Source organism: Streptomyces albicerus (assembly GCF_008905045.1).
GTDB lineage: Bacteria > Actinomycetota > Actinomycetes > Streptomycetales > Streptomycetaceae > Streptomyces > Streptomyces albicerus.
The window spans coordinates 1-95,527 of the sequence record NZ_VWMY01000048.1 but is presented as its reverse complement, the minus strand read 5'-3'; the positions used below and the strand labels follow the sequence as shown (position 1 = coordinate 95,527).

Sequence of the window (95,527 nt, the reverse complement as noted above, 5' to 3'; positions counted from 1 at the left end):
AACGCGCCTACATCTACCTCGGCACCCTCACCCTCGCAACCCTCCTCATCTGGCTCCGCACATGATCCGAGAAACAGTGCCTAGGCCCAGCAGGCCGAAGTCACCGCCCACTGGGATCGGCAGGAGGTCACGGTCAAGGCACGGCCTTGGTGGTGTGCTGAGCCCGTTGGCCATGGCGAACGCCGACCTGGCGGCGAGCTCAGGGCGCCCTGCCTGGTCGGCTACCATGGTCAGTACGGCAGACGAGCCGAGTGGACGGCCGCGTCAGGACTCCTGGTCCTGCCGAGGAACGTCCGGACTCCACAGGGCAGGGTGGTGGCTAACGGCCACCCGGGGTGACCCGCGGGACAGTGCCACAGAAAACAGACCGCCCAGCGTTCAGGCGCTGGGTAAGGGTGAAACGGTGGTGTAAGTAGCTGTTGTTGTACCGATCATGGAACGTGTAGATCGAACAGGGTTCCTGGTCGGGTGATCTTCCGGCTGTACGCGCATGAGGGCAGGGCCTCTCGGTAGCTCGGGGATGCGAACCCAAACCGAGCAACACCGGGAGGCCCTGTTGTCGTATGTGTACGCGCCCGCGCCCGTGGACTTCAACTCGTCCGCCGTGTCGTGCGATTGCCTCGCGCATGTGTACGGCAACGCGGCCGATCATCCGGAGCGGGAACGCTGCTATCCCTCCGCCATGAGCGACGCGGAATGGGCGGCGGTGCGCCCGTTGCTGCCCACCCCGGCCTGGCTGGAGGGCCGCGGCGGGCAGCCCGAAGGGTACTGCCACCGCCAGATGTTGGACGCGATCCGCTATCTGGTGGCCGGCGGGATCTCCTGGCGGTCGATGCCCGTGGACTTCCCCGACTGGGACCGCGTTTACGCCTTCTTCCGCCGCTGGCGGCAGCTCGGGTTGATCACCGAGTTCCATGACCGGCTGCGCGGGCGGGTCCGCGAGTGCGAGGGCCGTGAGGTGGAGCCGACGGCCGCCATCATCGACGCGCAGTCGGTGAAGGGGGCCGCCTCGGTGCCCGCCGCTTCACGCGGCTACGACGGCGGCAAGCAGATCAACGGCCGTAAGCGGCACATCATTACCGACTGCCTCGGTCTGCTGCTGGTGGTCGCGGTCACCGCCGCGAACGTGGGCGACCGCGAGGCGGCCGCGGGCCTGCTGGCGCGGCTGCGGAATCTGCACCGGGACGTCTGCCTCGTCTGGGCCGACGGCGGCTACACCGGCCAACTCGTCGACCGGTGCCGCCAGAAGCTGGCCTTCAACCTCGAAGTCGTCAAGCGCACCGACGACATGGAGGGGTTCGTGGTGCTGCCGAGACGCTGGGTGGTGGAGCGCACCCTGAGCTGGTTGATGCATTCGAGACGTCTGGCAAGGGATTACGAGACGCTGCCCGCCACCAGCGAGGCGATGATCCTGTTCTCGATGATCACGCGGATGAGCCGCCGGCTGGTGAGGCCACGAGGCGCCGGCCTGCACTGAACGCGCCCGATGCCTCCTGCAGCAGCCGTCCGCGCTCGCCCAGGCGCCTGGCCTTCGACCGCACCCCTTCGACCTTCGCCGCGACCGCGTTGTCGATGCCCAGGGCCGCCGCGATGTCCTTGGCCCGCATCGGCTCACGGTCCGGCCGGTCCTGAAGCACGTTCAAAATCCGCTGATTATCCAGCGAGAGTACCGACACCGACAGCCCCTCCCGCCAGGGCGGCACGATCGCTCCCGGCACCGACGCGGCCATCTGCGCGGGAACGGGGATGGGCGCCGCTTCCCCCTCGCCCTCGGCTTCCGTCGCGGCCGTGGTCTCGGCGGCGGACGCGGCCAGGGCGTCGACCAGTTCCTCCCGCGCGATCACCCGCCGGTCCAGCTCGATCTCGCCGGCCTCCAGGGCCGCAGCCACACGGGCCGCTTCCTCCCGCAGCACCTCCACCCGCTCTCGGGCAGAAGCCTCGCGCGCCTCCAGCAACCCCAGCATCGACGCCATCGCGCACCCCTTAACGAACAAGCGGAAGCAGAACGCCCGATGACTCCCTCAGCCCGACCGAGACCATGCCTGACCAGCAGGAATCACGCGATCATGTTCGGTTGAGATACGGCTTCTAACGCCTGAGGGCCCCTCCGTACGATGCCCTTCGTCGACCTGGGAAGACGCGTCTGGAGCAGACCGCATCATCGACGCCACCACCAGACAGCGGGCCTGACGGTCGTCCGCGCCTTTGCGGATCCTGGCGTCCGGCTCCGTCCCCGCGCCGGACGCTGCCGCCGCGCCGCCCACTGACAACGCCGGACCGGCTGATCACCGCTCGGCTTGTCGCTTCCCCGCCCACAGAGTGTCCTCCGCCAAAGATCTGGCTCTGACCAGCGGCGACGGAGACGTCCTGGCCACGCTGGTCGCCCGCCTACCCGACCCCACCGCGATCGAGCGGCACTACGCCGACGGCAAGCCATCGTCCCCGAAGGTGCTGCTGAGCAGCGACGAGCGGATCAGTACCCTGGCCGCGCTGGCCGGCAACTCCCACCCGGACCGTGCCCTGGTCACGAACCTGCTTGAAGGGCTGCACCCCGTGGAGGTGCAGTGGCTGCAGGCGTACGAGCAGCACGTCCCGGCGTGGCTGCGGCAGGCCGCAACCGACCATGCCGCGGCGCACCCCTACGCGGGGCCGCCGCGCGTGCTGACGGACGAGGAACTTGATGACGTCGATGACCCGCAAGCAGTCATGCAGGGCTGGCTGGACACCATCAAGGACCACCGGGGCGCCTTCCTGAACCAGGTCGAGTACGCGATCCTCGACTCCCGTCAAGCTCTCGAAGGCAACCCGCCACCGTCGCTGTGCTCGTCTCGGCCGGCACCCGACCGCGATCCATAACCCAGAAGGCGGTTGGGCGAGGTACAGGGCGTTGGCTCGACCGGACAAGTTGGTCGGTCGGTGGACGCCTTCTCAATCACCTGTACCGGATCAGTATCGGCCGCTCCGTGATGCGCTCCGTGTCCCGGTCGTCGACCTTGCGCGCGGTGCCGTCCAGGTACTCGACGCTCCGGGCGCCCGCACCGACGCGCGTGGCGGCTGTGCCTGAGTGGGTCCAGCGGACACGGGCGGTGCGGAGCGTGCCTCGTTCATCGGGGATGAGGAATTCGCACTGCCAGACGTTCTCGGGCAAGCCGATCTCAAGGCCGCGGCCACAGGAGCGGAGGTTGGCGTAGGCCAACCACTGCTGGAGGCCGCCCACGAACCGGCCAGCCTTGGTGGGTGGTTGGCCTTCGGCCTGGAGCACAAGGGGTATCTTGCCGTTGCCCCACGCGTAGAAGTACATGCGCTCCAGGTCCCGGTTGCGGGCGTACAGACCCGTCAAGTAGAAGCGGACCGCGTGGTTGGCTGCGGTTTCCTCGTCCAACGGATCGTTCAGCGGCAGGGTCTGCACGGTGCCGGTGCTCCACAGAGGCAGGTGGTAACCCGCCCGGTGGAACGTCCGGTCGACCTTGCGTACTGCCTCGAGCATGGTCTCCGGGGGGTCGGTAATCCGACGTTGGTACAGCTTGATTCCTGCCGCGTCGCAATACTGGTAGCCGCCCAACTCGGCGAACCGCAGCAGGTATTCGTGTGCGTCGGCCGTCCACAGCTCGGTGAGCGAGGGGCACACCACGGTCGCGTTCTTGTCGCTCTCCCGGATGATGCGGCTTGCTCGCCGGGTCATCTCGACGAGTGTCGTGACGCTGCCGTTGTAATGGTGCTCGTGGTTCGCCGCGACCCACAGTTCGTACGCATCGATACGGGCACCCGCATGCCGTACGAGAGCACGTACGAAGGCGTCCCAGTCGTCGAGGTCGTCCGGTGGCGCCGCTCGGGAGCCGTCCGGATACGCGGCTTTCCGCGCGTCGGGGGCCGCCCAGGAGGGCGTGCCGCCGAAGACGAACAACGTGGGCAGCCGCTCCCGTTCGGCGCCATTGAGGAGCCGGTCAAGCGTGGACCAGTCGTACTCCCCGCGTGCGGGCTCCACTTGGGCCCAGCGGGTCTCGCTGTCCCACAGCCTCAGCGCGCCGGTCCGGAAGGACGGCATGGTCCCGCTGGAGCTGTTCATCGTCACACCGAACAGTTCCGGACCGACGGGCCTGGGTGTCTGCGCCCAACTCGTCGACCCGACCGGCGCCGGAACCGCCGCCGTTGCGGCCTCATACGGGGCGCTTGCGACGGCGGTGCACAGAACGACGAGTGCCATGACGGCGGCGAGGACGAACCGCATGCCCAGGGGACGCCGCCTCGTTGTCGGATCATCGGTAGCCGCGCCGACGGGCGCTCGGGCGAAGGCGGTGCCTGCGACGGGAGACAGGCCGAGATCCACCGCGGTGGACACCGAACCGGGATCTTGCCCTTGCCCAGTCGCGGCCATCCAGCATCGCAGGAGCTTGTTGAGTTCGTCCGGGTCGGCTCCGCACTCCTTGGCGATACAGACGATGAGGTCGTAGTCCGCCGGCGTCCCCTTGCCGTTGCAGTACCGGTGAAGGGTGGAACTGCTCGTGAAAACCCGCCGCCCCAACTCCTGGTAGCTGAGGCCACTGCGCTCCTTCAGTTCCGCCAGAACGCTGGCCAGCTCCTGAGCTCCCTCTTGCCTGTCCAAGCCCTTCACCCCCGTGACCGCTGCCTCGACTCCTGTCCCAGCTTTCCATGCGCGTCCCAATCCGTCTGGAACACACCAGGTCAGCGGGGCGGCACGCGTCCCACGCCGACTTGAAACGCGAGATCACTGGCCATCGGCCGGGGCGGAACAGCACAGTTGATCTCGCCGACATGACACGTCGGCATCACCGGTCCGCACCCTGCTGAACTCACCCGCTGTCATTGCCGCATCGGGCGTATCGCGGGGTGCGCCCACGACACACATCGGGGGAACGCATCATGAGAACTACACGGCTTCTGGGCGCGGCCGGGGCGGCCTTCGCGCTCGCCATCGCCACGGCACCCGCGTCACACGCGTCGACACCGGCGCCCACGTCGGCACTGTCGGCGTCTTCGGCTAGCTGTGACGCGACCGCCGTTGGGGTATGGGGCACCTCGGGCTCGTTCGAGTACAAGGGGCGCGACGTGAAGCTTCTGACCGAGAAGGTCACTGACAAGGTCGCGTTCGCCCAGGCCAGGGACGTGGCGGAGGGCGACAAGCTCTGGATCGACCGCAGCACCAACACGTTCAAGATGGGCAGTTCGCCCGGCCATCCGTCGACGTCCGAAGTGAGGGACAACGGAGGCTGGAAGCAGTGCGGCCCGTTCACCGTCAGCTGGTTCGACGCGAACGTCATGGACGCCAAGGTCACCGACGGGGTGAGCCTGAAGACCAGCTCCACCAAAAGCCGGGCCGTGCGGCCTTGCATCGATCCCGCAGGCACGGCGAAGTCCAAGTGCGGTAAGTGGTACGTGGACCACAAGTAAGAGGCCGTATCTCAACCGATCTTGGAACGTGCGGGTCGAACGGGCGTCCCGCCCGGATGATCTTCCGGCTGCGCGCGCATGAAGGCAGGGCCTCGTGGTAGCTCGGGGGTGCGACCCCTTCCGAGCGGTTCCCGATGGCGCAGCTTCCTACAAGGTTCATGCAAGGTTTGTCGTGCATGGTCACTACCACATACAGCAGACGGCAGCCCAGACCAAGGTCACTTGCTCTAGAACAACGAGGGCTTGCCCAGGGCCAGGCGGCCGCTCCGCTACGTGGGACCCGTATCTACATCTCAAGGGGGAAGAGGCTCTGTGAGGCTCAAGACGATAGGCGGGCGGCTCTCCGCAACTGCAATCAGCTTCCTGACGCTCGGCGCTTTGGCGGTCGGCACCACGCCGGCCTCCGCCGCATGGAGCGATGGTTACGTGCGCGGCTACGACACCTTCGTCGGCGACTGGGGCGACGAGGGAACCCTGGCGGGCTTTGGCCACAGTTCCAACGCTGCGTGCCTGTGGCAGAAGATCCTGTGGGCAGAGGGAGCCACGGAGGAGAACGGCTCACCCTTTGACCTAGCAGACGTTGACGGGCACTTCGGCCGGAACACGGATCATGCGACCAAGTCCCTGCAAGCCAGGTGGGGGCTGGACGATGATGGCCTGGTCGGCAACGGGACCTTTGGCCGCGCCGACAACAACCTGGTCAAAGAGAGCGGCAGCACCGCCCGAGGCGAAACGCTGAACCTCAACTACAACGGCCGCCTCTACAAGCTCGACATCACCCGCAACACGCAAGGGATATACCTCTTCAAGGACGGGTCGGGCGACTGGCGGCAGGCCGGCTACGACTACAACACCTGCGACTGAGGGATCGGCTCCTGGCATCGTCCCCGACCTCATGAAGATCGCGAATAGCTGTATCTCAACCGATCATGGAACGTGTGGGTCGAACAGGGTTCCTGATGGGGTGATCTTCCGGCTGTATGCGCATGAGGGCAGGGCCTCTCGGTAGCTCGGGGATGCGAATCCAGTCCGAGCAGTACCGGGAGGCCCTGTTGTCACATGTGTACGCGGTTGCGCCCGTCGACTTCAACTCGCCCGTCGTGTCGTGCGATTGCCTCGCGCACATGTTCGGCAACGCTGCCGATCATCCCGAGAGGCAGCGCCGGTATCCGTCGGACATGACGGACGCGGAGTGGTTGGCGGTGCGGCCCTTGCTGCCCACGCCGTCCTGGCTGGAGGGCCGCGGCGGGCAGCCCGAGGGATACTGCCACCGCCAGATGCTGGACGCGATCCGCTACCTGGTCGCGGGCGGGATCTCCTGGCGGTCGATGCCGGCGGACTTCCCCCACTGGGCCCGGGTCTATGCCTTCTTCCGCCGCTGGCGCGAGAGCGGGCTGGTCGCGGAGTTCCACGACCGGCTGCGCGGGAAGGTGCGCGAGCGCGAGGGGCGCGAGGCGGAGCCGACGGTGGGGATCATTGACGCGCAGTCGGTGAAGGCCGCTGCGAGTGTTCCCGCCGCCTCACGCGGCTTCGACGGCGGCAAGCTGATCAACGGGCGGAAGCGGCACATCGTGACCGACTGCCTGGGTTTGCTGCTCGTCGTGGCCGTGACCGCCGCGAACATCGGGGACCGTGAGGCGGCCGTCGGCCTGCTGAGACGGCTGCGCGAGCTGCACCGGGACATCTGCCTGGTCTGGGCGGACGGCGGCTACATCGGGGCCCTCATCGACTGGTGCCGGCACAAGCTCGCCTTCGCCCTCGAAGTCGTCAAGCGCACCGATGACATGGAGGGGTTCGTGGTGCTGCCGAGGCGGTGGGTGGTCGAGCGCACCCTGGGCTGGCTGATGCACTCGCGCCGTTTGTGCCGGGATTACGAGACGCTCACCGCGACCAGCGAGGCGATGATCCAATGGTCGATGATCACGCGGATGAGCCGCCGCCTGGCGAGGCCACGACCCTGCGGCCGGCACTGAACGCGCCGGACGCCTCCTGGAGCAACCAGCCCCGCTCGGCCAGGCGTTTCGCCTTCGAGCGCACCCCCTCGACCTTCGCCGCCACTGCCGTGTCGATGCCCATCACGGCCGCGATGTCCTTGGCCCGCAAGGGTTCCAGGTCCGGCCGGTCCTGCAGCACATTCAAGATCCGCTGATTGTCCGGCGAGAGCACCGCCACCTCAAGCCCCTCTCGCCAGGGCGGCACGATCGCTCCCGGAACCGACGCGGCCGCAGGCGCGGGAACGGGAATGGGCGCCGTTTCTCCCTCACCCTGGGCTTCCGTCACGGCAGTGGTCTCGGCGGCGGATGCGGCCAGGGCGTCCACGAGCTCCTCGCGAGCGATCACCCGCCGGTCCAGCTCGATCTCGCCGGCCTCCAAGGCCGCAGCCGTACGAGCCGCCTCCTCCCGCAGCACCTCCACCCGCTCGCGGGCAGACATTTCCCGCGCCTCCAGCAACCCCAGCATCGACGCCATCGCGCACCCCTCGACAAACCAGCGCAAGCAGAACACCAGATGCCTCCCTCACCCCGACCGATACCATGCCTGACCAGTAGGAATCAAGCGATCATGTTCGGTTGAGATACGGCTTCTAAGAGACCACCAGTGCCCAGGGTGACCTGGGCAGCTCGGTAAACCCCACCCGGAGCAAGGTCAAAAGGAGCCGCTGTGAATGGCGGCTCTGCGCGGACGTTTGAGGGCTGCCCGCCCGAGTCCGCGGGTAGACCGCACGAGGCCGGCGGCAACGCCGGCCCTAGATGGATGGCCGTCTCCCGGTCGACCGCGAGGTCGACCGGTGACAGAATCCGGCGTACAGCTCGACTCGTCTGCCATTTCTCTGCCTTCGACGTTCCGGCGGGCGGGGTCGCGCGTCCATCGCAACCGCATTCCGATGACGCGTCATGTGGAGTGCGTTGCCATCCTTGAACCTGCTGCGAAGGGCTCCTGACGCTCGTTCTGATGGGTGTCAGGCGCGTCGGAGCTGCTGGGAGTGCTGCAGCAAGTGGAACCTGGTCGTGTCTCGGATCGGTCCAACCGGTGGTTCCAGCGCGTGTGGCGTTGGCGGGGGCGGCCGCTTGGTCAGGTTTGGGAGTGTCAACTCGCTGGTTGCTCCGTTGTCGTGGGGTGTCCGGCGGGGGCACGCGGGGAAGTTCTATCGGCCCACGATGCCTGGTGACTCGGGCTCACGCTGGTTGCCAGACCTGGGCCAGCGTCGCTGTGGTGAGAACCTGCTCGGGCCGACCCTGTGCCACCAGGTGTCCGTCGCGGAGCAGGAGGCAGGAGTTCGCCGAGCGGGCGGCCTCCAGGTCGTGCGTGGCCTGGACCACGGTCACCCCGTCAGCGACCAACTCCGTCAGTAGCACCGTGATCCTCTGCCTGGCCTCCGGGTCGAGTCCCGTGGTGGGCTCGTCCAGCAGCAGAAGGTCCGACTCCTGGACGAGACCTTGGGCGATCAGGGCGCGCTGACGCTGTCCCCCCGACAACTCGCCGAGTTGGCGGGTCGCGAGGTCGGTGATGTGGGATGTGGGGTCGATCACCCCGGCCGTGACTCCGAGCAGCGTTGACTTCCTGCTTCCGTTCGGGCCGACGAGCGCTGTCATGGTCATCGCCCCTATTTCTGCGGTCAGTTGGTGCAGGACGGGACGGCCCGCATATCCGGCGGACAGCTCGACGAAGCGGACGCGGGATGCTCTGTCCCGAGCGGGGGCCATTTCCGGGTCTAATGAACATGATTTTCATTGCAGTGTGTCCTTATGGAGTGGTTGACGGGCCCTTTCGAGGTGACCTTCGTGCAAAGGGCCCTTTGGGGCGGGATTCTGGTGTCGGCGATCTGCGCGCTGGCCGGTACCTGGGTGGTGCTCAGGGGGATGGCCTTCCTCGGCGACGCCATGTCCCACGGGTTGCTGCCAGGGGTCGCGCTCGCCGCGCTGCTCGGCGGAAACCTGCTGGTGGGGGCGGTGGCGAGATTGCCTGATCCCGCACAGCGATGCGGCAGGCGTCGTCGATGCCGTCAGTGAGGGCGTCGACACCACCCGGATGGGGCAGCGGGTGTGGGTGTACGGTGCCCAGTCCTACCGGGCTTTCGGCACCGCCGCCCAGTACACGGTCGTACCCGACCACCTGGTCGTGGCCCTGCCCGATCACCTCAGCGACGAACTCGGAGCCGCCCTGGGCATCCCCGGCATCACCGCACACCGGGCCGTGTTCGGCGACGGCTCGGTCGACGGCAGGACCGTGTTGGTGCAGGGCGTTCTCGGCGGTGTCGGCTCGCTGGCGGCCCAGCTGGCCCGTTGGGGTGGAGCGACCGTCCTCGGCACCGTGACGCGCGGCAAGGACCTCGACCGCGTCGACCCCTTCGTGGTGTCCCACGCCGTGGCCCTGGACCAGGATGACCCGGCCAAGGCGATCCGCGCCTACGCGCCCCAGGGTGTGCACCGCGTCGTGGAGGTGGCCCTCTCCGACAACGCCGATCTGGACGCCGAGGTGGTTGCGGGCGACGCGGTCATCGCCGCCTACGCCACCCGGGCCGACCGGCCGCAGGTGCCGTTCTGGCCTCTGCTGTTCGCCAACGTGACCCTGCGCCTGATCGGCAGCGACGACTTCCCCGTCGAGGCGAAACGGCAGGCCGCCCGCGACCTCACCGCCGCAGCCGCCGTCGGTGCCCTCAGTATCGACATCGGCGCCCGCTACCCACTGGACGAGATCGCCCAGGCCCACGACCGCGTCGACGTCGGTGGCCGCGGCCGCGTTCTGGTCTCCATCCCCCAGTGAAGGCGCCCCAGGCATCTGCATGTGGGTCTCAGGCGCACGGCAGCGCCGCTGCTCACCACTCTTGCTTGACCAGCTTCATGGTCTGGTGGGAAATGGTCCGGCTGACACCAGGAAGGCGGAGGAACTTGGTGGTCTGGAACCGCTCGTACTCTCCGACGTCGGCGACCAGGACCCGCAGGATGTAGTCCGGGCTCCCGAACACCCGGCGGACCTCGACCACCTCCTCCAGCGCGGCGACCGCGGACTCGAACTCCTCTAGCGAGCGTTGATCGTTCACCGTGACCTCGACCGCGACCGTGACCTCGAACGAGCGCCCCGCGGCGGCGGGGTCCACCCTCGCGTGGTAGCCGGTGATGACGCCCTCTTGCTCGAGGCGCTTGACCCGTCGCAGGCAGGGAGCGGGGGTCAGGCGTACGCGGTGGGCCAGCTCGGTATTGCTCAGCCTTGCGTCCTGACGTAGCTCTTCGATAATTGCGCGATCAATGGCATCAAGGTCGCGAATATTGCGCATGGCGGCATTATAGAGCACTAATTAGCAATCCTAACCCGCCTTGATCTCTCTATCATTGCCCTTATGTCCCTCAAGTCCTCGGTGCTGGCTACGACGGAACAGTCGCCCAGCGCTCATCAGCCGGGCCAGATCCGCCTGGCTGTCACACATTCGCTGCCCGCCGTCCTCGGTGTGATCCCGATGGGGGTGGCGTTCGGTGTGCTGGTCACTCACTCCGGCCTGGAATGGTGGTGGGCGACCGTGTTCGCCGCGGTCGTGTTCGCCGGCTCCTTGGAGTTCCTGCTCATCGGCCTGGCCACCGCCATGGCTCCGCTGAGCCAGGTCGCCGTGACCGCGCTCCTCGTGAACTTCCGGCATGTCTTCTACGCGCTGTCGTTTCCCATGCACCAGGTCCACGGGCCTCTCGCGAAGACCTACAGCACGTTCACCCTCACCGACGAGGCGTGGGCGTTGACCACCGCGCCGGAGGCGCAGTCATGGTCGCGTCGCCGCATCCTGGCCATCCAGGCCACGTTCCAGGTGAACTGGGTCGGCAGCGTCACCCTCGGAGCGCTCGGCGGCGCCCTCGTTCCCGACAGCGTCGTGGGACTCCAGTTCGCCGTCATCGCGTTCTTCCTGGTCCTGGCCATTGACGCGGTCCGGGCGACCCGCAGCGTGCCGATCCCGCTCGCTGCCGTGGTGTCCGCACTCATCGGACACGGCCTCTTCGGCACTCAGATGCTGGTGCCCGCGCTGGCCATGTTCACCGGGTTCCTGCTGATCCGATACGCGCTTCGACGCGGGAAGGCCGGCCAGGATGTCTGAGCCCAGCGCCAGCTACCTGGTGGGAGTCGTGCTGGTCAGCGCCGCGGTCACCTGGACGTTGCGGGCCGCCCCGTTCGCGCTCCTGGCGCCGCTGCGCCGCAGCCGTCTGTTGCCCTATCTCAACGCCAGCATGCCCGTCGGAGTGATGAGCATCCTCGTCATCTACTCGCTGCTGTCGTCCGCTTCGGCGTCCCCCGGAGCGCGTCCGTGGGCGGCGTTGGCCATCGCCACGGCCGTCACCGCGGCCGTCCACCTGTGGCGCCGCAACTTCGTGCTGAGCATCCTGATCGGCACCGGCCTGCACGTCGCCCTCGCCTCCACCGTCCTCGCCGCCTGACGGGACGCCAGTTCGAAGCTGCCCTCGCCGGGGTCATCGCTCGGCATGCCTGGAGGTTTCCTCGGCGAGAGCCATGTTTACGGCAGCCTCGGCATGCGCGATGGTCGTATCGACGAGGGGCACCGGACTGCCGTCGGCTTCGACCAGCATGCCGAACTCGGTACAACCGAGGATGACCGCCTCTGTACCGCGCTCGACCAGGTCCGCGATGGCAGCCCTGAACTTTTCCCGGGTGGCGGGCAGGAAACGCCCTTGGCCAGTTCCGCGTACAGGGCGTTGTGCACATTCTCCTGGTGCTCGCCTTCTGTGACCAGTACCTTCAGGCCGTAACGCTGCCGCAGGCGGTCCACGAAATAGCTGCCCGTCATCGTGTAGCGGCTGCCGAGCAGTCCCACGGTCGTCAAACCACGGCGCAGAATCTGACGCGCCGTCGGATCAACGATGTGGATGAACGGCAGATCGACAGCGCTTTCGACACGTTGATCGGCGGTGTGGACGGTGCTGCAGGCCAGTAGGAAGAAATCCGCGTCGGCGGCTTTGAGCTTGTTGCCCTCCCGGGCCAGCAGGTCACCCACCAAGTCCCACCGACCCTCGCGCTGGTTGCGCTCGATCTCCTCGAAGTCAGTGATTCCTGATATGTAGCAGGTTCTTGTCAAGGGGCATGGGTATGCGGCCCCTCCCCGCTGAGAGGGGTGTGGGGCTGACGGGGGCGGACCGGGGTGTGCGTGTCGTGGCGTCGACGCGCGGTCAGCCTGATATGCGCGGGTTGAGTACCGCATGACCGGTTGTGCGTCGGGAACGGACCGCTTATCTAATGCCGGGCGTGGCCCGCAAGGAACGGGCTGCTCATAGGAATTCCGCGGATCGTTCCTCGCGCTGCACGGTCCCCAGGCTGATGCCCCCGCCAGCGGTTTTCGCGGAGGAGTTGATGGGTGTCAGTCCTCCATGATTGCCAGACTCCAGCACCAGCCGGACAGTTCCCGGGCGACGGCCACGACGCTGATGGTGGAGCGTTTGCGGCGGGCGTCCAGGTTCAACCAGCGCTGGTGCAGGCGCCGGTTGCCCCGTTCGGCGCGTTGCCGGACAGGGGCGGCGGCGTGGTCGAGGCGGGCCTGGAGACCGGCGCCGGGGTGTCGGTAGGGACGGCGGTGGTGCCAGGCGGCCTCCACCAGGAGCCGCCGGGCATGGGTGTTGCCCGTCTTGGTGATACCTCCCTGGCGGCGCTGGCTGCCGGAAGAGTCCTCGCTGGGAACAAGCCCCAGGTAGGAGCCGATCGTCGAGCCGGTGAAGCGGTGCCAGTCACCAATCTCGACGGCGAGGCCGAATGCGGTGAAGGTGCTCACCCCGCGCATGCAGGCCAGCCGGCGGACGGCTGGGGCCCAGGCAGGTTGGGCGGCGAGTTCGGTGATGGCCGCATCCAGGCGGGTCCGGCGTGCTTCGAGGGCCAATACCGTCTCCAGGGCCTCGTCGTAGGCGACCCGCAGTCCGAATTCGTCGAAGCGGTGGCCGGTCAGCCACTGGTGATGGGCGGCGGTCCAGGCCCTGCCATCGGTGTAGACGATGCCGCGGCGCAGCAGCAGTTTGGCCACCCGGTGGCGGGCGCGCATCAGGTCGGCGCGGACATCGTCGCGGGCCCGGGTGAGGTCCCGGGCAGCCTCCTGTTCCAGATCTGGCACCCGCACCGCGGGCAGCTCGTCCAGTCGCAGCAGTTTCGCGAGCCGCTGGGCATCGCGCTTGTCGGTCTTGACCCGGTCTCCGGCCGGCCGCTCCATTTTCGACGGCGCCGCCACCACGCAGCGGATACCGGCCTGCTGCAGGGCGCGTGCCAGGACGAAGCCGGTCGGTCCGGCCTCGTAGGCAACCGCGGCTGGCTGCGGCAGACGGCGCACCCAGGCAACCACGTCCGCCGCGTTGACGACGAGCCGGTCGGTGAAGATTTCACCGGTCGTACCGTCCAGTGCCCAGGCCGTGGTGGAGCGGGCATGGACATCCAGGCCGACCGAAGTACGCTCGGAAAACATCCGGTGCCTCCCGGTAAATGCGGCACTACCCGCCACCGTGCCCACCGGCAGACAACCCGCGTCAACTTACGCGAGGGGCATCGGTCTTGGTCTTCTCTGCGGTCGAACCCACCGACGCTTCATACGATCTAATTGGCAGCCGAGTCGTCGTGGGGCACCGGGCGGCCAATCACTGAAAGCCACCAGCGGCAGAGCTTTTTGAACCACACCCGGCACCCCTGGGTGGGTGAACCATACGAGGGGCTCACCGCGTCCCGCAGAACAACGTAGGGAGGCTTTTTTCGTGCGCCCAGCAGAACAGGAGGTGACACCGTGACATAGCGGTGTTCTTGCTGTTCGGAAGCTCGTCGTCGCCTGCCGGTGGAAGTCCGGTCCGGGTAGCTGCCAGGAGGCCCGGTAGCAGGCTGGCGGCGTCGGAGGGAAACGTCCGGCGTCGAAGCCCAGCGTCAATGGCCCTGTGGCAGGGGGAGCGACGATACGGTCCGTAGCATCACGCGAAGCCTGCGGCGTCGTTACTCAGCCACCCTTTCGGGTGGAACGAGGGAGTGCCGAGCCCTTCGAAATCGGGGCGAAGGCCATGGAAGCGGTGAAGATCCTGGACGGGCAGCCGCGAAGATCCTGGACGGGCAGCCGCGAAGGACTCCCCGGCGTATGGGGCGCGGAACGTATCGAGGGTGGCGACGGGAACTGGGGAGGCCCTCCCCGGCCCGGTGACCTGCGGATAGTCGTCACCGGAAGCAGCGCGTCCTATAACTTGGGCAAGTCCCGGTGACGCGGGTAGTGCCGCACCGACTCCTCGCTGATGTTTTGGCTGGGCGATGAGGTGGCTCGGGGCGTCGACCTTGCCGACGGCGGAGCCGTCCTGGCCATCGCCATCCGTGTTCTGGGGGCTGGAGTGACGCGGCGGTGGCCACGGCGCTCCAGTCCGCCAACGGTCAAGCTTGCTCGGCGAAGATCTGGGCGAACCGGCCCTGGGCGCACATGAGTTCGTCGTAGGTGCCGCATTCGGCGACGGTGCCCTGGTCGATGACGTAGATGCGGTCTATTGCGCGCAGGGTCCAGGCGCGGTGGGACACGACGATGGTGATGCGCTCGGCCTTGGTGCGGCCGAGCTCCTGGAACACCTCCTGTTCGGCTTCGGCGTCGATGGCCGACGTCGGTTCGTCGAGGATCCAGATGGGTGCGTTGCGCAGGTAGATCCGCGCCAACGCGAGGCGCTGCCACTGGCCGCCGGAGATTCCGACGCCGCCCCACTGCTCTCCGAGCTGAGTGTCGAGCCCGTGGGGCATGGCGCGTACGAACTCGCCAGCCCGGGCGGCGTCGATGGCGGCCCAGATCTGCTCGTCGGACACTTCGTCGTCCGGGGTGCCGAGCGCTACCGTCTGCCGGACGGTGAACTCGTACCGGCCGAACTCCTGGGTGAGGAGCCCGAACTTGCCGAGCCACGCGGCTTCGCCCAGCTCGGCTCGCCTGCGGCCGTCGACGGTGACGACACCGCCGGACGCCTCGACCAGCCCGAGGACCGCGTTGACGGTGGTGGTCTTCCCGGCGCCGTTGACGCCGACCAGCGCGATCATCTCACCACGCTTTGCGGTGAGACTGATGTCGGTGATGGCGTCGTGGTCACGTCCGTCGTAGCGGTGGGTCAGCCGAGACACGACCAGGTCGCTCGCCTCCGGGGCGATGACCTGCTTGAACGCGGGCGGCGCCGCTCGGAAGAAGCGCCGCACCGCGGTGGTCTGCGGCAGGAACTGCAGCACCTCGGAGAGCGAGAGGCTGCCCTGAGAGGTGGCGGCCATGGCCGTGATGACACCGTAGACGCCGGCGACCGCGGTCGGCCCGTAGTTCATGCCCACGATGACCGCGATGACGGCCCCGCCGAGCAGAACAGTGCCGGATACGCCGACTGCCCGCTGTGCGCGGATCGTTGCCGCGATGGGGAGGTCTCGGACCTCGGCGACCTTGTGCTGCTGCGCCTTCACCATCTCGGCGAGCCGGTGGGTGGTGCCCAGGCTCGCGAGCTCGGTGACGGACCTCTGGCGGCTCATTGTGTCGCGCAGGTAGGTGTCGCGCTGGTAGACGGCACCGAGGACGCGCCACATGCGCTCGATCGCCCGGCCAACGTGCCGGCCCGCGATGATGGCCGGCGCGGCCCCCAGCACCACCAGGACGGCTGCGACAGGGCTCATGAGGGCGAGCGTCACGACGACACCGATCGCGGAGACGACCGAGCCAACACCGGCCATCGTGTTCCCGTACACGTACGAGACTGCTTGCACGATGGCCCGGCTGTGGCCCTCGACCTCCGCTGCGACCTTCGCGTTGGACAGGCGCGAAGGCGACATGCTCGCCACGATCACGGCGAGCTCGGACTGCAGGTCGATCTCTGTGCTCAGCATCGACCGCTCGTCGATGGCGGCGCGGAGCGAGAGCAGCGGGCCGGACAGGCCGACGACGATCACGACGATCGCCAGCGGCCACACCATCCCGCCGAGGTGGTCGCCCGCGCGCAGCCGGTCGATGAGCGCGGCTGTGGCGACCACCTGGGCGGACGGCAGAAATGCAAGGACGAGGGTCAGGACGGCGACCAGGCCGGCCGACGATGGGTCAGACGTGAATGCCCGCTTGGTCACGAACGCGACGTCGTCAACAACGTTGCGGAGCCGGGCACAGCGGGAGAGAGCTTCGAAGGCAGAAGACATGAGTGAACTCGGTTCCTGAGCAAGACGAACGCAAGATGCCCTTCCCGCGATGGGAAGGCCCAGCAGCGGCACGACCGCGACCTATGTCGGATCGCCCGCTACCACGTGGAGCACGGTGTGGTCGGGACGCTGGGGGCGTCGCCCACCTACAGGCTCAGGCACGAATCACGCCGGAGAGCCTGTCGCCAGCACGTGTCGGTGTCAACTGGATATTCGGGCAGCCGGGGCCCGCTGCCGCCACGAAGCAGCGCCTCCGCCTTCATGCTCGCGCCGACACTGCGCTGGAGTTGGCGTGCAGTCCATGTGCGGGGACCGAGGCGGGTAGTGCGCCGAGCAGTCCCACCGTCAGTGCCGCGTCCGCCACCGCGGCGGACCAGCGTCTGAGCAGTCCTGGGGCCGCCGCCCGGCGTGTTCGCTCGGTGAGCATGGCTGACTGCTCCTTCGGAGGAGGGGAGGGGCGGATGTCCTTCCGGACCGCTCGCGCGCAACGATGCGGTGGGGATCCGGAGACCGGTGTGTCAACACGTGGCCGGTGCGGGCACCTTGGGCGCCCTCACCGGAACCGCGCTCAGAAACCGTCGCACCCCAGACGGTGGCCCGGGCCGCGCGAGCGGAAGTCGATCGCCGTGTTCGCGCAGTGCGTCGCGGAGACCGCCCTGGCCTGGACGCTCGACTACCGTGCCGAACGCCGAGCCTTCGGCACGCCCGTCGGGGACTTCCAGCACACCCGTTTCCTGCTCGCCGAACTGGCCACCGAGATCGAGGTGACCCGTGTCTACGTCGACAACGCCATCACGGCGCTGAACGACGGCACGCTCACACCGGTGGACGCGGCGAAGGTCAAGTGGTGGGCCGGCGAGCTCCAGACCCGAGTCCTGGACCGCTGCGTCCAACTGCACGGCGGCTACGGCTACATGCTGGAATACCCGATCGCCCGCGCGTTCGTCGACGCCCGAATCCAGACCATCTACGGCGGCACGACCGAGGCCATGAAGGAGATCATCGGCCGTGACCTGGCCAAGCGAAGGGGCAGCCGATGAACCGTATGTGCGGGAGGGCCTCGCCACCGGTCCGACCTCACCGCTTCGACGCGAGAGCCGACGCGTCAGCGCACCCCGCGGATCGGCTTCATGCACAGGGCTGCGGCCACGCCCATGACGGCGGCGATCACGAACATCGGCGCGTAGCTGTGGGTGATGCCGACGGTGAGTGAGCCGACGGCCGGGGCGATGATCTGGCCGCCGGTGTTGGAGACGTTGAGGATGCCCAGGTCCTTGCCGCGGGACGTCTGGTCGGGGAGGAGTTCGGTCATCAGGGCCGAGTCCACGGAGAGATAGATGCCGTAGCCGGCGCCGGCCAGGGCGGCGAAGGCGATCATCGTGCCCGGGTGCGGGCTGATCAGTGGCAGCAGCGCGCCAAGTGCGGTCATGAGGGAGGCGATGATCACCGGCAGTTTGCGTCGGCCGATCGCGTCGGAGATCGGTCCGGCCACGGCGCCGGCCAGTACGGCACCGCCCGCGAGCGCCAGCCCTGCGGCCCCGATGGTGGTGGCGGCGACGGCGGGGGAGGCGTGCATGTAGTCGGTCAGGATGTAGAGCTGGTAGGTGACGACGGCGAAGAAGGAGAGCACCGTCAGCAGCCGGGCGGCGATGCCCCAGAGGAAGTCGGGACAGTTGCGGGGGATCGCGAAGCTGGCCAGCAGTGTGCCCGCGGTGAGGGCCGGGCGGGGTTCGTGCCGGTTGGAGTCGTCCCTCGCGACGAAGGGGAAGAGCAGGCCGACGGCCAGCATGCCCAGCGGGAGCACGACGAAGCCGGTCGAGGTGTCGGTGAGGAACCGGGAGCCGAGTATGGCGCCGAGTGCCATTCCGAGGGCGGTGCCGGAGCCGTATGCCGCCGAGATGGTGCCGCGGCGCAGGTGGGGGACGCGGTCGGCGACGATCGCGACGAGCGGTGCCAGCAGGGCGTTGAGGAAGAGCTGGAAGACGCACCACCAGATGCCCAGAGTCAGCACCGAGCCGGCGGTGGCCATCATGGCCATGCTGGCGGCGGCGGCCACGCTGGAGAGGGCGACCCAGGGGTTGCGGCTGCCCCATCGGCTGCGGGTCCGGTCCGACAGGGCACCGAAGAGGATGTTGGCCAGCAGGGCGATGACCGAGCCGGCGATGGTGAGAGTGCCGAGCGCGGCGGTCTTGCCCGTGCTGTCGAGTTCGGCGAGCCGGGCGGGCAACAGCACATTGCTCGCCGCGCCGAAGGCGATCGGCCAGCCGATACCGGCCAGCCCCAGCATGATGCCGATCCGGAGGAGCGGGGCCTTCGCGGTCGACGGGGCCGATTCGGGGGCGGGTGACGGGGCGGCGGATGCCACGGGGGGTTCGGATTCGGTGGCCTGGGTCGGAGTGCCGGCGACGTTGCCGGTCGGGTCGACGGCGTTGGTCACATCTGACATGTCTGTGTCCTTGGCGTGAGTGGCGGGAGTGGTGTGAGTGGAGAGGGGCGGGGGAGGTGTACGGGGGGCGTACGCCGCGGTGGAGCGGTTGGCTCAGGCGGCCCGCGAACGCGACTGGTCGGCCGGGGCGGCGGATGAACGCGGATACGCCGATACGGGGAATGGGATACGGGGCCAGTGGTCAGCCGAGGCGGACGCGCACGCACGCGGCGTGCGGGTCGCCGTAGTGCGCGGCGGCTTCGATGCGGTACGCGCCGGTGGGCGCGATCCAGGTGTGGGTGGCGGGGTCCCGCCTGCTGAGGGGGCGGAGGGAGGCGGTCACGCAGGCCCGCTGGGTTTCGCCCGCGTCCAGGTCCAGCCTGGTGAAGCCCAGCAGGGCGGGTACGGCGTCGTCGTTCGTGCCGTCCTCCCGTGCTCCGTAGATCTGCACGACCTGGCTGCCGGGGCGGGCGCCGGTGTTGGTGACCAGGACGGAGACGGTGAGTACGTCGTCCTCGCTGGCTTCGGCGGCCGCGTCGGTGAGGTCGAAGGTGGTGTAGGACAGGCCGAAGCCGAGCGGGAAGGCGGGCTCCAGTCCGCGCCGGTCCAGCAGTCGCTGGCCGTGCCACCGGTCGTAGTGCGCCACCGTGGCGTCGCGGTCGAAGTCGGGCAGATGGGCTTCGTCGGTGGGGACGGAGAAGGGCAGCCGTCCGGTGGCGTCGTGCCGCCCGAGCAGTACGTCGGCGAAGGCGTGGCCGCCCTCCATGCCCGCGTACCAGAGCATGGCGATCGCCGGTACGGAGTGCCGCCAGCGTTCCATGAGGACGGCGCCGGCGGCCACGATGCCCACCACCGTGCGGGGGTTGGCGCGGGTGACGGCCAGGATCAGGTTCTCCTCCTCGGGGCGCAGGGTGAGCCGTTCCCGGTCGCCGCCCATGCCGGTGCTGCCCACCAGGTTGGCCCCGGCCGGCTCGGCGGGCCGGCCGCCGCCCGCGAGGACGGACGCGAGTTCCGCCGCGGCTTGCGATCCCTCGGACGGCGGGGAGAGGCGGGCCAGTTCCGGCCGGGAGAACATGTCGCCGCTGATGTACTCGCCCTCGTCCGCCGCCGTGTACCCGGCGATCACGATCGCCGCGTCCGCTCCGGCGGCCACCCGGACGGCCGCCTGCGGGTCGTCGCCCGGCTCGTGTACGACCTGCACGCCCGGCAGCGCCGCTCGCAGACCGGCGAGAACGGTGACGACCTCGGGCGGGCGTACGTCGGAGGAGCCGTGTTCGCCGGTGTTGGGCAGGTCCGCCAGGTGCCCGATGACGGCGAGCCGGCGCAGCCGGGTCGCGTCGAGCGGGAGCAGCGGCCGGACCTCGACCGTCTCATTGCGCAGCACGACGATGGACCGGGCAGCCACCGTACGGGCGAGTTCGCGGTGCTCGGCGCAGGCGACCACGGACGGGTCGGGGGCCGGGAGCGTGTCGTGCCGGGCGGCGAAGCGCAGTTGGGTCGTGAGGATGCGCAGGGCGGCCCGGTCGACATGCTCCCAGCAGGCGCGGCCGGATGCGAGGTCGGCGGGCAGATGCTGGGCGCGCTGCTGGGCGAAGGGCTCCTCGACGTCGAGTCCGGCCGAGAGCGAGGCGGCGGCGTCGCGCAGCCCGTAGAAGAAGTCGGAGACGGTGACCCCTTCGAAACCCCACTCGTCGCGGAGGATGCCGGTGAGCAGTGCCCTGTTCTGGCCGGCCCACTCGCCGTTGACCGAGTTGTAGGCGCTCATGACGCCCGCCACGCCCGCCTCGACGACGGCCCGGAAGTGCGGCAGATAGACCTCGTGCAAAGTCGCCTCATCTATGCGTACGTCGACGGTGAAGCGGGCGTTCTCCATGCTGTTGAGGGCGAAGTGCTTGACGCAGGCCATCACGTGTCGCTGGACTCCGCGGGTGAGGGCGACGCCCAGGGCGCCGAGCAGCACCGGGTCCTCGCCGTACGTCTCCTGGGCGCGGCCCCATGCCGGGTGGCGCGGCAGATTGACGCATACCCCGCCGAAGAAGTTGCCGCCCTGGGCACGGACCTCCTTGCCGATGGCGTCGCCCACCCGCTCCTCCAACTCGGTGTCCCAGGTGGCACCCCGGGCCATCGAGACGGGAAAGGCGGTGGAGGAACCCATCACCACACCGCGCGGTCCGTCACTGAACCGCAGCCCCGGGATGCCGAGGCGGTCGATCGCACCGTGCACGTACGGGGTGCGGTTGTAGCCGGAGGCCAGCATGTCCCGCAGCCCGGTCCAGAAGTCCTCGTCGCCGTCGAGAAGGCGAAGTCTTTCGTCGCGGGTGAGCTCTTGGAGCAGTCGGAGCGCGGCCTCCTCGGCGGACACGACGCCCTGGCGGATGTCCGCGGCGGCGGCGAAGGCCTTGCTGTGGGCGCCTTCGACTGCTCCGTCGGTTTCGGTGTCATCGGCCTCGACCACCGCGACGGCTTCGCCGGCTGCGCTGTCGGAACTGGGCATGGGGGTCTCCTCGGACTCGACCAGGGCGTGGTTCGGCGAGCGATCACCGCAGGTGGGGCCGCCCGAAACCCTTACCTACAAAGTTGTAGGTAAGGTGGGGAAAGGTAGGCCGGGGTCCGGCCGCTGGCAAGACTCCGTGCACGGAACATTTCGCGGAGGTTGCCGGGGACGGCCGCCCGCGAGCCAGTGGCCAGTCCCTGAAGGCGGGCGGGGAGTAGAGTCCGATTCGCCGTACGAGCAGGGCCGACACCCCAGGGGAGAGGGCGATGGCGACATCCGGGAACGCCGGAAAAGCGAGAGCGAGCGGGTCGGGCACCCGGCAGCCTGCCGCCGCTCAGCGCCCGCTGCCCGCTCCCACGCGCACCCGTACGCGCAAGCCGGTGGCCGAAAGGCGCCTGGAGATCCTCGCCGCCGCCGCCACCCTGATCGGCTCACGCGGTTTCAACGGTCTCGCCATCCAGGACGTGGCCGAGGCCTGCGATCTCACCGTCGCCGGGCTTCTCCACCACTTCCCCAGCAAGGCCGCCCTGCTCGTCGGCGTACTGGAGGACCGGGACCGCCGGGACCTGGAGTACGCCACCGGCCTCAGCCCCGCCGACCGGCAGGACCCGGTCCGGGTGATCGACGCGCTGGTCGAGCACAACGCCCGGCAGCCGGAGGTCGTCCGCCTCTACGCCGTACTGGGCGCGGAGGCCACCGACCCCGGCCACCCCGCGCACGCTTACTTCCGCGACCGCTACGACCGCGGCGTGGAGTTCGTCCGGGACCTGCTCGCCGGGCACGTCGAGGACGTCGACCGGACGGCACGGCAGGTCATCGCCATGATGGACGGCCTCCAACTCCAGTGGCTCTACGCCCCCGGCGACTTCGACCTCGTACAGGTGTGGCGGACCTGCTCGGCGGCGTTCCTGCCGAGCCGGGCCGGGGCGAACCACGGGCAGGCCCCGTCCGATTCCGCCACCGGCGAAGTACGGACCTAGCCGACGCCGCCGACAACGGTGTACAGACCGCTGCCAAGTCCCGTCCGATCCCGGGCGAGGAGCGTGATCAACGAGCCGTAGGGGGCGCGCCACGGGCTGTGCAGTACATAGTGCGCGTGGGGCGGCAGGGTGACGGTCGCGGAGAAGCCGCCGTTCTCCAGTGCCGTCGTCACGGGCTCGCCGTTCACGGACAGGGTCAGCGTCACCTCGCTCGTCGCGAGGCCGACACGTCCGCGGATCGACAGGGCGGTGCTTCCGTCGGCCTGCATGGGAGAGAGGGTCGCGTCGAGGGTGATCTCCGGTGCGGGGTCGTTCCCCTGACGGGGCAGGGGGGCACGGACGTGCCAGGTGTCGCTGTCGCATGCCGGTGTCCGGGGCGGCGGTACGCGTCGGGGGTGGGCCTGTTCGAAGGCGTACGCGGCACTGAGCAGCGCGTTGTCGTCGTAGGCCCGTCCGGCGAAGGTGAGGCCGACGGGCATCCGGGTGTCCGCCATCACGCCCATCGGCACCGTGACGGTGGGGATGCCGAGGTGCCTGATGACCAGGTTTCCGTTGGAGTAGGTGACGCCGTTCTTCCAGGCGAGGTCGTTGGAGACGGGGTTGTAGTCGGCGTCGTATGGGCCGACGTCGGCGGCGGCTGGGAAGACGAGCATGTCGAGGCCCGAGGCGTCGAGCCAGTCCTCGAAGTCGATCCGCCGGGTCGCTTCGAGGCCGCTCAGGCCCTCCTCCAAGTGGGGCAGGTCCGCGGGCCGTGGTACGTCGATCTCCCGCGCCAGGGCGGCGAGTTCGGCCATGTCGGGATCGTCCTCGTACCGGTCGGGCAGGGCGCCCGGCGGGATGGGGAAGATCTTCTCGCCGTCCACGTCGTCGAGCGAGGCGATGGCGGGGTCGCCATTCTGCGCCAGGAAGTCGTTCCAGGTGTGGACGACCAGGGGCCACATCTCGGTGTGCAGGAACTCCTGTGGTACCAGGCCGCGTTCGTACATGGTCCGGGTGCCGGGGCGGTCCTTCTCGTAGTTCGACACGGCGGGGAAGTCCACCTCGATCACCTCGGCGCCCTGGGATTCCAGAGCGGTACGGCTCTCCTCCCACAGGGCGATCACCGAGGCGCGGGTCTCGATGGGTCGGTCGGACCCGGGGTCCTTGTTGATGTACATGCGGGGCACCCCGATGCGTTTGCCGGTGAGCGCGTCCGGCGTACGCAGCGAACGGTAGTCCTCGGGGCGGACCTCGGAACTCCTGGGCAGGGACACGTAGGGCTGGGCGCGCCAGAAGTCACCGCGGGGCTGCGGATCGTCGGCGACGATCACGTTCAGGACGTCCAGGAGGTCGTCGACCGTGCGGGTGTGCGGCACGACGACGTCCATGGTGGCGAAGAGCGGCCAGTTTCCCCGCATGGAGATGACGCCGCGCGACGGCGTGTAGGCCACGAGCGCGTTGTTCGAGGCGGGGGCGCGGCCCGAGGACCAGGTCTCCTCGCCGAGCCCGAAGGCGGCGAAGCTCGCCGCCGTGGCGGTGCCCGAGCCGTTGGAGGATCCGGAACCGTACGCGGCCGTGAGGAAGTGCTCGCTGTAGGGGCTTTCCGCCCGCCCGTACACCCCGCGCTGCATGCCACCTCCCGCCATCGGCGGCATGTTGGTGAGCCCCAGCAGGATCGCCCCGGCCGCCCGCAACCGCGCGATGGTGAACGCGTCGTCGCCGGCTACCAGATGCTCGAAGGCGGGTGAGCCGGCCGCGACGGTCAGCCCGGCCACCCGGTAGCTGTCCTTGGCGGTGTACGGGATGCCATCCAGGGGGCCCAGTGACCGCCCCGCGCGCCGGCGGGCGTCGGAGGCCGCGGCCTCGTCGAAGGCATGGGGATTGAGGACCGGTACGGCGTTGAGGCGGATGCCGTGCCGGTCGTAGAACGCGATGCGGTTGAGATACGCGTGCACCAGCTCGACGCTTGTCACCCGGCCCGTCTCCAGGGCTGTACGGATCTGCGCGATGGTGGCCTCGACGAGGCAGAAGGACGGCTCAGTCATCGGTCGGCCCTCACTTTCCGTGTGCCGCGGTGTTCCGCGGCGAGGGCTGGTGCTGTGTGATGCAGTGGATGCCGCCACCGCGCCCGAAGATCGGGCGCGCGTCGAGAGCGACGATCTCGCGCCCCGCGTACTCCTCGGCCAGCACGCTCAACGCCACCTCGTCGTGCGGGTCCTGGAAGCTGCAGGCGATCACCGCACCATTGACCACGAGGTGGTTGATGTAGCTGTAGTCCACGAACCCCTCCTCGTCGGTCAAGGCCTGCGGCGCGGGCAGCTCCACGATGCGCCAGGGGTTCCCGTCGGCGTCGGTGGAACGTTCGAACACCTCGCGGATCTCCCTGCTCACCTCGTGGTCGGGGTGCTCGGGGTCGCCCTGGGTGTGGACGAGGACGGTGCCCGGGGAGGGGAAGGCGACGAGGAGATCGGCGTGTCCGCGGGTGCCGAACATCTCGGTGTCGCGGGCCAGCCCCCGCCTGAGCCAGAGGACCTGGCGCACGCCGAGCTTGTCGCGCAGTTCGGCCTCGACCTCCGCCTTGCCGAGACCGGGGTTGCGGTGGGGATCGAGCTGGACGGTCTCCGTGACCACGACGGTGCCGTTGCCGTCCACGACGATGCCGCCACCCTCGTTGACCAGCGTGGAACCGACCTTGGGGGTGCCCGCGAGGTCGGCCACCAGCGCACCGACCCTGGCGTCCTTCTCCCAGGTGGACCACTCCTGCCGGCCCCAGCCGTTGAAGACCCAGTCGACCGCAGCCACCGACCCGTCCTGCGCATGGACGAAGGTGGGACCGTTGTCCCGTATCCACGCGTCGTCGAGCGCGGCCACGACCACATCGACGGCCGAGTCGAGCAGTCTCCGTGCGTGGGTCTCCTCACCGGGGTCGACCACGACGGTCACCGGCTCGTGGCGCACGGCGGCATTCGCGACGGCCGCCCACGCCAGGCGGCCGGCCCGGTTGAGTTCCGGAGTGTCGCCCAGCGCGCTGCTACCGGGGGCCGGGAAGGACAGCCAGACCCGGTCCTGAGGCGCGGTCTCGGGCGGCATGGTCCACGTCATCTTCCGCTTCCTTCCGCACCCGGCCTGGGTGCCGCTCCTCGACGATCACTGGCCCTGCAGTTGTTTGCCGACCAGTTATTGACCATACGATCAATAACTGTATGCTCGTGACCCTAGGCGAGGAGGTGCCCGTGCCGCAACAGACGCCACGCAGGCGAGCCGCACGCAAGCCGCCCGAACAGCGGGCGGCGGAGATCAGGGCCACAGCGCGGGAACTCGCGCTGGCGGACGGGCTCAGCGCGATGACGCTGCGCGCCGTGGCCCAGCAGGCGGGCGTGACACCGGCGCTCGTGGCGCACTACGAGCCGAGCATGGAAGCGCTCACCGCCGAGACCTTCGCGGTCATCGTGCGGGAGGAGATCGCGGACGTGAAGGCTGCCGTCGCGGCCCTCGCCGCCCCCACCGAGCGGGTGGGCTACGTCCTGCACACACTGCTGGACGGCAGCCGCGACGAGGTCACGGCGGTCTGGGTCGACGCCTGGAGTCTCGGCCGACGTATGGACCTGCTGGCGCGGGCCGTGCGTGAGCAGACGGATGCCTGGCAGCAGCTGCTGAGGGACCTCATCGTCGCCGGGCGGGACGCGGGGGAGTTCGTCACGGACGACCCGGACAGCGTCGCCTGGCTCGTCCTGGGAATGATCGACGGCCTCAACGCGCACGCGCTGGTGCACTACCGAGACGCGCGAGCCCGCGGTCTGGTCATGAGCAGGGCGGTGGAGTCCGAGCTGGGCCTGCCCCGGTCGGCACTGTCGAAGCCGCCGCCGTCCAAGCCCCCTGTGACCCCATGACCGCCACGCCACGCACCGCTCGAAAGGGAAACACCCATGGCCGCTCGGGATGAATCGGCGCGCATGCACGAGAGCTCGGAAGAGACCGAGGGCATCGTCGACCTCGTACTGGACCACGCGCGCGGCCGGATCCTGGCCAAGGACATCCCGCTGAACAAGCCGCTCACGGCGCAGGAACTCGCCCGTAGCGCATCCGGAACGATCACCGAGGACGGCATCGGCGCACGCGAGGCGCTCTCTGTCTTCGAACGCGCCCTCGCCCCTGCCTGTATCTCCGTCGACCACCCGCAGTACCTCTCCTTCATCCCCGGCGCCCCCACCAAGGCGGCCACCGCCTTCGACCTCGCCGTGTCAGCGGCCAACATCTACGGCGGCTCCTGGCTGGAGGCGTCCGGTGCCGCCTTCGCCGAGAACGAGGTGCTGGCCTTCCTCGCCCACGAGTTCGGGCTCCCGGCCGAGGCCGGCGGAGCGTTCGTGCAGGGCGGCACACTCGGCAACCTCTCGGCGCTCGTCGCAGCCCGGGACGCCGCGAAGCGGAAGAGCACCACGCCCGAGCGGCGGCGATGGCGCGTGGTGTGCAGCGCCGAGGCCCACTCGTCGCTACTGACAGCGGCCAAGGTGATGGACGTCGAGATCACGCTCGCCCCCACCGGCGCCGACGGAAAACTCACCGGACAGGCGGTGGAGCAGGTCCTCGACCAGTACGGGGACGAGGTGTTCGCGGTGGTGACCACCGCGGGCTCCACCAACTTCGGCATCGTCGACGACGTCGCCTCCATCGCGCGGCTGCGCCCCGCCCACGACTTCTGGCTGCACGTCGACGGCGCGTACGGCCTCTCGGCCATGCTGGTCGCGGAACGCCGAGAGCTGTTCCGGGGCGTGGAGCAGGCGGACTCCCTGACCGTCGACCCGCACAAATGGCTGTTCGCGCCCTTCGACGCGTGCGCCCTGCTGTACCGCGACCCCCGATCAGCCCGGTCGGCCCACGCCCAGGACGCGGAATACCTCGACACCCTCGACGACACTCCGGGCTGGAACCCCGCGGACTACGCCATCCATCTCACCCGCCGCGCCCGCGGGCTGCCGATGTGGTTCTCGCTGGCCTCGCACGGGGCCACCGCATACCGGGATGCCATAGCGCGTTGCCTTGGCCTGGCCCGGGAGATCGCGGCCGAGATCACCGCGAGACCTCACTTGTCCCTGGTGCGGGACCCCGAACTGTCGGTGGTCGTCTTCCGGCGCGAGGGCTGGACCGCCGCCGACTACGCAGTGTGGTCGGACCGCCTGCTCGCGGACCAGATCGCCCTCGTGGTCCCGAGCTCTCACCAGGGGGCGCCGGTCACCCGGTTCGCCATTGTCAATCCCACCACCACCCGGGAGCAGCTGGTCGCGATCCTGGACACCATGAATTAGATGTACGGCTCTGTCGTCCGGCGACGAGAGGTGACCATGGCGTGTCGATCCTCTCTGGACCGGAGACCTGCCGGGCCGCGCCCTGCAACGGCAGAGACGCGACACGGAAGCCGCTCCTCGGGTGCACACAACCGCCGCGGCTCAGGGCAGGGGCCACCAGGTGCCGGGGGCCCAGTCGCGGTCGGCCCACAGGACCTGGTACTGGGGGCACGCGCCGTCGAGGGCGATGTGCGGCGCGGTGTCGAGGATCATCGTAGTGTGGGAAACGGGGTCGTACTCGGGCCAGGCCGGCAGGCGGTCGGACTGGGGGACGGCGTGGCGGCGGAAGGCGGTCCAGGCGTCCTGGATGCCGTGGCAGAGGCCGGCCACGGCTGGTTCGGCGCTTTCCTCGTACAGGCCCCAGGCGTATGGGATGTCGGAGGCGTGGAACATCCAGAATTCCTTGGGAAGACCCGGGAAGGGGCCCGCGAACAGGTAGTGCCAGACGGGCGCGTGGCGGGCCTGGGCATCGGCGAGCCGCAGGGTCGATGCGTGATAGCGCTCGTCAGACATGAACATCCGGTCGGTCTCCTCGCGCGTGGAGTCGGGGTGCATTGCCGCGTAGGTGGCGGCGGCCCGATCCGCTCCGGTGCCGAAGATCTCGTGGCGGATGGTGGCGGTGTGGTCGGCGGCGGTGGGATCCATCAGGTGGTACAGACCTGCCTCGTTGCCGGTCGAGCCGATGACGAGTGGGATCCCGGCCGTGTGTCCCGCGGCGAGGGCGCGGGTGGGGCGCTGTGGGAGGAGGCCGCCGTCGACGGTGGGTCGCCAGATCCATGTGGCTCGTATGCCGTCTGCCAGGGCGAGTTGGGCGGCCAGGACGTCCTTGGCCGGCACCTCGCGCAGGCGTGTGAGATCACCGCCGGGCGGGTCCAGCAGATCGGTGAGGCGGCGGGCGAGGCTGGTCGTGGCGGCGGGGGTGGCGACGTGGTCGCCGCCACCGTGCGCGATCGCACGGTGGAACAGGCCCTTGGCGGCGGGGGTAGCCATTGTTCTCCCGCATCCAGGCCAGCGCCGCGATCTGGTCGCGCAGGGTGTTGTTCGCAGCGGAGGCCTCCTCGGGACCGAGCAACCCGCCGAGATTCAGCAGACCCAGGGCACCGAGGCGGTAGTTGAAAAGGTGACGACCACGACGCTTCGCCGCGCGACCGCTGCGCCGTCGCCGATGAACTGCGGACCCGAGCCGACGGCGTATCCGCCCCCGTGGATCCACACCTGAACTGGCAGCCGGGACTTCTCGGCCGCGTCCTCGGGGGCGCACACGTTGAGATACAGACAGTCCTCGTCGAAGGGCGCCTCATCGTCCGTATCAAGGCTGACGCCGAAACCCAGGCCCTGAGACGGCTGCTGCGGGGCGCGGTCGCCGAATCGGCTGTCGTCCCGGATCCCGCTCCAGGCGGCTTCCCGTTGCGGTGCCGCCCAGCGCAGTACGCCCACCGGAGGCTGCGCATAGGGGATACCGCGCCAGGCACGCACGCCGTCGTAGGCGATGCCTCGCACAGCGCGGACCGCGTACGGACGACGGCCCCGGGGGAGCTCCCTTTTGTCCGGGGCGGCGCGGCGACATAGTGGGTGCACGCACCCGAGTCGGACACCGCTGCACAGGCCCTACGATTTCTGAGCCGGTGACGAGGCCGCCGTGCGTCCGTGCGTCCTTCTGCGCGACCCGATATGCGAGAGATCAACAGTACTTCCAGCACGCGTCGGCGGGTAGTTGCCGTCGGCTCGCTCGCGGGATGGCCGCGCTGACATGACGTACGGGCCGGGTCATCCCGTGCGGTAGAGCGTGGTGAGTAGTTCGATCGCGGCCTGGAGGGCGGGATGCGGTTCGTCCCGCCACCAGGCCAGCCGCACCGCGATCGGCTCGGCGTCGCGCACCGGCCGGTAGACGATGCCGGGACGCGGGTACTGGTGCGCGGTCGACTCGGCCGTGATACCCACGCAGCGGCCCGTGGAGATCGTGGTCAGCCAGTCGTCGACGTCGTGGGAGTCCTTGGTCGCCGGACGGGAATCCGGTGGCCACAGCTCCGTCGTGGTGGTGCCCGTCCTCCGGTCGATCAGCAGCGTACGCCCGCCGATGTCGGCGAGTCTCACGGAGCGGCGCCCGGCCAAGGGGTCGTCGGACGCCATGGCGCACAACCGCCTCTCCAGCCCCACGATGGCGGAGTCGAAGCGGCGGTCGTCCAGCGGCCTGCGTACCACGGCCAGGCCACAAGCCCCCTCCGCAAGCCCGGCGGTGGCGGAGTTGACGCGGACGAGCCGCAGCTCCGTCTCGGGGTGCGTCTCGGCCCAGCGGCGCTGAAGAGCCAGCGTGTGGCGGCCGACAGCCGACCAGGCATAACCGATCCGCAGGTAGGCATGATCTGAGGCGGCCTCCCGAACCAGGTCGTCCACTTCGCCGAGCACCCGCCGGGCATGCCTCACCACGCGCAGCCCCGTCCCCGTCGGGCTCACCTCACGGGAGGTCCGCCGCAACAGTCGTACGCCGAGGGCGCGTTCGAGGGAGGCCAGCGTGCGGGACACGGCCGCCTGGGAGACTCCGAGCGCGATCGCGGCGTCGGTGAAGCTGCCCTCGTCGACGATCGCGACGAGACAGCGCAACTGCCGCAGCTCCACATTCATGACTCAAGCGTATAGACAGACCCGCTGATGCATTTTGCGCAAGAGCTGTCTCCTCGCAGGATCGGGGCATGCAAGCCGCACCCGCACGCTCAGCAGCACCCGCGCACCGGACTGTCACGGCACCCTCCGCCCCGAAGCCCGGCGGAAAGCGCCTGGCCGGTGTGGTCACCATGTTCGGCAGCGGCCTGTCCAACCAGACCGGTGCCGCGATCGGTTCCCTGGCCTTCCCCGTCCTTGGACCTGTCGGTGTCGTCGCCGTACGCCAGTACGTCGCCGCGATCGTTCTGCTGGCCGTCGGCCGTCCCCGTCTGCGCACCTTCACCAAGCAGCAGTGGTGGCCGGTCCTGCTGCTGGCCGTGGTGTTCGGAACGATGAACCTGTCCCTGTACAGCGCCATCGACCGCATCGGCCTCGGCCTCGCGGTGACCCTGGAGTTCCTCGGACCTCTCGGCATCGCCCTCGCCGCCTCACGCCGCCGCGTGGACGCGTGCTGTGCGCTGATCGCCGCGGCGGGCGTCATCACCCTGATGCGCCCGCAGCCTTCCACCGACTATCTGGGGATGGGCCTGGGGCTGCTGGCCGCCGTCTGCTGGGCGTCCTACATCCTGCTCAACCGCACCGTCGGCCGACGCATCCCCGGAGTGCAGGGATCGGCGGCCGCCGCCGGACTCTCCGCCCTGATGTTCCTGCCGGTCGGAATCGTCCTCGTCGTCGAGCATCCGCCGACCGCCGGGGCCGCCGCCTACGCCCTCGCAGCCGGCGTCCTGTCCTCAGCCGTCCCGTACCTGGCGGACCTGCGCACCCTGCGCCGCGTACCGGCCCAGACCTTCGGGCTCTTCATGAGCGTCAACCCCGTCCTGGCCGCCGTGGTCGGCTGGATCATCCTCGGCCAGAACCTGGGCTGGACCGAGTGGGCCGCCATCGCAGCCATCGTCGCCGCCAACACGCTCAGCATCCTCACGTCACGCGCCTGACGGCACGCAGGTGGGGTACTCCATGGCCCCCTCTGCGAGGCGGGGCGTGCATTCACCGTTGCTGATCAACAGGCACGGCGCACCACGCCCTGGTCATCCGCCGGGGCGTGGCGCGCGCCTTACAAATACGTCTCGGTAGACATACTCCAATCTGGGACCTCACCTGCCGCGCGCGGTCGTCGAAGCGCACCGGTGCGGTTGGCGGGTCGCCGCGCCCGCGATCGGCGACGCGGCGATCGACGTCGCCCTGGACGCCGTCGAGACGGCGCAACGCGCGCATCCGCGCTCGGACACACGCCATCGCATCGAGCACTTCGCCGTGGCCTCGGACGATCAGGTCCGCCGCCTGGTGGACAGCGGCATCGTCGCCGTGCCGCAAGGCCGCTTCGTGTCCGATATCGGGGACGGCGTGATCACCGCACTGGGCCCGGGACGGGCCAACCGCTGCTACCGCATGCGCAGCTGGCTGGACGCGGGAGCGGTTCTCCCCGACAGCAGTGATGCCCCGGTCGCACACGGCAGTCCGCTGCTCGGCATCCATGACATGTCAACCGGCGCACCGCGACGCGGCATGCTGGCGGACTTCGCCTTGCTCTCGGACGACCTGCTCTCGGTCGACCCCGGCCGCATCGACCGCCTGACAGTGGGGGAGAGACGGTGATCGGCGGCCATGTCGTCCACAACGACGGAGCGCTGCGCTGACACCGTCACGCCAGGCCCCCTCCACGGGCAGCTTTCGCCTCGCCTCGCCTCGGCCGGCATCGTCCCGACCGGAGGGGGCTCTGCAGTGCCCGCTCCCTGCCCGCATCGGACGGGCGCCTGGTAGGCGGGCCGTCGTAGGACGTGCGGCCTTCACTGCCTCAGGCGTTGAATCTGAAAATCAGATCACCCGCAACGGAAACATCTGTTGGACAGAGTTTCGGGCGCGTTCGAGGATGTGTCGTGCGGTAGCACAGTCAACACGACACCCGGGAGGGACTACCGCCTGAGTGGAGGCTGACATGCCGAGTGAAGAGACTGAAGTAGTCGTCGTCGGGGCGGGCCAGGCAGGCGTGGCAATGAGCGAGCACCTCGGGGCCCACGGCGTACCGCACATCGTCCTGGAGCGGCACCGGGTCGCCGAGCGGTGGCGCTCGGAGCGGTGGGATTCCCTGGTCGCGAACGGGCCCGCGTGGCACGACCGATTCCCGGGTCTGGAGTTTCCCGACGTGGACCCCGACGGTTTCGCCTCGAAGGAGCAGGTCGCCGACTACTTCGCCGCGTACGCCGAGAAGATCGGTGCCCCGATCCGGTGCGGCGTCGAGGTGACCTCGGTGCGCAAGCACGACGGTCGGCCTGGTTTCCGGGTCGAGACGTCGGAGGGTTGTATCGACGCGCGCTTCGTGGTGGCCGCGACCGGACCGTTCCAGCGGCCCGTGTTCCCGCCCATTGTCCCGGAGGGCGCCGTCCCGGTGCAGATGCACTCCAGCGGGTACCGCAACCCGGAGCAACTGCCCGTGGGCGCGGTCCTCGTGGTGGGGGCCGGCTCCTCGGGGGTCCAGATCGCCGACGAGCTGCGCCGGTCCGGACGCCAGGTCCACCTCTCCGTCGGTCCGCACGATCGGCCTCCCCGCGAGTACCGCGGACGTGACTTCTGCTGGTGGCTCGGTGTGCTCGGACTTTGGGACGCCGAGACGCCTCCCCAGGGCGCTGAACATGTCACCATCGCGGTCAGCGGCGCCCGCGGCGGCCACACCGTGGACTTCCGTGCCCTGGCCGACACCGGCATCGAGCTCGCCGGATTGACCGCGTCCTACGACGACGGCGTACTGCGCTTCGCGCCGGATCTCGCGACGAACATCGCGCTCGGCGACGACAAGTACCTCTCCCTGCTCCGCGCGGCCGACGAGTACGTCGAGCGCAACGGGCTCGACCTCCCTGAGGAGCCGGAGGCCCACGTCCTCGGACCGCTCCCGGACAGCGTGACCGATCCCCGACGGGAACTCGACCTGGCCGAGGCCGGCGTCACCTCGATCATCTGGGCGACGGGCTTCGCCGCCGACTACGGCTGGCTCGACGTCGACGCGTTCGACGGGAACGGACGGCCGGACCAGCGACGCGGAGTGTCCCGCGAGTCCGGCGTCTACTTCCTGGGCCTGCCCTGGCTGTCTCGCCGCGGATCGAGCTTCATCTGGGGTGTGTGGCACGACGCCAGGTACGTCGCCGACCACATCGCGATCCAGCGGGGCTATCTCGCGTACGGCATCACCGACCGGCCTGGCGCCGCGCCGGCGACTCGGAAGAACTGAGGAGCAGAAGATGACCTCCACGAGTGAGGGCCGCCAGGTGAAGGCCCCGATCGTCGCCGGCGGACACACCCGGATCCGCCCGTTCAACACGCGCGAGACCTATCCCGAGCAGAACCTCGACAACGACCTCTGCCAGGCCGTCGTCGCCGGCAACACGGTGTACGTCCGCGGCCAGATCGGCCAGAACCTCGACACCAGCGAGTCAGTGGGCATCGGCGACGCCGAGGCGCAGGCCGAACAGGCCATGGCGAACATCAAAATGCTGCTCGAAGAGTCGGGCAGCCGGATGGAGCACCTGGTCAAGGTGACGATCTATCTGATCGACCCGCGTTATCGCGAGGCGGTGTACCGCACCGTGGGCCGCTGGACCAAGGGCGTCCACCCGATCTCCACCGGCCTGGTGGTCTCCGCCCTGGCTCGCCCCGAGTGGCTGTGCGAGATCGACGCCGTCGCCGTGATCCCCGAGGAGGACCGGGCATGACGTTCTCCCTCGTGGTCCGTGACGGCGAACGGTTCGGCATCGCGGCCAGTTCGTCGAGCCCGGCGGTCGCCGCCCGGGTCGCCCATCTGCAGCCCGGGGTCGGCGCGGCGGCCTCACAGAACATCACCGACCCCACGCTCGGTACGAGTCTGCTGCGGGAGCTGGCGGAACACGGTGACGCGGAGCGCGCCCTGGCCGACGTCACGGGCGCGGCTCAGCACGCGACGTCCATCGCATACCGCCAGCTGACCGTGCTGGGCCGTGCCGGACCCGGGTTCGCCTACAGCGGCTCACGGACCCTGGGTACACACGCCTCGGCCACCGCGGTCGGCGCGGTGGCGGCCGGCAACATGCTGTCCGGTGAGCACATCCCTGGCGTTCTCCTCGACGCATGGTCCGCGGCCACCGGTGAGCTCGAGGAGCGTCTGCTCACCGCCCTGCGGGCCGCGGTCGCGGCCGGCGGCGAGGAGGGACCGGTGTACTCCGCGGGCCTGGCGGTCGTCGCGGACGTGGGTTGGCGGGTGACCGACCTGCGGGTGGACTGGGCCGAGGATCCCGTGGACCGGCTCGGTGAACTCCTCGACATCTGGATGCCGCAGCGGGACGACTACGTGCGGCGCGGACTCGACCCCGCCTCCGCCCCCTCGTACGGCGTGCCGGGTGACCGGTGACGGGCGCGCTGAAGAAGGCGGCTCGGCAGGCGATCGGCCGTCATGCCGAGGAACTGATCGGTCTCTCCGAGCGGTTGCACGCCGACCCGGAGACGGCCTGGGAGGAACACCGGGCCGCCGCCGCCGTCCCCGAGCTGCTGGACCGCGCCGGATTCGACGTCACCTCTTCCTACCTGGGCCTGGAGACGGCGTTCTACGCCCGGTTCGGCAGCGGGCCCGTCCGGATCGCGTTGTGCGCCGAGTACGACGCGCTGCCCGGTCTGGGGCACGCGTGCGGCCACAACCTCATCGCGGCGAGTTCGGTCGGCGCAGCGCTCGGCCTGGCCGCCGTCGCCGACGAAGCCGGCCTCACCGTGGAGGTCTACGGCACCCCGGCCGAGGAGGGCGGCGGCGGCAAGATCGAGATGCTCGACCGCGGGGCCTTCGCCGGGGTCGACCTCGCGATGATGGTGCACCCGGCGCCGGTCGACGTGGCCGAGGCCCGTCCCTTCGCGGTCAGCCATTCCAAGATCTCCTACACCGGGAAGTCCGCGCACGCCGCCGCCTACCCGGAGGCCGGGGTCAACGCGGCCGACGCTTTCACCGTGGCCCAGGTCGCCATCGGGCTCCTGCGCCAGCAGTTGCCGGCCTCGGCCAGGGTGCACGGCGTGGTGACGCACGCCGGGGACGCCCCGAACGCCATCCCGGAACGGTCGAGCGGACGTTGGTACGTCAGGGCCGAGACGCTCGCCGAACTGGCCGAGCTGGAGCCGCGCGTCATGCGGGCCTTCGAGGCGGGCGCCCTCGCCACCGGCTGCGACCTGGAGATCGAGCCGGAGAGTCAGCCGTACGCGGAGTTCCGCACGGATGAGACCGCCCTTGGGCACTACCGTGCGAACGCCGTCGCGCTGGGGCGGGAGTTCGCGCCGCCCGGCCAGGCCGCACGGATGAACCGCGCCTCCACCGACATGGGCAATGTTTCGCAGGTGGTGCCGGCCATCCACCCCTACATCGGCATCGGCTCCCTGCCCGCCACCAACCACCAGCACGAGTTCGCCGCGTACTGCGTGGGCGGAACGGCGCAGCGGGCCCTGCTCGACGGAGCGACCGCGCTGGCCTGGACCGGTGTGGACCGAGGCGTGCCGGGCGGGGGAGCGGCGGCGTGCCTGTGACGGTCCGCGGCGCGGCTGTGCGCCCCGGCCGCGTGCTGTGGATGGACCCGGGCGACGTCCCGCCCGGGTCCGGCTTCTCCGTCCATACCTACGGGGAGGCGCGTATGCCCACCTGTAACAGCGGCGCCACGTCGACCACCGAGGCCGAGGTGGCCACCGACGTGGTCGCACTGCGCAGGAGCGTTGTGGCGGGAGCCGTCGGCGTGTTCGTGCACTGGTTCGACTGGGCTGCGTATGCCTATCTCGCCGGCACCGTCGCGACCGTCTTCTTCCCGTCCGAGAACGGCACGACCGGACTGCTCGCCGTGTTCGGCGTGTTCGTCGTCTCCTTCGGCATACGCCCGATCGGTGCCCTGGTGTTCGGGCCGCTCGGTGACAGGATCGGCCGCAAGCGCACCCTGTCTCTGGTCAAGGGTCTCGCATGACGTCACCGTTGGGTTTCACTCTCGTTCAGCTCCGCTACTTCCTGGTCGCCGCCGAGCGCGGGTCGATGACGGAGGCGTCGCTGGAGCTCCACATCGCGCAGTCCGCGGTGTCCACGGCCATCTACAACCTGGAGCGGGACCTGCAGGTGCAGCTGTTCATCCGCCGACGGGGCCGGGGACTGACCCTGACACCCGCCGGGGAGAGGCTCCAGCAGCAGGCGCGTGATCTGCTGGCCCGCGCACGCGAGGTCGAACGAGAGGCCCGGGGAGACGGCGAGATCATCTCCGGGCCGGTGGCCGTCGGCTGTTTCGTGACCCTGGCCCCCTACTACCTGCCGCCCCTGTTCAGCGAGTGCACCAGACGCTATCCGGGCATCGAGATCGACGTGGTGGAGGCGGAGACGGACCAGCTCGTCCACGCCCTGGCGGCGGGGCGTATCGACTTCGCTCTCACCTACGGCCTCGGTCTGGCTGCCGAGCCGGAACTGCGCAGTGAGACGATCGCCCGTGCCCCGGCCTATGTCATCGTCGCGGCCGATCACCCGCTGGCCGGTCAGGGCAGTGTGGAGCTGACCGAACTGTCCACGGAACCGCTCGTCCTGCTGGACCTTCCCCACAGCCGCGACTACTTCCACTCGCTGCTGGCCGCCACCGGCACGGCGCCCGATGTCCGCTACCGCACCCAGAGCTACGAGACAGTACGTTCGCTGGTGGCCCGAGGACTTGGATACTCCGTGCTCAACCAGCAGCCCGCGACCAGTCAGACGTACGGCGGCGGTGAGGTCGCGGAACTGCGGTTGCGGGACGGCGGGCCCCCGCTCGAAGTCAAGATCGCATCTGTGGGCGGCGTGACCCAGAGCGCCCGCGCCCGAGCGGTGATGGACCTGCTGCGGGAGATCGCCGCCCGGTCCGCCAAGCGCTGAGGCGGCAGCCGCTCACCGGGAGGGGATCCGATCGGTGGCCGTCAAGCCCTACAGGCCGGCGCAGCCCGTCACCGCCCGTGCGTGGGCCAGAATCAGCTCATGGGCCCTGTCCACGCGCAGAGTCGCGTTGTGGCTGACGATGTGCAGGCCGTAGCCGTCCTCCAGGGCCACCAGCCCGTGCGCCAGATCGTGCGCGGACGCGGCGAGGGAGAACACGCCGGTCGCGGCGCCGACCTCGAGCGCGGTCGTGTAGAGCGCCACCTCCCGGGCGAAGAGGGAGGTCATCAGTTCGGCATGGCCGGGACTGCGGCCCGCGCGCCGGTGTAGTTCGTAGAGCAGCCCGTGAACGGCGTCCTCCATGGTGTCCGGCAGACCACTGTCGAGGAGCGCGCGCAGCCTTGACGCGGGATCTCCCGCAGCCGCTCCGTCGTACGCCTGCTGCCGGGAGAACAGGAAGTTCTCCACCGCTCCTCGGTGCACCTCCAGCACGAGGTCGTCGAGCTCCGGGTAGTAGTACAGCACCGAGCCCTGGGAGACGCCCGCCGCATCCGCGATGTCCTTGATGCGCAGACCTTCGAGTCCGCGCTGCGCGATGGCCAGCCCGGCGGCCGATACGAGGGCCTCTCTGCGCGCTGTCTGGTTGCGTGGTCTGCCGACTTTACCCATGGCGGTTAATTCTCTGTTACTCGGACCATCTTCTGCAAGAAGTTCGTGCTCCGAGCATTGACGGCTGAGTCACCAATTGTTTGAATCTCGACTCAAAGAAATCGTGCGGACCTCTCCTGTGGAGCTGTCTCGCCTTGGTTCCGCCCGGCCTCTTCGGGCGGCACCCTCACACGGCCCGGGCCACAAGAGATCCGGACGGGCGCCGTTTCGCCCGGGTCCCACAACGCAATCGAAGGCCACAGCATGACGACGTACTCGCACTGGCGGCAGCGTGCCGCCGGGCTCGTGCCACGCACGCGCCTCTTCATCGACGGAGCGTGGAGCGAACCTTCCGACGATCAGTGGCTGCCCACTGTGAACCCCGCCACCGGCAAGACCACCGCCGATGTGGCGGTCGGCTCGGCCGCCGACGTCGGCCGGGCCGTGTCCGCGGCCCGTGCCTCCTTCGAGGACGGCCGGTGGTCGCGCACCGCGCCCGCGGAACGCAAGCGCGTTCTGCTGGAGCTGGCCCGCCTCATCGACGTCCATGGCGAGGAACTCGCCCTCTGCGACACCCTCGACATGGGCAAGCCCATCGCCGAGTCGTACGGCACCGACGTCCCCGGCGCGGCTGGTGTCTTCGCCTGGTACGCCGAGGCCGTCGACAAGCTGTACGACGAGGTCGCGCCTGCTCCGCCCGGCAACCTCGCCCTGGTGCGCCGCGCTCCGCTGGGCGTCGTCGGCGCGGTGGTGCCCTGGAACTTCCCGCTCGACATCGCGAGCTGGAAACTGGCGCCCGCTCTGGCGGCTGGCAACAGCGTCGTGCTCAAACCGGCCGAACAGTCACCGCTGTCGGCGCTGCTCCTGGCCCAACTCGCCGCGGAGGCGGGACTTCCCGACGGCGTACTGAACGTCGTCCCCGGCCCCGGCGAGGTGACCGGCCGGGCACTCGGACTCCACCCGGACGTCGACACCCTGGTGTTCACCGGATCCACCGCCGTGGCCAAGCGGTTCCTCGCCTACTCGGCCGAGTCGAACATGAAGCAGGTGTGGCCCGAGGCCGGTGGCAAGAGCCCCAACCTGGTCTTCGCCGACGCCGACCTGGAGGCCGCCGCGGAACGCGCCGCCTGGGGATTCGCCTACAACGCCGGACAGGTGTGCTCCGCCAACACCCGCCTGCTCGTCGAGGCGTCCGTCGCGCAGGACTTCACGTCCAGGGTCGCCGAGCACGCCCGTTCATGGCTGCCGGGCGACCCGCTCGATCCCGCCACCCGGCTCGGCCCACTGGTCGACGAGACCCAGGTGGATCGCGTCCTGAACGCGGTGCGGTCTGCGGGCGGCACGCTCGTGTGCGGCGGCACCCGTCCCGACCGCGAAGGCGCCTACCTCGACCCGACCGTCGTCACCGGCTTGGCCCCTGACAGCCCGCTCGTACTCGAAGAGCTGTTCGGCCCCGTCCTGACGGTGCTGCCCTTCCGCGACGAGGCCGAGGCGGTCCGCCTGGCCAACGACTCCGCGTACGGTCTCGCCGCGTCCGTGTGGACGCGGGACCTCGGCCGCGCACACCGCGTCGCCGACGCCCTCCGGGCGGGCACCGTCTCCGTCAACACCGTCGACGCGCTCAGCCCCTTCACACCCTTCGGCGGGTTCAAGCAGTCCGGCCACGGCCGCGACCTCTCCCTGCACTCCTTCGACAAGTACACCGGCCTGAAGACCACCTGGATCGCCTACGGCTGACCGGCCTGGCGACCGATCGGCCCGGCCGGCTCCCCACCGGCACCCGCACCGAGCAAAGGACGCACCACCCATGACCCTCGACGCCGCGGACCTCACCCGCCTGGACCGAGCACACATCATTCACCCCTACCTGCCGGGCACGGCCACCGAGCGCGTCGTGATGACCGAGGGATCGGGCTGTCGCCTGACCGACTCCGAGGGCCGCGGCTACCTCGACGCCACGGGCGGCCTGTGGCTCGCCCAGGTCGGACACGGCCGCACGGACCTTGCCGACGTCGCCCACGAGCAGATGAAGAAGCTGGAGTACTTCACCAGCTTCTGGGAGTTCTCCAACGACCGCGCGATCGCGCTCGCCGCCCGGTTGGCCTCCCTGGCCCCCGACCCGCTGAACCACGTGTACTTCACCTCCGGTGGTTCGGAGGGCAACGAAGCGGCGATCAAGATGGCCCGCTACTACCACCACCGCCGCGGCGAGGGCAGCCGGACCTGGATCCTGGCGCGCAGCAAGGCCTACCACGGCATCGGCTACGGCGGCGGCTCGGCCACCGGCTTCCCCGTCTACCACGAGGGCTTCGCCCCGATGATGCCGCACGTCTCCCACCTCACCCCGCCGTGGCCGTACCGCACCGAGCTGTACGACGGCCAGGACCCCACCGACTTCCTCATCCGGGAACTGGAGGAGCGCATCGCGGAGATCGGCCCGGGAAACATCGCCGCGATGATCGGTGAACCCATCATGGGCGTCGGCGGGATGCTCGTGCCGCCGGCCGACTACTGGCCCCGGGTGCGCGAGGTCCTCGACCGGCACGGCATCCTGCTCATCTTCGACGAGGTCGTCACCGCGTACGGACGCGTGGGGAAGTGGTTCGCCGCCCAGTACTTCGGCGTCACCCCGGACATCATCGTCACCGCCAAGGGCATCACCTCCGGCTATGTCCCGCTCGGCGCACTCCTGGTCGGCGACCACGTCGCCGAGGTCCTGCTGCGTGACCACGGTTTCCCCATGGGCTACACCTACAACGGCCACCCGGTCGCCACCGCTGTCGCCCTCGCCAACCTCGACATCATCGAGAAGGAGGGCCTGCTCACCCGCGCCACCAGCCTCGGCGCCTTCCTCCACGCCGAACTCGAGTCCCAGCTGGGCGACCTGCCGGTCGTCGGCGAGATCCGCTCCGTGGGCATGATGCTCGCCGTCGAACTCGTCGCCGACCGTGCCACCCGCACCCCCCTGCCCCTGAACCCCGACCGGATGCCGCACGACGTCATCCGCCGCGAGACCGGCGTCATCGTCCGCGACTCCGCACACAGCCTGGTGCTGTCCCCGCCGCTGATCATGACCGAGACCGAGGCCAAGGAAGCAGCCTCGGCCCTGCGCGGCGTCCTGGAACGCACCGAACCCACCGGCGAGATCCGCCCCGCCTGACACCCTTCGGGAGACCCGGTGCACCGCCGGGTCTCCCCGAACAGCACCACCTGACACGGACCCCCACGCCGTCGCCGCGCCCGCACGCGCTCGCCCGCAGTCCCCTCTCCCCGTCCAAGGAACCGCCCGTGTCCTCCGACCTCACCTCCGCAGCATCGCGCACGCCGGACACCGCCACCGGTCTGCAGCGCAGTCTGAAGCGTTTCGACATCACCGCCCTGGCCGTCGCCGCGGTCATCTCCTTCGACACCGTCGGACAGATCGCCACCGGCGGCGGCGAGGCCGTCACGTGGACGGCGGCCATCGCCCTGTTCTTCCTCATCCCGTACGCCCTGCTGTTCGCCGAGACCGGCGCCGCGTTCCCCCAGGAAGGGGGGCCGTACGTCTGGGTGAAACTCGCTTTCGGCCGCCCGGCAGCCGCACTCACGACGCTGTTCTACTGGGTCACCAACCCGATCTGGCTGGGTGGCTCCCTGGTCTTCCTCGCCGCCGAGACCTGGGACGGCTTCGTCTTCCCCCTGGGCTCGGGCACCGTCGCCGACTACGCGTTCAAGCTGCTGTTCGTCTGGGCCGCCATCCTCACGGCCGTCGTCTCCCTGCGGCGGGGGAAGTGGATCACCACCGCCGGCGCCCTGGTGAAGGTCCTCGCCCTCGCACTGTTCAGTCTCACTGCCGTGCTCTACGGACTCGAACACGGATTCCAGGGACTCACCGACGCCCGGTTCACCCCGACCACAGCCGGCTTCCTCGCCCTTGTGCCGATCCTGCTGTTCGCCTACGTCGGCTTCGAAGCCCCCAACGCCGCCGGCGAGGAGATGCACGACCCGCAGCGTGACGTACCCACCGCCCTGGGGCGTTCCGCCACCGTCGCCGCCTGCTGCTACCTGCTGCCGGTCCTCGCGCTGCTGGCCGTCGTACCGGCGCAGGAGGTCACCGGCATCGGCGGATTCATGGAGGGCGCCCGCCTCGTCTTCGGTATCTATGGCAGCGCGTCCGGCCCTCTGCTGACGCTCACCGCCGTCGTGTTCGTCTTCGCCCTTCTCACCCAGGGCAGCGCCTGGATGATCGTCAGCGACCGCATGCAGGCCATGGCCTCCGCCGACGGCGCCTTCTTCACCCGCTACCTCGGAGCCTTCCACCCCAGGCTCGGCACGCCGGTCCGGACCAACCTGCTCTCCGGGGCGGTGGCCACCGTGTTCATGCTGGCCGCCATGCAACTCGCCGACGGCGACGCGGGCGCCGTCTTCGCGGTCGTGCTCACCGTGGCCGTCACCACCCTGCTCCTGTCCTACCTGGTGGTCGTCCCCGCCCTGGTCGTCCTCCGGCTGCGCCGGCCCCACGTCGTACGCCCCTACCGCGTCCCCTTCGGCAACGCCGGGTTCCTGCTGTGCGCGGCACTCGTCTACGTCTGGATCGCCATCGGATCGTGGTCGGCGCTCTTCCCAGGCGTCCTGGAAGGGCTTCTCGGTATCGACTACGTCTTCCAGGACGTCTGGGGAGTTTCTCGCGCGTCGTTCGAGGCGTTCACCCTCGGCACCGTCGCCCTGCTCCTGGCCGTCGGAGCTGTCGGCCTGCTCGCGGCTCGTCGGCAGCCCATCGAACCGCCCGACGCGGCCATCCCAAAAGCCGGTCCGTGACCACCGGCACCGGAGAATCCGCAGTTCTCGAACGGAACCGTCCGCGCTCCCTCCACCCCGGCGCATTCTCGAGCGCCCGCACCAGGCAACCCCGGCTCCGGCCGACGCTCCCCATACTCGGCACGAAAGGCACCGACCGATGACGACCGACAGAGCCCCGGCCGCACCCGAAGCGGCCCCCGTGCAAGCCGCCGAAACCCCTGGCACCTCCGGCCTGATGGAACAGCACACCATCGGCCCCATCCCCGAAGCGGAACGCACGGGCACCGCCCGCGGTGTCTTCGGCATCTGGCTGGGCGTCAACATGCTGCCGCTCACGGTCATCACCGGCGCGCTCGCCACCACCGCCTTCGCCCTGCCGTTCGGATGGGCGCTGCTCGCCGTCGTGATCGGCAACCTGGTGGGCGGCGTCTTCATGGCCCTGCACGCATCCCAAGGACCCCAACTGGGCGTGCCGCAGATGATCCAGGCCCGCGGACAGTTCGGCACCAAGGGCGCCGCCCTCGTGGTCCTGGTCGCCATGGTGATGTTCATGGGCTTCTACATCTCCAACCTCGTCGTCGGAGCGCAGTCCCTGCACGGCGTCTACTCCGCCGTCGATCCGACCGCCGCCATCGTCGGAGCGGCCGTCGTCAGCATGGCCATCACCGTCATCGGTCTGCGGCTCATCAAGGTGATCATCACGGTCAGTGCCGTCGTGGTCGGCCTGCTGGTCCTCGCCTCCCTCGTCTGGATCCTGGTCTCCGGGGTGCCCGACGGCGCGCTGACCGCGGGAACCTTCTCCGGTACCGGCTTCGTCTCCATGATCGCCGTGGGAGCGGTGTGGCAGATCGCCTACGCCCCGTACGTCTCGGACTACTCCCGCTACATGCCGTCCGGCTCCGGCGCGCGCGCCGCCTTCTGGGCGACCTACGGTGGAACGTTGATCAGCTCGGTGCTCGTCATGACCCTGGGGTGCCTGGTCGGATCCGCGGCCAAGGGCGACGACGTGGTCGGCGGTCTCGCCTCACTCACCGGAGGCCTGTCCACGACCGTCCTGCTGGCCTTCGCGGGTGCCTCGGCACTCGGCAACGCCGGCAACGTCTACTGCGCCACCCTCAACACCCTCACCCTCGCCGAGACCTTCAAGCCCGGCTGGCTGCCCGGTCTGAAGGCACGACTGGTGACCTCCGGAGTCCTGCACGTTGTCGGAGTGGTCGTCGCGCTGGCCGCGACGGGCGGCTTCCTCACCTCGTTCACCAATTTCATCACCGTGCTCCTCTACGTCCTCGTGCCGTGGTCGGCGATCAACCTGGTCGACTACTTCGTTATCCGTGACGGGCACTACAACGTACCGGCCTTCTTCGCGCCCGGTGGAGGCCCGTACGGCTCCTGGAACGTTCCGGCCCTGGTCGTCTATCTCGTAGGGCTGGCCGTGCAGATCCCCTTCGTGGTCCTGCCGATGTACGTGGGTCCCGTCGCCGCCGAGATCGGCGGCATCGACCTCGCCTGGCTGGTCGGGCTCGCCGTGAGCGGATGCCTCTACTGGCTGGTCGCACGGCGTTCCCAGCAACCCCGGCCCGACGTCTCCGTCGCCGCCACCCGCTGAACCCGCCCGCAGAAGGGACCGCCGTGAGCACCACCCGACCCGACCTCGTCATCGTCAATGCCAAGGTCCACACCGAGCAACCGGACATCACGTCCCTGGCCGTCACGCAGGGACGGATCAGCGCGATGGACCGGGAACCACTGGCCGATCTGGCCGGACACGACACCCGGATCGTCGACGCGGGCGGCGCCACGGTCCTGCCCGGTTTCACCGACGCCCACGTCCACCCCATGGCCGCCGGTGTACAGCTGCTGACCTGCGACCTGTCCCGTCTGCCGCACGCACTCGACCGGTACCGTTCCACCATCCGGACCTACGCCGACAGCCATCCCGAACTGGAGTGGATCAGCGGCACCGGGTGGTACGGGGACACCTTCCCGGGCGGACTGCCCTCCCGGGCCCTCCTGGACGAACTGGTCCCCAACCGGCCCGCGGTGTTCGTCAGCCACGACGGCCACGGCGTCTGGGCGAACAGCAGGGCCCTGGAACTCGCCAAGATCGATGACCACACCCCGGACCCTGTCAACGGCCGCATCAACCGCGATGCCGACGGTGTCGCCACGGGAGTGCTGGTGGAGCGGGCCGGTGACCTCGTCACCGACCTGCTGCCGCCGGTCAGCGACGAGTTCGCCGAACAGGCGCTCCTGGCGGCACAGAGCCATCTGCACGCGATGGGCGTCACCGGATGGCAGGACGCCTGCGTCGGATCCCTGTGGGGCATGCCGGACCCTCTGCCCGTCTACCGGCGCCTCGCTGGCGACGGCAGACTCACCGCGCGGGTCGTCGGCGCGCTGTGGTGGGCCGCCGAGAAGGGCCTCGACCAGCTGGACTCCCTGGAGGAGCGTCGAGCCACCAGCACCATCGGCCGCTTCCGGCCCATCTCCGTCAAGGTCATGCAGGACGGAGTGTGCGAGAACTGTACGGGCGCCATGCTCCAGCCCTACTACGGGGACGTCCACCACGACGCCGGCACCGGCGCGTCCTTCATCGACCCCAATGAGCTCCGGGAGATCTGCCGCGAGCTGGACGGCCGCAGCTTCCAGATCCACATGCACGCCGTCGGCGACCGCGCCGTGCGCGAATGCCTCGACGCCCTCGAAGCGGCCCGACGGGCCAACCCCGGCCACGACAACCGGCACCAGATCGCACACCTGGACGTGGTCGACCCCGACGACGTGCCGCGCTTCGCGGAACTCGGCGTGATCGCCAACATCCAGGCCCTGTGGGCCCGTCGCGACAAGGAGATCGTGGAGCGCAAGCTGCCGCTCCTCGGACCCGAACGGGAGGCCCGGCACTTCCCCTTCCAGGAGCTGAAGGCGGCCGGCGCCCGCCTCGCCATGGGCAGCGACTGGCCGGTGACCGACCCCAACCCCTTCTGGGCGATCTACACGGCCGCCACCCGCCTCGGCCCACGTCAGGACCCGCACGCGGTCGGCGACGGGGTCTTCATCGACCCCCTGGAGTCCCAGCACGCCCTTGACCTGGACGTTGCGCTGGCCGCCTACACTGCGGGTTCGGCCTACGCCAACCACGCGGAGGACGAGGTCGGCACGCTCACCGTCGGCCGCCGCGCCGATCTCGTGGTCCTCGACCGCCCGCTGACCGACCTGGAAGCGGTCAGTTCGGCCCGGCCCGTCCTGACCCTCGTGGACGGCGAGGCGGTTCACGGCGACCTGTGACCAAGCTCCGCATCCGCAACCGCGTCGAGATCGCGGCTTGGGCGTGGGGCACCGGCGCGGTACAGGGTCTCCGGACTCCGCCGGAAACGCCCTGACGCCTCTGTGCGCACGGTCCCCAACCGGAAGCAGCGTGGGTGAGCGAAGAATGCTGGGCCTCACCGCGCCGGTGCGCTCACCGGCACACCAGTGAGCGCACCGAGACCACCGTCAGTCCGACACGACCTGACGTTGTGAGTGCTGCACCGGAGCGGCGGCTGGCAGCCACCCCTTTTCGGTACCGGGTCCAGGACGCGGCAGTGGCCTGCCGTTTGCCACCCCCGTCTCCGCCCGTCTTCCGGCGGTGGGTCAGGCCACGAGCCGGAGGACTTCCGACAGACCCCGATCGCCGGTGCGCTGTTCGGCCGGGAGGATGTAGGCGCGCATACCGCAGGCGGTGGCGCCGCCGTCCCGTACCGGGTTGTCGCCGACCATGAGCGTGGTGCGGAGATCGACACCGAGGTCCGCGCAGGCCTTGAGGAACAGCTGGGGATCGGGCTTCTCCCGACCCGCCTCGCAGGAGATCACGCACGCGTCGACCAGGTCCTCCAGACCGGCTCGGGCCAGGTGGATCCGCAGATCCCAGGCGAAGTCGCTCACGATCCCGATGCGCAGCCCGCGGGCGCGCAGCGCACGGAGGGTGAGTTCGGTGTCGGGGTAAGGCAGCCAGGCGTCGGGTGCGGTGAGTTCCCGGTAGGCCGTTTCCTCGACGCCGCGCAGGAAGTCGACGTGTCCCCACCATCCCCGCATGGCGCGGCGGTGCTGCTCGGGGGAGAGGTCGCGGCCTTCCTGGAGGGCGACGACGGCGGGCAGCCGGAAGGCGTCCCGCAGTTGTCGCGCGATCCCGGCCACGGCACCGGCCTGCTCCAGCACGTCGGCACGGTCGCTGGCGGCGGCGACTCGGCCCAGCCATGTCTCGAGGTCGATCATCTGGAAGATCGTGTTGCTGAAGTCGAACAGCACGGCCTCGACCGGCGGTACGGGCGCGGCCATCTCCGCGGCGGTGGGACGGTAGGTGCTGGGGGTTTCGAACAGGGCGTGTATCACGGGGTGTGCTTTCCGGGGTGGACTGCTTCGACGGGGACGCCGAGATCGCGGAGGGCCGCGATCTCCGCGTCGGGTGTGCCGGTGTCGGTGATGACCGTCTCGTAGTCGGCCACCGTGCCGTACGCGTGGGTGGCGGTCTTGCCGAACTTCGAGTGGTCCACGAGGAGCAAGGCCCGCTCGGCGGATTCGAGCATGGCCAGCTTGACCTCGACATATTCGCTGAGCGGGTGGAAGAGCCGTCCCGCGTGGACGGCGGTGGCGGACATCAGGGCGAGGTCGGCGTGTATGCGGGAGAGGGTACGGGTGAGCTCGGGGCCGGTGCAGGAATTGAAGTCGGCGTGATAGCGCCCGCCGAGCAGGGTGACGTCCAGGCCCGGCGCGGACCCCAGACGCTGTGCCAGGCCGACCGAGTTGGTGACGATGGTGATCCGCTCGAGCTCGGCCAGGGCGGGTGCGAGGGGGAAGAGGGTGGTGGAGTCGTCCATGAGCACCGTGCTGCCGGGCTTGATGTGGCCGAGTGCGGCGTGGCACAGGGCCTCCTTGGCCGAGATGGCGGCGCTTTCGCGGAAACGTGTCGCCGTTTCCATGAGGACCGCCGGGAAGGGGACGGCCCGGCCGCGTTCCTTGCGGAGAAGGGAACGCTGGGCGAGGTCGTCGAGGTCGCGGTGCATCGTCATCAGGCTGACGCCGAAGTGGTCGGCGAGTTCGTCGATGCGGGTCTCGCCGTGTTCGACGACATGGCGCAGCACGGACTGACGCCGTTCCTCCACTGCGGCCTGCGACGACCGAGTCCTGGCGGGCACTACAGCTCTCCCCCTCTTTGCTTTGTGTGTCCGTGGCGCGGCTGTGGGGCGGGCCGTGCTGACAGCCTCGCGGTCCGTGGCGACGGCTGGCGGCTTCGACCTCGAAGTCTCGCATACGGTCCGGGAGGGGCCGGGAGCCGTCGCCTACCTGCTTCCGCCCGGCCGGGCAGGCCCGGCCGGCCGCTCTCAGCGGCCACTAGGGCGCTTCCACGGTGACCAACACCTTGACATGTTCCGGGGCGAGCGAGGCGGTGAAGGCCTTGGCCGCCTCCTCCAAGGGGAACGTGGCGGTGACGATCTCGTCGGTGTCGACGGCGCCCGAGGCGATCAGGGCGATGGCGGTGCGGTAGTCGTCGGCCGTGTACATCAGCGTGCCCTCGACGCTGATCTCGCGGTCCTGGATCAGGTCGAGGCGGACGGGGGTGGCCCCTGCGGCTCCGACGCCGACGACGATGATCCGGCCGCCCTTGGCGACCAGGTCGGTGGCCTGGGCCATGGACTGCTCCCGGGCCACGCAGTCGAAGACCACGTCGACCGGTCCGCCGAGCGCCTGACGGGCCTGCTCGGTGAGGTCGGCGGCGTCGGCGGGCAGGGCGGCGTCGGCTCCGAGGCGCAGGCCGCGTTCCCGCTTGCCCGGCAGCAGGTCCGTGACGGCGATCTTCGCGGCGCCCGCGTGCCGGGCGGCGGCGAGCACGAGCAGACCGATGGGTCCGGCGCCGAGGACGACCACACTACGTCCGGTGAGGTCACCGGCCTTGGCCACGGCGTGCACCGGAGTGGCCAGCGGCTCGACGAGGGCGGCCTCGATGTCGCTCATGCCCTCGGGGATGCGGTGGACGCGGTCGGCGGGGATGGTGAACAGATCCGTCATGGCGCCGGGGGTCTGGCAGCCGAAGACCTTCAGCTCCTCGCAAATGTTGTAGCGGCCGGTACGGCACTGGGGGCACTGCCCGCAGAAGAGGTTCGGCTCGACGATTATCCGGTCGCCCGGGGCGAATCCGTCGGCGCCGGGGCCTACGGCGGCGACGACGCCGACCGCCTCGTGGCCGGGGTGGTAGGGCAGGGGCATGAACGGGTGGTGACCCTGGGCGGCGTGGGTGTCGGAGCCGCAGACACCCACCACGGCGGTGCGGACAAGGAGTTCGCCCTCGTCGGCGATCGGCGCGGGGATGTGCTCGACGGTGATGTCGTCGATCGACCGGACGAGGACACGGCGGATCTGCTGGGACATGGGGGTGGTGCTCCGTTTCGGGTGCGGTCGGGCGGCGTCGGCGGCGGGGTGGGCATCGACGCGCGGCTCGACGGGTGGGGGAGAGGTGCAGGGATGGGCCGCGGGTCCTATGTGTCCTTGAGTCCGGGCTGGATCTGGATCTTGCGGCCGAGGCCCGCCTGGAAGCGGGCGATCGCGTCCGGGAACGCCATCAGCGGGAGGCGTCACCGGCTCCATGGCCGTGCTGCACAGCTTCGAACGCGCCGCCGATCTCTTCGCCACCGGCGTCATCGACCCGGACGTCTTCATCAGCGACCCGGGCCGACACCTCTACGACGATCTCCCGCGGGCGAGGGGCGGGATCGTCGACGGTGGTGATCTCCATACTTCCGGGCTGGGTGATGACGGCTCTCACTTCACGGCTCCCAGGGACAGGCCGCGGACGAGTTTGTCCTGGGCGGCGAAGCCGGCGATCAGGACCGGCAGCGAGACCAGGGTGGCCGCCGCGCACAGCCGGGCCAGGAACAGGCCTTCGTTGGTGATGAAGCCGACCAGGAACACCGGCGCGGTGGAGGCCTGGGTGGCGGTGAGGTTCACGGCGAACATGAACTCGTTCCAGCTGAAGATGAAGCAGATCAGCGAGGTGGCGGCCAGGCCGGGCATGGCGACCGGCGCGACGATGCGCAGCAGCACCGTGGGCAGGTTGGCGCCGTCGACCTCGGCGGCTTCCAGGATCTCCTTGGGGACCTCGGCGAGGAACGAGCGCATCATCCACACCGCGATCGGGAGGTTCATCGCGGTGTAGAGGACGATCAGCGTCCATACGTTGTCCAGCATCCCGACCTCTTTGACGATCATGTAGACCGGGAGCAGGGCCGCGATGGCCGGGAGGAACTTGGTGGACAGGAAGAAGAACATCACGTCGGTCCACTTCTCGACCGGCTTGATGGACAGTGCGTAGGCCGTCGGCACCGCCAGGGCGAGCACCAGCAGGGTGGAGATGACGCTGGCCATGGCCGAGTTGAGGAGGAAGGGGGTGATGTCCCGGCCGAACAGCAGCTGGTACTGGTCGAGGGTGAGCGGAGCCAGCGGGGTGGGCGGGTTGGTCGCCGCGTCGGCCTCCTGGTGGAAGGAGGTGAGCACCATCCAGGCCACCGGCGCGAAGAAGGCCAGGGTGGCGAGCCAGGCGACGAAGGTCCACAGGGGCGACAGCCGGGGCGTACCGGCGGGGTCGTCGTGACGGCGGAAGAGCTTTCTGAGCCTCGCTCCGGGGGCGCCGACTGCTGCGTGCGCGGTCATCGGGATGTCTCCTCGCGGAACAGGGATGCGATGGTGCGCAGCGCGAACGTCGCGATCACGATCGAGCCGAGGACGACGACGACACCGGCGGCGGCCGCTTCGCCGTACTCGTACTTGCGGAACATGGTCAGGTAGATCTCGTAGGGCAGGTTGGTGGTCTGGGAGCCGGGGCCGCCCTGGGTGATGGTGTAGACCGCGTCGAAGGTCTGCACGACGTAGATGGTGCCGAGCAGGATGCCCAGCTCGAGGTACTGGCGCAGGTGCGGCAGAGTGATGAAGCGGAAGGTCGCCATGGCCGAGGCCCCGTCGACACGGGCCGCCTCCAGGACGTCACCGGGCTGCGCCTGCAGACCGGCCAGCAGGATCAGCATCATGAACGGCGTCCACTGCCAGACCAGCGACACCACGACGGCGGGCATGGGGTACGAGGAGATCCAGTCGACTGTGGGGCCGTGGTCGGCGCCGAAGAACTGGTAGACGGCGTTGAGCGTGCCGTTGAGCAGTCCGTAGTCGGGGTTGTAGATGGCGTGCTTCCACAGCAGCGATGCGGCGACCGGCATGACCAGGAACGGTGCGATGAGCAGGGTGCGCGCCAAGCCGCGGCCGACGAACCGGCGGTCGAGCAGCATCGCCAGACCGAGGCCAAGAAGCACGCTGATGAGCACCACCGACGCGGTGAGCACGACGGTGTTGAGCACGGCGGCGCGCAGCCGTTCGTCGGTGAAGACGAAGGCGTAGTTGGACAGGCCGGTGAAGTGCCGGTCGCCCGGCTGGAGGATGTTCCACTGGAAGGTGGAGATGACGAGGGTGGCCACGAAGGGCAGTTGCGTGACGACAATGGTGAAGATCAGCGCCGGCAGCAGCGGGATGCGCCGCCGCCACTTGCTGACGCCCGAGCGGGTCCGAGGGCGGGCGGGTGGTGGTGCTGTTTTTCGGGGAGCGGTGAGCGTGGTCATGGGTGGTTCCTCCGCCAGTGACGGCCGGGTAGGGGGAAGCGGTGCCCGGCCGGGGGGAGGGCCGGCCGGGCGGGCGGTTTGTGTGGGTCACTGGTAGTTCTTGGCGACTTCCTCGGCGAGCTTCTGGCCGTCGTTGAGCGCCTTGTCCACGCTGGTCTTGCCGGCGATGGCGGCGGAGATCTCCTGGGTGACCTTGGTGCCCAGGTCCTGGAACTCGGGGATGGCCACGTACTGGATGCCCACGGTCGGCCTGGGCTGGACGCCGGGGTTGGCCGGGTCGGCTCCCTCGATGGACTTCAGGGTGATGTCGCCGAACGACCCGGCGGCCTTCTGGTACTCGGGGATCTCGTAGGTGCTGGCCCGCTTGCCGGCCGGGACGCGCGACCAGCCGAGCTTCTCGCCGACGAGCTTCTCGTACTTCTTGCTGGACGCCCAGAGCATGAACTGCGAGGCCGCGTCGGCGTTCTTCGTGGTCTTCGGCATGGCCCACGACCAGGCCCACAGCCAGCCACTGCTGTCCGTCTCCACGGTCGGGGCGTAGGCGTAACCGACCTTGCCGGCGATCTTGCTGGACTTGGCGTCCTCCAGCGACCCCGCCGCGCTGGTCGCGTCGTACCACATCGCGACCTTCTTCTGGCTCATCGCGTTCAGGCACTCGGTGAACCCGGCCTGCGGGGCGCCGGCCTCACCGTGCTTGCGGACCAGATCGACGTAGAAGTCGGTGGCCTTCTTGAAGCCCCCGCTGTTGACCTGGGCCTTCCAGTCCTTGGTGAACCAGGTGCCACCGAAGGTGTTGACCATGGACGTCAGCGGTGCGCCCAGCTCGCCCCAGCCGGCCAGACCGCGCAGGCAGATGCCCTTCATGCCGGGCTCGGCGCCGTCGACCTTGGCCGCGATGTCGGCGATCTGCTGCCAGGTCGGCCGCTCGGGCACCGTGATGCCCTTCGCCTTCATGACGTCCTTGTTGTACATGAGCATGGAGGACTCGCCGTAGAACGGCAGGGCGTAGAGCTTGCCGTCCGAGCCGGTGAGCGACTGCACCATCGGCTTGAGCAGGTCGGCCTTGTCGAAGCTCGTGTCCTTGTCGGCGTAGGAGCCGAGCTCGTGCAGCCAGCCGTTCTTCTCCCAGATGGGCACCTCGTAGGCGCCGATGGTGGCGACGTCGTACTGGCCGGCCTGGGTGGCGATGTCCTGGGTGACTTTGTCGCGCAGCTCGTTCTCGGGAAGGATCGTGAAGTTGACCTTGATACCGGTGTCCTTGGTGAAGCTGCCCTTGGTCAGCTTCGCGATGTCCTCCATCTGCGGGTTGCCGACCATCAGCACGTTGATGCTCTTGCCACCGCCCGAGGACCCGCCGGCTCCGGCTCCGGAACAGGCGGTGGCGAGGAGGGCGGTGGCGGCGGCGCCGGCCATGAGGGCGTATCTGGTCGATCGCATGTGACTGGAGACCTCTCGTGCGGGTGGTGGGTCGGGAAACGGCGTAGGGAGCTCCCACGGCGGTGCCGCTCGTCGGGAGCAGCCGCTCATCGGGGGTCCGCCGGGACCTCGACTGAGGCTCGGCGGGGGAGGGGAGGCGGGGTTTGGACGCAGCCCTGGGGTGTGGGCGCGATATCGATGGCGGAATTATTAGCAGGAGACTGCGCTTTTGTTAACACATCTTGCGAGATATTTTTCCTGACTCTATGGTTGGGCCGCCCTGACGAAGGCGCAGGCAGGAACCGGTCTGCGCCTGCGCACCCCTGCTCCCGCGAAGGCCGGATGATGACTGCTGCCCAAGAAGGCCCTGCCGACGTCGCGCCCTCGCCGTGCGTCCGCATCGGCGAATCCGCGGTTTCCGCCGAACCCGGTTCCATGCCTGCAGTCGTCCGTGCGTCCATCGCCGAGCTCGCCGAGCGTGCCCGCACCCTCGCCGGCCGGGGTGGGCGGCGGATCATCGGCATCACCGGCGCACCGGGCGCAGGCAAGTCGACCCTGGCCAGGCAGCTGGTCGAGGCACTGGGGCCGGAGACCGCCGCTCTGGTCCCGATGGACGGCTTCCATCTGTCCAACGCCGCGCTCCGCGCCCTGGGGCGCCACGACCGCAAGGGCGCCTGGGACACCTTCGACGCCGACGGCTACGTTCACCTGCTGAGGCGGCTCCGCTCCCGTGCCGAACCAGTCGTGTACGCACCCGACTTCGACCGCGGCATCGAGGAGTCCGTCGGCTCTGCCCTGCCGGTGCCACACGCGATTCCCCTGATCGTCACCGAGGGCAACTACCTGCTGTCGGACCAGGGTTCCTGGCCCCGAGTCGCCGCACTCCTCGACGAGACCTGGTACCTGGCCACCGACGACGACCTCAGACGCCAACGCCTCGTGGCCCGCCACGAGGCGCACGGCAAGCCGCATGACCTGGCCGTCGCCTGGACCCACGGGAGCGATGAGACCAACGCCGAGGTGGTGGCTCGCGGCCGGTCCCGCGCCGACCTCGTCGTCACGGTCCAGCCGGCTGCCCAGGCCGAACGCGAAGCCCAGGACTCAACAGCGGCCACAGCACCAGTGCTCCAGCGGCCCGGCGCCTGGGGTCGAAAGCCTGCGTAGGCCTGGCGGCACCGCGTTCCGGGACCCGTGAGCTGCCGCAGCAGACTCCGACGATGCCCTCCTGCGTTCGCCGCCCCGCGCATTGGCATCACGCGGTTGGTGCGAAGGGGGAAGGCCGAGCCGCGCGATCACATCAAGCCCCCACCACGCCAGGCTCCCCACCAGCACCTCAAGGTGAAACGATCTCATTGGACCCGTCCGCCTCTGCTGGATCCTCCCGGCACGAGTGCGCCGCCAGGGAAGGGACGCACCACGGAAGCCATGAACCACGACCTGATGCTGCTCTACACGGAACCGGCCGACGTCTGGGCGGAGGCGCTGCCTGTCGGGAACGGGAGGCTCGGCGCCATGGTCTGCGGCGGGTTTCCGGTCGAGCGGATCCACCTGAACGAGGACACGTTCTGGTCCGGACCCGGTGACATCGCCGTGCCCGCGGTTCCGGAGGGCCTCCTGGAGAGCGTGCGTGATCACATCCGCGCAGGTCGCCGACGACGGGGTGCGTTCGATGCGGGCCGCGGCACTGCTGCAGGTGTCCGTCGAGGGCGACGCGGCGAGCGTCGTGACCGAGGCTGCGGCTATGAGGGGCACCGGGGAAGTGTCGGCCCCGGAGCTCGTGGTGCGCGGTGCGCGGTGCGTCGGCGGTGACGGTTTTCGTCGCGATCCGCACCGGCTTCGCCGGCTGGGGCACCCCACCGAGGCGGGAGGCCGAGGAGTGCCTGCGGGACGCGGCGGCGGACCTCGCCGACGCCGTCGCGCTGGGCTGGCCCGCTCTGCGCGCCCGTCACCTCACCGAGCACCGCGCCCTGATGGACCGGGTCAGCCTGCGGCTGGGCACGACCGACGGCCAGTCGGACCTGTCGGCGGTCGCCACCGACCAGCGGCTGGTCCGCCGCGCCGGCGGCGCCGTCGACGAGGGCCTGTGCGTGCTGGCCTTCGCCCTTGGCCGCTATCTGCTGGCTGCCTCCTCCCGTCCGGGTACCCAGGCGGCCAACCTCCAGGGCATCTGGAACGACCGGATCGCGCCGCCCTGGAACTGCCAGTACACGACGAACATCAACGTCGAGATGAACTACTGGCCGGCCGAGACCACGGCCCTGCCCGAGTGCCACGAACCGCTCCTGGACCTGGTGGCCGACCTGGCCGAGGCGGGCCGCGCGGCGGCCCGGGGCCTGTACCGGGCGCGCGGCTGGACCTGCCATCACAACACCGACCTGTGGCGGATCGCGGTGCCGGTCGGCAAGGGCCTGGGCGAGCCGAAGTGGGCACAGTGGCCGATGGCCGGTGCCTGGCTCTCGACGCACCTGGCCGAACGCTGGCGCTTCGGGCGCGATGTGGACTTCCTGTCGCGGACCGCCTTCCCGGTGTGTGTGGACGCGGCCCGGTTCGTCCTGGACCTGTTGGTGGAGGACGGGCACGGATACCTGGTCCCGTCCCCGTCGACCAGCCCGGAGAACGACTTCCTTACCGACGAGGGGCCGGCCGGCGTGGTGGCCGGCAGCACGGCCGATGTGACGCTGGCCCGCGAACTCTTCGACTTCGTGCTGGAGGCCGACCGCGAACTGGAGGTCGCCGGCGTCGCCCGCACCGGCCAGGACGCCGCGGCGGTCGAGGAGGTCCGCAAGGCATTGTCACGCCTGGCGCCCCTCAGAGAGGGGTCGGACGGCCGGATCCTGGAGTGGCCGGGCGAACCGGAGGAGACCGAGCCCCACCACCGTCACCTCTCCCACCTGATCGGTCTCTACCCAGGCCGGTCGCTGGTCGGCCCGGCGCTGCAGGAGGCGGCTCGCCGGTCGCTGGAGGGGCGGGGCGAAGGTGGGACCGGCTGGTCGATCGCGTGGAAGATCGGCCTGTGGGCGCGCCTGGGTGACGGCGCGTCGGCGCACCGCCTGCTCGACGAGTACCTGCGCCCGGTCGGCCCCGATCCGGACGGCGATCCGTTCAACGGCGGTGGCGGGGTGTACCGGTCGATGCTGTGTGCGCACCCGCCGTTCCAGATCGACGGCAACTTCGGTGTGACGGCGGCGATCGCGGAGATGCTGGTGCAGAGCCATACCGTGGACGGGGACGGTGTGCCGGTGGTCGAGTTGTTGCCAGCCCTGCCTCCACGCTGGCCCGACGGGCGGGTGACCGGTCTGCGGACGCGCGGCGCGCTCCGCGTCGCAGAACTGGTCTGGTCCGGCGGTTCGGTGGTGTCGGCCACGGTCGAGGCCCTGGCCGACACCTGCGCCGAGGTCCGCTGGACCGGCCGCGACGGCACCCGGCACGAGCGCGCGGTGGAACTCGTGGCCGGACAGACCGTCACACTCGACTGAGTGCACGAGTCGCTGTACCGGCGGCATCGGGTCAGGCGCGGTTGCATCCGGCGCGGGAGCAGCCGGCCTGCCGGCGGGTGCCGTTCTCGTTGGCGCCCACGGTGTACGCGCGGGAGCCGGTGCGGAGGGTGTGGTCACCGGTGCCGCGGGTGGTGTAGGGGACGGTGCCGCTGCCGTTGCTGAAGACGGCCAACACCACGGCACGCCACGGGCCGAGTCGCTGACCACCGGCAATGCCGTTGCCGCGCACCTTGGTGTTGCCGTCGAGGGTCGCCAAACCCGCTCTCACCGCGGGGTGCGGCCGTATCGCGCCCGTGCCGCTCATCCGGAGGTGAGCAGGCCCCGCAGAACGATGTCGAGCGTGGCTTCGAGGCTGAGGAGCAGGTCGAAGGGCGGCGGCTCCTCCCGGATCCAGCGCAGTACGGAGGAGAAGTAGCAGGCCGCGAGCAGGGCGCCGGCCTGGGCGGAGTCGACCGTCCGCCGGATCTCGCCGCGCCGCTGCCCCTCTTCGACGATCTTCGTGAGTTCGATCTCGAGTGACGGATCCTGCAGCAGCCGGCCGAACCGCGCGGAGGCGTCCATCAGGACGGTGGTCTCCGCGCGGGAGGCGACGTTGAGTTCGGCCATCTCCCGCAGATAGCGCCTGAGCCGCTCATCGACCGGCAGGTCCTCCGCGTGCTCCTGGCCGAGGATGGCCGCGACCCGCGCCCGGCGGCGGGCGCCCCACTCCTCCAGGAAGCCGACCTTCTGCGAGAAGTGGTTGAAGACGGTGGCCCGGGCGACATCGGCGGCATCCGCGATCTGGTCCATGGTCGTCGCCTCGTAGCCCTGGTCGACGAACAGTCCCACTGCCGCTTCGTACAGCTGATCGCGGATCTGGCGGCGCTTGCGCTCGCGACGCCCGGGGGCCGGTGCCTCGGGCGGGGGAGCCGCTCCTGCGTCCGGGATCTTCATGGACTCCAGTACAGCACAGCGCTGCACGCCTCTTGACCTCTTCGAGGAGTCGGATCTAGATTCCAGACCATTGGTGGACTCCAGTCCATCGATGGATTGACGTCTCGTGTTTTTCGCGGGGCACGGACAGGAGGCAGCGTGGCTTCCGTAATCCCGTCGGCGGGCCGTGTGGAGGTCGGTGACGGCTGTCATGCCTGGCTCGCGAGCCGGGCCGGCTGGGGCATGAGCAACGCCGGGCTGGTCGTCGGCCGGGGCGCGTCCCTGCTCGTCGACACCCTCTACGACCTGCGGCTGACCGCAGAGATGCTCGACGCGTTGGCTCCCGTGACCGCCGCCGCGCCCATCGAGACCGTGGTCAACACCCATGGCAACGGCGACCATTGGTTCGGCAACCAGCTCGTGGCCCAAGCCGAGATCGTCGCGGCCCGCGGCTCACTGGCCGACATGCGGCAGGTGGGCCCGGCCGAGATGCGGCAGCTGACCGTCGCCCCGGGCCTCACCGGGCGCTTCGCCCGCCGGATCTTCGGCGCCTTCGACTACGCCGGCATCGAACCCGTCCTGCCGGGCCGGGTCTTCGACGGCGAACTGGGGCTGGACGTCGGCGGCACGGAAGTCCGCCTGATCGACGTGGGCCCCGCACACAGCGCCGGCGACACGATCGTCCACGTGCCACGGGACCGTGTCGTCTACACCGGCGACATCGTGTTCGCCGGCGCCACCCCCGTCGTATGGCACGGGCCGTTCGCCAACTGGCTCGCCGCCTGTGATCTGCTCCTCGGGCTCGACGCCGACACCATCGTGCCCGGACACGGACCGGTCACCACCAAGAAGGCGGTCCGGGACATCCGCGACTACCTCGAGTACGTCCATGAGCAGGCCACCGCCCGGTTCACCGCCGGAATGCCGGTCATGGACGCCGCACACGACATCCGCCTCGGGCGCTTCGCCGACCTGGACGAGAGCGAACGGCTCGCCGTCAACGTGCACACCGTCTACCGGGAGCTCGACCCCTCCCTGCCCCCGCTCGACGGTCCAGGCCTGTTCGGCCGCATGGCCCAGCTCGCCTGTTCCCACCCCGGTTTCTGAGCCGCCGGTCATTCCCCGGACCGCCCGCTACCCTGGCCACTCCAAGGAGGAGACATGGTCTCCAGCCCCGCCTATGACCCACCCGCCGCTCCATCCGACGCGCCGCCGCCCCGGCACACCGCAACGATCATCGCCGGCTGCCTCGCGGTCTGCCTGGCCCAGATCGGCCTGGTGCTGCCCGCCGCGATCAACGGTGTCATGCAGCGCTCACTTCAGGCGTCCGGCGCCGAACTGACCTGGATCAGCGACGCGTTCCTCGTCCCGGCCGCCGTGCTCGCGCTCACCTTCGGCGTCCTCGGTGACCTGTACGGACGTAAGAAACTGCTGGTGGGCGGCGCGCTGCTGGCCGCCGTCGGCTACGCGGTCTCCGCGACCTCCGACACCGCGGGCCAGCTGATCGCCGGTCAGGCCCTCTCGGGCATCGGCGCCGCGGCCCTCTTCCCCGCCTCGCTGGCCGTGATCATCGCGAGTACGCCGACGCCTGCCGCCCGGGCCCGCGCCCTTGCCTCGTGGACCACCGCGCTGTCCCTCGGCGCGTTCATCGCCCCGCTGCTCTCCGGCGGCATCGTCGAACACGCCTCCTTCCGCTGGGCGTTCGCCGTCACCGGGCTGCTCGCGCTCGGGGTGGCGGCAGCGGCGTGGCTGCTGACCGGCGAGTCCAGCGCCCCCGAGGGCCGCTCCCTGGACTGGCCGGGACAGATCACCATCGCGCTGTCGCTGCTGGCCCTGCTGTACGGCATCATCCAGGGCCCTTCGGACGGCTGGGGCTCGGCTCCCGTCGTCTTCTCCTTCGTCGCCGCGGCCGTACTGCTCGCTGCCTTCGTCCGGGCCGAGAACCGCAGTGCCTCGCCGATGCTGCGCCTGGAGCTCTTCCGCATCCCGGCCTTCGCCGCCTCGGCCGCGATGGCGGTCATCGGCATGTTCGGCTTCCTGGGCGGGGCATACGACCTGAGCATCCGGCTCGGCGTGATCCAGCACAAGAGTCCGCTGGAGGCCGCGGTGCCCTTCCTGGTGATCCAGGGCATCACTCCGTTCATCTGGCCGCTTCTGGTCCGGCTGCTGCACAGGGTCGGCCCCGGCCCGATGCTCGTCACCGGTTTCACGGCGCTGGCCGCCGCACAGTTGTGGCTGCGCGCGGTGCCGATCCACGAGAGCGGCCTGGTGCCGCTGCTCGGCCCGCTGGTTCTCAACGGCGTCGGCTTCGGCCTGGTCGTCGCCGCGATCACCGCTGCCGCCGTCAACGTCGTACCACCCAGCCTCACCGGCATGGCCAGTGCCACCACCAGCCTGGTCCGCGACCTCGGCCAGACCCTCGGCCCGGCCATTGTCGGCGCCGTCGCCCTCGGCATGGCCACCAGCCAGCTGACGGGCAGCCTGGCCGACGCGGGACTCACACCCGCCGAACACGGCACCGCCACCGCCGTACTCGACGCGGGCGGACCCCTCGCCCTGCACACCGCCGAACTCGGCCCGCTCAGCGCCAAACTCGCCCCGCTCACCGAACGCGCTCTCGCCGACGGCTACAACAACGGACTCGTCCTCACCGCGATCGCCTGCGTGGTCGCCGCCGCGATCGCCGCCGTCTTCCTGGGCGTCCGGACCGGTGGCAGCGGCGCTCCCGAGAAGACCGAAGCACCGGTCATCGAGCCCGAGGGGACCCGGGCATGAAGTACGCGACCTTCCTCCACGACGGGCAGCAGCACTCCGGAGTCGTCATCGACGACCGGGCCCATCCCTTCGACCACGGCGCCGGCCTGCTGGAACTTATCGAGGCCGGCGAGAGCGACCTGCGGGCCGCCGGCGCCCGGGCCCTGACCAGATCGCGGCCCCTCTCCCTCGCCGAGGTCCGGCTGCTGCCGCCGATCCAGCCGCCGACCGTACGGGACTTCATGACATTCGAGGGCCATGTCGCGGGCGTCGCGGAGGGATACGGCGACACCGTGCCCGAGGAGTGGTTCGCCCGGCCCGCGTTCTACTTCACCAACCCGTACGCGATGATCGGTGCCTTCGACGACGTCCCCATGCCGCCTGGCTGCCGACGCTTCGACTTCGAACTCGAAGTGGCCGCCGTCGTCGGACGAGCCGGGCGGGACCTGACTCCCGAGCAGGCACGGGACCACATCATCGGCTACACCGTCCTCAACGACTGGTCCGCCCGCGACCTGCAAGGCCAGGAGATGAGGGTCAAACTCGGCCCGGCCAAGGGCAAGGACACCGCCACCACCCTCGGCCCGTGGCTGGTCACCGCTGAGGAACTCGAGCCCTACCGTGACGCCGACGGCTTCCTGGACCTCAAACTCACGGTGGACGTCAACGGCGAGAGGGTCGGCCAGGACACCCTCGCCAACATGGCCTGGACGTTCGAGGAGATGGTCGCCTACGCCTCACGAGGTACCTGGGTCCGCCCGGGCGACGTCCTGGGCTCCGGTACCTGCGGCAACGGCGGATGCCTGGCCGAACTCTGGGGCCGCCACCGGGTGTTCGAACCGTCGCCCCTGGAGCCCGGCGACACCGTCACCATCACGGCCCAGGGCCTGGGCACCCTCAGCAACACGGTCGTCGAAGGAGTGGCCCCCGTGCCCATCGCCTCCGCGCGCCGCAGACTGTGACGCCTCGTGGTGCTGGCGGTGGCGTCGGTGACCTTCCGGTAGACCGCTGCCACGGCACCAAGCCGTGGATCGAGGAGACGGCATCGTCCGGCAGCACACGGAACAGTGTCTGATCCGCCGGGCATATGGTGCCGGGTGTGGACACTGCTGAGGAACGGGCCCGACGGCTGGGACGCCCGCGCGTGGGCCGCACCGGCTTCCTGAACTGCGTCCCCCCCTGTTCTGGGAGCTGGCCAGGACCGCGGCGTTGCTGAATATCGACCTGGTCGAGGACACTCCGGACGCACTGGCATGACGGTTGCTGGCCGGAGACCTCGACATTGCGGCGGTGCCGGTGGCGGAGTAACTGCTCCGTGTGACCACTTGGTGCTCTTGCCGGGTATCGGCACGGGCAGTGACGGGCCGGTCTTGTCGTGCGCGATCGTCGCGAGGTACCGATCGTGGAACTGGAGGGCCGGACCGTCGCGATCGCGTCGGGCAGTCCGACCTGCGGTCGGCTGGCCCAACTGCTCCTGGAACAGCAGGAGATGGAATGCCCGCGGTACGTCACTTCTCCGAGGACTTGACGACATGCTGCATGTGGCGGACGCGGCGGTGCTCACCGGCGGCTTGGCGCTGCGTTACGTGGTGGACCGGGTCGCACGTGACGGACAGCACGTGTACGACCTGGGAGCGCTGTGGAAGCAGTGGACCGGCCTGCCTTTCGTGTTCGGAGTGTGGACGGTCCGTCGCGACGTGGCCGCGCAGGCACCGCACATGGTGCGAGAGGTCCACGGCGCTCTGCTTGCGGCGCGGGATCTGGCGAAGACCGAGGCCGCCGAGCTGGCGCGGCGCGCGGCTCAGTGGGAGGAGTTCGATGCCGCGACACTGGAGTACTACTTCACCGGCGCACTCGACTTCTTCCTGACAGAGCGGCAGTTGGCGGGGCTATCGGAGTCCGCGCACCGCAGCGGTCATGAGGACTTCGCGGTCGATACGACGGGTTCGGCGGCGGTCTTCGCTTCGGTGACCTAGCGGCCCAGCCTTGGCCCAGCAGACCGAACTCTGGTACGCCCGCCGTGAGTAAGAGCGTTCTACCAGCTCGGACGGCGTTTTGCGGTCGGCCGCCGCTACTGTTCAGCGCATGATCTTGAGGAATGCACGTTCCCTGGACGTCAGTTCGGCCCATGTGATCGTGACCGGTGGGTCGAGCGGCATCGGCCTGGCCACGGCCCGGCTGCTCGCGGAGCGGGGCGCGAAGGTGTCCCTGATCGCGCGGGGACGGGACCGTCTGGAGGCGGCGGCGACGGAGCTGTCGGCCTCCGCGCGGGCGGCCGACGTGGCCGATCAGGCGGCCCTGACCCTCGCCATCACCGAGCTTGAGGAGGAGCAGGGACAGCCCTGCGACATCCTTGTCACGTCGGCGGGGCTTGCTCGCCCCGGGCACTTCCTGGAGCTGTCCGACGAGGTCTTCCGAGAGATGATCGAGGTCGACTACTTCGGGACGCTGCACGCCCTGCGGGCCGTGGTGCCGGGCATGGTGGAGCGCGGGCGGGGCAGCGTGGTCGCGGTGTCCTCCGCCGCCGGGCTGATCGGGATCTTCGGTTACAGCGCCTACGGACCGGCCAAGTTCGCCGTTCGCGGGCTGATGGAGTCGATACGGGCCGAGCTGACGCCGCGCGGAGTGCACGTCGGTGTCGTCTTCCCACCGGACGTGGACACCCCGCAACTCGCCGAGGAGAACCAGTGGAAGCCGGAGGAGACCCGGGCGGTCGGCGGAACGATCAAACCGTTGACCGCGGAGAAGGTCGCGGCGGCGATCATGGCAGGGATCGACCGCCGGCGTTTCGTGATCTGCCCGGACACGGGCACACGGGCGCTGGCGCGGTTCGGCAGTGTGTTGATGCCGCTACTCAACCGGGAGTTCGACCGCCGGGTGAGGTCGATCGCCAAGGCGGCCACGGGGGCGTGACCCATGCATGCCAGCCTTCGCGGGACTTGGGGCGGCGATCGGCGACCCGGTCCAGTACCGTCGCGCAACACGCGGACGGTGACCGTGGAAAGCCACCGAAGCCCGGCCTCAGACTTCGCGCAGCGCGTCGGCCATGCTCTCCCCTGCCACGGAACCGGAAGCGGAGACGATCGCGGCGACTGCCGACGTGATTCGCCCTTGTTGATGGAGGTCGAGGCCCTGCCCTGGATGTCCCCTCGTGTCACTGCGGCATTGCGGGCGCGGGTGGTGGGCAACGGATCCACCGACGGCTTGCCGGGCTGGCCCGCGACCTCGGGGGAACCGTCGAGGTCGCGGGACCCGCCGCGGCTTCGGCGCCGCCTGTCGAGCGGGCTGGCCGCCGTGCGCAACGTCCCCGGTGGTTGCCGCCGAGTTGATGCAGGAGACCGCCTGGCTCATGGGTCCGTACCTCCTCATGCGGCTCATCTGCAACACGCTGCAGGTCCGCGACAAGGCTGCTGCATCTGGAGCATCGGCATGCTCGGCCTCGCTGCTCCGACGGCAAGCCGGTTCCCGCTCTGTGATCAGGCGATGCAGGTGTGCGCAGCCGCTTCTCCTTTCGCGGCCGGCGCGGTACGGCCTGCCAAGTTCCTGGCTGGCCTCGGCCTCGGAGGCGCAGAAGGGGACCGGCGCCTTGCCGGTAACGGATAAGAAAAGTGCTTACTGGCCATTGACGTCTGGTTCACGCCACTGCAATCGTTCTCTGACAACGGTTTCAGTACGGCAACGGGAGATCGCAGTGAGCACCATCCACGACGTAGCTGCCCGCGCCGGTGTCTCCGCCGCAACGGTCTCGCGGCATCTGCGCGGCCAGCGCGTCCGGTCCGCGGAGGCCATCCAGGCGGCCGTCGACGAACTGGGCTACCGGCCCAGCGTCGCCGCGCAGTCACTGAAATCCGGCCGTACCCACATGATCGGCGTCGTGGTCCCCGACATCACGAACCCGTACTTCGCCGCCGTAGTGAAAGGCATGGAATCGGCCTCCCGGGGCCAGGGCTACCGGATCCTGCTCGCCAACAGCGACGAGAGCAGCGACCGAGAGGACGAGTTGCTCGCCGACATGATCCACCAGGTCGACGGCGTGATCCTGGCCCCCGCGACGGAACAGGATCAGACTCCGTTGCACGTTCGCGACGCCGGCGTACCGCTGGTCTTCGTGGACCGTGACCTCGCGGGCGGCGAGCACTTCGACGCGGTACTGGTCAACAACCGGGAAGGCGGCCGGCAGGCGGCCGCACACCTGCTGTCGCTCGGACACACCCGCATCGCCGCCATCAGCGGCCAGCAGGTGACCACGCCGGGACGTGCCCGCCGCGAGGGCTTCCTCGAGGCGCTCGCCGAGGCCGGTGTGGAACTCCACCCCGAGTTCGACCTCATCGGCGATTTCCGCGAGGAGAGCGGCTACCAGCTCACCCTCTCCCTGCTGTCGTCGAACCAACCGCCCACGGCGCTCTTCACGGCCAACAACCTCATGACAGTCGGCGCGCTGAAGGCCCTGCACGACATGCGCGTCACCGTCCCCGACCAGCTCAGCATCATCGGTTTCGACGACCTCGACACCGGACCGCTGCTGAACCCACCGCTCACCGTCATCGACCGTCCCATGGTCGACCAGGGCGTTCTCGCCATGCGACTGCTGCTCCAACGGCTCGGCCAGTCCGACCGGGACCGCAGTCCGCGGCGCGTTGTGCTCGACACCAAGCTCCTGCAACGCGGCTCCACGGGACTGCCGCGGCAGTAGCCCACACCCCGCAGCCCCGCCGTCCGGGACATCCGGACGTCCGGAAGGACACGCGACTGTGACTGCCACTCTGACCGGCCTCGACCCCGGAACCGTCGAGGACCTCATATCCTCCGACGCCTCGCTGCGCCGCTTCCTGCGCGGCCTGCCCGGCGTGGATCAGGTGGGCGCCGACGCCCGCTCCGCGGCCCTTGCCACCCGGTCCATCAAGACCACGGCCAAGGCCTGGGCCCTTGACCTGGCCATTCGACTGATCGACCTGACCACACTGGAAGGAGCGGACACCCCCGGCAAGGTCCGGTCGCTGTGCGCCAAGGCCCGCCGCCCGGACCCCGCCGACCCCACCACCCCGCCGGTGGCCGCGGTGTGCGTCTACCCCGACCTCGTCCCGGTCGCCGTCGAGGCGCTGCGCGGCAGTCCCGTACAGGTCGCCAGCGTGGCGACGGCGTTCCCGGCCGGCCGGGCGGCGCTGCCCGTGAAACTGGCCGACACCGCGGACGCGGTGGCCGCGGGCGCACACGAGATCGACATGGTGATCGACCGGGGAGCGTTCCTCTCCGGCCGCTATCTCCAGGTCTACGAGGAGATCCGCGCCGTCAAAGAGGCCTGCGGAACCGCGCACCTCAAGGTGATCCTGGAGACCGGCGAGCTCACGACGTACGACAACGTGCGCCGCGCGTCCTGGCTGGCCATGCTCGCCGGCGGCGACTTCATCAAGACCTCCACCGGCAAGGTGTTCCCGGCGGCGACGCTGCCCGTGACGCTGGTGATGCTGGGGGCGGTCCGTGACTACCGGGCGGCCACCGGACGCCAGGTCGGCGTGAAACCGGCTGGCGGCATCCGCACCACGAAGGACGCCCTGCGCCACCTCGTCCAGGTCAATGAGATCGCGGGCGAGGACTGGCTGGACCCGCGGTGGTTCCGCCTCGGCGCGTCCAGCCTGCTCAACGACCTGCTCATGCAGCGTACGAAGGCAGCCACCGGCCGCTACTGCGGCCCCGACTACGTCTCCCTGGACTGAGGACGGTGACCGCCATGACAGGCAGCGGCATCAGCAGCGCCTTCAGCTACGCCCCCGCGCCCGAGTCGCGCGCCGTCGTCGACATCGCTCCGTCCTACGGACTGTTCATCGACGGCGAGTTCACCGAACCGGCCGACGGCGGCACGTTCAAGACCGTCAACCCGGCCACCGAGGAGGTCCTCTGCGAGGTCTCCGACGCGGGGGCGGGCGACGTGGACCGTGCGGTGCGGGCGGCCCGGCGCGCCTACGAGCGGACCTGGTCACGGCTGCCGGGCCGGGAACGCGCCAAGTACCTCTTCCGTATCGCCCGGATCCTGCAGGAACGGGCCCGTGAGTTCGCGGTGCTCGAAACCCTGGACAACGGCAAGCCGATCAAGGAGTCGCGCGACGTCGACGTCCCGCTCTCGGCGGCCTGGTTCTTCTACTACGCGGGCTGGGCCGACAAGCTCCGCTACGCCACCGGCGGCCGGACCGCGCGCCCGCTGGGTGTCGTCGGCCAGGTCATCCCCTGGAACTTCCCGCTGATGATGCTGGCGTGGAAGGTGGCCCCGGCGCTCGCCTGCGGCAACACCGTCGTCCTCAAGCCCGCCGAGACCACCCCGCTCACCGCGCTGCTGTTCGCGGAGGTCTGCCGGCAGGCCGAACTGCCGCCCGGTGTCGTCAACATCGTGACGGGTGCCGGGGAGACCGGCCGAGCCGTCGCCGGGCACCCGGGCGTGGACAAGGTGGCCTTCACCGGCTCCACCGAGGTCGGCAAGGCGATCGCCCGGCAGGTCGCCGGCACGAGCAAGAAGGTGACGCTCGAACTGGGCGGCAAGGCCGCCAACATCGTCTTCGACGACGCGGCCGTCGACCAGGCCGTGGAAGGCGTGGTCAGCGGCATCTTCTTCAACCAGGGCCACGTCTGCTGTGCCGGATCCCGGCTGCTCGTACAGGAGTCGGTGCACGACGAGGTGCTCGACTCGCTCCGGCGCCGCCTGGGCACACTGCGCCTCGGTGACCCGCTCGACAAGAACACCGACATCGGAGCCATCAACTCCGCCGGGCAGCTGGCCCGTATCCACGAACTTGCGAACGCGGGTGAGGCGGAGGGCGCACAGCGCTGGTCCCCGGCCTGCGAACTGCCCGACCAGGGCTACTGGTTCCCCCCGACCGTGTTCACAGGCGTCAGCCAGGCACACCGCATCGCCCGCGAGGAGATATTCGGCCCCGTCCTGTCGGTGCTCACCTTCCGGACCGCTGAGGAAGCGGTCGAGAAGGCGAACAACACACCGTACGGGCTCGCCGCCGGTGTCTGGACCGAGAAAGGCTCGCGCGCGCTGTGGACGGCCGCCCGGCTGCGGGCCGGAGTGGTGTGGACCAACACGTACAACCGCTTCGACCCGGCCTCGCCGTTCGGGGGCTACAAGGAGTCCGGGTACGGACGCGAGGGCGGCCGGCACGGGCTCGACGCCTACCTCGCCCTCGACGGCCTTGACCATGACGGCGGCACCGGCCCCGGGCTCGACCACGGGCCCGGCGTGGACCTGGAGGACGCCCGATGAGCACCGAGAGACTGGCCGTGCGAAAGACGTACAAGCTCTATGTGGGCGGCAGGTTCCCCCGCAGCGAATCCGGACGCAGCTACCCGGTCACCACGGCCCCGGGCGGCTTCCTCGCCAACGCCGCGATGGCATCGCGCAAGGACGCCCGTGACGCGGTGGTGGCGGCCCGCAAGGCGTTCCCGGGCTGGTCCGGGGCGACGGCCTACAACCGTGGCCAGGTTCTGTACCGCGTGGCGGAACTCCTCGAAGGCCGGCGGGCACAGTTCGCCGACGAGGTGCGCGCCGCGGAAGGGCTCACGAAGAGGGATGCCGCCGGCGCCGTCGACGCCGCCGTCGACCGGCTGGTCTGGTACGCGGGATGGGCCGACAAGATCGCCCAGATCACTGGCGCCGCCAATCCCGTGGCCGGGCCGTACTTCAACCTCTCCACATCCGAGCCCACCGGGGTCGTGGCCGTCCTGGCACCGCACGACTCCTCACTGCTCGGTCTCGTCTCCGTCGTCGCCCCCGTAGTGATCACTGGCAACACGGTGGTAGTACTGGCGAGCGAAACCGGCCCGCTGCCGGCGGTGTCCCTCGGCGAGGTACTGGCGACCTCCGACGTCCCCGGCGGTGTCGTCAACGTCCTCACCGGACGTACGGCCGAGATCGCCCCGCATCTCGCTGCCCATATGGACGTCAACGGGCTCGACCTCGCCGGTGCCCCCGGCGACCTGGCCGCCGAGCTGGAGACGGCGGCGGCCGACAACCTCAAACGTGTCCTGCGTCCGGGCGCCGAAGACTGGGCCGCCGAACCGGGCCTCACCCGGCTGACGCACTGGCTGGAGACCAAGACGGTCTGGCATCCCACCGGGACCTGACCGACGCCGGGCACCACCACCGCCCGTACAACCGCAACACCGCCTTCCCCACATGAGCAGGCACCGCCCACCGGGCCGTGTCCCTACCCCGCTCATCCCGAAAACAGCCCATACCCGCTCATCCAAGACAGCCCACGCCCCACATGCCCCAACAGGAGGACCGCGATGGCCCGGGACGGTGTACTCGTCGTCGGCAGCATCACCGCAGACGTCACCGCATTCAGCCGGCGGCTGCCACAACGTGGCGAAACAGTGCTGGGGGACGACTTCACCCTCTTCCTCGGCGGAAAGGGAGCCAACCAGGCCGTCGCCGCCGCCAGGGCGGGCGCGCCCACCTGGATGGTCGGCTGCGTCGGAGAGGACCTGTTCCGGGACATCGTCATGGACTCCCTGCGCGAGCACGGCGTCCACACCTCCGAGGTGCGCACCGTGCCGGGCCGCACCGGGGTGGCACACATCCGGGTCGACGCCTCCGGTGAGAACGACATCGTCATCACCCCCCTCGCCAACGCCGACCTCACGGCCGAGATGGTCGACCGGAGCATCGCGGCGACCCAGGACCGTACCCGCGTGATGCTGCTGCAACTGGAGATCCCCGCCGCGGTCACCCGGCACGCCGCCGAGGCCGGTGCCGACGCCGGATTCACCGTCGTCCTCGACCCCGCTCCCGCCCAGGCGCTGCCCGAGGACATCTGGCCGTACGTCGACATCGTCACGCCCAACGAGAGCGAGGCCACCGCGCTGACCGGTAGCGAGGTCGACGGTGTCGAGTCCGCCGAGCGGGCCGCCCGCTGGTTCCTGGACCGGGGCGTACGGCATGCCCTGATCACCCTCGGCGGAGCCGGAGCGGTGTCGGTGACCCGCACGAAGAACAGCTCCGCCCCCGGATCCGAGGTCACCTCGCACTTCCCCGCCTTCCCGGTCGTCCCCGTGGACACCACGGCGGCCGGGGACGCCTTCACCGGCGCACTCGGCGCGGCGCTCGCCGCCGGCCTCGACAACGACCTCGCCGTACGACGCGGCATGGCCGCCGGCGCCCTGGCCACCACCTGCCCCGGCGCGAGCCCCTCGCTACCGGACCTGACAGCGGTGTCGGCCCTGCTCGACACCCACCCTCTTCTCCCCGTGCACCCCGTCCCCGCCCCCGCGCACATCACGGAAGGAGCCACCTCGTGAGGCGCAACAACGGAACCCTCAACGGCCAACTGGCCCGGGTCATCTCCGAGACCGGCCACACCGACCAGCTCGTCGTCACCGACGCGGGCCTGCCGATCCCGGCCGGCGTGGAACGCGTCGACCTCGCCGTCCGCGAGAACCTGCCGCGCTTCCTGGACCTCCTCGATGTGGTCCTGGCCGAGGTGGCGGTCGAGGACGTGCTCCTCTCCGAGGAGATCAAGGACGCGAGCCCGCAGATGCTCGCCGAGATCGAGAAGCGGTTCTCCGCCCACGGGGTCGAGCTCCGCTTCGTCCCCCACACCACCTTCAAGCAGGCGACCACCGGCGCGCGGGCCGCCGTTCGCTCCGGGGAGTTCACCCCGTACGCGAACGTGCTGCTCACCGCGGGTGTCGTGTACTGAGAAGCGGGGCCAGACATGCGGCTACGACTTCAGGACGTGCGCAAGTCCTTCGGCGAGAACAGTGTGTTGCGCGGGGTCACCTTCGAGGTCGGTCCGGGTGAGGTCGTGGCCCTGGCCGGGGAGAACGGCGCCGGGAAGTCCACGCTCACCCGGGTGATCTCCGGTGCGCACCGGCCGGACTCCGGGCAGGTCCTCATCGACGGCGAACCCGTGACGTTCAAGGACCCCCAGGCCGCGATGGCCCGCGGCATCGAGGTGATCTACCAGGAGTTCCGGCAGAACCTGTTCCCGCACCTCACCGTGGCCGAGAACATCCATGTCCTCGACCGCGAGCGGCACTTCGGACGGCTGCTGGTCTCCAAGAAGCGGATGGCCCGCGAGGCGCAGTCCGTCCTCGGCGGCCTCGGCATGGACATCGATGTGCGCCGATCCGTCGGCTCGCTCGGCGTCGCCGAGCAGCAGATGGTCGAGATCGCCAAGGCCACCTCGCACGACCTCAGGCTGCTCATCCTCGACGAGCCCACGGCGGCGCTCGACGAGCGCGAGTCGCAGCAGCTCTTCCAGCAGGTCGAGCGATTGCGGGCCGAGGGCGTGTCCATCGTCTACATCAGCCACCGGCTGGACGAGATCTTCCAGCTCGCGGACCGCATCGTCGTGCTGCGCGACGGGCAGGTCGCCCTGAACACGCCCACCGCCGAGACCGGGCCGGCGCAGGTCGTCGCGGCGATGGTCGGCAACGCCGTGGACGACTTTTACCCCAAGGAGCCCAACAGCAGGGACGACGTCGTGCTCAGGGTCCGCGGTGCGGCTGCCGGGCGGGCGTTCCACGGCATCGACCTGGACGTACGCGCGGGCGAGGTGCTCGGCATCGGCGGCGTGGTCGGCTGCGGCCGGAGCTCGTTGCTGCGCGCTCTGTTCGGCCTGGAGCGGTTCACCGCCGGGACAGTCGAGGTGGACGGCCGCCCGGTGCGACTGCGCGGCGTCCAGGACGCCATCCGCCACAAGATCGCCTACCTCACGCCGGACCGAGGAGCCGAAGGCCTGTGCGCGGATCTGTCGGTGGAGACCAACATCTCCCTGGCGACCCTTCGCCGTTACACGGGCCCCGCGGACCTGGTACGCCGTGGCCGGGAGCGGAGCGCCTGCGGCGACGTCATGGCGCGGCTGCGGGTACGGGCCGCCTCACCCGCAGTCGCCATGTCGTCCCTGTCCGGCGGCAACCAGCAGAAGGCGCTGTTCGCGAAGTGGGTTCTGTCAGGCCCGCGGGTCCTGCTGATGGACGAGCCCACCCGAGGCGTCGACGTCGGCGCGAAGACCGAGATCTACCGCATCATCAACCAACTCACGGCCGACGGTGTCGCCGTCGTCCTGGTCACTTCCGACCTTCCCGAGCTCGTCGCCATGTCCGACCGCGCGGTCGTCATGCGCCAAGGGCGGGTGGTGGCCGAGCTCATCGGCGACCGCCTCGACGAGCAGTCCGTCCTGGAGCACGCACTGGTAGGTGCCGCATGAGTCCGACCCGTTCGACCCTGAAATCCGTAGCCCGCCAGCTGCGCGCCGTGTGGATGCTGCTGCTGGTCGGTGTGATCCTCAGCATCGCGTCGCCGGTCTTTCTGACCAGCAGCAACCTGCTGAACGTGGGCCTGGCCACCTCGGTGGTCGCACTGCTGGCCATCGGCCAGACCTACGTGATCATTCTCGCCGAGATCGACCTGTCCGTCGGAGCCACGCTCGGATTCTCCTCCGTCGTGACCGCTCTCGTCCTCCGTGACCATGGGCTGCTCCCCGCGCTGGCGGCGGGACTCGGCGTCGGCGCCGCCGTCGGCCTGGTCAACGGCCTGCTCGTGACCCGGACCCGGATGCCATCCTTCATCGCCACGCTGGCCATGATGTCGATCCTGGCCGGGATGACGCTCCAGCTGACCTCAGGCAACCCCGTCGCGGTCACCGACTACGACTTCCAGGGGATCGGCCAGGCCTACCTCGCCGGGATCCCCGTACCGGTGTGGATCATGGTGGCCGGCTTCGGCCTGTTCGGCGTCCTGCTGGCCCGTACTGGCTTCGGCCGCTTCGTCTACGCGACCGGGGACAACCACGAGGCCGCCCGGCTGTCGGGCATCAGGACCCAGCGGGTGAAGATCCTCGCCTTCATGATCAGCGGACTGCTCGCTGCCCTCGGCGGCTTCATCCTCACCGCCCGTCTGTCCACCGCCGAGCCGACCGCCGGAACCGGACTGGAACTCGAGTCCATCGCGGCCGTCATCATCGGCGGCACCAGCCTCGCGGGCGGCCGGGGCAGGCTGATCGGCACGCTCGTCGGAGCGCTCGTCCTCGGCGTCATCGACAACGGGATGAACCTCCTCGACGTGTCCCCGTTCCTGCAGAGCGTGGTCAAGGGCCTGGTGATCCTGCTGGCCGTGTTCCTCGACCGCAACGTCGACGCCCTGCGGGCCCTCATCCCCCGGCGCGGACCCTCCGCGCCCCCGGGATCGTCCGCACCCGATGACGGCCTCCCCACCGTCCAGCCCACCCCAGTTCCCACCCTGGATCCGGACGCGCCCCGCCAGCAGTCCGCCGGCGTCCCCGCCGCACGCCCGACCCCCTGATGTCCCACCGCTCACGCCCCACGCCCTGACGCCCCGCCCCCCCGAAGGAGCCGCACCATGTCCCTCACCCGCACCCTCAGAACAACCGCCGTACTCGCGGCCGTGACCGCCCTGTCCCTGACCGGCTGCAGCCGTGGCGGCCAGACCGCCGCGACCGGCACAACCGGCGACAAGGCGTCCGGCAAAAAGACCGCCACTCTGATCATGAGCACCCTGAACAACCCGTTCTTCGTCAGCGTCAAGAACGGCGCCGAGGCCCAGGCGAAGAAGTCCGGCGTGCAGCTCAGCGTGCAGAACGCCAACAACTCCGACTCCAACGCCCTCAACCTGGCGACGACCGCCATCTCCAAGCAGGTCGGCGTCCTGATCATCGACCCGGTCAGCAGCCAGTCCGCCACCTCGTCGGTCAGCCAGGCCAACAGCGCGAACATCCCCGTCCTGGCCTTCGACCGCAAGCCGGACAGCGGCAAGCTGGCGTCCTTCATCGGCTACGACGCGATCCAGGCCGGCCGCAACTCCGCCGACGCCCTCGCCAAGTCCCTGAACGAAAAGGGCACGATCGTAGAAATCCAGGGACTCCTGGGCACCAACGTCGCGCAGGACCGCAGCAAGGGCTTCGAGGAGCAGATCGCCAAGTACCCGAAGATCAAGATCGTTGCCAAGCAGGCCGCGGACTTCGACCGGTCCAAGGCCCTGGACGTCATGACCAACGTCCTGCAGGCCCACCCGGACATCGACGGCGTCTACGCCGCCAACGACGAGATGGCCATGGGCGCCCTCGCGGCGCTGAAGGCCCGCAAGCTGGCCGGGAAGGTCCAACTCGTCGGCAACGACGGCATATCCGACGCGCTGGAGGCTGTCGCGGCGGGCACGATGTACGCCACCAACGCCGAGTCGCCCTACGCCCTCGGCCAGAAGGTCATCACCCTCGCGGACAACGTCCTCGACGGGAAGAAGGTGGCGCAGGAGGAGACCCTGCAAGGCCAGGTCGTCACCAAGGACAACGTCAAGAAGTACGCGGACTACCTGGTCGGTATCGGCGACTCCGCCGACGTGCCAGCGTCGCTTCGCTAGTCACGCGGGACCCCCGCAGTACCCGTGACCCCGGCGCCTCCCCCGCCGGGGTCACGTCTCGCTACGGCCAGCAGTCGGCCACCGCCCCCTTTGTGGCCAGGCAGACAGGCGCAGGTCGCCGCATTGGTGTGCCCCGCCGGGAGCGATGTGTGGCGGCTGCAATGGGGCGAGGCTCTGCATGCCAACCTGCGAATGCCGCCGGTGGCGCCACCGGGCTGCGGCCGCAGGCAGTCAGGCGCCGATCGACGCCGGTTCTGTCCGCGGCACGTACTCGAACGCATAGTCGCCCGATCCGATCTCGACGATTACGGCATCCTGTGCCTGGCTGGCGGCGAGGACATCGTCGCAGTCGGCAACTGACGTGCCGTTCTCCGTGACGTCGGCGAGAGCGGCGCCGTCGAGGCGTACGGCTGCGCTCGTGTTGGGAGGGATGGACACGGCGAGCCGCATGCGGTCGTCCGTGTGCTCCCAGCTGCTGCTGATCGGCCCGTGGACGGACTCGTACCGGACGCGGGCGAAGGTGAGCCGTTCGCTCGGCCTGGGGCTGATGTCGATGCGCTTGTAGCCGGGCGCCGCCGCGCCGATGCCTCCCACTGTGCGGTAGAGCCAGGCGCCGACGGTCGTCAGGCCCGGTTGATTCTGCGACGTCCTGGTCACCCTGCCCGAGGTCTGGATCGAGTCCCACATCTCCCACACGGTGGTGGCGCCGTTCTTCACCTGGTACATCCACGAGGGGCTCTCCTCGCCGAACAGGATCGCGTAGGCGAGTTCGTTGTGTCCGTTCTCGGAGAGCAGCGGGAGCAGATACGGGGTGGAGAGAAAACCGGAGTCCAGCTTTCCGCCGTTCTTGTGGATGAGCTCCACGAGCCGTTGGAGGAACCGGTCGCGCAGGTCGGGTGCCATATCGAGCTGGAGGGCGAGCACGTACATGCCCTGCAGGTCCTGGGTCAGGGTCCCGTCGTCGCGCACGAACGCCTTGCGGAAGCTGCGCTTGACGTTCTCGGCAAGTTCGGCGAACCGCGCGCTCTCCCGCTCCTCACCGAGCACGGCGGCGATCTTCCCGAGCAACTCGGCGCAGTGCGCGTAGTAGAGCGTGGGAACGAGCTCACCGGCGTCGACCGTGCTCCCCAGGTCGTAGAAACCGCTGTCGGCCACCGTGGTCTGCGACGGCGTCAGCCAGTCTCCGAAGCCGAAGGTGACAGCTCGCCGGAGGTGCGCGAGCTCGGGATCGGCGGCGTCGTCCTCGCTGAGCGAGTCCTTCGCCGACGTGGCGACGTAGTCCAGCCAACGCCTCCCCGCCTCGTAGGTCTCCTCGAGGATGCGCCGGTCGCCGTAGACGTTGTAGAGCGTCCACGGGGTGATCACCGAAACGTCGCCCCACGCGGCGGCGCTGTGGCTGCCGAGCGCGATCTCGATCGTGTCGCGGTAGCACTTGAAGTAGGGGACGATCCAGGGGATCTGGCCGTCCTGCCGCTGCTCACGCACCATGTTGCGCAGCCAGCGGGTGAGGAATGCCTGGAGCCCGAGATTGAACGTCGCGGTGGGTGTGATGGCCTGGAGGTCGCCGCTCCATCCGGCTCGCTCGCGGTCAGGGTTGTCGGTCGGGATCGAGAGGCAGTTGGAGCGCAGCGTCCAGGCGATGTTGTCCTGCATCCTGTTCACCATCGGGTCCGAGGTCTCGAACTCGATGGCGGCGGGCGAGTCCGACGACAGCGCGACCGAGGTGAAGTTCGCGGGGTCGAGCTCGCCGGGGTATCCGCTCACCTTCACGTACCGGAAACCGTGGTAGGTGAACTGCGGCTCGAAGGTCTCGGTCCCCTCGCCGGCGAGGACGTAGACGTCGGTGTTCTCGTTGTTCGCGCCGAGGATGTTGGAGAAGAAGTTGCCGTCCTCGTCGAGCGTCTGGGAGTGCGCGAGGGTGACCTCCGTTCCCCGGGAACCGCTGACGCGCATGCGAATCCGCCCAGCCACGTTCTGGCCGAAGTCGAGGATCTGCTCTCCGGCCGGGCTGACGAAGGCGCCGACGCACGGGAGCTCCGCGACGACGCGGACGGGTTCGCCGTACTGGGCCACGACGTTTCCGTAGCCGTGCCCGGCTACGGTGACAGGCCGCCAGTCGGCGTCGTCGAACTGCGCGGTGCTCCATCCGGGCTGGTCGAGCCGCGCGTCGCGCTTCTCGCCGATGAGCAGGTCGGCGTATCGGATGGGCCCGGTCGATGAGCGGAAGCTCTCGTCAGTTGCGATGGTCTCGACGGTTCCGTCGGCGTAGGTGATCTCGAGCTGGAGGAGAAGGCCGAGCTTGTCGCCGTAGTTGACCGCAGCGCCGTTCAGGCCGAGCCGTCCGGCGTACCAGCCGTCGGCGATCGTCGCGCCGATCGCGTTCTCCCCGCTGCGCAGCGCATCGGTGACGTCGTAGGTCTGGTACATCAGGTAGCTGTCGTACGCGGTGGCCTCAGGCGCCAGCACGCGGTCGCCGACCCGGCTGCCGTTGAGCTCAAGCGTGTACACGCCATGAGCAGTGGCGTATACGCGCGCACGCTCGACCCCGGCGCCCACGGTGAACGTCTTTCGGATCAACTGCGCGGGGTTGAGCAGCTCGTGGTGCACCGGGATGTCGAGGAGCACCGACAGGTCGCCCGGCGTGAAGTTCTCGATCGGCGGCTCGGGCTGTGCGGGGCGCTGCTCGGCTTCGATCCAGTGCGCCGACCAGTCCGACTCCGACAACAGCCCCATCTCCCACCACGCGGGTTCCGCCCACGCGGTGACCTCGTCGCCGATCCATGACCGGACGGTCCAGTAGTAGCACGTACGCGATCGCAGCGCGGGACCGGCGTACTCGATGTCGACCGATCGGTCGGACTCGACCGCTGCGCTGTCCCAGACAAGCTCCCGCCCATCGAGCAGGCCCGCCGCGCTCGTGCCGACCACGATCTGGTAGCGCGTCTGGACGACGTTGCGCCTGTCGGACGACAGCTGCCAGCCGAACCGCGGCCGCTGGGTGTCGATGCCGAGTGGATCGATCTGGTGCTCGCAGCGCAGGGCGCCGACGGTCGTTCCGGCGATCATGGTGACTCCTTCGGGGGCGCCGTCGTGCGGACCACGCCCTTGGTGAGCAGGAAACAGGAGAACGGCCGCAGGTCCGCGGTCGTGAGGACGGCGAAGGCGCCTCGCGCCTCGGCGTAGAACGCCGATCTCTCCAGGCTGGCAAACGGGATCGCGCGCCCCTCCGCGGCCTGGACCGCGTCACGAAAGAGCGCGTGCACCTCGAAGTTCTCGTCCGGCCTGCCGTCCGGGGACATCCAGAACGCGGCGGGCTCGACGAAGTCGTCGATCGGCAGCAGGGCGGTGACCATCCGTCCCGCCTGGACGGTGTCGATGCCCGCGAGCGGAAGGACGCGGGTATGAAGGGCATGCGCCGGATAGTTGGCGTCGACGATCGCGATGCGATCGCCATGGCCCATCGCCGCGATCGCCCACAGCAGGTCCGGCGTGAACCTGGGCGGGATGGCCTTGAGCATCAGCGCGCCGTTCCCGCGAGCTCGCTGACCGCGAGGTCATCGGACGGATGCCGTGCGCCCGGCCGACTCACCGCGGACGCGGCCGCGGACTCGACGGTGGCGGCGTGGACGGCGGCTGCCAACTCCCCGCCTCTGGACGGTGCCGCCGCCGGCGTTCCGACGAGCGTGTCGCCAGCGCCGGTCGTGTCGACCAAGCGCGACGCACGCTTCGTCGGCACCGTGATGCGGTGGTCCCCGACCTCCGCCGCGGCCTTCCGTGCTCCCGTCAACCTCATGTCTAACCAGTCCTCTCGGGTGGACCGCGCCATCGGAACAGGGAGAGCGGAGGCTGCCCGTGCGCCCCGAGGGGGGTCTGGCCGCAGCCCGGGATACGAAATCTTTCGGAAACATTCGCGATTTTGGCGTACCATAGGCAGTTGGCCGACCGGCGTCAAGGCTTTGCCCAATGAGACCGAATAGACCAGTCGAAGGTGCAATTGCCACTCCGTCCCCAGGCTCTGGATGCCAGCCAGGGGAGCGGAACCATCGGGACCGGATTACGAAACATTTCGTCACCCATTGAGGAGGACTCATGGCCGAGAGAGCGGCCGGCCGTGGAAATCGCGCCACCCTCGCCATGGTTTCGGAAGCTGCCGGGGTGTCGATGGCCACCGTTTCCAAGGTGCTCAACGGGCGCTCGGATGTCGGGGCGCAGACGCGAGCGCGTATCGAACAGCTACTGCGCGAGTACCGCTACGTCCCGCCCAAGCCCAGCCCGCGGGGCAGGCCGGCGGCCGTGCGGGGGATCGACCTCGTCTTCGACGACCTGGTCAAGCTGAGCAGTCCGTACGCCTCGGAGGTCCTCCAGGGAGTTGTCCAGGCGGGGTCGGAAGCCGGGGTAGACGTGGTCGTCGGGCAGTTCGGCGATGCTCTGACGGCGGTGAGCGCGGGAGGTGCGGCGCCCCTGGGCGGCAGCGGTGGCCCGGGCGGTGCGCGGGTGCCCGGCGGCGGCTGGGTCGGCCGGCTGGCCGCCGCCGGCCGGGAAGGAGTCATCGCGGTGACCTCCGAGCTGACGCCCGATCGGATCGCGACCTTTGAGCAGGCCGGGCTGCCGCTGGTCGTGATCGACCCCATCAACCTGCCGCGCGCCGATGTAGTGAGCGTGGGTGCCACCAACTGGATCGGCGGCCGGTCCGCCACGGAGCACCTGATCGAACTCGGCCACCGGCGGATCGCCTTCCTTGGCGGCCGGGCGACCGCCACCTGCAACCAGGCCCGGCTGCACGGCTATCTCGCAGCGATGAGCAACGCGGGTCTCCCGGTCGACCCCCAGCTGGTCATCGACGGGGAGTTCGTCCACGAGCACGGCCACGACCAGGGCCTGGAGCTGCTCCGGATGGCCGAGCCCCCCACCGCGGTCTTCGCCGCCAACGACTCGATCGCGGCCGGGCTGCTGAAGGCCGCACACCAGTGCGGGCTGTCCGTACCCGGAGAGCTGAGCATCGTCGGCTTCGACGACACCTACCCCGCCCAGTACGCCGATCCGCCGCTGACCACCGTGCGGCAACCCCTGCAGGACATGGGGCGCCTCGCGCTGCGCACGCTGCTGCGGCTCGGAGCCGGTGAGCCGCTCGACTCGTACCACGTGGAGCTGGCCACCCGCCTGGTCGTGCGCGGCTCCACGGCCGCCCCGCCGTCCACACGCCACCAAGGAGTCTCATAACCCCCGTCGACCAGGAGCCCCGCCACCGCGCCGGCTCCTTCGGCCGCCCGAATCGGTCTGGGCGGGGCCTTCGTGGTCACCCTCTACGAGACGCGCCGTATTGGTCGGCCGTAAGGCGTGGATGTCAGGCCGCCCCGCTCATCGTCATCCAGCGCCACTGGGTGAACTGCTCGAGGTTGGCGGTGCCGCCGATGCGGGAGCCGTTGCCCGATGCTCCCATGCCGCCAAAGGGTGCGTTCGCGGCGTCCTTGGCGGACACGTCGTTGAGGTGCACCATGCCTGTGCGCAGCTGCTCGCCGACGGCGGTGGCCCTCGGCACCGAACGGGAGTGCACGGCCGCTGTCAGGCCGTATTCGGTGTCGTTGGCGATCTCGATGGCCTCCGCGTCGGTGCGGAACGGAACGATGGGAGCAACGGGTCCGAAGATCTCCTCGGTGAAGGCGGGCATGGTCCGCTCGACGTGGTCCAGGACGGTAGGCGGGTAGAACAGCCCGTCGCGGCGTCCGCCGACCAGCACCCGCGCTCCGGCGGCCACGCTCTCGTCCACGATGCGCTCGATCCTCACGACCTGGCGTTCGCTGATGACGGGGCCGATTGCCACACCTTCCTCGCGGGGGTCGCCCATCCGCAGCGCCTTGGCCTGCCTGATCAGCGCTTCGGTGTACGGCTCCACGAGGTCGGCGTGCACCAGATGACGTCCGGCGGCGACACAGGCCTGCCCCTGATAACCGAAGGAGCTCATCGCCCCGGACGCTGCGGCGGCGTCGACGTCGGCGTCGTCGAGCACGATGATCGAGTTCTTGCCGCCCAGTTCCAGGGCCACTCGCTTGAGCCCGTCGCCCGCGGCGCGGGCGACGGTCCGTCCGGCCTCGGTGGAGCCGGTGAACGAGACCATGGCGACGTGGGGATCGGCCACGATGGCCCGGCCGGTCCCGGTACCTCCGGGCAGGACGTGGAGCAGCCCTTCGGGCAGTCCCGCATCCTGGAACATCCGCGCGACGACGACGCCGCCGGACACCGGGGTGTGGGGATCGGGTTTGAGCAGGACGGCATTGCCGAGGACAAGGGCGGGCGCGAGGGCCCGCATGGCGAACAGCAGCGGTGCGTTCCAGGGGTTGATGACGCCGACCACCCCCAGCGGTACCCGCCACGCGTAACTGGCCTGGCCGGGTACCAACGGGGTCAGGATCTCGCCCCGGGGCAGCGATGCGAGCCCGGCGGCCTGTGCCAGCTGGCTGAGCCCGGCCGCGATCTCATAGTCGCCCTTCGCCGGGACGCCTCCGGACTCCCTGACGATCCACTCGCGAATGGCCCCGCTGTGGTCGCGCAGCGCCCGGGAGGCACGGAGCAGGACCTCGGCGCGCTCGGCGGGAGCCACCTCGGCCCAGGCCCGCTGAGCCCGGGTGGCCAGGGCCCCGGCCCGGGCGACATCCGCGGGCGCCGCCACACCCACCTCCGCCAGCTGTTCTCCCGTGGCCGGTTCACTCACGTGTTGGGTGCCGCCTTCGGACTGCCGCCAGCCGCCGCTGTAGATCTTCCCGGTCCACTCGGCTGAGTCCGGCCATCTCCCCTCAGCAGTGGAATGCATGGCAGCAGCCCTTCGTCTCCTGGCAGCCTTTTCAGCCACCATCAATGAATCTACAGTTTTTGTCCATATCGCCTCATTTAGCATATATGTCACGCAGCTACGGCCATCGGTTGCTCCTGGCCGGGGCTCGACCCATCGTGGAACGACCGAGGCGAAGGCGGGATGAGCGCCATGACGCGATCTGAAACCGCCGGAGACGACCGGGCCTCGCGGCGAAAGGATCCCGTCGACGAGACGGCCACAGCCAGAGCCACCGTGAATTCGCGCGGCATCGTGACCGGGTGGAGCGAGGGGGCGCGGCGCCTGCTGGGATACCGGCCTGCCGAGGTCGTCGGCCAGGACGCGGCCGGGCTGCTCTCCGGGGAGCTGCCTGCCGAGACACTGCGGTCCCTGAAGACGCTGCCGAGGTGGAACGGGACGGCGACGCTGCTGCACCGGGACGGCCATGGCCTCACACTGAACCTGCTGGCCCACCACCGGGAGCCGGACAGCGAGGGTGGCTCGGACGGTGCGTGGTTCCTGGTCTGTCCCCTGGCCCGCCCGCCGTCGCCTTCCCAGGACGACACGCTGGTGATGCGGGCGTTCACCCAGTCCCCGGATACGACGGCGCTCTACGACACCGGCCTGCGGCTGCGGCGGGCGAACGCGAACATGGAACGTGTGATCGGCCTGCCAGAGAAGGCGATGCAGGGACTGCGCATATCGGAGATCGTGGTCGACCCGCAGAGCAACCGGACCGAACAATCCATGCGGCGGGCGCTGGAGACCGGCGAACAACAGCACATGCAGGTGGCCCTGCGCCTGGCGGGCCATGAACGCGAGAGCTTCTGGACGACGTCACTGACCCCTGTGCGGGACGCCGAAGGAACGGTGCGGGGGGTGCTCCTTGCCGCGCACGACATGACCGCGGAGCACCTGGCCCGGGAGCGTCTGGCCCTGCTCAACGACGCCAGCATCCGTATCGGCAGCACCCTGGACCTCGCCCGCACCGCGCAGGAACTCGCCGACGTGGCCATCCCTCGGCTCGCTGACTTCGTCACCGTCGACCTGCTCCCCGCCATCGAAGGCGGGGACGACCCACGCGCCGGCTCGCCGCCCGGCCCCGTCATGCTGCGCCGCGTCGCCTACCAGTCCGTCCTGGAGGGCTGCCCCGAGGCCGTGGTCCAGCGTGGAATAGTGGCCGCCTACCCGGATAAGTCGACCGCGGCTAGGTGCCTGGCCACCGGCCGGCCGCTGATCGAGAACGTGACCGCCCCCGCGATAGCCCAGGTGGCGATCCAGACGCCGGACCGGGCCGAGCGCATGCGACGGTACGGCTTCCACTCGGTGCTGGCCGTGCCGATGCGTGCCCGCGGCATCACCCTCGGCGTAGCCACGTTCTCCCGCCATCGGCGCCCGGAGCCCTTCGAGCAGGACGATCTGCTGCTGGGCGAGGAGATCACTGCCAGGGCGGCCGTGTGCATCGACAACGCCCGCCGCTACACCCGCGAGCGCCGCACCTCCCTCACACTGCAGGCCAGTCTCCTGCCACAGCGGCTGCCCCCGCAGGCCGCCGTGGAGGTCGCCTCCCGCTACCTGCCCGCCAGTGCCCAGACCGGCGTCGGCGGCGACTGGTTCGACGTGATCCCACTGTCCGGCGCCCGGGTCGCCCTCGTCGTCGGCGACGTCGTCGGCCACGGCATCCAGGCCTCGGCCACCATGGGACGACTGCGCACCGCCGTACGCACCCTGGCCGATGTCGACCTCCCGCCCGACGAACTGCTGACCCACCTGGACGACGTCGTCATCCGGCTGTCCGCCGAGGCCGACAGCGGTTCCGGCCCCGCCGGCGACATCGGCGCCACCTGCCTGTACGCCGTCTACGACCCGGTCTCCCGGCGCTGCGCCCTGGCTCGCGCGGGGCACCCCGTGCCCGCGCTGGCGACCCCGGACGGCGCCGTGGAGTTCCTCGACGTTCCCGCGGGCCCGCCGCTCGGGCTGGGCGGCCTGCCCTTCGAAGCCACCGAGATGGAGCTGCCCGAAGGGAGTCTCCTCGTGCTGTACACCGACGGCCTCATAGAGGTCCGGGGCCGGGACATCGACGAAGGCCTGGACGCGCTGTGCACGGTGCTGGTCCGGCCGGACCCGTCTTTGGAGAGCACCTGTGACACCGTGCTCCGGGCGCTTCTCCCGACCCGCCCCACCGACGACGTGGCGCTGCTGATAGCCCGCACCCGCGCCATGGACGCGTCCCATGTCGCTACATGGGACGTGCCGACCGACCCCGCCGCAGTCGCCGAGACCCGTAAGAACGCCTGCCAGCAGCTGGCAGCTTGGGGCCTGGACGAGGCGGCGTTCGTCACCGAACTGGTCGTCAGCGAGCTGGTCACCAATGCCATCCGCTACGGCGGCGCCCCCATCCAGCTTCGGTTGATCCGCGACCGCAACCTTATCTGCGAGGTCTCCGACGCCAGCAACACCGCCCCCCACTTGCGCCGGGCCCGCACGTTCGACGAAGGCGGACGCGGCCTCCTCCTGGTCGCCCAGCTCACGCAGGGCTGGGGCACCCGCCAGACGTACACCGGCAAGACGATCTGGGCCGAGCAGACCCTGCCCACCACCTGATGGTCCTGGCGCGCCGAAGTTCGTCCCCTGCCCGCACAGCGCACCGGAAGGCGCAACAGCCGAGGTACTGCGCCAGCCCGATCACACATTGGGCGACGCCAACGGTGCCAGGTCCGGGCGCTGGGGACCAGGCGGCGGTGTGGCGCTGGTTCGTCGGGCAGCCCGCTGACGTCAGCCATGACCTGGGACAGGGTGCGGCGGTAGTCGGTCAGGAGGGACCGACAGGCGGCGCAGTTCAGATGTTTGTGCCCCATATAGGGGACGGCCTGGGCGAGAGCGAGGAGGAGTCCCAGGTCGGCGGCGAGGCCCACGGTCTCCTCGGGGCTGTCTTGGAGGTCGCGTGCGGTGATCGCCGACAGGGTCTCAAGCGCGAGCAGGCCTCAGCCATGCACGACGGCGGCGAGGCCCGCCGGAGAACCGGCGTCGATCCAGCGTGGGAGGCGGGAGGGCGACAGCAGTTCGTCGACGGCCATGAAGGCCGCGCCGGTCAGGCCCGCTCGGTCGCTGAGCGGCGAGAAGTCGATCCGCAGGTCGTGCGCGGCGGAGGGGAAGGCCAGCCGGTAGGCCTCCTCGCGGATGGCGGCGAGAAGCAGGTCGCCGCTGCTGGCGACACCTCCGCCGATGAGGACGAGGGACGGGTTGGCAACGTTGACCAACGCTGCCAGCGCGCGCCCGACCAGATGCCCGGCCCGGGTGAGTCGGGCCACGCAGTACGGATCGCCCGCTGCCGCAGCCTCGGCGAGGTCGCGGGCGTCGACGCGGCCGCCCGCGGCGAGGCGGGCGGCCAGTACGGGGCTTTCACCCGACCGCGCGGCCCGGTCGGCGGCGGTCGCGAGCGAGTCGCCGCCCGCGTACAGCACGAGGCAGCCGGTCGCGCCGCACCAGCAGACCGCTGACGGATCGTCAATGACGCTGACATGGCCGAGTTCGCCGGCGCTGCCGCTCGCACCGCGGATCAGGTGGCCCCCGGCGACGAGCCCGGCGCCGATGCCAGTGCCGAGTTTGACGTAGGCGAGATTGTCCACGCTGCGGCGGAACGTGCCGCGGTGCTCGCCGAGCGCCATCAGGTTGACCTCGTTGTCCGCCCACACGGGGACGTCGAACCGCGCGCTGAGCCGCTTGCGGACCGGGTAGCCGCCCCAGCCCCGCGACGGCAGCCAGTCGAGCGGGATCGCGCAGCCAGTGAGCGCGTCGACCGGCCCCAGAAGGCCGATGCCGATGCCCCACAGCGGGGCACCTCCGTGGGGCTGGGCGGCGAGCAGATCGTCGAACAGCTCCTCGACCCTGGCCAGTACGGTGTCAGCGCCGTGCGACGCGGTGGCGGGCTCTTCCTGGTGCGCCAGCAGATTGCCGTCCAGGTCGGCGAGACCGACACTGAGGCTGGTGCTGCCGAGTTCGGCGACCAGGATCCGGCCGGCGTCGGCACGGAAGCGCAACTGGCGGGCCGAGCGGCCACCGGTGGAGGGGGCGAGTTCGCCCTCTTCCAGCAGGCCCCGCTCCAGCAGGTCGGCGATCCGCTGAGTGACGAGTTTGCGGCCGAAGCCGGATCGTGCGATGAGTTCGGGCCGGGTGGTGGCCGCTCCCGCACGGACCATGTCGAGCAGCGTGCACAAGGTCTGTGCGGCGTCGGGCGCCGGGACGGTCATGCGGGATCCTCCTGCGAGGGCGTCGCTCAGGTGAGGTCGGTCAGTTCGAGGCGTCCGGCGGGCGAGCCCACGGGCAGCCACCGGGCCAGCGCCGGAGTGGAGAACAACTCGTCGGCGACCATGCGGGCGGCGCCCACCAGCCCGATGTCCAAGCCGTTCACGCCGTCCGCCGACCGAAGGATGCGCAGGTCGCGCGTGGCGAGCGGCAGCGAGCGCTCGTACAGCGTCCGCCGTACCGTAGCCAGTACCAGGTCGCCTGCCGCCACCACTCCGCCCCCTAGCACGATGACCGTCGGATTGTAGAAGTTGACGACGGTGGACAGCATCTCGCCCACCAGCTGCCCGGACCGGGTGAGGAGGGCGATGGCCACCGGGTCCCCTGCGTGCGCCGCGTCGGCCACGTCGCGGGCCTCGATGTTGCCGCGCTCGTCGAGGCGGGCGGCCAGGAAGAGACTCGATCCGTCACGCGCCGCGGCTGCGCCTTCCCTGGCCAGCGCGACTCCGCCGGCGAGTGCCTCCAGGCAGTCGTACCTGCCGCAGCGACACACCACCGGCTTCTCGCTGCGTACGCCGATATGGCCGACATCGCCGGCGGCACCTCTGGCTCCGCGATGCAGGCGGCCCCCGGTCAGCAGTCCGGCACCGATACCGGTGCCGATCTTGACGTAGACGACGTCCTGCTCGCCGCGGGCGACCCCGCTGTGCAGTTCACCGAGTGCCAGGACGTTGACGTCGTTGTCGACCCACGCCGGAGCCCGGAAGCGGGCGGCCAGCCGGTCGCGGACCGGGTAGCCGTCCCAGCCGGGCATGATCGGCGGCGCGACCGGGCGTCCCATGCGGAACTCCACGGGCCCGGGCAGCCCGACCCCGACGCCCCACACGGGAGGCGCCTGCGCGGTCAGTCCGTCCAGCAGCCGTTCGAACAGCTCTTCAAGCCGGGCCAGCGCCGCCTCCGGCCCGGCCGAGATGAGGTGGGGCTCGTGGTGGCGACGCAGGATCCGGCCGTCCAGGTCGGCGATGCCCGCGCTGAGTCCGGTGGCGCCGAACTGGGCGACCAGGAGCGTGCCCGCGCCGGACCCGAATCGCAGTTCGCGAGGGGTCCGGCTGGCGGTGGAGCCGCCGGGTCCCTCCTCGGCGAGCAGTCGGCGGTCGACCAGCGCGGCCACCAGGGTGCTGAGCGCCTTGCGACCGAGGCCGGAGTGTCGGCTCAGCTCCCGGCGAGTGGTCGTCCTTCCGGTGCGCACCAGGTCGAGCAGACGGGCGGCGTCGTTGATCCGTTCCCCGGCGGACAGCCCCGTCACGCCGTCCTGGCCGACACTCATGCGTTCTTCCTCCACCTTCAGCTGCTCGACACCCCAGTTTATCGGCCGAATGGAGATTTAGACGATGCTCAGGGCATTGACTTAAGTTCCTGCGGAACTTAAGTTGCTCCCGATCGCGCCAACTTATGTGATGTAGATCCCATATCCCTCAGGGTGTGTCCGCCTTGAGTGAGGTGACGACCACGACGAGACGGAGGGCCGCACCCCCATGTCAGACCGCCTACGCTCCGCGATCGTGGGAACCGGATTCATCGGCTCCGTCCACGCTCGCGCCGTCCACGCCGCCGGAGGCGTGGTCACCGCCGTCGCGGCCAGCACCCCCGAGCGCGGCGCCGAGGCCGCCCGCCGCCTGAACGCCGAGCGCTGCGGCAGCGCCGAGGAGATCGTGACCGCCGACGACGTGGACCTGGTGCACATCTGCACCCCGAACCATCTGCACGCCGAGCTCGCCGAACGGGCCCTCGCCGCCGGCAAGCACGTCATCTGCGAGAAGCCGCTCGCCACCGCCACCGCCGACGCCCGCCGCATGACCGAACTCGCCGCGGCAGCCGGGGCGGTAGCGGCTGTGCCGTTCGTCTATCGCTTCTACTCCACCGTGCGCGACGCGCGCGGCCGGGTACGGCGCGGCGACGCCGGGCCGCTGCGGCTGCTGCACGGCACGTATCTGCAGGACTGGCTCTCCCGGCCCGAGGACGACAATTGGCGCACCGACCCGGCGCTCGGCGGGCTCTCGCGCGCCTTCGGCGACATCGGTGTGCACTGGTGCGACCTGGTGGAGTTCACCAGCGGTCACCGGATCACCCGGCTCGCGGCCCGCCTCCTGCACACGCCGCGCGGCACGACGGGTACGGAGGACGGTGTCGTAGTCCAGTTCGAGACCGACCTCGGCGCCCTCGGCTCGGCTGTGATCAGCCAGGTGTCACCGGGCCGCAAGAACCGGCTCTGGTTCTCGCTGGACGGTGCCGACGCCTCCTTCCAGTTCGACCAGGAGAACCCCGACGCCCTGTGGGTCGGCGGACGCGGCACCAACACCGTCGTACCGCGCGGCGCCGAGACCACCACCGCACCGGCGCACCCCTACGACCTTGTCCCGGTCGGCCACCCGCAGGGCTACCAGGACTGCTTCACCTCCTTCGTCACCGATGTGCACGCCGCGATCGCCGGCGACCCGCCGGACGGACTGCCGGTCTTCGCCGACGGCCTGCGGGCCGCCCTGCTCACCGATGTCGTACTCAAGTCGGCCGCCGAAGGCGGCAGTTGGACGGGGGTGGCGGAATGAAACTCGGCTTCCTGACCGCCTGCCTGCCCCGGCTCACCCTCGCCGAGATCGCCGCCTGGGCCGCGGAGCAGAAGTACGAGGCCCTGGAGGTGGCCGCCTGGCCCGCCCTCGGCGACCGGCCGTTCACCGCCACCCATGTCGACGCCGCCGGCTTCGGCGCCGCGGCCGCCGATGACGTACAGGAACTGTTCGACCGGCACTCCCTGACACTGTCGTCGCTCGCCTACTACGACAACAACCTGCACCCCGACCCCGCCGAGCGCGAAGCCGTCCACTCCCATGTCCGCGCCTGCGTCGACGCCGCCGCCCTGCTCGGCTGCCCGACTATCGGCACCTTCGTGGGCCGCCACCCCGGCAAGTCCGTCACCGAGAACCTGCGCGAGGCCGAAAAGGCCTTCGCCCCGCTGGTCGAGCACGCCGGGGAGAAGGGCGTCAAGCTCGTCATCGAGAACTGCGTGATGGAGGGCTGGCATCCCGACGGCTACCCCGGCAACCTCGCCTACTCGCCGGAGCTGTGGGAGTGGATGTTCTCTCTCGGCCTCTACCTCAATTACGACCCCTCCCATCTGGTGTGGATGGGCATCAACCCGGTCGAGGCGATGCGCCCGTACGTCGACCGGATCGCACACGCCCAGGCCAAGGACATCCAGCTCTTCCCCGACCGCCGCACCCGCTACGGCTGGCCCGGCAAGGCCGTCCTGCGCGAAGACCCCTGGGACACCGGCTGGTGGCGCTACCGGGTCCCGGGACTCGGCGACGTCGACTGGCGGCGGGTGACCGACACGCTCTACGAGGGCGGTTACCAAGGCGTGCTCTCCGTCGAGCACGAGGACCCCGTCTGGGGCGGCACTGAGGACCGGATCCGCACCGGCCTGCTGATCGCCCACCGCACGCTGCGCCCGCTCCTGATCGCCTGACCGGCATCCCCGCGCACTTTTCCCCGCACCCGGACACCCCCGGCCGGCTCCCGCACGACTCCCCGTACAACGACGTATCGCAAGGAGAGACCATGACCGTGGGCAACTTCCCCTCGACAGACGGCCGATACTCACGTCGTGGCTTCCTCGGCCTCGGTGCCGCGGCGGTCGGCAGCGCACTCCTGGCCGCCTGCGGAGGCGGCTCCTCGTCCGGAGGTGATGGCAAGGGCCTGAAGTTCTGGGACATGATCTGGGGCCCGGCCGCATACATCAAGGCCGCCACGACGCTGACCGAGGCGTATAAGCCTTCCGCCGGCCACGCCGAGTTCTCCTACCAGTCCATTCCGTGGGCCAACTTCGTGCAGACCTTCTCCTCCGCCATCGCCTCCAAGACCGGACCCGCGGTCAGCTCCGGTGCGGGCTACCAGGCGCTGCAGTACTTCGACCAGGGCGCGATCGCCCCGGCGGACGACCTGGTGGCCAAGCTCAAGGCCGAGGACTTCCTGCCCGGCACTCTCGAACCGCTCAAGTACCAGGGCTCGTACGTCGCGGTCCCCTGGCAGGTCGACATCCGCGTGCTCTACTACCGCGAGTCGCTCCTGGAGAAGGCCGGCGCGGACGTGCCGACCGACTGGGACAGCTTCAAGGCCGCCTGCGTGAAGTTGAAGAAGGTCGGCGCGTCCGGCTTCGGCATGGCCGGCGGAGCCACCACCACCCTCGGCTCCCAGCAGGTGCTGTCGATGCTCTACAACAACGGCGGCGGAATGTACGACAAGGACGGCAGGCCCGACTGCGTCACCGACCGCAACATCGAGACCCTCGACTTCCTGCGCGAGCTGGTCTCCCTCGGCGCGATCGACAAGCGCTTCGTCAGCTACACCACGGACAACTTCGTGGCCGACCTCACCTCCGGGAAGATCGGCATGGCCTTCGCCCCACCCGGCTACGAGTCCAACTTCTCGAAGGCGCAGCAAAGCGACTTCAAGGTCGCCAGTCCGCTCTCCGGCCCGCACGGCGACAAGGGCACGGTCTCCTGGATCAACAACCTCATGATGTACAAGAACGCCGGGTCCCAAGCGGACGCCGAGGCGTTCCTCTCCTACTACCTCGACCACATGAAGGCGTACTGGCAGCAGGGCCTCATCCAGGCCATGCCCGTCCGCAAGAGCATCGTCGAGCTGCCGGAGTTCCAGAAGAACGCCAACAACGCCAAGACCGCGGCGGAGTGGCAGCCGGTCGGCAAGACCGAGGCGACACTCGGCACGACCCTCTTCCCGAGCCTCAACGCCGTGGACGGCGGCAAGGCGCTCTCGGACTTCGCCCAGCAGATCATCCAGGGCGGCACCGACTCCAAGACCCTGCTGCAGAAGCTCCAGACGGGCATCGAGGCGGTATCGAAGTGAGCACCGTCCAGATCGCGAAGGGCGGTCTCCAGGTGCGCAGCCGGGGCCCCGGCGGGCAGAAGCCCGCTCGTGCCCGCCGCAGCCGGGGGGTCACCATGGGCGCCCTGGTCGCGCCCTCCCTCGTCCTCATCGTGCTGATCAACGCCTACCCGCTGGTCTACGCAGCGATCCAGGCCACCCACGACAGCACCCTGATCAGCTCTGGGCCGTACGTCGGCGCGGACAACTTCTCCGCCGCGCTGTCCGACCCCGCCTTCTGGAAAGCCGCCCGCTTCACCTTGTACTTCACCCTGGTCGGGGTGTTCGGCAGCTGGGCGGTCGGCCTGGGCCTGACCCTGCTGCTGCGCAGCGGGGTGCCCGGCAGGTCGGTGTTCCGGGTGCTTCTGCTGCTGCCCTGGGTGGTGCCGGTCGTGGTATCGGCGACCAGCTGGAACTGGCTGGCCAACACCCACGACAGCCCGCTGCCCACGCTGGCCCGCGTACTCGGCTTCGGCGACGTGCTCTTCCTCGCCGATCCGACGCTCGCCGCGCTCACCGTGTTCGCGTTCAAAGTGTGGGTGAGCTTCCCGTTCATGATGATGACCACCTCGGCCGCGCTGGAGGCGGTGGACCAGAACGTGTACGAGGCCGCGCGGATGGACGGGGCGAGTTCCTTCCAGCAGTTCTTCCACATCACGCTCCCGCTGATCGCCCGGCCCACCTACATCAGCTGGGTACTGATGACGATCTTCTGCGTGAACGACTTCCCCACCATCTTCCTGCTGACCGGCGGAGGCCCCGTCGACGCCACCAACTCGCTGGTCGTCTACGCCTACCGGCTCGTCTTCCAGGACTTCCGGCCCGGCTACGGAATCGCCGTCGCCTTCCTCATGACCGCGGTCCTGAGCGGTGTCGCGGCCGTCCTCTTCCGCCAGATCAGGAAGGCGGCACGGTGAACACGTATACCCACAACAGGAGCTACGGCCGCTGGCTGCGGTTCGCCGTCCTGGCCCTGATCACCGCCGTGGCGCTGGTACCCCTGGGCGCCGTGGTGCTCCTCGCGTTGCAGCCCCGGGCCGGCACCGGCGAGACCGGGCTGACGCTCAGCACGCTCTCGTACGTCCTCACCGACACAGGGGCGACGACCTGGCTCGGCAACAGCCTCCTGGCGGCACTGATCTCCACCGCCGCCGCAGTAGTGGTCGCGGCGCCGGCGGGATACGTGCTGTCGCGAGGGCGCGGCAAGGCCGTCTCCGGATACTCACTGGCGCTGTTCCTGGTGCAGTCGTTCCCGGTGGTCGTCTTCGTCATCCCGTTGTTTATCCTCTTCGCGAAGTTGGACCTGGCCGACTCCATCACCGGACTGACCATCGTGTACGTCGCGGCCACGATGTCGGTGGCGTGCTGGATGATGGCCGCGTACATGGACTCGATCCCGGTCTCGCTGGAAGAGGCCGCCTGGATCGACGGCTGCTCCCTGGCCAGCGGCTTCCTCAGAATCGTGCTGCCGAACTCGCTGCCCGGAGTGCTGTCGACCGCCATCTTCAGCTTCCTGCTGGCCTGGAACGACTACCTCGTGGCCCTCGTGTTCCTGCGCAGCACCGACAAGTTCACCCTTCCCATCGGGCTGCAGACGTTCTTCCAGCAGAACTCCACCGACTGGGGCCCCGTCATGTCCGTCGCGGTGCTGATGATGATCCCGCCGATCCTGGTCTTCGCCGCGCTCAACAAGTTCTTCAGCGTCGGCGGCATCGGCGGATCACTGGCCGGCCAATAGGGCCTTGTTCCCCACCCCTTGGCCCCTTTTCTCACACCGCCTGACCTTCCCTCACACCCCCCGGAAGGAATCTCTGTGCTCGCACAGGTCGCGTTCAACCCCCTGACATGGCTCTTCTCCCCGACGGGCCGCTTTGACCCGGAATCCGCCCCGCCGCTGCCGGAGATCTACCGCGAGATCCGCGAGGCCGGGTTCGACGCCGTCCACATCGAGATCCCCGACAGCATGGCCACCGCTGACTACCAGCAGCTGCTCGCTGACAGCGGACTGGCCCCCGCGCCCGGCTACTTCCAGGCTCCCTTCAGCGACCCGGCCGCCGTGCCGGAGGCGATCGAGGCGGCCAAGCGCACCGCCGGTCAGCACGCCGAGCTGGGGCTCACCCGGATCTTCATCGCCGACGGCTTCCCTGCCGTTCCCCGGCTGGTGCTGCCCGCACAGGGCACAGACCCGGACGCGGCTCGGCTCGACCGTGTCGCCCAGGGCATCGGCCAGGCCGCCGAGGCGATGGTCGCCGAAGGCGTCACGCCCTGTCTGCACCAGCACGTCGGCACCTGGATCGAGACCGAGGCCGAGACTGACGCCGTGCTCGCGGCCGTCGAACCCGCGCTGCTCCTCCTCGGCCCCGACACCGGACACCTGGCTTGGGCCGGAGCCGACCCGGCCCGCTTCATCGCCAAACACTTGGACCGGGTCGGCGCCGTGCACCTGAAGGACATGCACAGCGCCGTACGGACCGAAGCCAGGACCGGGCCCCTGGACTACGGCAGCGCCACCGCCCGCCACCTGTGGACCGAACCCGGCCGCGGGGACATCGACTTCGACGCGGTCCTCGAGGTGCTCGCCCGCTTCGACGGCTGGTACGTCGTCGAGGTCGACATCGCCGACCAGCCCACCCCGAAGGACACAGCCGCCGTCAGCGCGCGATGGGTCAAGCAGCACCTCACCGGCCGCCGCGGCCAGGAGGTCACCGCATGAGCAAGCCGCTCGGCGTCGGCCTGCTCGGAGCCGGCCCCGTCACCCAGGCCATCCACCTGCCGACCCTGGCCACCCTCGGCGACCGGCTGCGCGTCACCCACGTCATGGACGTCGCCTCCGACCTCGCGGCCACGGTCGCCGCCCGGGCCGGCGCCCGGCACAGCAGCACCGTCGAGGAACTGCTCGCCGACGACGCTGTGGACGTGGTGGCCATCTGCAGCCCGCACGCGTTCCACGCCGACCAGGTGACCGCCGCCGTCGCGGCCGGCAAGCGCGGCATCCTGTGCGAAAAGCCACTTGCCACCACCAAGGTCGAGGCGGAGCGTATCGCCCAGGCGGCAGGGGAGGGCGGTGTCCCGGTCGTGGTCGGGGCGATGCACGCCTACGACCCGGCATGGATCGCGGTACGGGAGGAATGGGGAGACCTGCCGGAGCGCGCGCACCTCGTACGCTCCCGGATCTACCTTCCCGGCAACGATGAGTTCGTGGCCCTGGCCGCAGACCCGGCGTTTCCCGCGCCACCACCCCCCGCGGGCCCGCGCCCAACCGCAGCCGATCGTCTAAGGGCCGGCATCCTCGGCCTGGCCACCCACGCCGTACCGCAACTGCGGCACTTCCTGCCCGGCCCGGTCCGGGTGGTCTCCGCACAGACCATGACGCCGTTCGGCTACCGCCTGGTGCTCACCGGGGACGACGGCCGCACCGCCGAACTCGTCGCCCTCATGCCGGGCGCCTGGGAGCCCGACTGGACCTTCGAAGCCTGGGCCCCAGGGGCCCGGCTGCACATGACCTACCCGCCGTCCTACGTACTCGCCGGCTCCGCCACCGCGACCCTGACCGACGTCTCCGGCGACCGCTGCTGGCGGTTCCCGGCCAACGGCTACCAGGTGGAGTGGTTGCACCTGGCCGACGTGGTCGACGGCCACGCCGAACCGCTGATCGGGCTGCCCATCGCCATCGCTGACATGCTCTACGCCCTCGAAGCGGCCGACGGCGCCGCCTCTCTGCTCGAGGACCAGGCATGACCGTCAGCACACCCGCCGGTCCCGCGACAGAAAGGGTCAGCCAGTGACCGACCTCTCCCCGCCGCTCACCGTCGCCTTCGACGGCCCGGTGACCGCCGCCCGGCACATCTCGGTCCTCGCCGGGCTGTCCGGTCGTTTCCGTACGACACGGTCCGAGACGACCTTGACCCCGGATGTTCTGGTAGTCGACGGCACCATCCCCGACTGGCCCGCCGCCTGCGCAGGGGCCCGCGCGGTTCTGGTCGACCGTCCCCGTCCCGGCATGGCCGAACTCCCGGACGCCCCCCTGTTCTTCGCCGACAGCGGATACGCCACCGCCCCGGCCTGGACCGCCGAACTGCCCCGCATCCGCGCCTCTCTGGACGACACCGTCGCCATCGTCGAGTCCACCGTCGCCGTGCCCCACCCCGACGGGCTCTCCGACGGCCTCTTCTCCCAACTCGCCCTGCTCCGAGACCTCTTCGGCACCAACGTCCCGCTGACCCCCTCGGCCGTCACTCCGGGCCGCGGCTACCTCCTCACAGGCTCTGCAGGCACCGCCGTCGTCTCCCTGTCCGGCACCGTCGGCCCACCCGGCCTCACGCTCACCACCGTCGCCCCCGCCGACCGCTGGCACATCACCATGCCGGCACCCGGAACCGCCCGCTCGGCCGTCGTCACCCAGTTCACCGCCGACGGAGCGCACACGGCCCGCCCCCGCTTCGAATCCCCTCGGCGAGCCCTCTGGCGCACCATCCACACCCACCTCACCGAATACCAACCCGCCTGCTCGGCCCACCAGTTGGCATCCGCCCTCCCCGACCTGACCACCATCGCCTGCGTGCTGGCTACCCATGAGGGGTGGTGCGGAGATGGGTACGACCACCGTCGATCACCGGTTGGCGTGTGGACAAACGGAGGTTGATCGTTGTGGTCCCACCCATGCAGTGATCCACCGCCGCCCCCGGGTGGGCCACTCGCCGCCGTTACCGCTCAAGCCACAGCGGTGCGCCGACGAAGGCCCTGGCGTCACTGCTCGATGTCGTAGTTTCGTGGGTAGGCGGTGACTCGCTGTTCGGCGGTCAGCTTCCGGCCGATCGTGAGCCGGCCGACACCGGCGAGCTTCAAGTCGATGGCGTCGGCGCGGTGGTGAAATCCGGCTGGTCTGGTGGCCCGGTGGGGCGGTCCATGAACGTTTCCTTGGCCCCGTGACCCCATCCATGACCGATGACTGTAGTGAGCTGATACAGACTTCTGTCGCGTCGCTCGGTCGGGATGGCGCTGTGGGAGAGGGCCTCGACTGTTTGACCGGGTTCCACGAGCTGGATCGGCCGTGGCCGACTCGCGCTCGTCTCAGCTTGTCCTGAACTGCCCAGACTTCGGTGCAGGGACGGCGCGGGGAGGCGGAGATGACGGATCGATGTGGACGGGGCTCGGCTGCTCGCCGCTGGTGAAAGGCAATGGCGAAGCCGGTCGGGCTCGGCGGCAGTGGACTGCTGATCGTGCTGGCTGTCTTTTGGTCGGCACTGTGGCCCTACGTCATAGGAGCCCTGGTCCTCGGCGGCGCGGGGGCAGCAGGCTGGTGCCTGTGGCGCGCGGACAGGAGGGTGCGTGCCCGGGACCGCCGTTGGCGACAAGAAGAGGCGGTGAAGGCCGGGCGTCGAACCTTGGCCGAGGTGGATGCGATGACCGGAACCGAGTTCGAGGACCTGGTCGCCGCGCTGTGCCGTGAGCTACGTGACCTGCTGGGCGTCAGGGTGCACTTCCGGGCCGACGCTGCGGTGTTCGTGACGACCACCCGGTTCAGCCGCCCGTCCGAGAGGTTCGCGGTGAGGGATCCGACCGATGGTGCTGGTCAACGCACTCGGTCGGGTGAATCCGGCGCCTGGAGAGAACCCTGCCGTGCGCAAACACGTACTGACAGACGTGGACCCCATCCAAGAAGCGCATCTGTCCGAACCCGGCCTGCTCGTCCTCGAAGTGGCGGGCCTGGACGACGACACCGTGTACGCCTTCCAGAACGCGATCGCCCCAACATGGGCCGCGACCGTCGACCGAACCACCTGCGATGCAGGCCAGCCCGGCGTGCGGCTGCGTATGTACGTCGATCTGCGGCAGGTCCTGACGCAGGCATCTTCGCCGGAGCGGGCATTGACCGCCATCACACATGAGGCCTGGTCCGCCACCACGGGGGGAGCGGCGGACCAGGCCTGAGGTGCACCGTGCCACACCTGCCGCCGACGTGCGCGGTCTGCGGGTGAAGTCAGTGCAGGAGTCTGTGGCTTCGTTCGGGCAGTCCGCTACGCGTGGGCCGCGGCAGGGCACGAACGAAGGCTTAGTTGTTGCGGGTCAGGACGTTGGTGACGGCGCATAGTGGTGGGCAAGGTTGGTGGCGAGGTCGCGGAGGTGAGCCCTGGCTTCGGTGGGGCCGTGCACAGTGATGGCGCTCCCGAACGGCAGTAGTGCTCGCACGTCCTCCAGATGCAGGAAGCGGAT

81 protein-coding genes, 1 other RNA gene and 6 pseudogenes are annotated in these 95,527 nt (G+C 69.8%); 56 read left to right on the top strand and 32 right to left on the bottom strand.

Features of this window, described 5'->3' with window-relative positions:
• Positions 1–262: 262 nt before the first annotated feature.
• Positions 263–471, top strand: an RNA gene (gene rnpB, locus GAS53_RS36625) — RNase P RNA component class A.
• Positions 472–682: 211 nt separating this feature from the next.
• The gene (locus GAS53_RS36620; protein ID WP_151482084.1) at positions 683–1,477 is read left to right on the top strand and encodes an IS5 family transposase; all 795 of its coding nucleotides are present in this window, start codon (positions 683–685) and stop codon (positions 1,475–1,477) included.
• Here GAS53_RS36620 and GAS53_RS36615 read toward each other — a convergent pair.
• Positions 1,425–1,973 (bottom strand): hypothetical protein, encoded by a 549-nt coding sequence (locus GAS53_RS36615; protein ID WP_225859318.1) that lies wholly within the window; start codon positions 1,971–1,973, stop codon positions 1,425–1,427. The genes GAS53_RS36620 and GAS53_RS36615 overlap by 53 nt on opposite strands.
• Before the next feature lie 346 nt (positions 1,974–2,319).
• Between GAS53_RS36615 and GAS53_RS36610 the strand changes: the two genes are divergently transcribed.
• Complete coding sequence (locus GAS53_RS36610; RefSeq protein ID WP_151482072.1) at positions 2,320–2,856, top strand: hypothetical protein; 537 nt, start codon at positions 2,320–2,322, stop codon at positions 2,854–2,856.
• 76 nt (positions 2,857–2,932) lie between these two features.
• Here GAS53_RS36610 and GAS53_RS36605 read toward each other — a convergent pair whose 3' ends face one another.
• The gene (locus tag GAS53_RS36605; RefSeq protein WP_151482071.1) at positions 2,933–4,603 is read right to left on the bottom strand and encodes a helix-turn-helix domain-containing protein; all 1,671 of its coding nucleotides are present in this window, start codon (positions 4,601–4,603) and stop codon (positions 2,933–2,935) included.
• A gap of 464 nt (positions 4,604–5,067) precedes the next feature.
• Here GAS53_RS36605 and GAS53_RS36600 point away from each other — a divergent pair, with 464 nt between their 5' ends.
• The 3 genes from GAS53_RS36600 (at position 5,068) to GAS53_RS36590 (ending at position 7,382) form a co-directional block, all read left to right on the top strand.
• Entirely contained in the window at positions 5,068–5,409 is a 342-nt protein-coding gene (locus GAS53_RS36600; RefSeq protein ID WP_151482070.1) for a hypothetical protein, read from the top strand.
• A 312-nt stretch (positions 5,410–5,721) separates the two neighbouring features.
• Complete coding sequence (locus GAS53_RS36595) at positions 5,722–6,273, top strand: Tat pathway signal protein (RefSeq protein ID WP_225859317.1); 552 nt, start codon at positions 5,722–5,724, stop codon at positions 6,271–6,273.
• Positions 6,274–6,425: 152 nt separating this feature from the next.
• The gene (locus GAS53_RS36590) at positions 6,426–7,382 is read left to right on the top strand and encodes an IS5 family transposase (protein ID WP_225859316.1); all 957 of its coding nucleotides are present in this window, start codon (positions 6,426–6,428) and stop codon (positions 7,380–7,382) included.
• Here the strand turns inward: GAS53_RS36590 and GAS53_RS36585 are convergent.
• On the bottom strand, positions 7,330–7,878 hold the full coding sequence (locus tag GAS53_RS36585; protein WP_225859315.1) for a hypothetical protein: 549 nt from the start codon (positions 7,876–7,878) through the stop codon (positions 7,330–7,332). The genes GAS53_RS36590 and GAS53_RS36585 overlap by 53 nt on opposite strands.
• A 707-nt stretch (positions 7,879–8,585) precedes the next feature.
• The gene (locus GAS53_RS36580; protein WP_151482068.1) at positions 8,586–9,113 is read right to left on the bottom strand and encodes a metal ABC transporter ATP-binding protein; all 528 of its coding nucleotides are present in this window, start codon (positions 9,111–9,113) and stop codon (positions 8,586–8,588) included.
• A gap of 42 nt (positions 9,114–9,155) precedes the next feature.
• On the opposite strand from GAS53_RS36580, the pseudogene GAS53_RS36575 reads away from it, so the two are divergent.
• Both GAS53_RS36575 and GAS53_RS36570 read left to right on the top strand, forming a co-directional pair.
• Positions 9,156–9,362, top strand: a pseudogene (locus GAS53_RS36575) (metal ABC transporter permease); the annotation flags it as partial.
• Between the two features lie 10 nt (positions 9,363–9,372).
• Positions 9,373–10,173 (top strand): annotated as a pseudogene (locus tag GAS53_RS36570) (alcohol dehydrogenase catalytic domain-containing protein); the annotation flags it as partial.
• A 52-nt stretch (positions 10,174–10,225) separates the two neighbouring features.
• Here GAS53_RS36570 and GAS53_RS36565 read toward each other — a convergent pair.
• A complete protein-coding gene (locus GAS53_RS36565; RefSeq protein ID WP_151482067.1) occupies positions 10,226–10,684 on the bottom strand; it encodes an Lrp/AsnC family transcriptional regulator in 459 nt (152 codons plus the stop codon).
• A gap of 63 nt (positions 10,685–10,747) precedes the next feature.
• On the opposite strand from GAS53_RS36565, the gene GAS53_RS36560 reads away from it, so the two are divergent.
• Positions 10,748–11,488 carry an AzlC family ABC transporter permease gene (locus tag GAS53_RS36560; RefSeq protein WP_151482066.1) on the top strand — a complete coding sequence of 247 codons (741 nt, stop codon included), beginning with the start codon at positions 10,748–10,750 and terminating at the stop codon, positions 11,486–11,488.
• Entirely contained in the window at positions 11,481–11,825 is a 345-nt protein-coding gene (locus GAS53_RS36555) for a branched-chain amino acid transporter permease (RefSeq protein ID WP_151482065.1), read from the top strand. The genes GAS53_RS36560 and GAS53_RS36555 overlap by 8 nt, the downstream gene beginning before the upstream one ends.
• A gap of 33 nt (positions 11,826–11,858) precedes the next feature.
• Here the strand turns inward: GAS53_RS36555 and GAS53_RS58535 are convergent.
• The 5 genes and pseudogenes from GAS53_RS58535 to GAS53_RS56870 all read right to left on the bottom strand — a co-directional run.
• Positions 11,859–12,077, bottom strand: a pseudogene (locus GAS53_RS58535) (aspartate/glutamate racemase family protein); the annotation flags it as partial.
• Between the two features lie 86 nt (positions 12,078–12,163).
• Positions 12,164–12,604: pseudogene (locus GAS53_RS58530) on the bottom strand (aspartate/glutamate racemase family protein); the annotation flags it as partial.
• A 156-nt stretch (positions 12,605–12,760) separates the two neighbouring features.
• The gene (locus GAS53_RS36545) at positions 12,761–13,891 is read right to left on the bottom strand and encodes an IS110 family RNA-guided transposase (protein WP_225859314.1); all 1,131 of its coding nucleotides are present in this window, start codon (positions 13,889–13,891) and stop codon (positions 12,761–12,763) included.
• An 890-nt stretch (positions 13,892–14,781) separates the two neighbouring features.
• The gene (locus GAS53_RS36540) at positions 14,782–16,479 is read right to left on the bottom strand and encodes an ABC transporter ATP-binding protein (RefSeq protein ID WP_225859313.1); all 1,698 of its coding nucleotides are present in this window, start codon (positions 16,477–16,479) and stop codon (positions 14,782–14,784) included.
• 328 nt (positions 16,480–16,807) lie between these two features.
• Positions 16,808–16,975 carry a hypothetical protein gene (locus GAS53_RS56870; RefSeq protein WP_225859312.1) on the bottom strand — a complete coding sequence of 56 codons (168 nt, stop codon included), beginning with the start codon at positions 16,973–16,975 and terminating at the stop codon, positions 16,808–16,810.
• 178 nt (positions 16,976–17,153) lie between these two features.
• Between GAS53_RS56870 and GAS53_RS56865 the strand changes: the two are divergent.
• Positions 17,154–17,588 (top strand): annotated as a pseudogene (locus GAS53_RS56865) (acyl-CoA dehydrogenase family protein); the annotation flags it as partial.
• 65 nt (positions 17,589–17,653) lie between these two features.
• Here the strand turns inward: GAS53_RS56865 and GAS53_RS36530 are convergent.
• A complete protein-coding gene (locus GAS53_RS36530) occupies positions 17,654–18,994 on the bottom strand; it encodes an MFS transporter (protein ID WP_151482062.1) in 1,341 nt (446 codons plus the stop codon).
• Positions 18,995–19,175: 181 nt separating this feature from the next.
• A complete protein-coding gene (locus GAS53_RS36525) occupies positions 19,176–21,467 on the bottom strand; it encodes a beta-glucosidase family protein (protein WP_151482061.1) in 2,292 nt (763 codons plus the stop codon).
• Between the two features lie 266 nt (positions 21,468–21,733).
• On the opposite strand from GAS53_RS36525, the gene GAS53_RS36520 reads away from it, so the two are divergent.
• Positions 21,734–22,447 (top strand): TetR/AcrR family transcriptional regulator, encoded by a 714-nt coding sequence (locus tag GAS53_RS36520; protein ID WP_151482060.1) that lies wholly within the window; start codon positions 21,734–21,736, stop codon positions 22,445–22,447.
• Here the strand turns inward: GAS53_RS36520 and GAS53_RS36515 are convergent.
• A complete protein-coding gene (locus GAS53_RS36515) occupies positions 22,444–24,471 on the bottom strand; it encodes an amidase (protein WP_151482059.1) in 2,028 nt (675 codons plus the stop codon). The genes GAS53_RS36520 and GAS53_RS36515 overlap by 4 nt on opposite strands.
• Before the next feature lie 10 nt (positions 24,472–24,481).
• Positions 24,482–25,528 carry an agmatine deiminase family protein gene (locus tag GAS53_RS36510; protein WP_151482058.1) on the bottom strand — a complete coding sequence of 349 codons (1,047 nt, stop codon included), beginning with the start codon at positions 25,526–25,528 and terminating at the stop codon, positions 24,482–24,484.
• A 131-nt stretch (positions 25,529–25,659) separates the two neighbouring features.
• Here GAS53_RS36510 and GAS53_RS36505 point away from each other — a divergent pair, with 131 nt between their 5' ends.
• Entirely contained in the window at positions 25,660–26,316 is a 657-nt protein-coding gene (locus GAS53_RS36505) for a TetR/AcrR family transcriptional regulator (RefSeq protein ID WP_225859311.1), read from the top strand.
• Between the two features lie 36 nt (positions 26,317–26,352).
• Positions 26,353–27,729 (top strand): pyridoxal phosphate-dependent decarboxylase family protein, encoded by a 1,377-nt coding sequence (locus GAS53_RS36500; RefSeq protein ID WP_151482056.1) that lies wholly within the window; start codon positions 26,353–26,355, stop codon positions 27,727–27,729.
• A gap of 141 nt (positions 27,730–27,870) precedes the next feature.
• Here GAS53_RS36500 and GAS53_RS36495 read toward each other — a convergent pair whose 3' ends face one another.
• The 3 genes from GAS53_RS36495 to GAS53_RS36480 form a co-directional block, all read right to left on the bottom strand.
• On the bottom strand, positions 27,871–28,758 hold the full coding sequence (locus tag GAS53_RS36495) for a carboxylesterase family protein (protein WP_151482055.1): 888 nt from the start codon (positions 28,756–28,758) through the stop codon (positions 27,871–27,873).
• A gap of 93 nt (positions 28,759–28,851) precedes the next feature.
• Complete coding sequence (locus GAS53_RS36485; protein WP_192583441.1) at positions 28,852–29,268, bottom strand: carboxylesterase family protein; 417 nt, start codon at positions 29,266–29,268, stop codon at positions 28,852–28,854.
• Positions 29,269–29,535: 267 nt separating this feature from the next.
• Complete coding sequence (locus GAS53_RS36480; RefSeq protein WP_151482053.1) at positions 29,536–30,390, bottom strand: LysR family transcriptional regulator; 855 nt, start codon at positions 30,388–30,390, stop codon at positions 29,536–29,538.
• A 68-nt stretch (positions 30,391–30,458) separates the two neighbouring features.
• On the opposite strand from GAS53_RS36480, the gene GAS53_RS36475 reads away from it, so the two are divergent.
• The 8 genes from GAS53_RS36475 (at position 30,459) to GAS53_RS36440 (ending at position 37,303) form a co-directional block, all read left to right on the top strand.
• On the top strand, positions 30,459–31,364 hold the full coding sequence (locus tag GAS53_RS36475) for an EamA family transporter (protein ID WP_151482052.1): 906 nt from the start codon (positions 30,459–30,461) through the stop codon (positions 31,362–31,364).
• 151 nt (positions 31,365–31,515) lie between these two features.
• On the top strand, positions 31,516–32,025 hold the full coding sequence (locus tag GAS53_RS36470; RefSeq protein ID WP_151482051.1) for an amidohydrolase family protein: 510 nt from the start codon (positions 31,516–31,518) through the stop codon (positions 32,023–32,025).
• 340 nt (positions 32,026–32,365) lie between these two features.
• A complete protein-coding gene (locus GAS53_RS36465; protein WP_151482050.1) occupies positions 32,366–33,652 on the top strand; it encodes a flavin-containing monooxygenase in 1,287 nt (428 codons plus the stop codon).
• 10 nt (positions 33,653–33,662) lie between these two features.
• On the top strand, positions 33,663–34,133 hold the full coding sequence (locus GAS53_RS36460) for a RidA family protein (protein ID WP_151482049.1): 471 nt from the start codon (positions 33,663–33,665) through the stop codon (positions 34,131–34,133).
• The gene (locus GAS53_RS36455) at positions 34,130–34,804 is read left to right on the top strand and encodes a DUF1028 domain-containing protein (protein WP_151482048.1); all 675 of its coding nucleotides are present in this window, start codon (positions 34,130–34,132) and stop codon (positions 34,802–34,804) included. Before GAS53_RS36460 ends, GAS53_RS36455 begins: the two co-directional genes overlap by 4 nt.
• Complete coding sequence (locus tag GAS53_RS36450) at positions 34,801–35,955, top strand: M20 family metallopeptidase (protein ID WP_225859310.1); 1,155 nt, start codon at positions 34,801–34,803, stop codon at positions 35,953–35,955. Before GAS53_RS36455 ends, GAS53_RS36450 begins: the two co-directional genes overlap by 4 nt.
• Positions 35,946–36,380 carry a hypothetical protein gene (locus GAS53_RS56860; RefSeq protein WP_225859309.1) on the top strand — a complete coding sequence of 145 codons (435 nt, stop codon included), beginning with the start codon at positions 35,946–35,948 and terminating at the stop codon, positions 36,378–36,380. The genes GAS53_RS36450 and GAS53_RS56860 overlap by 10 nt, the downstream gene beginning before the upstream one ends.
• Positions 36,377–37,303, top strand: coding sequence for a LysR family transcriptional regulator (locus GAS53_RS36440; protein WP_151482047.1), 927 nt, complete (start codon positions 36,377–36,379; stop codon positions 37,301–37,303). Before GAS53_RS56860 ends, GAS53_RS36440 begins: the two co-directional genes overlap by 4 nt.
• 48 nt (positions 37,304–37,351) lie before the next feature.
• Here GAS53_RS36440 and GAS53_RS36435 read toward each other — a convergent pair whose 3' ends face one another.
• Positions 37,352–37,969 carry a TetR/AcrR family transcriptional regulator gene (locus GAS53_RS36435; RefSeq protein ID WP_151482046.1) on the bottom strand — a complete coding sequence of 206 codons (618 nt, stop codon included), beginning with the start codon at positions 37,967–37,969 and terminating at the stop codon, positions 37,352–37,354.
• A 243-nt stretch (positions 37,970–38,212) separates the two neighbouring features.
• Here GAS53_RS36435 and GAS53_RS36430 point away from each other — a divergent pair, with 243 nt between their 5' ends.
• The 5 genes from GAS53_RS36430 (at position 38,213) to GAS53_RS36410 (ending at position 46,012) form a co-directional block, all read left to right on the top strand.
• Positions 38,213–39,685, top strand: a complete 1,473-nt coding sequence (locus tag GAS53_RS36430; RefSeq protein WP_151482045.1) for an aldehyde dehydrogenase — start codon at positions 38,213–38,215, stop codon at positions 39,683–39,685.
• 70 nt (positions 39,686–39,755) lie between these two features.
• A complete protein-coding gene (locus GAS53_RS36425; RefSeq protein WP_151482044.1) occupies positions 39,756–41,108 on the top strand; it encodes an aminotransferase family protein in 1,353 nt (450 codons plus the stop codon).
• A gap of 128 nt (positions 41,109–41,236) precedes the next feature.
• Positions 41,237–42,745, top strand: a complete 1,509-nt coding sequence (locus tag GAS53_RS36420; protein WP_225859308.1) for an APC family permease — start codon at positions 41,237–41,239, stop codon at positions 42,743–42,745.
• A 139-nt stretch (positions 42,746–42,884) separates the two neighbouring features.
• Positions 42,885–44,333, top strand: a complete 1,449-nt coding sequence (locus GAS53_RS36415; RefSeq protein ID WP_151482043.1) for a purine-cytosine permease family protein — start codon at positions 42,885–42,887, stop codon at positions 44,331–44,333.
• A 23-nt stretch (positions 44,334–44,356) separates the two neighbouring features.
• Positions 44,357–46,012, top strand: a complete 1,656-nt coding sequence (locus tag GAS53_RS36410; RefSeq protein WP_225859307.1) for an amidohydrolase — start codon at positions 44,357–44,359, stop codon at positions 46,010–46,012.
• A gap of 345 nt (positions 46,013–46,357) precedes the next feature.
• On the opposite strand, the gene GAS53_RS36405 is transcribed toward GAS53_RS36410, so the two are convergent.
• The 3 genes from GAS53_RS36405 to GAS53_RS36395 all read right to left on the bottom strand — a co-directional run bounded on the left by GAS53_RS36405 (position 46,358) and on the right by GAS53_RS36395 (position 49,129).
• Positions 46,358–47,095, bottom strand: a complete 738-nt coding sequence (locus GAS53_RS36405) for an HAD family hydrolase (protein ID WP_151482042.1) — start codon at positions 47,093–47,095, stop codon at positions 46,358–46,360.
• Positions 47,092–47,898, bottom strand: coding sequence for a DeoR/GlpR family DNA-binding transcription regulator (locus GAS53_RS36400; protein WP_151482041.1), 807 nt, complete (start codon positions 47,896–47,898; stop codon positions 47,092–47,094). The genes GAS53_RS36405 and GAS53_RS36400 overlap by 4 nt, the downstream gene beginning before the upstream one ends.
• 196 nt (positions 47,899–48,094) lie before the next feature.
• On the bottom strand, positions 48,095–49,129 hold the full coding sequence (locus tag GAS53_RS36395; protein WP_151482040.1) for a zinc-dependent alcohol dehydrogenase: 1,035 nt from the start codon (positions 49,127–49,129) through the stop codon (positions 48,095–48,097).
• 202 nt (positions 49,130–49,331) lie between these two features.
• On the opposite strand from GAS53_RS36395, the pseudogene GAS53_RS36390 reads away from it, so the two are divergent.
• Positions 49,332–49,424 (top strand): annotated as a pseudogene (locus GAS53_RS36390) (alcohol dehydrogenase); the annotation flags it as partial.
• Positions 49,425–49,519: 95 nt separating this feature from the next.
• Here the strand turns inward: GAS53_RS36390 and GAS53_RS36385 are convergent.
• From GAS53_RS36385 to GAS53_RS36375, 3 genes are all read right to left on the bottom strand, one after another.
• Positions 49,520–50,407 (bottom strand): carbohydrate ABC transporter permease, encoded by an 888-nt coding sequence (locus tag GAS53_RS36385; protein WP_151482039.1) that lies wholly within the window; start codon positions 50,405–50,407, stop codon positions 49,520–49,522.
• Complete coding sequence (locus GAS53_RS36380) at positions 50,404–51,363, bottom strand: carbohydrate ABC transporter permease (RefSeq protein WP_151482038.1); 960 nt, start codon at positions 51,361–51,363, stop codon at positions 50,404–50,406. Before GAS53_RS36380 ends, GAS53_RS36385 begins: the two co-directional genes overlap by 4 nt.
• Before the next feature lie 87 nt (positions 51,364–51,450).
• Entirely contained in the window at positions 51,451–52,800 is a 1,350-nt protein-coding gene (locus tag GAS53_RS36375; RefSeq protein WP_151482037.1) for an ABC transporter substrate-binding protein, read from the bottom strand.
• Between the two features lie 414 nt (positions 52,801–53,214).
• Between GAS53_RS36375 and GAS53_RS36370 the strand changes: the two genes are divergently transcribed.
• The 3 genes from GAS53_RS36370 to GAS53_RS36360 all read left to right on the top strand — a co-directional run bounded on the left by GAS53_RS36370 (position 53,215) and on the right by GAS53_RS36360 (position 56,255).
• Positions 53,215–53,943, top strand: a complete 729-nt coding sequence (locus tag GAS53_RS36370) for a nucleoside/nucleotide kinase family protein (RefSeq protein WP_151482036.1) — start codon at positions 53,215–53,217, stop codon at positions 53,941–53,943.
• A gap of 261 nt (positions 53,944–54,204) precedes the next feature.
• Positions 54,205–54,588, top strand: coding sequence for a glycoside hydrolase N-terminal domain-containing protein (locus tag GAS53_RS57765; protein ID WP_151482035.1), 384 nt, complete (start codon positions 54,205–54,207; stop codon positions 54,586–54,588).
• Entirely contained in the window at positions 54,585–56,255 is a 1,671-nt protein-coding gene (locus tag GAS53_RS36360; RefSeq protein ID WP_151482034.1) for a glycosyl hydrolase family 95 catalytic domain-containing protein, read from the top strand. Before GAS53_RS57765 ends, GAS53_RS36360 begins: the two co-directional genes overlap by 4 nt.
• Before the next feature lie 31 nt (positions 56,256–56,286).
• Here GAS53_RS36360 and GAS53_RS36355 read toward each other — a convergent pair whose 3' ends face one another.
• Both GAS53_RS36355 and GAS53_RS36350 read right to left on the bottom strand, forming a co-directional pair.
• On the bottom strand, positions 56,287–56,580 hold the full coding sequence (locus tag GAS53_RS36355; protein WP_151482033.1) for a hypothetical protein: 294 nt from the start codon (positions 56,578–56,580) through the stop codon (positions 56,287–56,289).
• Entirely contained in the window at positions 56,577–57,209 is a 633-nt protein-coding gene (locus GAS53_RS36350; RefSeq protein WP_151482032.1) for a TetR/AcrR family transcriptional regulator, read from the bottom strand. Before GAS53_RS36350 ends, GAS53_RS36355 begins: the two co-directional genes overlap by 4 nt.
• Positions 57,210–57,347: 138 nt before the next feature.
• Between GAS53_RS36350 and GAS53_RS36345 the strand changes: the two genes are divergently transcribed.
• The 14 genes from GAS53_RS36345 to GAS53_RS36280 all read left to right on the top strand — a co-directional run bounded on the left by GAS53_RS36345 (position 57,348) and on the right by GAS53_RS36280 (position 73,317).
• Entirely contained in the window at positions 57,348–58,295 is a 948-nt protein-coding gene (locus tag GAS53_RS36345) for an MBL fold metallo-hydrolase (protein ID WP_151482031.1), read from the top strand.
• 54 nt (positions 58,296–58,349) lie between these two features.
• The gene (locus GAS53_RS36340; RefSeq protein WP_151482030.1) at positions 58,350–59,963 is read left to right on the top strand and encodes an MFS transporter; all 1,614 of its coding nucleotides are present in this window, start codon (positions 58,350–58,352) and stop codon (positions 59,961–59,963) included.
• On the top strand, positions 59,960–60,904 hold the full coding sequence (locus GAS53_RS36335; protein WP_151482029.1) for a fumarylacetoacetate hydrolase family protein: 945 nt from the start codon (positions 59,960–59,962) through the stop codon (positions 60,902–60,904). Before GAS53_RS36340 ends, GAS53_RS36335 begins: the two co-directional genes overlap by 4 nt.
• 570 nt (positions 60,905–61,474) lie before the next feature.
• The gene (locus tag GAS53_RS56850) at positions 61,475–61,918 is read left to right on the top strand and encodes an MqnA/MqnD/SBP family protein (protein ID WP_225859306.1); all 444 of its coding nucleotides are present in this window, start codon (positions 61,475–61,477) and stop codon (positions 61,916–61,918) included.
• 109 nt (positions 61,919–62,027) lie between these two features.
• The gene (locus GAS53_RS36325; RefSeq protein ID WP_225859305.1) at positions 62,028–62,855 is read left to right on the top strand and encodes an SDR family oxidoreductase; all 828 of its coding nucleotides are present in this window, start codon (positions 62,028–62,030) and stop codon (positions 62,853–62,855) included.
• Between the two features lie 778 nt (positions 62,856–63,633).
• The gene (locus GAS53_RS36320) at positions 63,634–64,635 is read left to right on the top strand and encodes a LacI family DNA-binding transcriptional regulator (protein WP_192583439.1); all 1,002 of its coding nucleotides are present in this window, start codon (positions 63,634–63,636) and stop codon (positions 64,633–64,635) included.
• Between the two features lie 58 nt (positions 64,636–64,693).
• A complete protein-coding gene (gene deoC / locus GAS53_RS36315) occupies positions 64,694–65,656 on the top strand; it encodes a deoxyribose-phosphate aldolase (RefSeq protein ID WP_151482027.1) in 963 nt (320 codons plus the stop codon).
• A 14-nt stretch (positions 65,657–65,670) separates the two neighbouring features.
• On the top strand, positions 65,671–67,200 hold the full coding sequence (locus GAS53_RS36310; protein WP_151482076.1) for an aldehyde dehydrogenase family protein: 1,530 nt from the start codon (positions 65,671–65,673) through the stop codon (positions 67,198–67,200).
• Complete coding sequence (locus GAS53_RS36305) at positions 67,197–68,060, top strand: aldehyde dehydrogenase family protein (protein WP_151482026.1); 864 nt, start codon at positions 67,197–67,199, stop codon at positions 68,058–68,060. The genes GAS53_RS36310 and GAS53_RS36305 overlap by 4 nt, the downstream gene beginning before the upstream one ends.
• 165 nt (positions 68,061–68,225) lie before the next feature.
• Positions 68,226–69,236, top strand: a complete 1,011-nt coding sequence (locus GAS53_RS36300) for a ribokinase (protein WP_151482025.1) — start codon at positions 68,226–68,228, stop codon at positions 69,234–69,236.
• Positions 69,233–69,637, top strand: coding sequence for a D-ribose pyranase (rbsD, locus tag GAS53_RS36295; protein WP_151482024.1), 405 nt, complete (start codon positions 69,233–69,235; stop codon positions 69,635–69,637). The genes GAS53_RS36300 and rbsD overlap by 4 nt, the downstream gene beginning before the upstream one ends.
• 15 nt (positions 69,638–69,652) lie before the next feature.
• The gene (locus GAS53_RS36290) at positions 69,653–71,149 is read left to right on the top strand and encodes a sugar ABC transporter ATP-binding protein (protein ID WP_151482023.1); all 1,497 of its coding nucleotides are present in this window, start codon (positions 69,653–69,655) and stop codon (positions 71,147–71,149) included.
• Positions 71,146–72,243 (top strand): ABC transporter permease, encoded by a 1,098-nt coding sequence (locus tag GAS53_RS36285; protein WP_225859304.1) that lies wholly within the window; start codon positions 71,146–71,148, stop codon positions 72,241–72,243. Before GAS53_RS36290 ends, GAS53_RS36285 begins: the two co-directional genes overlap by 4 nt.
• A 57-nt stretch (positions 72,244–72,300) precedes the next feature.
• Positions 72,301–73,317 (top strand): substrate-binding domain-containing protein, encoded by a 1,017-nt coding sequence (locus GAS53_RS36280; protein WP_151482022.1) that lies wholly within the window; start codon positions 72,301–72,303, stop codon positions 73,315–73,317.
• Between the two features lie 231 nt (positions 73,318–73,548).
• Here GAS53_RS36280 and GAS53_RS36275 read toward each other — a convergent pair whose 3' ends face one another.
• Genes GAS53_RS36275 through GAS53_RS36265 form a run of 3 tightly spaced genes read right to left on the bottom strand, consistent with a single transcriptional unit; the run spans position 73,549 to position 77,110 of the window.
• A complete protein-coding gene (locus tag GAS53_RS36275; RefSeq protein WP_151482021.1) occupies positions 73,549–76,383 on the bottom strand; it encodes a family 78 glycoside hydrolase catalytic domain in 2,835 nt (944 codons plus the stop codon).
• Positions 76,380–76,835, bottom strand: a complete 456-nt coding sequence (locus tag GAS53_RS36270; protein WP_151482020.1) for an RbsD/FucU family protein — start codon at positions 76,833–76,835, stop codon at positions 76,380–76,382. Before GAS53_RS36270 ends, GAS53_RS36275 begins: the two co-directional genes overlap by 4 nt.
• Complete coding sequence (locus GAS53_RS36265; protein ID WP_225859303.1) at positions 76,835–77,110, bottom strand: PfkB family carbohydrate kinase; 276 nt, start codon at positions 77,108–77,110, stop codon at positions 76,835–76,837. The genes GAS53_RS36270 and GAS53_RS36265 overlap by 1 nt, the downstream gene beginning before the upstream one ends.
• A 296-nt stretch (positions 77,111–77,406) precedes the next feature.
• Between GAS53_RS36265 and GAS53_RS36260 the strand changes: the two genes are divergently transcribed.
• Positions 77,407–78,537 (top strand): LacI family DNA-binding transcriptional regulator, encoded by a 1,131-nt coding sequence (locus tag GAS53_RS36260; RefSeq protein WP_151482019.1) that lies wholly within the window; start codon positions 77,407–77,409, stop codon positions 78,535–78,537.
• Positions 78,538–78,661: 124 nt separating this feature from the next.
• Here GAS53_RS36260 and GAS53_RS36255 read toward each other — a convergent pair whose 3' ends face one another.
• Entirely contained in the window at positions 78,662–80,125 is a 1,464-nt protein-coding gene (locus GAS53_RS36255) for a benzaldehyde dehydrogenase (protein ID WP_151482018.1), read from the bottom strand.
• Positions 80,126–80,296: 171 nt separating this feature from the next.
• On the opposite strand from GAS53_RS36255, the gene GAS53_RS36250 reads away from it, so the two are divergent.
• Complete coding sequence (locus tag GAS53_RS36250) at positions 80,297–82,729, top strand: SpoIIE family protein phosphatase (RefSeq protein WP_404829377.1); 2,433 nt, start codon at positions 80,297–80,299, stop codon at positions 82,727–82,729.
• Positions 82,730–83,109: 380 nt separating this feature from the next.
• Here GAS53_RS36250 and GAS53_RS36245 read toward each other — a convergent pair whose 3' ends face one another.
• A complete protein-coding gene (locus GAS53_RS36245) occupies positions 83,110–84,375 on the bottom strand; it encodes an ROK family protein (RefSeq protein ID WP_151482016.1) in 1,266 nt (421 codons plus the stop codon).
• Positions 84,376–84,401: 26 nt separating this feature from the next.
• Positions 84,402–85,697 (bottom strand): ROK family protein, encoded by a 1,296-nt coding sequence (locus tag GAS53_RS36240; RefSeq protein WP_151482015.1) that lies wholly within the window; start codon positions 85,695–85,697, stop codon positions 84,402–84,404.
• Between the two features lie 208 nt (positions 85,698–85,905).
• On the opposite strand from GAS53_RS36240, the gene GAS53_RS36235 reads away from it, so the two are divergent.
• The 9 genes from GAS53_RS36235 (at position 85,906) to GAS53_RS36190 (ending at position 95,245) form a co-directional block, all read left to right on the top strand.
• Positions 85,906–86,976: a Gfo/Idh/MocA family protein gene (locus GAS53_RS36235; protein ID WP_151482014.1), complete on the top strand. Its 1,071-nt coding sequence runs from the start codon at positions 85,906–85,908 to the stop codon at positions 86,974–86,976.
• On the top strand, positions 86,973–87,893 hold the full coding sequence (locus GAS53_RS36230) for a sugar phosphate isomerase/epimerase family protein (RefSeq protein ID WP_151482013.1): 921 nt from the start codon (positions 86,973–86,975) through the stop codon (positions 87,891–87,893). The genes GAS53_RS36235 and GAS53_RS36230 overlap by 4 nt, the downstream gene beginning before the upstream one ends.
• Before the next feature lie 92 nt (positions 87,894–87,985).
• The gene (locus GAS53_RS36225) at positions 87,986–89,296 is read left to right on the top strand and encodes an ABC transporter substrate-binding protein (RefSeq protein ID WP_151482012.1); all 1,311 of its coding nucleotides are present in this window, start codon (positions 87,986–87,988) and stop codon (positions 89,294–89,296) included.
• A complete protein-coding gene (locus GAS53_RS36220; RefSeq protein ID WP_225859302.1) occupies positions 89,293–90,231 on the top strand; it encodes a carbohydrate ABC transporter permease in 939 nt (312 codons plus the stop codon). The genes GAS53_RS36225 and GAS53_RS36220 overlap by 4 nt, the downstream gene beginning before the upstream one ends.
• On the top strand, positions 90,228–91,052 hold the full coding sequence (locus GAS53_RS36215; protein ID WP_151482011.1) for a carbohydrate ABC transporter permease: 825 nt from the start codon (positions 90,228–90,230) through the stop codon (positions 91,050–91,052). The genes GAS53_RS36220 and GAS53_RS36215 overlap by 4 nt, the downstream gene beginning before the upstream one ends.
• Positions 91,053–91,127: 75 nt before the next feature.
• The gene (locus GAS53_RS36210; RefSeq protein WP_192583438.1) at positions 91,128–92,027 is read left to right on the top strand and encodes a sugar phosphate isomerase/epimerase family protein; all 900 of its coding nucleotides are present in this window, start codon (positions 91,128–91,130) and stop codon (positions 92,025–92,027) included.
• Positions 92,024–93,052 (top strand): Gfo/Idh/MocA family protein, encoded by a 1,029-nt coding sequence (locus GAS53_RS36205; RefSeq protein ID WP_151482009.1) that lies wholly within the window; start codon positions 92,024–92,026, stop codon positions 93,050–93,052. Before GAS53_RS36210 ends, GAS53_RS36205 begins: the two co-directional genes overlap by 4 nt.
• 43 nt (positions 93,053–93,095) lie before the next feature.
• Positions 93,096–93,956: a hypothetical protein gene (locus tag GAS53_RS36200; protein ID WP_151482008.1), complete on the top strand. Its 861-nt coding sequence runs from the start codon at positions 93,096–93,098 to the stop codon at positions 93,954–93,956.
• 1,001 nt (positions 93,957–94,957) lie between these two features.
• Positions 94,958–95,245 carry a DUF6207 family protein gene (locus GAS53_RS36190; RefSeq protein WP_225859301.1) on the top strand — a complete coding sequence of 96 codons (288 nt, stop codon included), beginning with the start codon at positions 94,958–94,960 and terminating at the stop codon, positions 95,243–95,245.
• The last annotated feature ends 282 nt before the right edge of the window (positions 95,246–95,527 follow it).

Excerpts from the sequence above, each read along its gene's own strand:
- GAS53_RS36620 (WP_151482084.1), top strand. The coding sequence starts at position 683 with ATGAGCGACGCGGAATGGGCGGCGGTGCGCCCGTTGCTGCCCACCCCG.
- GAS53_RS36615 (WP_225859318.1), bottom strand. The coding sequence starts at position 1,973 with ATGGCGTCGATGCTGGGGTTGCTGGAGGCGCGCGAGGCTTCTGCCCGA.
- GAS53_RS36590 (WP_225859316.1), top strand. The coding sequence starts at position 6,426 with ATGCGAATCCAGTCCGAGCAGTACCGGGAGGCCCTGTTGTCACATGTG.
- GAS53_RS36585 (WP_225859315.1), bottom strand. The coding sequence starts at position 7,878 with ATGGCGTCGATGCTGGGGTTGCTGGAGGCGCGGGAAATGTCTGCCCGC.
- GAS53_RS36580 (WP_151482068.1), bottom strand. The coding sequence starts at position 9,113 with ATGGCCCCCGCTCGGGACAGAGCATCCCGCGTCCGCTTCGTCGAGCTG.
- GAS53_RS36565 (WP_151482067.1), bottom strand. The coding sequence starts at position 10,684 with ATGCGCAATATTCGCGACCTTGATGCCATTGATCGCGCAATTATCGAA.
- GAS53_RS36560 (WP_151482066.1), top strand. The coding sequence starts at position 10,748 with ATGTCCCTCAAGTCCTCGGTGCTGGCTACGACGGAACAGTCGCCCAGC.
- GAS53_RS36555 (WP_151482065.1), top strand. The coding sequence starts at position 11,481 with ATGTCTGAGCCCAGCGCCAGCTACCTGGTGGGAGTCGTGCTGGTCAGC.
- GAS53_RS56870 (WP_225859312.1), bottom strand. The coding sequence starts at position 16,975 with ATGCTCACCGAGCGAACACGCCGGGCGGCGGCCCCAGGACTGCTCAGA.
- GAS53_RS36530 (WP_151482062.1), bottom strand. The coding sequence starts at position 18,994 with ATGTCAGATGTGACCAACGCCGTCGACCCGACCGGCAACGTCGCCGGC.
- GAS53_RS36525 (WP_151482061.1), bottom strand. The coding sequence starts at position 21,467 with ATGCCCAGTTCCGACAGCGCAGCCGGCGAAGCCGTCGCGGTGGTCGAG.
- GAS53_RS36520 (WP_151482060.1), top strand. The coding sequence starts at position 21,734 with ATGGCGACATCCGGGAACGCCGGAAAAGCGAGAGCGAGCGGGTCGGGC.
- GAS53_RS36515 (WP_151482059.1), bottom strand. The coding sequence starts at position 24,471 with ATGACTGAGCCGTCCTTCTGCCTCGTCGAGGCCACCATCGCGCAGATC.
- GAS53_RS36510 (WP_151482058.1), bottom strand. The coding sequence starts at position 25,528 with ATGACGTGGACCATGCCGCCCGAGACCGCGCCTCAGGACCGGGTCTGG.
- GAS53_RS36500 (WP_151482056.1), top strand. The coding sequence starts at position 26,353 with ATGGCCGCTCGGGATGAATCGGCGCGCATGCACGAGAGCTCGGAAGAG.
- GAS53_RS36495 (WP_151482055.1), bottom strand. The coding sequence starts at position 28,758 with ATGGCTACCCCCGCCGCCAAGGGCCTGTTCCACCGTGCGATCGCGCAC.
- GAS53_RS36480 (WP_151482053.1), bottom strand. The coding sequence starts at position 30,390 with ATGAATGTGGAGCTGCGGCAGTTGCGCTGTCTCGTCGCGATCGTCGAC.
- GAS53_RS36475 (WP_151482052.1), top strand. The coding sequence starts at position 30,459 with ATGCAAGCCGCACCCGCACGCTCAGCAGCACCCGCGCACCGGACTGTC.
- GAS53_RS36465 (WP_151482050.1), top strand. The coding sequence starts at position 32,366 with ATGCCGAGTGAAGAGACTGAAGTAGTCGTCGTCGGGGCGGGCCAGGCA.
- GAS53_RS36460 (WP_151482049.1), top strand. The coding sequence starts at position 33,663 with ATGACCTCCACGAGTGAGGGCCGCCAGGTGAAGGCCCCGATCGTCGCC.
- GAS53_RS36455 (WP_151482048.1), top strand. The coding sequence starts at position 34,130 with ATGACGTTCTCCCTCGTGGTCCGTGACGGCGAACGGTTCGGCATCGCG.
- GAS53_RS36440 (WP_151482047.1), top strand. The coding sequence starts at position 36,377 with ATGACGTCACCGTTGGGTTTCACTCTCGTTCAGCTCCGCTACTTCCTG.
- GAS53_RS36435 (WP_151482046.1), bottom strand. The coding sequence starts at position 37,969 with ATGGGTAAAGTCGGCAGACCACGCAACCAGACAGCGCGCAGAGAGGCC.
- GAS53_RS36430 (WP_151482045.1), top strand. The coding sequence starts at position 38,213 with ATGACGACGTACTCGCACTGGCGGCAGCGTGCCGCCGGGCTCGTGCCA.
- GAS53_RS36425 (WP_151482044.1), top strand. The coding sequence starts at position 39,756 with ATGACCCTCGACGCCGCGGACCTCACCCGCCTGGACCGAGCACACATC.
- GAS53_RS36415 (WP_151482043.1), top strand. The coding sequence starts at position 42,885 with ATGACGACCGACAGAGCCCCGGCCGCACCCGAAGCGGCCCCCGTGCAA.
- GAS53_RS36395 (WP_151482040.1), bottom strand. The coding sequence starts at position 49,129 with ATGTCCCAGCAGATCCGCCGTGTCCTCGTCCGGTCGATCGACGACATC.
- GAS53_RS36385 (WP_151482039.1), bottom strand. The coding sequence starts at position 50,407 with ATGACCGCGCACGCAGCAGTCGGCGCCCCCGGAGCGAGGCTCAGAAAG.
- GAS53_RS36380 (WP_151482038.1), bottom strand. The coding sequence starts at position 51,363 with ATGACCACGCTCACCGCTCCCCGAAAAACAGCACCACCACCCGCCCGC.
- GAS53_RS36375 (WP_151482037.1), bottom strand. The coding sequence starts at position 52,800 with ATGCGATCGACCAGATACGCCCTCATGGCCGGCGCCGCCGCCACCGCC.
- GAS53_RS36370 (WP_151482036.1), top strand. The coding sequence starts at position 53,215 with ATGCCTGCAGTCGTCCGTGCGTCCATCGCCGAGCTCGCCGAGCGTGCC.
- GAS53_RS57765 (WP_151482035.1), top strand. The coding sequence starts at position 54,205 with ATGAACCACGACCTGATGCTGCTCTACACGGAACCGGCCGACGTCTGG.
- GAS53_RS36355 (WP_151482033.1), bottom strand. The coding sequence starts at position 56,580 with ATGAGCGGCACGGGCGCGATACGGCCGCACCCCGCGGTGAGAGCGGGT.
- GAS53_RS36350 (WP_151482032.1), bottom strand. The coding sequence starts at position 57,209 with ATGAAGATCCCGGACGCAGGAGCGGCTCCCCCGCCCGAGGCACCGGCC.
- GAS53_RS36340 (WP_151482030.1), top strand. The coding sequence starts at position 58,350 with ATGGTCTCCAGCCCCGCCTATGACCCACCCGCCGCTCCATCCGACGCG.
- GAS53_RS36335 (WP_151482029.1), top strand. The coding sequence starts at position 59,960 with ATGAAGTACGCGACCTTCCTCCACGACGGGCAGCAGCACTCCGGAGTC.
- GAS53_RS56850 (WP_225859306.1), top strand. The coding sequence starts at position 61,475 with ATGCTGCATGTGGCGGACGCGGCGGTGCTCACCGGCGGCTTGGCGCTG.
- GAS53_RS36325 (WP_225859305.1), top strand. The coding sequence starts at position 62,028 with ATGATCTTGAGGAATGCACGTTCCCTGGACGTCAGTTCGGCCCATGTG.
- GAS53_RS36310 (WP_151482076.1), top strand. The coding sequence starts at position 65,671 with ATGACAGGCAGCGGCATCAGCAGCGCCTTCAGCTACGCCCCCGCGCCC.
- GAS53_RS36305 (WP_151482026.1), top strand. The coding sequence starts at position 67,197 with ATGAGCACCGAGAGACTGGCCGTGCGAAAGACGTACAAGCTCTATGTG.
- GAS53_RS36300 (WP_151482025.1), top strand. The coding sequence starts at position 68,226 with ATGGCCCGGGACGGTGTACTCGTCGTCGGCAGCATCACCGCAGACGTC.
- GAS53_RS36290 (WP_151482023.1), top strand. The coding sequence starts at position 69,653 with ATGCGGCTACGACTTCAGGACGTGCGCAAGTCCTTCGGCGAGAACAGT.
- GAS53_RS36285 (WP_225859304.1), top strand. The coding sequence starts at position 71,146 with ATGAGTCCGACCCGTTCGACCCTGAAATCCGTAGCCCGCCAGCTGCGC.
- GAS53_RS36280 (WP_151482022.1), top strand. The coding sequence starts at position 72,301 with ATGTCCCTCACCCGCACCCTCAGAACAACCGCCGTACTCGCGGCCGTG.
- GAS53_RS36275 (WP_151482021.1), bottom strand. The coding sequence starts at position 76,383 with ATGATCGCCGGAACGACCGTCGGCGCCCTGCGCTGCGAGCACCAGATC.
- GAS53_RS36270 (WP_151482020.1), bottom strand. The coding sequence starts at position 76,835 with ATGCTCAAGGCCATCCCGCCCAGGTTCACGCCGGACCTGCTGTGGGCG.
- GAS53_RS36265 (WP_225859303.1), bottom strand. The coding sequence starts at position 77,110 with ATGAGGTTGACGGGAGCACGGAAGGCCGCGGCGGAGGTCGGGGACCAC.
- GAS53_RS36260 (WP_151482019.1), top strand. The coding sequence starts at position 77,407 with ATGGCCGAGAGAGCGGCCGGCCGTGGAAATCGCGCCACCCTCGCCATG.
- GAS53_RS36255 (WP_151482018.1), bottom strand. The coding sequence starts at position 80,125 with ATGCATTCCACTGCTGAGGGGAGATGGCCGGACTCAGCCGAGTGGACC.
- GAS53_RS36250 (WP_404829377.1), top strand. The coding sequence starts at position 80,297 with ATGACGCGATCTGAAACCGCCGGAGACGACCGGGCCTCGCGGCGAAAG.
- GAS53_RS36245 (WP_151482016.1), bottom strand. The coding sequence starts at position 84,375 with ATGACCGTCCCGGCGCCCGACGCCGCACAGACCTTGTGCACGCTGCTC.
- GAS53_RS36240 (WP_151482015.1), bottom strand. The coding sequence starts at position 85,697 with ATGAGTGTCGGCCAGGACGGCGTGACGGGGCTGTCCGCCGGGGAACGG.
- GAS53_RS36235 (WP_151482014.1), top strand. The coding sequence starts at position 85,906 with ATGTCAGACCGCCTACGCTCCGCGATCGTGGGAACCGGATTCATCGGC.
- GAS53_RS36230 (WP_151482013.1), top strand. The coding sequence starts at position 86,973 with ATGAAACTCGGCTTCCTGACCGCCTGCCTGCCCCGGCTCACCCTCGCC.
- GAS53_RS36225 (WP_151482012.1), top strand. The coding sequence starts at position 87,986 with ATGACCGTGGGCAACTTCCCCTCGACAGACGGCCGATACTCACGTCGT.
- GAS53_RS36205 (WP_151482009.1), top strand. The coding sequence starts at position 92,024 with ATGAGCAAGCCGCTCGGCGTCGGCCTGCTCGGAGCCGGCCCCGTCACC.